The 115,343-nt window shown below is 57.7% G+C and carries 103 protein-coding genes and 1 pseudogene (1 of these 104 running past the window's edge); 26 read left to right on the forward strand and 78 right to left on the reverse strand.

Features of this window, described 5'->3' with window-relative positions; translation table 11 throughout:
* Positions 1-277 precede the first annotated feature (277 nt).
* Genes KIK84_RS09715 through KIK84_RS09730 form a run of 4 tightly spaced genes read left to right on the forward strand, consistent with a single transcriptional unit; the run spans position 278 to position 3,170 of the window.
* Complete coding sequence (locus KIK84_RS09715; RefSeq protein ID WP_214122899.1) at positions 278-559, forward strand: DnaJ domain-containing protein; 282 nt, start codon at positions 278-280, stop codon at positions 557-559.
* Between the two features lie 8 nt (positions 560-567).
* Positions 568-1,131, forward strand: coding sequence for a hypothetical protein (locus tag KIK84_RS09720; protein ID WP_214122900.1), 564 nt, complete (start codon positions 568-570; stop codon positions 1,129-1,131).
* Between the two features lie 12 nt (positions 1,132-1,143).
* Complete coding sequence (locus KIK84_RS09725) at positions 1,144-1,914, forward strand: hypothetical protein (protein WP_214122901.1); 771 nt, start codon at positions 1,144-1,146, stop codon at positions 1,912-1,914.
* 26 nt (positions 1,915-1,940) lie between these two features.
* The gene (locus KIK84_RS09730) at positions 1,941-3,170 is read left to right on the forward strand and encodes a hypothetical protein (protein WP_214122902.1); all 1,230 of its coding nucleotides are present in this window, start codon (positions 1,941-1,943) and stop codon (positions 3,168-3,170) included.
* 7 nt (positions 3,171-3,177) lie between these two features.
* On the opposite strand, the gene KIK84_RS09735 is transcribed toward KIK84_RS09730, so the two are convergent.
* The 11 genes from KIK84_RS09735 to KIK84_RS09785 form a co-directional block, all read right to left on the reverse strand.
* The gene (locus tag KIK84_RS09735) at positions 3,178-3,537 is read right to left on the reverse strand and encodes an L-rhamnose mutarotase (protein ID WP_214122903.1); all 360 of its coding nucleotides are present in this window, start codon (positions 3,535-3,537) and stop codon (positions 3,178-3,180) included.
* Positions 3,534-5,099, reverse strand: coding sequence for a methyl-accepting chemotaxis protein (locus KIK84_RS09740; RefSeq protein ID WP_214122904.1), 1,566 nt, complete (start codon positions 5,097-5,099; stop codon positions 3,534-3,536). Before KIK84_RS09740 ends, KIK84_RS09735 begins: the two co-directional genes overlap by 4 nt.
* 48 nt (positions 5,100-5,147) lie before the next feature.
* Complete coding sequence (locus KIK84_RS09745; protein WP_214122905.1) at positions 5,148-5,927, reverse strand: L-fucose dehydrogenase; 780 nt, start codon at positions 5,925-5,927, stop codon at positions 5,148-5,150.
* Positions 5,928-5,960: 33 nt separating this feature from the next.
* Positions 5,961-6,860 (reverse strand): L-fucono-1,5-lactonase, encoded by a 900-nt coding sequence (locus tag KIK84_RS09750; RefSeq protein WP_214122906.1) that lies wholly within the window; start codon positions 6,858-6,860, stop codon positions 5,961-5,963.
* A 30-nt stretch (positions 6,861-6,890) separates the two neighbouring features.
* Positions 6,891-8,165: an L-fuconate dehydratase gene (locus KIK84_RS09755; RefSeq protein WP_214122907.1), complete on the reverse strand. Its 1,275-nt coding sequence runs from the start codon at positions 8,163-8,165 to the stop codon at positions 6,891-6,893.
* A gap of 18 nt (positions 8,166-8,183) precedes the next feature.
* The gene (locus KIK84_RS09760; RefSeq protein WP_214122908.1) at positions 8,184-9,038 is read right to left on the reverse strand and encodes a fumarylacetoacetate hydrolase family protein; all 855 of its coding nucleotides are present in this window, start codon (positions 9,036-9,038) and stop codon (positions 8,184-8,186) included.
* Between the two features lie 68 nt (positions 9,039-9,106).
* Positions 9,107-10,048, reverse strand: coding sequence for an ABC transporter substrate-binding protein (locus KIK84_RS09765; protein ID WP_214122909.1), 942 nt, complete (start codon positions 10,046-10,048; stop codon positions 9,107-9,109).
* 83 nt (positions 10,049-10,131) lie between these two features.
* The gene (locus KIK84_RS09770; protein ID WP_214122910.1) at positions 10,132-11,136 is read right to left on the reverse strand and encodes an ABC transporter permease; all 1,005 of its coding nucleotides are present in this window, start codon (positions 11,134-11,136) and stop codon (positions 10,132-10,134) included.
* A gap of 18 nt (positions 11,137-11,154) precedes the next feature.
* Positions 11,155-12,657 (reverse strand): sugar ABC transporter ATP-binding protein, encoded by a 1,503-nt coding sequence (locus tag KIK84_RS09775; protein WP_214122911.1) that lies wholly within the window; start codon positions 12,655-12,657, stop codon positions 11,155-11,157.
* 12 nt (positions 12,658-12,669) lie between these two features.
* The gene (locus KIK84_RS09780) at positions 12,670-13,428 is read right to left on the reverse strand and encodes an SDR family oxidoreductase (protein ID WP_214122912.1); all 759 of its coding nucleotides are present in this window, start codon (positions 13,426-13,428) and stop codon (positions 12,670-12,672) included.
* 132 nt (positions 13,429-13,560) lie between these two features.
* A complete protein-coding gene (locus tag KIK84_RS09785; protein WP_214122913.1) occupies positions 13,561-14,349 on the reverse strand; it encodes an acetyltransferase domain-containing protein in 789 nt (262 codons plus the stop codon).
* Between the two features lie 44 nt (positions 14,350-14,393).
* On the opposite strand from KIK84_RS09785, the gene KIK84_RS09790 reads away from it, so the two are divergent.
* Both KIK84_RS09790 and KIK84_RS09795 read left to right on the forward strand, forming a co-directional pair.
* Positions 14,394-16,418 carry a peptidase U32 family protein gene (locus KIK84_RS09790; RefSeq protein WP_214122914.1) on the forward strand — a complete coding sequence of 675 codons (2,025 nt, stop codon included), beginning with the start codon at positions 14,394-14,396 and terminating at the stop codon, positions 16,416-16,418.
* A 207-nt stretch (positions 16,419-16,625) separates the two neighbouring features.
* Entirely contained in the window at positions 16,626-18,218 is a 1,593-nt protein-coding gene (locus tag KIK84_RS09795) for a methyl-accepting chemotaxis protein (protein ID WP_214122915.1), read from the forward strand.
* A gap of 4 nt (positions 18,219-18,222) precedes the next feature.
* On the opposite strand, the gene KIK84_RS09800 is transcribed toward KIK84_RS09795, so the two are convergent.
* From KIK84_RS09800 to guaB, 8 genes are all read right to left on the reverse strand, one after another.
* Positions 18,223-18,591 carry a response regulator gene (locus KIK84_RS09800; protein WP_214122916.1) on the reverse strand — a complete coding sequence of 123 codons (369 nt, stop codon included), beginning with the start codon at positions 18,589-18,591 and terminating at the stop codon, positions 18,223-18,225.
* 29 nt (positions 18,592-18,620) lie between these two features.
* Positions 18,621-19,616, reverse strand: a complete 996-nt coding sequence (locus KIK84_RS09805) for a chemotaxis protein CheX (RefSeq protein WP_214122917.1) — start codon at positions 19,614-19,616, stop codon at positions 18,621-18,623.
* Between the two features lie 113 nt (positions 19,617-19,729).
* Complete coding sequence (locus tag KIK84_RS09810) at positions 19,730-20,368, reverse strand: NAD(P)H-dependent oxidoreductase (RefSeq protein ID WP_214122918.1); 639 nt, start codon at positions 20,366-20,368, stop codon at positions 19,730-19,732.
* 77 nt (positions 20,369-20,445) lie between these two features.
* Entirely contained in the window at positions 20,446-21,378 is a 933-nt protein-coding gene (locus KIK84_RS09815) for an adenylate/guanylate cyclase domain-containing protein (protein ID WP_214122919.1), read from the reverse strand.
* A complete protein-coding gene (locus KIK84_RS09820) occupies positions 21,378-22,304 on the reverse strand; it encodes an LD-carboxypeptidase (protein ID WP_214122920.1) in 927 nt (308 codons plus the stop codon). The genes KIK84_RS09815 and KIK84_RS09820 overlap by 1 nt, the downstream gene beginning before the upstream one ends.
* A 10-nt stretch (positions 22,305-22,314) precedes the next feature.
* Positions 22,315-23,466 (reverse strand): tRNA adenosine(34) deaminase TadA, encoded by a 1,152-nt coding sequence (tadA, locus tag KIK84_RS09825; RefSeq protein WP_214122921.1) that lies wholly within the window; start codon positions 23,464-23,466, stop codon positions 22,315-22,317.
* Positions 23,423-25,039: a glutamine-hydrolyzing GMP synthase gene (gene guaA / locus KIK84_RS09830; RefSeq protein WP_214122922.1), complete on the reverse strand. Its 1,617-nt coding sequence runs from the start codon at positions 25,037-25,039 to the stop codon at positions 23,423-23,425. The genes tadA and guaA overlap by 44 nt, the downstream gene beginning before the upstream one ends.
* 62 nt (positions 25,040-25,101) lie before the next feature.
* Positions 25,102-26,571 (reverse strand): IMP dehydrogenase, encoded by a 1,470-nt coding sequence (gene guaB, locus KIK84_RS09835; protein ID WP_214122923.1) that lies wholly within the window; start codon positions 26,569-26,571, stop codon positions 25,102-25,104.
* A gap of 72 nt (positions 26,572-26,643) precedes the next feature.
* On the opposite strand from guaB, the gene KIK84_RS09840 reads away from it, so the two are divergent.
* On the forward strand, positions 26,644-27,156 hold the full coding sequence (locus tag KIK84_RS09840) for a DUF4124 domain-containing protein (protein ID WP_214122924.1): 513 nt from the start codon (positions 26,644-26,646) through the stop codon (positions 27,154-27,156).
* A 1-nt stretch (position 27,157) separates the two neighbouring features.
* On the opposite strand, the gene KIK84_RS09845 is transcribed toward KIK84_RS09840, so the two are convergent.
* Positions 27,158-27,490, reverse strand: a complete 333-nt coding sequence (locus tag KIK84_RS09845; protein ID WP_214122925.1) for an RnfH family protein — start codon at positions 27,488-27,490, stop codon at positions 27,158-27,160.
* A complete protein-coding gene (locus KIK84_RS09850) occupies positions 27,480-27,917 on the reverse strand; it encodes a type II toxin-antitoxin system RatA family toxin (protein WP_214122926.1) in 438 nt (145 codons plus the stop codon). The genes KIK84_RS09845 and KIK84_RS09850 overlap by 11 nt, the downstream gene beginning before the upstream one ends.
* A 59-nt stretch (positions 27,918-27,976) precedes the next feature.
* Here KIK84_RS09850 and smpB point away from each other — a divergent pair, with 59 nt between their 5' ends.
* A complete protein-coding gene (gene smpB / locus KIK84_RS09855; protein WP_214122927.1) occupies positions 27,977-28,456 on the forward strand; it encodes an SsrA-binding protein SmpB in 480 nt (159 codons plus the stop codon).
* A gap of 67 nt (positions 28,457-28,523) precedes the next feature.
* Here the strand turns inward: smpB and icd are convergent, their stop codons facing one another.
* Entirely contained in the window at positions 28,524-29,777 is a 1,254-nt protein-coding gene (gene icd, locus KIK84_RS09860; protein ID WP_214123276.1) for an NADP-dependent isocitrate dehydrogenase, read from the reverse strand.
* A gap of 118 nt (positions 29,778-29,895) precedes the next feature.
* Between icd and KIK84_RS09865 the strand changes: the two genes are divergently transcribed.
* Positions 29,896-30,336, forward strand: a complete 441-nt coding sequence (locus tag KIK84_RS09865; protein ID WP_214122928.1) for a DUF192 domain-containing protein — start codon at positions 29,896-29,898, stop codon at positions 30,334-30,336.
* 27 nt (positions 30,337-30,363) lie between these two features.
* Here KIK84_RS09865 and ispG read toward each other — a convergent pair whose 3' ends face one another.
* The 8 genes from ispG to KIK84_RS09905 all read right to left on the reverse strand — a co-directional run bounded on the left by ispG (position 30,364) and on the right by KIK84_RS09905 (position 37,937).
* Positions 30,364-31,623, reverse strand: coding sequence for a flavodoxin-dependent (E)-4-hydroxy-3-methylbut-2-enyl-diphosphate synthase (gene ispG / locus KIK84_RS09870; protein WP_214122929.1), 1,260 nt, complete (start codon positions 31,621-31,623; stop codon positions 30,364-30,366).
* Positions 31,623-32,576: a helix-turn-helix domain-containing protein gene (locus tag KIK84_RS09875; protein ID WP_214122930.1), complete on the reverse strand. Its 954-nt coding sequence runs from the start codon at positions 32,574-32,576 to the stop codon at positions 31,623-31,625. Before KIK84_RS09875 ends, ispG begins: the two co-directional genes overlap by 1 nt.
* Positions 32,566-33,366 carry a type IV pilus biogenesis/stability protein PilW gene (gene pilW, locus KIK84_RS09880; protein ID WP_214122931.1) on the reverse strand — a complete coding sequence of 267 codons (801 nt, stop codon included), beginning with the start codon at positions 33,364-33,366 and terminating at the stop codon, positions 32,566-32,568. The genes KIK84_RS09875 and pilW overlap by 11 nt, the downstream gene beginning before the upstream one ends.
* A 25-nt stretch (positions 33,367-33,391) precedes the next feature.
* The gene (gene rlmN / locus KIK84_RS09885) at positions 33,392-34,495 is read right to left on the reverse strand and encodes a dual-specificity RNA methyltransferase RlmN (protein ID WP_214122932.1); all 1,104 of its coding nucleotides are present in this window, start codon (positions 34,493-34,495) and stop codon (positions 33,392-33,394) included.
* 10 nt (positions 34,496-34,505) lie between these two features.
* A complete protein-coding gene (gene ndk / locus KIK84_RS09890; protein WP_214122933.1) occupies positions 34,506-34,931 on the reverse strand; it encodes a nucleoside-diphosphate kinase in 426 nt (141 codons plus the stop codon).
* An 80-nt stretch (positions 34,932-35,011) separates the two neighbouring features.
* The gene (locus tag KIK84_RS09895) at positions 35,012-36,157 is read right to left on the reverse strand and encodes a pseudouridine synthase (protein WP_502757551.1); all 1,146 of its coding nucleotides are present in this window, start codon (positions 36,155-36,157) and stop codon (positions 35,012-35,014) included.
* Positions 36,150-36,842 (reverse strand): SMC-Scp complex subunit ScpB, encoded by a 693-nt coding sequence (scpB, locus tag KIK84_RS09900; protein ID WP_214122934.1) that lies wholly within the window; start codon positions 36,840-36,842, stop codon positions 36,150-36,152. Before scpB ends, KIK84_RS09895 begins: the two co-directional genes overlap by 8 nt.
* A gap of 87 nt (positions 36,843-36,929) precedes the next feature.
* Positions 36,930-37,937, reverse strand: a complete 1,008-nt coding sequence (locus KIK84_RS09905; protein ID WP_250207907.1) for an RluA family pseudouridine synthase — start codon at positions 37,935-37,937, stop codon at positions 36,930-36,932.
* A gap of 46 nt (positions 37,938-37,983) precedes the next feature.
* On the opposite strand from KIK84_RS09905, the gene KIK84_RS09910 reads away from it, so the two are divergent.
* Both KIK84_RS09910 and KIK84_RS09915 read left to right on the forward strand, forming a co-directional pair.
* Positions 37,984-38,790, forward strand: coding sequence for an outer membrane protein assembly factor BamD (locus KIK84_RS09910; RefSeq protein WP_214122935.1), 807 nt, complete (start codon positions 37,984-37,986; stop codon positions 38,788-38,790).
* Positions 38,791-38,799: 9 nt separating this feature from the next.
* On the forward strand, positions 38,800-39,564 hold the full coding sequence (locus tag KIK84_RS09915) for a PP2C family protein-serine/threonine phosphatase (protein ID WP_214122936.1): 765 nt from the start codon (positions 38,800-38,802) through the stop codon (positions 39,562-39,564).
* 27 nt (positions 39,565-39,591) lie between these two features.
* Here the strand turns inward: KIK84_RS09915 and KIK84_RS09920 are convergent, their stop codons facing one another.
* From KIK84_RS09920 to KIK84_RS09985, 14 genes and pseudogenes are all read right to left on the reverse strand, one after another.
* On the reverse strand, positions 39,592-40,140 hold the full coding sequence (locus tag KIK84_RS09920; RefSeq protein WP_214122937.1) for a hypothetical protein: 549 nt from the start codon (positions 40,138-40,140) through the stop codon (positions 39,592-39,594).
* Positions 40,137-41,237: a cell division protein ZapE gene (zapE, locus tag KIK84_RS09925; protein WP_214122938.1), complete on the reverse strand. Its 1,101-nt coding sequence runs from the start codon at positions 41,235-41,237 to the stop codon at positions 40,137-40,139. The genes KIK84_RS09920 and zapE overlap by 4 nt, the downstream gene beginning before the upstream one ends.
* 82 nt (positions 41,238-41,319) lie before the next feature.
* Entirely contained in the window at positions 41,320-42,747 is a 1,428-nt protein-coding gene (gene lpdA, locus KIK84_RS09930) for a dihydrolipoyl dehydrogenase (protein ID WP_214122939.1), read from the reverse strand.
* Between the two features lie 10 nt (positions 42,748-42,757).
* On the reverse strand, positions 42,758-43,123 hold the full coding sequence (locus KIK84_RS09935) for a 5-carboxymethyl-2-hydroxymuconate Delta-isomerase (RefSeq protein WP_214122940.1): 366 nt from the start codon (positions 43,121-43,123) through the stop codon (positions 42,758-42,760).
* Between the two features lie 13 nt (positions 43,124-43,136).
* Entirely contained in the window at positions 43,137-44,393 is a 1,257-nt protein-coding gene (gene odhB, locus KIK84_RS09940) for a 2-oxoglutarate dehydrogenase complex dihydrolipoyllysine-residue succinyltransferase (RefSeq protein ID WP_214122941.1), read from the reverse strand.
* Positions 44,394-44,437: 44 nt separating this feature from the next.
* Positions 44,438-47,332 carry a 2-oxoglutarate dehydrogenase E1 component gene (locus KIK84_RS09945; RefSeq protein ID WP_214122942.1) on the reverse strand — a complete coding sequence of 965 codons (2,895 nt, stop codon included), beginning with the start codon at positions 47,330-47,332 and terminating at the stop codon, positions 44,438-44,440.
* Positions 47,333-47,508: 176 nt separating this feature from the next.
* Positions 47,509-49,455, reverse strand: a pseudogene (locus KIK84_RS09950) (propionate--CoA ligase); the annotation flags it as partial.
* A 33-nt stretch (positions 49,456-49,488) separates the two neighbouring features.
* Complete coding sequence (locus KIK84_RS09955; protein WP_214122944.1) at positions 49,489-49,965, reverse strand: VOC family protein; 477 nt, start codon at positions 49,963-49,965, stop codon at positions 49,489-49,491.
* Positions 49,962-51,794 (reverse strand): TPR end-of-group domain-containing protein, encoded by a 1,833-nt coding sequence (locus KIK84_RS09960; RefSeq protein ID WP_214122945.1) that lies wholly within the window; start codon positions 51,792-51,794, stop codon positions 49,962-49,964. The genes KIK84_RS09955 and KIK84_RS09960 overlap by 4 nt, the downstream gene beginning before the upstream one ends.
* A gap of 40 nt (positions 51,795-51,834) precedes the next feature.
* A complete protein-coding gene (gene accC / locus KIK84_RS09965; protein ID WP_214122946.1) occupies positions 51,835-53,886 on the reverse strand; it encodes an acetyl-CoA carboxylase biotin carboxylase subunit in 2,052 nt (683 codons plus the stop codon).
* Positions 53,887-53,907: 21 nt separating this feature from the next.
* Positions 53,908-55,440: an acyl-CoA carboxylase subunit beta gene (locus KIK84_RS09970; RefSeq protein ID WP_214122947.1), complete on the reverse strand. Its 1,533-nt coding sequence runs from the start codon at positions 55,438-55,440 to the stop codon at positions 53,908-53,910.
* A gap of 59 nt (positions 55,441-55,499) precedes the next feature.
* The gene (meaB, locus tag KIK84_RS09975) at positions 55,500-56,573 is read right to left on the reverse strand and encodes a methylmalonyl Co-A mutase-associated GTPase MeaB (RefSeq protein ID WP_214122948.1); all 1,074 of its coding nucleotides are present in this window, start codon (positions 56,571-56,573) and stop codon (positions 55,500-55,502) included.
* Positions 56,570-58,759: a methylmalonyl-CoA mutase gene (gene scpA, locus KIK84_RS09980; RefSeq protein ID WP_250207908.1), complete on the reverse strand. Its 2,190-nt coding sequence runs from the start codon at positions 58,757-58,759 to the stop codon at positions 56,570-56,572. The genes meaB and scpA overlap by 4 nt, the downstream gene beginning before the upstream one ends.
* 101 nt (positions 58,760-58,860) lie before the next feature.
* On the reverse strand, positions 58,861-59,520 hold the full coding sequence (locus KIK84_RS09985) for a TetR/AcrR family transcriptional regulator (protein ID WP_214122949.1): 660 nt from the start codon (positions 59,518-59,520) through the stop codon (positions 58,861-58,863).
* 209 nt (positions 59,521-59,729) lie between these two features.
* Between KIK84_RS09985 and KIK84_RS09990 the strand changes: the two genes are divergently transcribed.
* Together KIK84_RS09990 and KIK84_RS09995 are read left to right on the forward strand one after the other, a co-directional pair.
* Positions 59,730-60,392: a GntR family transcriptional regulator gene (locus tag KIK84_RS09990; protein WP_214122950.1), complete on the forward strand. Its 663-nt coding sequence runs from the start codon at positions 59,730-59,732 to the stop codon at positions 60,390-60,392.
* 115 nt (positions 60,393-60,507) lie between these two features.
* On the forward strand, positions 60,508-61,431 hold the full coding sequence (locus KIK84_RS09995) for a tetratricopeptide repeat protein (RefSeq protein WP_214122951.1): 924 nt from the start codon (positions 60,508-60,510) through the stop codon (positions 61,429-61,431).
* A 17-nt stretch (positions 61,432-61,448) separates the two neighbouring features.
* On the opposite strand, the gene dusA is transcribed toward KIK84_RS09995, so the two are convergent.
* The 3 genes from dusA to hemN all read right to left on the reverse strand — a co-directional run bounded on the left by dusA (position 61,449) and on the right by hemN (position 64,649).
* The gene (gene dusA, locus KIK84_RS10000) at positions 61,449-62,438 is read right to left on the reverse strand and encodes a tRNA dihydrouridine(20/20a) synthase DusA (protein ID WP_214122952.1); all 990 of its coding nucleotides are present in this window, start codon (positions 62,436-62,438) and stop codon (positions 61,449-61,451) included.
* A 90-nt stretch (positions 62,439-62,528) separates the two neighbouring features.
* On the reverse strand, positions 62,529-63,239 hold the full coding sequence (locus KIK84_RS10005) for a sulfite exporter TauE/SafE family protein (protein WP_214122953.1): 711 nt from the start codon (positions 63,237-63,239) through the stop codon (positions 62,529-62,531).
* A 9-nt stretch (positions 63,240-63,248) separates the two neighbouring features.
* Positions 63,249-64,649, reverse strand: a complete 1,401-nt coding sequence (hemN, locus tag KIK84_RS10010) for an oxygen-independent coproporphyrinogen III oxidase (protein ID WP_214122954.1) — start codon at positions 64,647-64,649, stop codon at positions 63,249-63,251.
* Between the two features lie 167 nt (positions 64,650-64,816).
* On the opposite strand from hemN, the gene fnr reads away from it, so the two are divergent.
* Complete coding sequence (gene fnr / locus KIK84_RS10015) at positions 64,817-65,557, forward strand: fumarate/nitrate reduction transcriptional regulator Fnr (RefSeq protein WP_214123280.1); 741 nt, start codon at positions 64,817-64,819, stop codon at positions 65,555-65,557.
* A 78-nt stretch (positions 65,558-65,635) separates the two neighbouring features.
* Here fnr and KIK84_RS10020 read toward each other — a convergent pair whose 3' ends face one another.
* The 11 genes from KIK84_RS10020 to KIK84_RS10070 all read right to left on the reverse strand — a co-directional run bounded on the left by KIK84_RS10020 (position 65,636) and on the right by KIK84_RS10070 (position 74,735).
* Positions 65,636-65,938: a FixH family protein gene (locus KIK84_RS10020; RefSeq protein ID WP_214122955.1), complete on the reverse strand. Its 303-nt coding sequence runs from the start codon at positions 65,936-65,938 to the stop codon at positions 65,636-65,638.
* 14 nt (positions 65,939-65,952) lie between these two features.
* Positions 65,953-66,855, reverse strand: coding sequence for a cytochrome-c oxidase, cbb3-type subunit III (gene ccoP, locus KIK84_RS10025; protein WP_214122956.1), 903 nt, complete (start codon positions 66,853-66,855; stop codon positions 65,953-65,955).
* A 17-nt stretch (positions 66,856-66,872) separates the two neighbouring features.
* A complete protein-coding gene (locus tag KIK84_RS10030; protein ID WP_214122957.1) occupies positions 66,873-67,010 on the reverse strand; it encodes a cbb3-type cytochrome oxidase subunit 3 in 138 nt (45 codons plus the stop codon).
* A gap of 23 nt (positions 67,011-67,033) precedes the next feature.
* Positions 67,034-67,660 (reverse strand): cytochrome-c oxidase, cbb3-type subunit II, encoded by a 627-nt coding sequence (gene ccoO, locus KIK84_RS10035; RefSeq protein WP_214122958.1) that lies wholly within the window; start codon positions 67,658-67,660, stop codon positions 67,034-67,036.
* A gap of 10 nt (positions 67,661-67,670) precedes the next feature.
* Complete coding sequence (ccoN, locus tag KIK84_RS10040) at positions 67,671-69,107, reverse strand: cytochrome-c oxidase, cbb3-type subunit I (protein ID WP_214122959.1); 1,437 nt, start codon at positions 69,105-69,107, stop codon at positions 67,671-67,673.
* 111 nt (positions 69,108-69,218) lie between these two features.
* The gene (gene ccoS, locus KIK84_RS10045) at positions 69,219-69,356 is read right to left on the reverse strand and encodes a cbb3-type cytochrome oxidase assembly protein CcoS (RefSeq protein ID WP_214122960.1); all 138 of its coding nucleotides are present in this window, start codon (positions 69,354-69,356) and stop codon (positions 69,219-69,221) included.
* A gap of 17 nt (positions 69,357-69,373) precedes the next feature.
* Positions 69,374-71,710: a heavy metal translocating P-type ATPase gene (locus tag KIK84_RS10050; RefSeq protein ID WP_214122961.1), complete on the reverse strand. Its 2,337-nt coding sequence runs from the start codon at positions 71,708-71,710 to the stop codon at positions 69,374-69,376.
* A gap of 45 nt (positions 71,711-71,755) precedes the next feature.
* Positions 71,756-72,820, reverse strand: coding sequence for an HD domain-containing phosphohydrolase (locus tag KIK84_RS10055; RefSeq protein ID WP_214122962.1), 1,065 nt, complete (start codon positions 72,818-72,820; stop codon positions 71,756-71,758).
* A 36-nt stretch (positions 72,821-72,856) separates the two neighbouring features.
* Positions 72,857-73,684: an enoyl-CoA hydratase/isomerase family protein gene (locus tag KIK84_RS10060; protein WP_214122963.1), complete on the reverse strand. Its 828-nt coding sequence runs from the start codon at positions 73,682-73,684 to the stop codon at positions 72,857-72,859.
* Positions 73,662-74,459, reverse strand: a complete 798-nt coding sequence (gene lgt / locus KIK84_RS10065; protein ID WP_214122964.1) for a prolipoprotein diacylglyceryl transferase — start codon at positions 74,457-74,459, stop codon at positions 73,662-73,664. The genes KIK84_RS10060 and lgt overlap by 23 nt, the downstream gene beginning before the upstream one ends.
* Positions 74,460-74,483: 24 nt before the next feature.
* The gene (locus tag KIK84_RS10070; protein ID WP_214122965.1) at positions 74,484-74,735 is read right to left on the reverse strand and encodes a TIGR04438 family Trp-rich protein; all 252 of its coding nucleotides are present in this window, start codon (positions 74,733-74,735) and stop codon (positions 74,484-74,486) included.
* A gap of 99 nt (positions 74,736-74,834) precedes the next feature.
* On the opposite strand from KIK84_RS10070, the gene KIK84_RS10075 reads away from it, so the two are divergent.
* Entirely contained in the window at positions 74,835-75,146 is a 312-nt protein-coding gene (locus KIK84_RS10075; RefSeq protein WP_214122966.1) for a c-type cytochrome, read from the forward strand.
* 95 nt (positions 75,147-75,241) lie between these two features.
* On the opposite strand, the gene acs is transcribed toward KIK84_RS10075, so the two are convergent.
* Entirely contained in the window at positions 75,242-77,236 is a 1,995-nt protein-coding gene (gene acs / locus KIK84_RS10080; protein WP_214122967.1) for an acetate--CoA ligase, read from the reverse strand.
* A 131-nt stretch (positions 77,237-77,367) separates the two neighbouring features.
* Here acs and KIK84_RS10085 point away from each other — a divergent pair, with 131 nt between their 5' ends.
* Together KIK84_RS10085 and murI are read left to right on the forward strand one after the other, a co-directional pair.
* Positions 77,368-78,918: a fumarate hydratase gene (locus KIK84_RS10085; RefSeq protein WP_214122968.1), complete on the forward strand. Its 1,551-nt coding sequence runs from the start codon at positions 77,368-77,370 to the stop codon at positions 78,916-78,918.
* Positions 78,918-79,784, forward strand: coding sequence for a glutamate racemase (gene murI, locus KIK84_RS10090; protein ID WP_214122969.1), 867 nt, complete (start codon positions 78,918-78,920; stop codon positions 79,782-79,784). Before KIK84_RS10085 ends, murI begins: the two co-directional genes overlap by 1 nt.
* Positions 79,785-79,793: 9 nt before the next feature.
* Here murI and KIK84_RS10095 read toward each other — a convergent pair whose 3' ends face one another.
* From KIK84_RS10095 to KIK84_RS10120, 6 genes are read right to left on the reverse strand one after another with little or no spacing between them, the layout of a single operon-like run.
* Positions 79,794-80,777: an isoaspartyl peptidase/L-asparaginase family protein gene (locus KIK84_RS10095; RefSeq protein ID WP_214122970.1), complete on the reverse strand. Its 984-nt coding sequence runs from the start codon at positions 80,775-80,777 to the stop codon at positions 79,794-79,796.
* A gap of 16 nt (positions 80,778-80,793) precedes the next feature.
* On the reverse strand, positions 80,794-81,534 hold the full coding sequence (locus KIK84_RS10100) for an amino acid ABC transporter ATP-binding protein (protein WP_284150484.1): 741 nt from the start codon (positions 81,532-81,534) through the stop codon (positions 80,794-80,796).
* A 3-nt stretch (positions 81,535-81,537) separates the two neighbouring features.
* Positions 81,538-82,593, reverse strand: a complete 1,056-nt coding sequence (locus KIK84_RS10105; RefSeq protein ID WP_250207909.1) for an amino acid ABC transporter permease — start codon at positions 82,591-82,593, stop codon at positions 81,538-81,540.
* A 10-nt stretch (positions 82,594-82,603) separates the two neighbouring features.
* Positions 82,604-83,752 (reverse strand): amino acid ABC transporter permease, encoded by a 1,149-nt coding sequence (locus KIK84_RS10110; protein WP_214122972.1) that lies wholly within the window; start codon positions 83,750-83,752, stop codon positions 82,604-82,606.
* 21 nt (positions 83,753-83,773) lie between these two features.
* Positions 83,774-84,811: an amino acid ABC transporter substrate-binding protein gene (locus tag KIK84_RS10115; RefSeq protein ID WP_214122973.1), complete on the reverse strand. Its 1,038-nt coding sequence runs from the start codon at positions 84,809-84,811 to the stop codon at positions 83,774-83,776.
* Between the two features lie 15 nt (positions 84,812-84,826).
* Positions 84,827-85,711: a MurR/RpiR family transcriptional regulator gene (locus tag KIK84_RS10120; protein ID WP_214122974.1), complete on the reverse strand. Its 885-nt coding sequence runs from the start codon at positions 85,709-85,711 to the stop codon at positions 84,827-84,829.
* 154 nt (positions 85,712-85,865) lie between these two features.
* Between KIK84_RS10120 and metG the strand changes: the two genes are divergently transcribed.
* From metG to KIK84_RS10145, 5 genes are read left to right on the forward strand one after another with little or no spacing between them, the layout of a single operon-like run.
* Complete coding sequence (gene metG / locus KIK84_RS10125; RefSeq protein WP_214122975.1) at positions 85,866-88,016, forward strand: methionine--tRNA ligase; 2,151 nt, start codon at positions 85,866-85,868, stop codon at positions 88,014-88,016.
* Between the two features lie 44 nt (positions 88,017-88,060).
* On the forward strand, positions 88,061-88,819 hold the full coding sequence (locus KIK84_RS10130) for a YoaK family protein (protein WP_214122976.1): 759 nt from the start codon (positions 88,061-88,063) through the stop codon (positions 88,817-88,819).
* A 50-nt stretch (positions 88,820-88,869) separates the two neighbouring features.
* Positions 88,870-90,495: an L-aspartate oxidase gene (gene nadB, locus KIK84_RS10135; RefSeq protein WP_214122977.1), complete on the forward strand. Its 1,626-nt coding sequence runs from the start codon at positions 88,870-88,872 to the stop codon at positions 90,493-90,495.
* Between the two features lie 33 nt (positions 90,496-90,528).
* Positions 90,529-91,161, forward strand: a complete 633-nt coding sequence (locus tag KIK84_RS10140) for a DsbA family protein (protein WP_214122978.1) — start codon at positions 90,529-90,531, stop codon at positions 91,159-91,161.
* 37 nt (positions 91,162-91,198) lie between these two features.
* Complete coding sequence (locus tag KIK84_RS10145) at positions 91,199-94,087, forward strand: M16 family metallopeptidase (RefSeq protein WP_214122979.1); 2,889 nt, start codon at positions 91,199-91,201, stop codon at positions 94,085-94,087.
* Positions 94,088-94,121: 34 nt separating this feature from the next.
* Here the strand turns inward: KIK84_RS10145 and kefC are convergent, their stop codons facing one another.
* Together kefC and kefF are read right to left on the reverse strand one after the other, a co-directional pair.
* Positions 94,122-95,981, reverse strand: a complete 1,860-nt coding sequence (gene kefC, locus KIK84_RS10150; protein WP_214122980.1) for a glutathione-regulated potassium-efflux system protein KefC — start codon at positions 95,979-95,981, stop codon at positions 94,122-94,124.
* A 1-nt stretch (position 95,982) separates the two neighbouring features.
* A complete protein-coding gene (gene kefF / locus KIK84_RS10155; RefSeq protein ID WP_214122981.1) occupies positions 95,983-96,618 on the reverse strand; it encodes a glutathione-regulated potassium-efflux system oxidoreductase KefF in 636 nt (211 codons plus the stop codon).
* 137 nt (positions 96,619-96,755) lie between these two features.
* On the opposite strand from kefF, the gene KIK84_RS10160 reads away from it, so the two are divergent.
* Genes KIK84_RS10160 through betA form a run of 4 tightly spaced genes read left to right on the forward strand, consistent with a single transcriptional unit; the run spans position 96,756 to position 101,719 of the window.
* Positions 96,756-97,709 (forward strand): choline ABC transporter substrate-binding protein, encoded by a 954-nt coding sequence (locus KIK84_RS10160; protein ID WP_214122982.1) that lies wholly within the window; start codon positions 96,756-96,758, stop codon positions 97,707-97,709.
* An 18-nt stretch (positions 97,710-97,727) separates the two neighbouring features.
* On the forward strand, positions 97,728-98,564 hold the full coding sequence (purU, locus tag KIK84_RS10165) for a formyltetrahydrofolate deformylase (protein WP_214123282.1): 837 nt from the start codon (positions 97,728-97,730) through the stop codon (positions 98,562-98,564).
* 24 nt (positions 98,565-98,588) lie between these two features.
* Positions 98,589-100,052, forward strand: a complete 1,464-nt coding sequence (gene betB, locus KIK84_RS10170; RefSeq protein WP_214122983.1) for a betaine-aldehyde dehydrogenase — start codon at positions 98,589-98,591, stop codon at positions 100,050-100,052.
* Positions 100,053-100,060: 8 nt separating this feature from the next.
* Entirely contained in the window at positions 100,061-101,719 is a 1,659-nt protein-coding gene (gene betA, locus KIK84_RS10175; RefSeq protein WP_214122984.1) for a choline dehydrogenase, read from the forward strand.
* Positions 101,720-101,737: 18 nt separating this feature from the next.
* Here betA and KIK84_RS16920 read toward each other — a convergent pair whose 3' ends face one another.
* The 11 genes from KIK84_RS16920 to KIK84_RS10230 all read right to left on the reverse strand — a co-directional run.
* Complete coding sequence (locus KIK84_RS16920; protein WP_214122985.1) at positions 101,738-102,001, reverse strand: type II toxin-antitoxin system RelE family toxin; 264 nt, start codon at positions 101,999-102,001, stop codon at positions 101,738-101,740.
* A complete protein-coding gene (locus KIK84_RS10185) occupies positions 101,989-102,195 on the reverse strand; it encodes a YlcI/YnfO family protein (RefSeq protein WP_214122986.1) in 207 nt (68 codons plus the stop codon). Before KIK84_RS10185 ends, KIK84_RS16920 begins: the two co-directional genes overlap by 13 nt.
* 90 nt (positions 102,196-102,285) lie before the next feature.
* Positions 102,286-103,602 (reverse strand): restriction endonuclease subunit S, encoded by a 1,317-nt coding sequence (locus tag KIK84_RS10190; RefSeq protein ID WP_214122987.1) that lies wholly within the window; start codon positions 103,600-103,602, stop codon positions 102,286-102,288.
* Positions 103,603-103,783: 181 nt separating this feature from the next.
* Complete coding sequence (locus KIK84_RS10195) at positions 103,784-105,253, reverse strand: class I SAM-dependent DNA methyltransferase (protein WP_214122988.1); 1,470 nt, start codon at positions 105,251-105,253, stop codon at positions 103,784-103,786.
* Positions 105,254-105,600: 347 nt separating this feature from the next.
* Positions 105,601-108,942: a type I restriction-modification system endonuclease gene (gene hsdR, locus KIK84_RS10200; RefSeq protein WP_214122989.1), complete on the reverse strand. Its 3,342-nt coding sequence runs from the start codon at positions 108,940-108,942 to the stop codon at positions 105,601-105,603.
* Between the two features lie 109 nt (positions 108,943-109,051).
* On the reverse strand, positions 109,052-110,050 hold the full coding sequence (locus KIK84_RS10205) for a GlxA family transcriptional regulator (protein ID WP_250207910.1): 999 nt from the start codon (positions 110,048-110,050) through the stop codon (positions 109,052-109,054).
* A gap of 96 nt (positions 110,051-110,146) precedes the next feature.
* The gene (locus KIK84_RS10210) at positions 110,147-110,935 is read right to left on the reverse strand and encodes an ABC transporter permease (protein WP_250207930.1); all 789 of its coding nucleotides are present in this window, start codon (positions 110,933-110,935) and stop codon (positions 110,147-110,149) included.
* Positions 110,936-111,014: 79 nt separating this feature from the next.
* Complete coding sequence (locus tag KIK84_RS10215; protein ID WP_214122992.1) at positions 111,015-112,058, reverse strand: quaternary amine ABC transporter ATP-binding protein; 1,044 nt, start codon at positions 112,056-112,058, stop codon at positions 111,015-111,017.
* Positions 112,059-112,151: 93 nt separating this feature from the next.
* Positions 112,152-113,309 (reverse strand): FAD-binding oxidoreductase, encoded by a 1,158-nt coding sequence (locus tag KIK84_RS10220; RefSeq protein WP_250207911.1) that lies wholly within the window; start codon positions 113,307-113,309, stop codon positions 112,152-112,154.
* A gap of 32 nt (positions 113,310-113,341) precedes the next feature.
* A complete protein-coding gene (locus tag KIK84_RS10225; protein WP_214122994.1) occupies positions 113,342-114,592 on the reverse strand; it encodes an aromatic ring-hydroxylating oxygenase subunit alpha in 1,251 nt (416 codons plus the stop codon).
* A gap of 15 nt (positions 114,593-114,607) precedes the next feature.
* Positions 114,608-115,343, reverse strand: the 3' portion of a protein-coding gene (locus KIK84_RS10230; RefSeq protein WP_214122995.1) for a serine/threonine-protein kinase. It continues 74 nt past the right edge of the window; the window shows 736 of its 810 coding nt (coding positions 75-810); its start codon lies beyond the right edge, outside the window — the gene reads right to left on this strand; it ends in the stop codon at positions 114,608-114,610.

The following is a 115,343-nucleotide window of genomic DNA, read 5'->3' on the forward strand; positions in this document are numbered from 1 at the left end:
CAATAGGCAACGACACAGATCACGCAGTGATAGGCAAGGGGAAGAAGGAATCAGGTTTCGTGGTCAATCGCTGCGCGATTCACCACGATGGGATTCTGTTTGACAAAGGTGGGGAAGCCCTTGTAGTAATGTATGTCGCAAATTCTGCAAATTAATCTGGTCGCTGCGTATTAATCTGTTCATGAAACTCCCCCAAGAATGGCTTGAACGTTTGTTCGCAAGCATACCCGCACCCGCCACCCTTTAAAATCACGCCCCTTCCCCCATTTATCGCCGCATGAAAGACCACTACGCAGCCCTGGGGCTTAGCAGTGCTGCCACGTTGGCAGACATCAAAAAAGCCTACCGCCAACGGGCGGCCCTGTACCACCCTGACCGCAACCCCGCCCCCGAGGCGGCGGCGCTGTTTCGTGCGGTGCAGGACGCGTACGACGTGCTCAGCGACGACACCAAACGCAAGGCCTACGACGACAACCGCCGCCGTGGCCTGCTGGACGACCCGGCCACAGCGGCTGCCGAGATTTGGCAGGCCTACATGCAGCGCATTTTGAAAGACTAGAACCCGCCATGATTTCCCCTTTCTTCCACCACCTGTTCAAGGCCTACCAAGCCGAGCTGGACGACCTGGCCACCGACTCCGAGGGCAACAACATCCTGAACAAGCGCCTGGCCCAGCGCCGCAAGGAAACGCAGTTCCTGCTCAACATGCTGGAGCTGAGCCCCGAGATGGTGGCTGTGGTGTTTTACGACGCCTTTCGCTTTAGCAACCCGCGCGCACTGCAAGACCTGCTGGGCCGCGACAGCGAAGACCTGCCGGACTGGGACGATGTGCACGTAAACGTGGAACTGGCCGCTTGGGCCGAGCCGCTGGTGAACAGCGTGCTGGGGCAGGACAAGGGCGCGTGGTTCATGAGTGTGGCCGTGGCGCTGGAGTTCATGCGCACCAAGCTGCACCAGTACGACAAGGCAGGCAGCGGCCGTGCTGCTGCTGGCGACGACGAAGACCACGATGGCGAGGACAGCGACCATGGTGACGACGAGTACCTGGACGAAGACGAGCGCGAAGCCCGCGAGCAAGAAGCCGCTGGCAACGCATGGCTGACCGAACAAGGTTTTGACAGCAAAGACTAAGGAACCCCCTTCATGGCAAGCAACCAACTGGCTGTTATTGAAAAAACCCAAGCGCTGATTGCCGCAGGCGACATCGTGGGTGCGGAGTCGGTGCTGACCGAGCTGGCCGACACCGAAGGCGACAACGCCCTGATGGTGGTGCTAGAACAGCTGCCCGCCAAGGACGTGCTGGCCGTGATCCGCGAGTACGACAACTCCAAGTCCTCCATCATCAACATGATGGTGACGCCCGAGCAGTTTGCCCGCGCGGTGGTCATCGAGAAGCAGTACAAAGACCTGTCGCACACGCACCTGCGCGGCATGATGAACTCGGTCATCTTCCGCGACGACGCCGACCCGGTGGAGTTCATGACCGCCATTGGCGACCTGGAAGGCGGCAGCAGCGCGCTGGCCGACTACTTTGCCGAGAAGTGGAAGCGTGTGGAAGCCTTTGCCCGCACCGGCACGTTTGACACGGTGGAAGAAGACGGCGACGAGCTGGACGAAGACGAGCTGCGCGAGAGCGCCTACGCCCGCCCCAAGCTGGACGAGGACGAGGTGGCCGACCAAGACTGGATGCAGCTGGCCTACATACTGCGCTACGAACTGCCGGACTTGTTCATCGAGATGCTGCTGGTGCTGCGCGCCAAAGCCCGCGCCTACGAGATGGGCGAAGAGGAATACGTGGTCAGCGGCGAAGAGAGTACCGATGAGCCGGACGACGGCCGCATAGAAACCAAGGAAATCGACTTTGGCCGCATCACCCCCGCTGCGCGGGACGATGACGAAGAGTCAGCTATTTAAAACGCTAGCCAAGCCTGCACGCCCCTATGAGCACCATTGCGGTATTTGACGCCCGCCCTTTCTTTGACAAAGCCGTGGCCTACGGCGTGCAGCACGGGCTGCTGAACGCCGACAAGCTGCAGCAAATGCAGACCGAGGGTGCCAAGGGCATGGTGCAGATAGCGCGCTACTTTGGCACCGAGTACCTGCGCCCCGAGCTGGAGCAAGCTTGCCAGCGCATGGTGCAGTTCATCAGCCTGCACCTGCTGCACGCCACGCAGGGCGAGCTGCTCCAAGCCGCCGAGCTGCTGCGCGACAACAGCCTGCTGTCGCGCTCCAAAGCCGGGGTGGACTTGCTCAAAACCATGCTGGGTCTGCCGCAAAGCACGCACTTTGGGCTGCAGGAGAAAAGCGGCTTTCGCGACGAGCACATACCGCTCTTGGCCAAGTGGTCGCTCAAGCCCGGCAACGAGCTGTACCCCGAGTTCCAAGTGGAGTACGAACGCCGCCAGCAAGTGGCCGCGCTGGTACAGGCTGCGCAGTGGTTTGCCAGCCAGCTGGACATGGACGCGGACGAGCTGCTGGAGTGCGACCGCGATGCCGAGGCCATCATCCGCACCGGTTTGCTGGCGCTGGCCTGCAAATGCAAAAAGATGCCAGCCTGGGCCATGTGGGACAAGATAGTGAACGCTTTTCGTAGCAAGTACAGCAGCGAGCCCGGCAGCATGGTGGTGCCCTTGCCTGCTGACTTGCCCCCTGCCCTGCACGCCACGGTGGAGCAGGTGCGCGAGAGCGTATATACCGACGCAGCACGCCTGCTCAACCCCAAGGTGAGCGTGAGCAAGCTCTTTAGCGGCAGCCTGCAACTGGCCAGCCGCTACTACTGGCGCGGTGACCTGCAGGCCGATGTGCAGGAAGCGGAAAAAGCCCTGTCCAAAACCTGGGCCAAAGCCACGGGTGGGCATACGGACGAGGCGTCGCTGCTCACACTTTTCATCAACATGGCTGCGGGCTACAAAGCCGCCGCAGGCAAAACCATGCTGACCGAAAAAGCCGCCGCCACGCTGGTGCGCAAACTGCGCAAAACCGGGCTGGACGATGCGGTGGTGACCGAGTTCATCCGCACCTGCGCCCCCGACGAACACCGCGACGACTACCTGGCGCTGTGGCAGAGCTTTTTGGACGAAAGCCGCCGCACCCTGCTCAGCGACATGGACTACCAGCTCTACGACGCGCTGGCGGTGCTGCGCCGCGAGTGCAACGTGCAGGCGGATTGACCAGAACCTACTGCTCTGCCAAGTTGAATATGCGCTGCATGGGCACCCACTTCTGGCCAGCGGGTGTCCACGGCGTGGGGGCTTGGTAAGTCCACATCAGCGCCTCCCAGCGCACGATGTCGGGGTTGGTCTCTGCCGCCTGCGCCATGCGCTGTGCGTCGTAGCGGGCGGGGTCGACTTCCATCACCATAAAAAGGCGCGTGCCCAAGCGGTAAATCTCCATGCCTGTTACGCCCTGCTCGCGCAGGTGGTCGCGCACCGTGGGCCAAATGCGTTCGTGGGCTTTTTCGTACTCGGCAATCTTGGTGGGGTCGTCCACCAAGTCCAGCGCCAAGGCGTAGCGTTGGCTTAGCAGATGGTTTGTCATACGCCATGTCCTAGTTTGAATCTGGCTACCACCGTCACCAGTTCATCGGCTTGCATGCGCAAGCTATTAGCGGCTGCAGCCATTTGCTCTACCAGTGCCGCGTTCTGCTGGGTGGTTTCTTCCATCTTTTCTATCGAATGCCCTGCCACATCAATGCGTTCGGTTTGTTGGGCGCTGGCCGTGCTGATCTTCGCTACAAACGAGCTCAACTCGGCAATGGCTTGCACCACCTGCGTCATGGTGGCACCTGCAGTGTCCACCAATTGATTGCCGTCTTGCACGTTGTGCACGCTGTCATCGATCAAGGTTTTAATCTCTTTGGCCGCCTGTGCGCTACGGCTGGCCAAGCTACGCACCTCAGAGGCCACAACAGCAAAGCCACGACCATTTTCACCCGCACGCGCAGCCTCTACGGCAGCATTCAAAGCCAAGATGTTGGTCTGAAAAGCAATACCGTCGATCACCCCAATGATGTCGGCTATGCGCTTGCTCGACTCATCAATGGTCTTCATCTTGTCGATGACAGAGTTGACGATGGCCCCACCCTCTTGTGCCACATGCGATGCCTTGCTGGCCAACTGCGTCACATGCTGGGCTGTTTGCAGGTTTTCGCGGGTAGAGCGGGTAAGGCTTTGCATGAAAGTCGATGTCTGCTGCAGCGAAGTAGCCTGCTGCTCGGTGCGTTGACTCAAATCATTATTGCCTTGCGCGATTTCCGCGCTGGTATTGGCCACGGCCTCTGCACCCAAGCGTACCGACTGCACCACGGCGATCAACTTGTCCTGCATGCTTTTCATTTCGCCTAGCAGACTGCCCTCACTGGCTTTTCGCAAATCGATGCGCTTACTCAAATCGCCATCGCCTATGGTCTTGGTGATGTGAACGACCTCTCTGGGTTCACTACCCAACTGGTTAAACAGCAGCCGGTAACTGAAGCGCGCAATCAGCGCGCCCCCCACCACACTGACAAGTACCAATGCCATGGACACCTTGGTGATGAAATTGCCCAAGGATTGGGACTCATTAAAAAGGCCTTCGTTTTCCTTGGTAATCGCCAACACAACCCCCTGTATAGCAGCGCTCCAGGTGGTGAAGGGTTTTTCCAAAGCTTGGCGCAAACGCATGGCTTCAGAGTCTTTGGACTGCTCTATGGCGGCGTAATATTTGTCGAGCAAGTCGATAGAGGCATTGCCCGCCGTCAACACGGTATCAGTAGCACTGGCAATTGCACTCGATTGGGCGCTTGAAGCGCGCAACTGCTCCAACGCAGCCCGGTAGTTTTGCAACTGCTGGCTGTAGTTTTTTTTCTCGCGCACCTTCTCTTCATCGCTATTGGCCAGCAAAGCCTCTTTAGAGGACAGGGCGATGTTCCAGACCGCCACATTCATCTCGCGCGCCAAACGCTCTTTGGCGTTGTTGTCCACGATGATGCCTTCAAACTTTTGCTGTATTTGGCTAATAGCCACAGAGTTCACAATCCCCGTCAATGCAGACAACGCGATGAGTGAAACAAAACAAAGGAAAAGAACCTTAGAAAACGCAAGATTTTTCAGCTGGTTCATAACGGCTCCTTGAGTGTTGATACAACCACACCGTGCACCCAATGCACATCAGGTCAATGCCCTATCCAAATGCGTGTAGCCCCCATCCACAAACAACCACTGCCCGGTGGTGTGCGAAGCCAATTCCGACAGGGTGAACACCACCGTGTTGGCAATCTCTTGCGGCGTGGTCATGCGCTGACCCAGCGGTATGCGGGCGGTGATGGAAGCCAGCTTTTGCTCAGGATGGGGGAAGGTGTTGATCCAGCGCTCGTACAGCGGGGTCATGACCTCGGCGGGGATGACGGCGTTGACGCGCACGCCATCGGCTAAGAGCGAAGCGGCCCATTCGCGGGTAAGGGAGAGCTGCCCGCCTTTGGCCGCTGTGTAGCCGCTGGTGTTGCCCTGCCCTGTTAAGGCGGTTTTGGAGCCGATGTTCACAATCGCCCCCTTGGACTGGCGCAAATAAGGCACGCAGTAGTGCGCCATGGTGTAGTAGTGCACTAGGTTGCGCTGCAGCGAAGTGACAAATGCATCAGGCCCCGCATCGAGTCCCACGCCATCGTTCACACCCGCGTTGTTCACCAAGCCGTACAAATGCCCAAACCGTTCCACAGCATGCGCCACGGCCCGGGCGCAGGCGTTGCTGTCCCCCAAGTCGAGCTGAAAGAAGGCATAACCAGCCTTGGCTTGGTCAATCAGCGCAGCTTCAAACTCGGGCAGCAATGGATCTTTGCCCAACACCACGGGTATGGCCCCCTCGCGGGCCAGAGTCAGGCTGATGGCAGCGCCTATGCCGCTGCCTCCACCGGTCACTATGACGGCTTTGCCTTGCAAATGCAGATCCATAAAGCAGCAAGTCCTTTGGGCTGATTGTCGGTATTAAGGGGAAGGGGAAACTAGCTGGCTGGACGCAGGTAGGCTGAGCTGGTAGCAGCGCTGCGCATTGCCACTCCAAAAATCGGCCTGCTCGGCTAGGCTTAGGCGCGACAAGGCCCATGCATGCGCCATGTCGTGTACCTGTTCGTACGGAGCGGCCAGTTGGCACACGGGCCAATCGGAACCAAACATGATGCGCTGCGGGCCAAAGGCCTCTAGCACCACGTCCATGCACATCTGGATGTGGGCTTTGTCCTGAGCCTGCAGCGCCGGTTGCTGAGCCCACGCGGTTTCGGTCACCAAGCCAGAAATCTTGCACATGAGGTGGGGGAGCTGTGCCAGCTCGCGGATGCCTTGCGTCCATTCGGCCATGGTGCTCGTGCCCCACTGTTGCAAGCGCGGCTTGGCCGCGTGGTCTAGTACCAGCCAGTGCTGGTCATGCTGGCGGCAGAACGCTTGCACCAGCGGCAGGTGCTGCTGGTAAATGAGCACGTCGTACACCAAGCGGTTTTTCTGCAGCAGGGCCACGCCCTGTTGGTGGCCTTTGTTCGCCAGCCAGGCCGCTACATCGGGTTCGTCCTGCAAGATGTGGCGCAGGCCTTTGAAGGCGCTCTGCTGCTGCCAGCGCTCCACATCGGTTGCGAGCTGGGGCGATGCCAAATCAGCCCAGCCCACCACACCCACTATGTGCGGATGCTGCGCCGCAAGACTGAGCAGAAAGTCCGTTTCTGCCACGCTGATACGCGCTTGCACCGCCACCACCGCCTGCACCCCGGCAAGCTGCAAGAGGGGGGCAATGTCATGGGGCAAACAATCCCGCTTCAAGGCAGGCATGCTGTCCCCAATCCAGCCATAGTCTTGCGCGCTGTAGTGCCAGTAGTGCTGGTGGGTGTCTATCTTCATAGCAGCATGCGGCCAGTGGCGAAGCTGGGCTTAGCCTTTGTACTGGTACTGCACCAGCGAGGCGGCCTTCATCTCGATCGAGAAACCGGGCAACTGCGGCGGCATGTAAGCCGCGTTCTGGATGACGCAGGGGTCCAAAAAATGCTCGTGCAAATGGTCTACGTACTCGATTACGCGGCCTTCGCGGGTGCCCGAAATGCACAGGTAGTCGATCATGGACAGGTGCTGCACATACTCACACAGGCCCACGCCGCCTGCGTGCGGGCACACGGGCAACTGGTACTTGGCCGCCATGAGCATGACGGCCAAAATTTCGTTCACACCGCCCAAGCGGCACGAGTCGATTTGCACCACATCGATAGCGCCGCGCATGATGAGCTGCTTGAAGATGACGCGGTTCTGGCACATCTCGCCCGTAGCCACCTTCACCGGGGCTACACCTTCGCGTATTTGGCGATGGCCCTCGATATCGTCAGGGCTGGTGGGCTCCTCGATAAACCACGGCTTGGCAAAAGCCAACTCGCGCACCCACTCAATGGCTTGTGGCACTTCCCACACTTGGTTGGCGTCGATCATGAGGTGGCGGTTGGGCCCAAGCACCTCGCGGGCAATGCGCAGGCGGCGAATGTCGTCCGCCTTATCGCGCCCTACCTTGAGTTTGATGTGGTTAAAACCCGCATCCACCGCTTCTTGGGCCAAGCGGCGCAGCTTGTCGTCGTCGTAGCCTAGCCAGCCAGCCGAGGTGGTATAGCAGGGGTAGCCCTCGCGCTCCAGCGTGGCGATGCGCTCGGCCTTGCCCACGGCTTGCTGGCGGAAAAAGGCCAGCGCCTCCTCGGGCGTGATGCAGTCGGTGATGTAGCGAAAGTCGATCAGCTGGACCAACTCCTCGGGGCTCATGCGCGCCACCAGCTTCCAAACGGGCACGCCTTCGAGCTTGGCCCACAAGTCCCACACCGCGTTGACCACCGCGCCCGTGGCCAGGTGGATGGCGCCTTTGTCCGGGCCAATCCAGCGCAGCTGGCTGTCTGAGGTGATGTAGCGCCAAAACCGCCCCATGTCTTCGGCCACCCAGTCCATGTCCAGCCCCACCACCAAGTGGCGCATGGCTTTTATGGCTGCGCAGCAAATCTCGTTGCCACGGCCTATCGTGAAGGTCAGTCCATGGCCTTCGTGCGGGCTGTCGGTCTTGAGGATGACATACGCCGCCGAGTAGTCGGGATCGGGGTTCATGGCGTCCGATCCGTCCAGATGCTGCGAGGTGGGAAAGCGCACGTCCACGACGCGCATGTCGGTGATTTTGGTCATAGCGGGATGGGTCGTGGGTTAAGCCTGTTTGGTGCGTTGGGTCTGGCTACCCAAGCCTTCAATGCCCAAGTGCATGGTTTGGCCAGCACGCAGGTAGACCGGGGGTTTCTGGCCCATGCCCACGCCGGGTGGGGTGCCGGTGGAGATCACGTCGCCACTTTGCAAACTCATAAAGCGGCTCAGGTAGCTGATGAGGAAAGCCACTTGGTACACCATGGTGGCGGTGCTGCCGTCTTGGTAGCGCTTGCCATCCACTTCCAGCCACATCTTCAGGGCTTGGGGGTTGGGCACTTCGTCGGCCGTCACCAGCCAAGGGCCAATGGGGCCAAAGGTGTCGCAGCCCTTGCCCTTGTCCCAGGTGCCGCTGCGCTCCAGTTGGTATTCGCGCTCGGACACGTCGTTGACCACGCAATAACCGGCCACGTGCGAGAGCGCATCGGCCTCGCTGATGTAGCGGCCAGGCTTGCCAATGACCACGCCCAGCTCCACTTCCCAGTCGGTCTTTTGCGAGCCACGGGGGATTTCCACCGCATCGTCAGGCCCCACCACCGCGCTGGTCCATTTGTTGAACACCACGGGCTCTGGCGGCACTTGCATGCCGCTTTCTGCCGCGTGATCGGAATAGTTCAGGCCGATGCAGATGAACTTGCCAATCTGCCCCACACAAGGCCCCAAGCGCAGGTCTTGCTGCGCAGTGCCCTGCACCACCGGCAAGGAATGGATGTCTACGCCCCGCAAACGTTGGAGCGACTCGGGCAGCAGGGCTGCACCAGCCACATCGGCAATATGAGCCGACAAATCGCGCACCCGACCTTGGGCATCCAACACGCCGGGTTTTTCTTGACCAGGCAATCCGTAGCGCAGTAGTTTCACAGTTCTTCCTTTTCGTGGTTCAAACAATGGCAAGGGATGCCCATGCATCCACTTGCCGATTTAGCAGATCAGTCGTACAAAACGGCTGCGACCTTGGGGTCCTTGATATTGGTTTTGTCGTAGTAGTAAAAGCCGGTATCGATGATCTTGGGCAACTTCTCACCCTTGATGGCTTTGACCGCCGCTTCCACGGTCTTGTAGCCAATACCGACGGGGTTTTGGGTGATAGCGCCTGCGATGGTGCCATCCATGATCATGTCTTTCTGGGCCTTGCCGGAGTCAAAACCAATGATCACGATGGACTTCTTGGCCTCCTTGATACCCTTGCCAGCGCCGATGGCAGAACCTTCGTTGGTGCCGAAGATGCCTTTGAGTTTGGGGTGGGCTTGCAGCAAAGTCTTGGCAATTTCTGCCGACTTGAGGTGGTCGCCGTTGCCGTACTGGATGTCCACCACCTGGATCTTGGGGTACTTGGCCTTGATCTGGTTGACAAAGCCATCGCGGCGATCCACGCCCGTGCGGCTGGTTTGGTCGTGGCCAATCACCGCCACTTCGCCTTCGCCACCAATCTTCTCGGCCATCTTGTCAGCAGCCAGTGCGGCAGCGGCTTTGCTGTCGGTTTGTGCCGTGGTGACGATGATGTCGCTGTCCACGCCCGAGTCAAAACCGATTACCGGAATTTTGGCCGCTTGGGCCTTTTTCAGCAGCGGAATAGCCGCCTTGCTATCGAGCGCGGCAAAACCAATGGCCTGGGGCTTTTTGGCCAGTGCGGCAGAGAGCATGTCGATTTGCTTGTCCACTTGCTGCTCGGTCTCGGGGCCTTCAAAAGTGACCTTGACCTTCAAGTCCTTGGCGGCTTGGTCAGCGCCTTGTTTGACCGCTTGCCAGAACTGGTGCTGGAAGCCTTTGGAAATGAGGGGGATGTAAATCTCTTGCGCGCCTGCCATGCTGGTAAAACCAGCCAAAGCCAAGCCTGCTGTCAATGCCAATAACTGTCGTTTTGCGTTCATGGTTTGTCTCCTGTTAAATGGGTTTGTGAACTCAACTGACCGAAAAAACTGCAAAGAGGCGTAGTTGCTGATCAACCACCTCCTTAGGACTTGCTGCGGCGCAAAATATCGGTATAGACCGCCAAAATGATGATCAGGCCGGTCAACACCATTTGCCACTCCTGCGCTACCGACATGATGCGCAGACCATTGATGAGAACGCTCATGATGAAGGCGCCGATGATGGTTCCCAAAATCGTGCCCACACCACCGCTAAGCGATGTGCCGCCGATCACTACAGCAGCGATGGCATCGAGCTCGTAGCCCTGGCCCAAAGCGGGCTGGGCCGAGTTCAGGCGCGAGGCAATGAGCAGCCCCGCCACGCCGCAGATAGCGCCGCTGAAGGTGTAGACGATGACCTTCCAGCGGTTCACGTTCACGCCAGACAAACGCACCGCCTCTTCGTTGCTGCCCAAGGCGAAGGTATAGCGGCCCAGCGCGGTTTTGTTCAGGACGATGGCGCACAGCACCGCCACCAAAAACATGATGAGCACCCCGTTGGGAATGGGCAGCGAGGGAAAGATGTCGCCAATGACCGAGCCCAAGGAAATTTGGTCAAACCCCTCCACATCGTTGAAGTAGATAGGCCGTGTCTTGGTGATGATGAGGGAAGCCCCTTTGAGCAACATCATCATGCCCAGCGTGGCAATGAACGGCGGCACGCGCAAGCGGGTAATGGCCCAGCCGGAGAACGCCCCACACAAGGCCCCCACCAAGATAGTGAAGGCTATGCCGACGTACATGTTGAAGCCCCACTCCACCATGAACATGCCGCCCATGACGGCGCAAAACGTCATGAGCACTCCCACCGACAGGTCGATGCCGGAGGTGATGATGACAAAGGTACACGCTATGGCCAGCACCGCAATGACGGTGGTGGACTGCAAGATGGCGATGATGTTCTCTTGCGTCATGAACGCATCGGGCTTGAGCACCGTGAACACCACCAGCAGCGCCAGCAAGCTGGCAAAGGCCAGCAGTTTTTGCTTGGCTTGGCCGGCCAACAGGCGGCTCAATGCGCCAGAAGAAGCAGGTTTTTCTTGTGTCATGAAAGGTGTCACCTCGTTTTATGTCTGTACTTCGCGGCGGGTGGCCAAGGCCATCAGGTTTTCTTGGGTGGCTTGGTCACCACGCACTTCGCCAGTGATGCGGCCTTCGCACATCACCAAAATGCGGTGGCTTAGCAGCAGCACTTCGGGCAATTCGCTGGAAATCACCACAATGGCCCGGCCTTGGGCAGCCAAGTCGTTGAGCAGCTTGTAAATCTCGGTCTTGGCACCAATGTCTATGCCGCGTGTGGGCTCATCAAAAATCAGCACATCGCAGTCCTGCACCAGCCATTTAGCGATCACTACTTTTTGCTGGTTGCCCCCCGACAGCAGCTTGGAGAGCTGGTAAACCGAGGGGGTCTTGATGCGCAGCTTCTCCACCATCTGCTGGGCAATGTCGGTAATGGCGGTTTGGTGGATAAACACCCCCGCGCGCAGCCAACGCGACAAGCTGGGCAGCGTGATGTTGCTCTGCACATCCATGCCGGTGGCCAGGCCAAAGTGCTTGCGGTCTTCGGACAAGTAGCCCACCCCGGCGCGCACCGCATCTTGTGGCTGGCGCAAGCGCAGGCGCTGGCCTTTCACGTACACATCGCCCGTGTCGATGGGGTCGGCCCCAAAAATGGCACGCGCCACCTCGGTGCGGCCAGCCCCCATGAGGCCGGCAAAGCCCACGATCTCGCCACGGCGAACCTGAAAGCTCACGTCGCGGATAGTGCGTCCGCGGGTGATGCCGCGCACGTCCAGCACCACTTCGTTGCCACGGGTGTCGGGTATGGCTTTGCTGCTGGTTTCCAGCTTGCGCCCCACCATCATGGCAATCACCTGCTCCATGGGGGTGTGGGCGGGTACGGTGTCGATGTAGGTGCCATCGCGCATGACCGTGATGCGGTCAGCGATGCGCTGTATCTCGTCCATCTTGTGCGAGATATAGACCACGCCCACGCCTTCGGCCTTGAGCTGGCGGATGATGCGAAACAGCTCCTCAATTTCAGCGTTGTTCAGCGCGGCAGTGGGCTCGTCCATGATGAGCACACGGGAGTGAAAACTCAGCGCCTTGGCAATTTCCACCATTTGCTGCTTGGCCACCGTCAGTTCGCCCACCAAAGTGGTGGGGGCCAACTGCAAACGCAACTGGGCCAGTATCTGGCTGGCTTGCTCGTTCAGGCGTGCTTCATCCAAGAACAAGCCCCCAAAGCGGCTTGGCTCACGGCCAATGAAGATGTTTTGCGCCACCGTCAGGTGCTGCATCAGGTGCAACTCTTGGTGGATGATGCCAATACCCAGCTGCTGCGCGTGCGAGGGATTTTGGATATCCACCTCTTTGCCATCGACCAGTACTTGCCCATCGTCTTTGCGGTACACCCCGGCCAGCACTTTCATCAGGGTGGATTTGCCCGCCCCGTTCTCGCCCATCAGGGCATGCACTTCGCCAGACTGCAGGTCAAACTGCACTTTGTCCAGCGCCTTCACCCCGGGGAAGACTTTGACGAGGTTTTTGACCGAGATGAGCGTAGCCACAGCGTGTTCTCGTTAAATGGTCACACCACCATCGACCAGCAATGCTTGGCCGGTGACAAAGCGCGACTCGTCACTGGCCAAATACACCACCATGGGGGCAATGTCCTCCACGGTGGCCAAGCGACCCATGGGCTGGCGGGCAATAAAGTCTTTTTCTGCCTGAACCGGGTCTGCCGCACTGGCAATGCGCCCGCGCAGCGAGGGGGTGTCCACCGTACCGGGACACAGGGCATTGGCGCGCAGGCCTTGCTTCACGTAATCGGCTGCCAGCGATTTGGTCAGCCCAATGACCGCAGCTTTGCTTGCACCGTAGGCGCAGCGGTTGGCAAAACCTTTGATGCTCGATGCCATGGACGCCATGTTGATGATGGACACACTGCCTTGCGTGCGCTCGGCCTTGGCCAGCATGCTAGGCAGGAAGGCCTGCGTCATGCGGTACATGCTTTTCACATTCAGGTCAAAGCTCAAGTCCCAATCTGCTTCAGAACATTCCAACAACGTCCCATTAGCCACCATGCCTGCGCAGTTGAACAGCGCATCGACATCCCCCACCGTGTGGGCCAAGGCTTGCACCGCGTCGGTGTCGCGCACGTCCAGCACATGGGTTTGGATGCGCGCACTGTCTTGCTGCAATGTCTGCAGCAGCACTTGGTTGATATCTGTCGCAATGACTTGCGCGCCCTGTGCAGCACATGCCAGCGCACTGGCGCGGCCTATGCCTTGAGCAGCGGCGGTAATCAGTATGGTTTTGCCAGCGAGTCGTTGCGTCATGATTTATTTACAAATGAACAATTAATTCAAATATGGAAATCAATCATAAGCACCGACCATGCAAGAGCATAGATAGGACTTACCCTATGGCAAAGAAAATGGCCGCAGAGCTTACTGGCATTGCTCAAGAAGCTATAAAAAAGATAGCAAAGCCAAGCCACCCAGCATTACGGGTTGGTGCAGCAGGTAGTAGCTCAGGCTATGGCGACCCAGCCATACCAAGCCTTTGGCGGGCACGCTGCCCGGCTGCCACTGGGTGAGGCGTGCGACCACGCCAGAGCCCCCTTGCGCGGGCAGTTGCAGCCACCAGCGCATGGCGGCCATGCCCAGCAGCAGTACACCCAGCCAAGGCAGCAAAGGCACGTAGTCCTCGGTAATGGGTTTGTGGCTGATGATGCCCAGCCAGTTGAGCCAGCGTGCATCGAGCAGCGGGTAGCAAGCCGCCAGCACGGTGTGGGCGTGCTCCGTTTGGCTCCACGCAAACAGCAGCAGCAAGGCCAAGCCCAGCGCCGCATAGACAGGCACACGCTGCAGCCGCCACAGACGCACCAGCAAGAGCATGACTGCCATGCCATGCAGCACGCCAAAGTAGATAAAGCTGTGCGGAAACATGAGGATGCTGCCCACCGTCACCAGCACCGCTGCGGTCACGATCTGCCCCCAGCGGCGCCAAAATGCCCCCCAGCCTTGGCCACTGTGCATAGCCAGCACTTGACCCGCGCCAGCACAGAGCAAGAACAGGCTCAAGATGCATACGCGTTGCCACAGCCACAGCGGGTCTTGGTAAAAGTTTTGCTGCGTGTAGCCAGTGTTGGCCAAATCGAAAGAGAAGTGAAACACCGTCATCCACACCATGGCCAGACCGCGCAGGGCGTCTAGCCACGCAGTACGCGGGCTTATGGGAAGGCTGCTTGCATGCATGGTTACCAAGTGTAAAGGGGGTGCAGGCTGGGATAATCGGTGGCATGGCCCTCCCACTCCACCACCTCGAACTGCTCTCCCCCGCCCGCGATGCGGACATTGGCATCCAAGCCATCAACCACGGGGCCGATGCGGTCTACATCGGCGGCCCCGGCTTTGGGGCGCGCACCAGTGCCAGCAACAGCGTGGCCGACATCGCCCGCTTGGTGCAGCACGCGCACCGCTACCACGCGCGCATTTTTGCCACCATGAACACCATCTTGCGCGATGACGAGTTGGAGCAAGCCCGCCAGCAAGCGTGGCAACTGTACGAGGCCGGGGTGGATGGGCTGATCATCCAAGACATGGGTTTGCTGGAAATAGACATGCCGCCCATTGAGCTGCACGCCAGCACGCAGTGCGACATCCGCACGCCCGAGAAAGCCCGCTTTTTGCAAGACGTGGGCTTGAGCCAAATCGTGCTGGCACGCGAACTGACGGTGCCACAAATCGCCGCCATTCGGGCCGCCACCGACCCCGAGCGCAGCACACTGGAATTTTTCATCCACGGTGCACTGTGCGTGGCCTACAGCGGGCAGTGCTACATCAGCGCGGCGCACACAGGCCGCAGCGCCAACCGCGGCGAGTGCAACCAAGCCTGCCGCCTGCCCTACCAAGTGGTGGACAGTGCGGGCCGCTTTGTGGCGCACGACAAGCATGTGCTGTCCATGAAGGACAACAACCAAAGCGAGAACCTGGGCGCGCTGGTGGATGCGGGCATACGCAGCTTCAAGATCGAAGGCCGCTACAAGGATATGGGCTATGTGAAAAACATCACCGCCCACTACCGCCAGCTGCTCGATCGCCTGATGGAAGACCGTGCCGCAGGCATAGCCCCCGGCCACGAACACAGCGCGCTGCGCGCCAGCAGCAGTGGCAAGACCACCTTCTTCTTCCAGCCCGACCCCAACCAAAACTTCAACCGCGAGTTCACCGACTATTTTGTGAACGGTCGCCAGGAGACCATTGGCGCTTTTGACAGCCCCAAAAACCCTGGCCGCCCCATAGGTTGGGTGACCCGCGTGCTGGCCGACAGCGTGGAGCTGGAGCTCGACGAACCCACCGCCAGCCTGGCCAACGGCGACGGCCTGTGCTACTACGACTTGCAGCAAGAGCTGACCGGGATGGCGATTAACACCGCGCAAGCCATCAACGCGGCCAAAGGCCTGTGGCGCGTGGTGCCCAAAGACCCGATCAGCGGCCTCAAAGACCTGCGCAAAGGCACGCGCATCAACCGCAACCGTGACAGCCAGTGGCTGCGCGCGCTGGAAAAAACCAGCAGCGAGCGCCGCATTGGCGTGTGGCTGCACTTGAGTCCCAGCGCCGATGGCTTGGCCCTGACCATGACCGACGAGGATGGCTTTAGCACCACGGTGAGCGAAGCCATGGACTTGCAAACCGCCAAAGACCCTGCTCTGGCCACCGAACAAACGCGGGAGCACTTGAGCAAACTAGGTGCTACCATTTTTATAGCAGACCAAGCAGATGTGACGGGGGTTGCAGGCCTGTTTATACCAGCCTCCAAACTCAACAGCCTGCGCCGCGCCGCCACCGAGGCGCTAGAAGCCGAGCGCCTGAACGGTCTGCAGCGCCTGCCCCGCGCCCAAGCGATAGAACCACCTGTGCCCTACCCCGAAGACAGCCTGAGCTACTTGGCCAACGTGTTCAACCAAGCGGCGCACCGCTTCTACGAGCGCCATGGCGTGCAGGTGATTGCCCCGGCCTACGAGGCGATTGAAGAGATGGGCGAAGTGAGCCTGATGATCACCAAACACTGTGTGCGCTTTTCGCTCAGCCTGTGCCCCAAGCAGGCCAAGGGCGTGGTGGGCGTGCAAGGCCAGGTGAAGGCCGAGCCGCTGCAGCTCATCAACGGCAAAGAAAAACTGACCCTGCGCTTTGACTGCAAACCCTGCGAGATGCATGTGGTGGGCAAGATGAAGCCTGCCATCGCCCGCCAAAGCCGCGCTGAATTGCTGGCCGCCGCCCAAGCGGTGCCTGTGACCTTCCATAAATCTGTCAGAAGAAGCTGACACGCCCCAAACATGCAGCTGCACTGCACAAAGTTCTTTATGGCCCACATCTTGCTGTAAAAACCATTGACTCAGTGGTACAAAATTTTTCTCATCTAAGTTACCAAGAAAAACCCACAACACACATCTTTTCACCAAAATTTGGCAATCAACTGCATATAAATTTTATTAAAAGATGAAAAATCAATATCAAATAAGGGACCACAAATGCGCAAACTAACACTCAGAAAACAGTTTTTTTTGGTTTTCTTTACCATTATTTTTATTGGATTGATTAGTGCCTTCTCTTCCCTTCGCGCCTTATCACAAATAAAAAGTGATATGGATGAAATTGTGACCAAGAATGAAAAAATAACTGAAATCGCCAACAAAATATCGAGCGAATTGCGAATCGGCATCGAAACCACGTTAACAACCATGGTAGTGAGTGATCCTACCCAAGCGAAAGCTGCTGCAGATAGAGGTTTAGCAGCGAGAGATAGATTTTTCTCCTTAGTGGATCAACTAATAAAACTAACAAAAGATAATCCAAAAGCATCTGAATTGGTGGGGAAATTTCTTCAAACCGCGCAAACACGTGGCGATCCAGATTTCAAAAAATTTATTCAGCTATGGCAAGAAGGAAAAAAGGAAGAAGCTGGGACATGGCTTGCCGAGCGAACAACCGTATCACTGACCGCTGTACAAGATACGATACAGCAAGTGCTTGCATACTATGAAAAGCACACACAGGAGATGGTGGCAGCATCAAAAGAGCAACATAGTAAAGCTCAAGCCATCGCGATTACTTGCTTTGCTGTGTCAACCCTATTCAGCTTCGCAATGGCATTTTTTATCAATAACCGGCTCTACCAATCTTTGGGAGCCGAACCAAGCGAATTAGACACTTACGCGCAACGTGTGGCATTGGGCGATTTAACTCCCAATGAATTAAAGAGCAATATTGCCAGCAGATCCGTTTATGCATCTCTTATAAAGATGCAAAAAAACATTGCAAACATTGTTGTTAATATTCAAAAAAGCAGTGAAAACGTTGCCAATAGCTCATCAGAAATTGCCTTAGGCAACAGTGACCTTAGTGCCAGAACTGAAACTCAAGCGGGTAATTTGCAGCACACCGCTACCTCTATGGAGAAAATTGCATCGGCCATTCGCACTAATGCGGATGGAGCAAAAAATGCAACGCATCTTGCGCAAGCCACAGCACAAGCCGCTCACCAAGGTGGAGAGTTAGTTGAGAACGTGGTAATTACCATGCAAGAGATTTCCAAATCTTCGCAGAGCATCTCTGAAATTATTGGCGTGATTGATGGAATTGCCTTCCAGACCAATATCTTGGCACTCAATGCCGCCGTGGAAGCAGCACGCGCAGGGGAAGATGGTCGTGGTTTTGCAGTGGTTGCGGGTGAAGTTCGCTCCTTGGCACAGCGGTCAGCAGAAGCGGCTAAACAGATTAAAACATTAATCAACGCTAGCGTTCAGAGCGTCAACTCCGGTGTTGAGCGCGCCAACAATGCTGGCTTGGCCATGCACAACATCGTGAAGCAGGTTCAGCAAGTCAATGACCTGATCATGGAGATGTCCAGTGCGATTTCGCAGCAAACAGACGAAGTTGAGCAAGTGGGCAATGCCATCAAATACCTTGACCAAGTCACCCAGCAAAATGCGGCGTTAGTCGAAGAAAGTGCTGCAGCTGCAGAGAGCTTGAAGCAACAAGCTGTTCACTTGGCAGAAGCTGTCAGCATTTTCAAACTCCCTAGTGCATCTAGCTCTACGGCATTGGCTCTTAACGGGCACTAGAAAACTACAAGCCGCAGAACTTGCGAAATGGCCCCAGCACGGCTTCCCCACGAAAGGGTTTCACAATCCAACCGGTGACGCCAATGCTGCGGCCCCGGTCACGCATAACGGGGTTGTCCTCGGTGGTCAACATGACGATATGCACGGACTTGTTGCCCTGTTCGTTGCGGATTTTTTCCGCCATGGTCAGGCCATCCATATTGGGCATGTTGACGTCGGTGAGTACCAGTTTGATGCTGGGGTCTTTGCTCAGTTGCTCTAGGCCGTGGCGGCCATCGGTGGCCTGCACCACGTCAAAGCCGTTTTGACTCAGGAAGTTGCTCACGATCTCACGCATCGTGCTCGAATCGTCTATCACTAGAACGTGCGCCATAGGGTGTAATGCTCCAGCAGTTACTCAACTCAGAAAAGGTCTAGCTCACCCGTTGCCACGGTGCTGGCCGATGATGCGGCAGAGTAAACCGAAAATGCCTCGGGAGACCACAGCAAATTGAAAATAAAACGCTGCACGATGACCAAGGGCACCAGCTCAGGGCGAGCCGGATCGGTCAACTGGTAGCGAATGCACAACTGCGGGTCGGGTGAGCCAAACGAGATGTATTTGTGCGCGTGGTTGATGACGATGGGCACTTGCGTTTGCTGGTTGGCAAAGGCCTCGGGCGGTATGTAGCGGTTCTTGAAGGCACCCCATATCAGGTTGGTGGTCTCACCCAGCATGTTGTTGAGTTCGCGAAAGTTCAGATCGCCGCCCATGCCCTCAAAGCTAAAGCCCTGCACCATGCCTTGGCGCAGCGCGCTTTCTTCGGTTTGCAACATCATGAAGCCACGGCACCACGTACTTTCGATGGGGATGATGGTCGATACCTCGCCGTGGATGATGCGGTCATGCACCACGTACGGCGCTTCAGCGTCTACATGGGCATTGGGAAACATGGAGCGCATGGCTTGGCAAGTCAAATCGATAATGCCCTGCACCAACTCGGCGGGGTAACGCAGGCTAAAAATGGCCCGATCCACACTGGCGCGCAGTTGCTCTAGCTCACCCACTTTCCATGCAAAGCGGATGGCTTGTGCTTGGGCTACGGATAAAGGTTTGTCGGCCGTGCGGCGCAAAAAAATTGGCAGTTCAGGCCGTTGCCGATGAATGGCTAGCGCCAGCACCAAACCGTCATCAGCACCACATGGCAAATCCTCTGCCAACAAGACTCCAGCCAAATCCTTGTGCTCTTCCAACGCTCTGAGCGCATCGTGGCTGGTGCGCAGCAAAGGCAACAGCCCCACTTCATGGCAAAAACTACTCAGTTGCCGACACTGCGTGGGATCGTGCTCCAGCAGCAAAACCTTGGCCTCTAGCTGCGTGGTCTCCGTCATGGGATCCGGGGTTATTGGCTCGGTCATAAATCTCCCAAATGGTGTGTATAAGCCTATCGTAACGCCCGCTACCCCAAATGAAAATGCCCCTAGCGCACAGCGCCAGAGGCATTGCATTTGAGGGTTACTGTGCCCTTGATTTATTTGACTTCACTCACCAGCTCAGTCAGTGGCCTGCGCACTTTTTTCAGGTTGACAAGCCAGTCTCCTTCAGCAGCGCGGTAGCCCAATGGGACGATCAATACGCTGCGCAGACCACGTTCGCGCAAGCCCAATATTTTGTCCAGCGCATCGGGGTCAAAGCCTTCCATGGGAGTGGCGTCTACTTGCTCTTCAGCCGCCGCTACCAGAACCGTACCTAAGGCAATATAGGCTTGGCGGGCAGCATGCTCAAAATTGACCTGTGCATCGCGCACGGTGTAGGTTTTGAGCAGCATTTGGCGATAGTTTTCCCAGCCTTCGCTGGTAAAGCCACGTTCTTGATTGACCAAATCAAACGCCTTGTTGATGCGTTCGGCAGTGTAGTTGTCCCATGCTGCAAACACCAGCAGGTGTGAACCTTCGACGATTTGGGCTTGGTTCCAAGCGATGGGGACGATTTGCTCACGCACTGCTTTGTTACTGACCACGATGACTTCGTAGGGCTGCAGGCCGCTGGAGCTGGCCGTCAGGCGAGCCGCTTCCAAAATGCGCTCCAACTTGTCTGCGGGCACGCTTTTGGTGGAATCCATCTTTTTGGCGGCATAGCGCCATTGCAGTTTCGACAACAAATCCGACATGGTTACCTTTGTATGGTTAGGCCAACCCTCCACAGGGCTGCACCGAAGGGCTCGACTGTAACGGAGGACGGATACCCTCAGCGCCACTGGGGCATGCGCACTTCGAATACAAGGCGGGGGGCATCAGCGTCAGAAAAGCTGGCACCCAGGCAAATTTCGCCCTTGCCATGCAGCACGCATTCGTTGCGTCGCAGCAAGATGTCTGGTCCAGATGCACTGGTAAAGCGCACCCAGCTGCCATAGCTGCTGGCGTCAATAAACACCACGCTGCCATTGCGCCACTCCAACCGAGCGTGGGTGCGAGAAACACGCGGGTCGCTCACGACAAAATCCATGGTTTTTATGCGGCCGATGTGCGCTGGCAAATCAAACGCGCGAAACACCCGCTTGTCTTCACCGCAAGCCAACTGCAACTCACAGCCCAGCACATCAATGTGCCCCATTTGCGAGTCCACAGGCAAGGAAGCCTGCATGGTCACAAAATCGGTGGATTCTTCGTCTCGCCATTCAATCTGGTGTACAGCACATGGCTCTACACGGCCTCGTATGGAGATGGGGCCCAACATGCGAAAGCTCACACCAGGCAACTCTTTGAGCCCGGCAACCACACTGGCACTAGCCCAAATTTGATTGGGCCCCGCCAGGTCGCACAGACGAGAGGCCACATTCACAGCATCGCCAAAACAATCGCTGTCGACAATTTCCACCGAGCCACTGGCTATGCCTATGCGTATGGGCAAGTGATTGGCAGAAGGCTGCTGGGTAATGGTTTTGACATGCTGGCGCTGCAAGTCCACCACTGCAGTAAGCGCGGCTTGGCGTTGGCGAAACATCAGCATGACGCCATCACCCAAGGTTTTGATGAGCAAGCCCCCGTGTTGCTCGGATACGCGCACGATCCAAGCGGTGAGCTGCGTCACGGCCTCTGTGGCGCGGGCGTTGCCCAGCTTTTCAAATACCGCAGTACTGCCGTGCAAATCGGTGAATACGATGGTGGCGTCCAGTGCCATCAGTGCCCCCACAACATCATGGCGTCGCGTTCCTCCACAACCAATTCGACCATCTTGCCCACTGGCAGCATGACCTTGGTGGGCACATGACCATAGGGCAGGCCTTGCAATACGGGACAAGATACTTGCTCACGCAGCCATTGCACCACAGTGGCCAGTTTGAAGCCTTTGTCATGTGACGTGAGTTTGTACTCGGTAAATTGCCCCAGCAATATGGCGCGCTGGCGCTGCAAGACACCGGCATGCAGCAGTTGGGTCAACATGCGTTCTATGCGGTAGGGATGCTCGCCCACATCTTCCAAAAACAAAATGCCGCCATCCATTTGCTGCACAGGCAGGTAGTGTGAGCCCAGCAAGCTGCTCAGTACACACAAATTTCCTCCCCATAGAGGAGCGTCATGGATAGCTAGTGGCCCTAGTTGTTGCAGCCACGCCTTGTCACTAGCAGGCATGCGCCAACCGGTGCCTTCGCCATAGCCCTGGGCGAGATCATCAAAACAGTCCAGCATGATGTCATCGGGCTCTTGGGCACCAAAGCCTTCGCACAAGGCCGGGCCTGCCCATGTGGTGGTTCCTGTGCGGGCAAGCACCGCCATTTGGAAAGCAGTGAAATCACTGATGCCCACCCACTGCATGCCTTTTTGGGCGGATTGGGCAATGGCCTCATAAGGCAACTGCGGCAGCAAGCGTGTCAGTCCATAACCACCGCGGGTTATCAAGGCTACATCGGCACCGCTGCTGCATGCGCGCTCGATGGCTTGCAGACGCTGCGCATCATCACCAGCAAAGCGAGTATGCCGTGCCAAGGCGGCTTGGTCTACTTCCACCTCATATCCACGCTGCTGCAAACACCGTATGCCGCGGCGAAAAGCCGCTTTGTCGCGCACAGCACCAGACGGAGAATAAATATAGATTCGCTTGCTCACCAGATCATTATCAACCCGAAATCCAAGCCTTCAGCGTCTGGGCTAGCAGCAAAGGCTGCGCAGGCAGGGTCTTGAAACCATCGCTTACAAAGTGGCTGTCCTCGGTAACCTGCTGCTGCAATCGTGCAGCGGCTTGGACAATGGCTTGGTACCCCTTGTCTACAAATGGCAACGCTTGCTGCGCAGCAGTGGGAATGGCCAATCCCTGGGGCAGTACAAAAAACGGGCCTGACTCAGATAGCCTAGCCACCAACCCTGCCGCTGCGGGGTGACATACCAGCGCGATCGACTGCAACGATGGGGAGGCCAAACGCCATTTGTGCAGCAGGGCTTGGATGGTGTGGACATGCAGATCCACTGTGTGGACACGCGCTTTCTTGGGTTTATCACTCAAACCACAACCGGGCAAATCCAGCGTCAAAGCGCGCATACCTTGCTGCGCCAATGCCTGCATCACAGAAGCAAAACCAACACTCCAGCTTGCGAATTCGTGCACGAAGAACACCGCGCATGGACTATCAAGCGGCCCAGTGTCTACTGCGTGGATGCGCAAACCAGGCATAACCGGACACACATCACTGTGGAACTGCTCGCCCCAGCCTGCGGGCAAGTCTTTATCAACCAGCGGGGTGCGCAAACAGTCTTCTCGCAAGGGAGTAGCGATTGCCTTTTGGACGGTGCGCCGCTGGCGGAAAAAATCCTGCAACAGCGCTTGGCATTCAGCGGCCAGCACACCACTGCTGTGGGGTAGCACATGGGTATTACAGGCATCATCTAGCAGATGGTGCACAGACTCTACAGCGCCTGTTTTGGGCTCGGCTGTGGCATAGACCAAACGCCCTACGCGTGCATTCAACAAAGCACCTGCGCACATGGCACACGGTTCTAGCGTGACATACAGCGTGGTGTTTTCTAACCGGTAATTGCCCATTGTTTGGGCAGCTTGGCGCAGCACCAGCACTTCTGCATGGGCCGTGGGGTCGTGCAGACCAATCACGGCATTACCGGCCTGCGCCAGCACATGGCCAGCCTCATCCACCAGCACAGCGCCTACAGGAACTTCTCCCCGCTGTTGCGCCAACTGGGCTTGGCGCAAGGCCAAGCCCATGTAGTGGGCATCATTCCCACTCGATGGTGGCTGGTGGTTTGCTGGAGACGTCATAGGTCACGCGGTTGATGCCACGCACCTCGTTGATGATGCGCCCACTGACCTTCTTGAGCAGCGCATACGGCAGCTCGGCCCAGTCTGCAGTCATGAAGTCGCTGGTTTGCACAGCGCGCAAGGCCACCACATAGTCGTAGGTGCGGCCATCGCCCATCACGCCCACACTCTTGACGGGCAAGAACACGGTAAACGCTTGGCTGGTCAAGTCATACCAACTCTTGCCTGTTTCCGCATCGATGTGGTTACGCAGTTCTTCGATAAAGATAGCATCCGCACGGCGCAGCAGGTCAGCGTACTCACGCTTGACTTCGCCCAAGATGCGCACGCCCAAGCCGGGGCCAGGGAATGGATGGCGGTACACCATCTCGCGCGGCAAACCGAGTGCAACGCCCAGTTCACGCACTTCGTCCTTGAACAGTTCGCGCAGTGGTTCCAAGAGTTTGAGACCCAGTTGCTCAGGCAAACCACCCACGTTGTGGTGGCTCTTGATGGTGACAGCTTTCTTGCTCTTGGCACCACCGGACTCAATCACGTCAGGATAAATAGTGCCTTGGGCTAGGAAGGTTGCACCTTTATGCCCTTGACCGCTGGCTTTGAGCTTAGCGGCATCTTCCTTGAAGACATCCACAAACAAACGGCCAATGATCTTGCGCTTTTGCTCAGGATCAGTCACTCCAGCCAATTCGCCCAAGAACAAGTCGCTGGCATCCACACGCACGACCTTAGCGTGCAGCTTGCCTTCGAACATGTCCATGACCATATCGCCTTCGTTCAGGCGCAACAGGCCGTGATCCACAAACACACAAGTCAGCTTGTCACCAATCGCGCGGTGTATCAGCGCTGCGGCCACCGAGGAATCCACGCCACCAGACAAGCCAAGGATGACCTCTTCGTCGCCTACTTGGGCGCGTATACGCTCAACCGCCTCAGCGATGTAGTCGCCCATGATCCAGTCTTGGCGAGCTTGGCACACGCCCAGCACAAAACGCTCCAGCAAAGCCTTACCTTGCACGGTATGGGTCACTTCGGGGTGGAACTGCACTGCGTAGAACTGACGCGCTTCATCGGCCATACCGGCGATGGGGCAGCTGGGGGTAGAGGCCATGAGCTTGAATCCCGGAGGCAGCACAGTCACTTTGTCACCGTGGCTCATCCAGACCTTGAGCATGCCGTGGCCTTCAGAAGTCACAAAGTCTTGGATGCCATCGAGCAGCTTGGTGTGGCCGTGGGCACGCACTTCTGCATAGCCGAATTCGCGGGTATGCCCCCCCTCCACACGGCCACCAAGCTGCTGGGCCATGGTTTGCATGCCGTAGCAAATACCCAGTACAGGCACGCCCAGTTCAAACACGGCTTGGGGCGCTTTGTCGGTGGTTTCTTCGTACACGCTGGCGTGGCTACCCGACAGGATGACGCCCTTGAGTGTGCCATCTGCTGCGTATTGACGAACCCATTCGTCGCTCACATCGCAAGGGTGCACTTCGCAAAACACATGCGCTTCGCGCACGCGGCGGGCGATCAGTTGGGTGACTTGGGAACCGAAATCGAGGATCAGAATTTTCTGGTGCATAGCAGTAAGGTCTGGCCAAAATGAAAGCAGGCCCGCTGGGGCCTGCTGTGTGGGTGCGCGGCTTAGTCGGCGCGGTAGTTGGGGGCTTCTTTGGTGATTTGCACGTCATGGACGTGGCTTTCACGAATACCCGCCGCTGTGATTTCCACGAACTCCGCCTTGTCTTGCATTTCTGCAATGGTGGCACAGCCACAGTAGCCCATGCTGGCGCGAATGCCACCAGCCATTTGGAACACGATGGCGACCATAGAGCCCTTGTAGGGCACACGACCTTCAATGCCTTCTGGAACCAGCTTGTCAGCATTGGGGTTGCCAGTGGAAGACTCTTGGAAATAGCGGTCTGCACTGCCTTGCTGCATCGCACCGATAGAACCCATGCCACGGTAGCTCTTGTAGCTGCGACCTTGGTAAAGAATGACCTCTCCAGGTGCCTCTTCAGTTCCAGCGAACATACCGCCCATCATCACGGTGCCCGCACCCGCTGCAATGGCTTTGGCAATATCCCCGCTGTAACGGATGCCACCGTCAGCAATCAGTGGCACACCTGTACCACGCAAAGCAGTGGCGACATTGTCGATGGCCATGATTTGCGGCACGCCCACGCCAGCCACGATGCGGGTGGTGCAGATAGAACCTGGGCCGATACCGACTTTGACGGCATCGGCACCCGCCTCTACCAAAGCCAAAGCGGCTGCGCCGGTGGCAATATTGCCGCCCACCACATCAATGTGGGGATAATTTTGCTTGACCCAGCGCACGCGATCGATAACGCCTTTGCTGTGGCCGTGGGCTGTGTCTACCACAATGGCATCTACACCGGCTTGCACCAAGGCCTCTACGCGGGCTTCAGTCCCCTCGCCCACCCCCACTGCTGCGCCTACGCGCAAACGACCAGCACTATCACGTGCTGCATTGGGGAAATTGAGCTGCTTGGTAATATCTTTGACGGTGATAAGACCACGCAGTTCAAACGCATCATTAACAACCAGCAAACGCTCTAGCTTGTGCTTGTTGAGCAAGGCTTTTGCCTCTTCGGGCGTTGTGCCCTCGGGCACAGTGACCAAGCGCTCCTTGGGTGTCATGATGGTGCGCACTGGTTGGTCATAGCGTGTTTCAAAGCGCAAATCACGCCCCGTCACAATGCCTACAACCTTGCCTGCTTCCAGCACTGGGAAGCCTGACACTCCTAAACGCTCAGACAAGGTGAGCACTTCACGCACGGTAGTGTTTGGTGTAATAACAACGGGGTCGCGCAACAAACCCGATTCGTAGCGCTTTACTTTGGCTACTTGCGCTGCTTGTTCGGCAGCGGTCAGATTCTTGTGGATGATACCCATACCGCCTTCTTGGGCGATAGCAATCGCCAAACGGGCCTCTGTCACTGTGTCCATGGCAGCGGACACGAGGGGCAGATTCAGGGAAATGTTGCGGGAAAACCGCGTTGCGAGGCTGGTGTCTTTCGGCAGTACTTGCGAGTAAGCAGGAACCAGCAGCACGTCGTCGAATGTAAGTGCTTTGCCAAGTAGGCGCATAGTCAAGCTCCAAAAAGCGAATTGTACTCGCCCCAATTTGGCAGTTGGCCTCCGCGACACTACACTTGCAGCATGAAAGCACGTACAGCTCTTGTTTTTGCAATGTTTGCGACCGCCTTTTCACTGGCAAATGCCCAGTGGGTTTGGCTGGATTCACAAGGACGAAAGGTCTTTAGTGATAGACCCCCTGGCAATGAGATACCCGCTAAAAACATCCTCAAACAGCCTGCTGCCAATAGCGCTGGACAACTGGTTTTCAAGCCGCTGAACGACACCACCACCGCCCCAAGTGGTGCAACTGCAACAGCCAATACCAATACCGCGCCTGCCAGCGACCCCGCACTGGAAGCGAAGAAAAAGCAAGCAGAAGCCCAAGAAGCCGCCAAGGTCAAAGCAGAGCAAGAGCGCCAAGCACAAGCCAAAGCAGATAACTGTGCACGCGCCAAACAAGCCAAAGCGACCTACGACTCGGGACGCCGTATCGCACAAACCGATGCCAAAGGTGAAGTGAGCATATTGACCGACGAGCAGCGCGCTGTCGAGGTGGCTCGCATTCAGGGCATCATCGCCCAGACTTGCAATTAAGTTACTTTGGCGTCGGTTTTTTCGAAAACAATCCTGCGCGCCGTTTTCCTTGCGCTTGAAAGCGCTCTCTGCGTGCCACCTTTGGATCTACCCGCAAACTGCGGGTAATTTCTATCCGGTCTCCATCACACAAAACATAGTTCGGTGGCCGTTTTTGTCCCCACACGGAGCATGCGCTATCACCCCAAGCATCGCCTAGCAGGGATTGCAATGGGGCTGCGTGCATTTGCAAGAAATCTCGCAAAGTAGTTCCTGCACGGCAACGCCGCACCAGTTCCTCATAGTACCGAGGCCTCACTCCCACGACGAGAGAAACATTCACATCACTCACCATAGACCTGCTCTGCGCGCTTTACAAAAGCATCCACCATTGTGGCAGCGACCTTGTCGAAAACGGGCGTCAAAATCGCTGAGAGTGCACTTTTATCGTAGCCATACTGCAAGCGGAACTCCACCTTGCAAGCTGCACCATTGCCTACCGAGGTAAAACGCCAATGCCCTTCAAGGCTAGAGAATGGACCTTTGACCAGCGACATATGCACAGCAGCATTCGCCTCATGAACATTGCGGGTTGTAAAGGACTGCTTGAAGGCTGCGATAGACATGCCTACCTCGGCCACCATACCGTCTGGCATTTGCTCCAGAATGCGGGTGTAAGCACACCAAGGCAAAAACTCGGGGTACAGTTCAACCTTGGTCACCAGATCAAACATCTGGGCAGGGCTGTACCAAATCAGCACCGATTTCTCAACAGTTTTCATACATCAGTATCGAACAGTTCGCCGCCTTCACTTTGTACAGTGGAGGCCGCCGCTACCTTATGGCAACCAAAAAAGACTCTAAAAACACACGCATAGCCGATAACAAAAAGGCGGCTTACAACTACTTTTTTGAAGAACGTTTTGAAGCTGGCATCGTACTAGAAGGCTGGGAAGTCAAATCTTTGCGTGAAGGCAAAGTGCAACTGACCGATGGCTATGTGCACATCCGAAATGGCGAGTTGTTCATTATTGGCCTGCAAATCAACCCTCTCCATACCGCCTCCACCCATGTATCGCCTGACAAGGTGCGCACCAAAAAACTCTTGATGCACAAAGAGGAAATCCGGCGTTTGATTGGAAAAACAGAGCAAAAAGGTTACACCCTAGTACCACTGAACCTGTACTGGAAAAGTGGGCGAGTGAAATGCGAAATAGCCTTGGCCAAAGGCAAGGCTGATCACGATAAGCGTGACACGATCCGTGATCGCGAGAACAAGCGCGAAGTGGAGCGCGCCATGAAAACACGCCGCTCCCCATAAAAAAACCCGCACCCCAAAAGGAGCGGGCTTGTTTGGCAGCAAGCAGCACAAATGCCGTGCGAACCGCTCACATATTGTCAATCATCACTTGACCGAAGCCGGAGCAACTCACTTGGGTTGCCCCTTCCATCAAACGTGCAAAGTCATAAGTCACCTTTTTGCTGCTAATAGCTTTCTTCATAGAAGAAATGATCAAGTCAGCAGCTTCCGTCCACCCCATGTGGCGCAGCATCATTTCAGCGGACAGAATTTCGGAACCCGGGTTCACATAATCTTTGCCAGCATACTTGGGAGCCGTGCCATGCGTAGCTTCGAACATGGCCACGGTATCAGACAAGTTGGCTCCAGGAGCAATACCAATACCACCGACTTGTGCAGCCAAGGCATCAGAAATGTAGTCACCGTTCAGGTTCAGCGTTGCAATCACCGAGTACTCTGCAGGACGCAACAAAATTTGCTGTAAGAACGCATCGGCAATACTGTCCTTGACGATGATTTCTTTTCCTGTCCTGGGATTTTTGAACTTGCACCATGGGCCACCGTCAATCAGTTCCGCACCAAACTCACGCTGCGCCAATGCATAAGCCCAATCACGGAAACCACCTTCAGTGAACTTCATGATGTTCCCTTTGTGAACGATGGTCACACTGGACTTGTCATTGTCTATTGCGTATTGAATCGCTTTGCGCACCAAACGATCGGTCCCCTCTTGGGATACTGGCTTGACACCAATACCGGAAGTTTCGGGGAAACGAATCTTCTTAACGCCAAATTCTTCTTGCAAAATTTTGATGAGTTTCTTGGCCTTATCGCTTTGGGCTTCAAACTCAATGCCTGCATAGATGTCTTCAGAGTTTTCACGGAAGATCACCATGTCAGTCTTGTGGGGTTCTTTCAGGGGACTAGGAACACCATCAAAGTACTGAACAGGGCGCAAACAAACATACAGATCCAGCTCTTGGCGCAAAGCCACGTTCAGAGAACGAATGCCGCCACCAACTGGTGTTGTCAATGGCCCCTTGATAGACACCACATAGTCGCGCACAGCATGCAGAGTTTCTTCTGGCAACCACACATCAGGGCCGTAAACCTTAGTGGATTTTTCGCCTGCATAGACTTCCATCCAGCAAATCTTGCGCTTGCCTGCATACGCTTTGGCTACTGCGGCATCCACCACTTTGAGCATGACTGGAGTTATGTCAAAACCTGTACCGTCGCCCTCAATGTAAGGAATGATGGGCTGATCCGGCACATTGAGTGACATGTCTGCATTGACGGTAATTTTTTGACCTGCGCTCGGAACCTTGATATGTTGGTACATGGAAGCGAAACTCCTGCTGTTATGAATCTGTTGAATTACCAGAGGTAGTATGAAATACCCGAAACAAGATACGATTCTAGCCCCCAACCCTTGGTACACAGTCAGTACAACCCTCCCTATGAAAACGTTTCTATCCGTCCTCTTCACACTCTTTTGGAGCACTTTATCCTCTGCCCAAAATCAACCCCAGATGAATTTGCAGCGCACGGCGTTAACCATTGGCATTCATCGCTTAGAAGTTCAAATAGCAGCAACACCAGAACAGCGCATGATTGGTTTGATGTTCAGAGAAAGCATGCCCGATAACGAAGGCATGCTATTTGTATTTGCAGAACCGTCTAAGCAATGCTTTTGGATGAAAAACACGGCATTACCACTTTCTGCTGCTTTCATACAAGACGATGGAACCATCGTGAATGTGGAAGACATGAAACCACAAACAACAGACTCCCACTGCTCCTTGCGACCTGTGCGGTTTGTACTGGAAATGAACCAAGGCTGGTTCACCAAAAAAGGAATAGGCCGTGGCAGCAAGCTGCAAGGCCCGGTATTCCACTAGCCGGTGCTGAGACCGAAAACTACACGGTTATTGAATTCCTTTACCAAAGCGCTGCACCACATAGTTTTCGACCAATTGCTGGAATTCTTCGGTCAAGCGCTCACCGCGCAAAGTGCTGTGCTTCTCACCATCAATAAACACTGGAGCAGCCGGACTTTCTCCAGTGCCCGGCAAACTTATACCAATATCAGCATGCTTACTTTCACCGGGGCCGTTTACGATGCATCCCATGACAGCGACCTTCAAGGTTTCAACCCCGGGATAGCTCAAACGCCATTCAGGCATTTTTTGTGTCAAATAGTCAGAAATTTGCTGCGTTAATTCTTGGAAAGTTGTGCTGGTTGTACGGCCACATCCCGGGCATGCAGTCACGCTAGGCATAAATCGGCGCAAACCAAGCGCTTGCAAAATCTCTAGGGCAACAACAACCTCTTGGGTTCGAGACTCACCAGGAGCGGGCGTTAGCGAAACACGAATCGTGTCGCCAATACCCTCTTGCAATAACACAGACAACGCCGCAGCCGATGCAACGGCACCCTTGGTACCCATACCCGCTTCCGTGAGTCCCAAATGCAATGGATAGTTGGAAATTCGAGCCAATTCACGGTAGACAGCTATCAAATCCTGAGCATCACTCACTTTGCATGAAAGCAAAATTTGCTCAGGCTTCATTCCCAAATCTTGCGCACGCTGGGCAGAAGTCAAGGCCGACTCAATCAAAGCCTCATACATAACCTGTTTGGGATGCCAAGGCTGAAGACGTTGGCTATTGATATCCATGAAACTAGCCAGCAACTCTTGATCCAAACTACCCCAATTTACCCCAATACGAACTGGCTTGCTCCAACGATTAGCCACCTCAATCATCTGCGCGAATTGTTTATCGTGCTTATCACCTTTACCTACATTGCCAGGGTTGATGCGGTATTTCGACAAAGCTTCAGCACATGCAGGATATTCAGTCAACAAACGATGACCGTTGTAGTGAAAATCACCTACCAGTGGGGTAGGGATACCCATTTTGTCCAATTGCTCACGAATATGAGGAACTGCCTCAGCAGCCTCAGGCGTATTAACCGTAATACGCACAAACTCGGAACCAGCATTTGTCAACTCTTTAACCTGAATCGCGGTGCCAATTACGTCCACGGTATCGGTATTGGTCATTGACTGGACGCGTACAGGTGCATTACCTCCAACTGTAACGACGTGACTGCCCCACACAATACGTGCTTGCAAAGAACGTCGTGACGAGGCTTGACCGACAGGGATTGGTTGCTTATCCATTAAAACTTCACTTCGAAACGGGCTACATTTTCTCTAGCAATAGGTGCCAAATCGTATGGTTTTCCATGCACCCAGACTTCAGTAACTGCAGCCTTACCGACCACAATTGACAAGGGAAACTGCCCACTTGCCCCCACCATCTCACTAGGGGCCAACAACTTTCGTAGCAATACCTTACCACTGGCATCTGTGACTTCTACCCAAGACTCCTCTGTCGCACGAAACGCCACTGCATTTTGAGTTGACGGCGTAGTACTGGGGTTGGCACCATCCATAGAAACTGGCTTGATCAGTTCCTTAGACTCAGGCGAACTTGCCAGTGCAGCAGGTGTTTGCGACTCTGCCGCAACACTGGCTGAAAGTGCAACAGCGGGCTCATTCACAACCTCTTTGCCAAGGGAGGACTCACTTGGTGCAGGAGTCTGTACTGCTTCTGCGACGGGGGCTGGCGCTGATTGGCTATGACTCATTAGCCCATCCACAAGGGGAGCATAGCGAACAACTACCTCTTCAATATAGGGTGCCCCATAAAGGAGTGATGCCAGTACCAAGATACCGAACACTAGCACAACCGTTTTGTGCGAAAGAAAATCCTTCCAGCCGGTGAACTGAGGATCTGTGTCTCGATGAAAAGGAGCATTAATCGCCCCTTCGGTGCTTGACAACTTTGGCGTAGCCACTTGAGGCAACTTAGCCAAAATTGCCTCTGCAGGCACATGCAAATGTCGACAAACACTAGAGGCAATCGCACGCACGAAAACAGGATCCATTGTGGACTCCAGCTCCCCACTTTCCAAAGCTTCTAACTTTCTTACCGGCACCTTCATGGCAACGGCGAGTGCAGCGACATGCATCCCGGTTGCTTCACGGGCTTGCTTCAGCATCTGGCCGGCTGTTAGCAAATCTTGACTTGGTGTCAATGGAACCATTTCGACATCGCTCTCACTGCTCATACTGTCCCCGCTGCAGATATTCGTACTCAGTGGATTGTGGAAAGCGATTTTTCAACCGCTCACCAAGCACATTGGCCAAAGTCACATTGCCAAGCTTGCGCTCAACCTTGACTCCTAGCCACAATGATTCAGGCATGGCGAAATCTGACTCATTAATGCGCTTTAAATAAAACTGTGCAGCTGAGAAGTTTTGTCGTTGGTACAACACAGACGCCAACTGATATGAGATAACTGGACTGACAGAATCCAATTCAAATGCTTTTTGCAAAGTTTTTTGAGCCTCTTCCAAGCCACCATTCTTAGCTTGGCACACCCCCAAGGTCAACAATGTTTTGGGCTTCTCAAAATAGGTCGTCTCTGAGAGCAATTGTTTGAATTGCTGGAACGATTCGTCGTAACGCCCCTGTTGGCAATAAAGCCAGCCCAAGTTGTGCTGTACAGCAAATAATTTGGGGCTTAACTGCAATGCTTTGCGAAAATTATCTTCAGCGACCTTAAAATTATTAAGGCGCATATAGATTAAGCCCTTGACATTCAAGGGCTCGGCGAATGTCACATCGGTTTGAATAGCTTGATTAATCTCCTCCAAAGCTATTTCTGTTTGTCCTTTAGAAAAATAGCCTAGAGCAAGCTCCATCCGCACACGAGAGCGCTTGCGCACAGAACCCTCTTGATCAGAAGCTCCATCCGCTGCAGAGCTGGAATTTGTGCTGCTAGCACAACCAGTCAACCCCATTACCACCACTAGCACGAACGCCAATACGCTTTTCCAGCGACAACAAAATTGCATGCTACTCCTTCGAAAGGAATGGGAGTTATTCGGTTATGGGTGTGCTGGTAGCACGTTGCTTATCAATGCGCCTCAAAACATGTGTCCTGTCCTGCACTTCACCAGCAAGCTGACCACATGCAGCATCGATATCATCCCCACGGGTTTTTCTGACCGTGGTAACGATTCCAGCATCTAGCAGCACTTTAGCAAACTCTTGCACCGTTTTTGCTTTAGATCGCAAGAGTCCGGAAGCAGGAAAAGGATTAAATGGAATGAGATTGAGCTTGCAAGGTGTCGTTTTTAAAAGTCGAACCAACTCTTGTGCATGTTCATGCGTGTCATTCACGCCGTCAAGCATGCAATATTCGAAAGTAATGAAATCGCGCGGAGCACTGGGCAGGTAGGCACTGCACGCGGCAAGCAATTCGTGCAGTGGGTATTTGCGATTCAAAGGAACCAGACTATCGCGCAAAGAATCGTTGGGCGCATGCAACGACACAGCGAGTGCCACCGGACACTCTTGCGCCAGCCGCTCCATCATCGGCACCACACCCGACGTGGAAACCGTGACACGGCGGCGCGACAAACCATAAGCATGGTCATCCAACATGGTTCGCAAAGCAGGTACTAGCGCAGAAAAATTCTGCAAGGGTTCCCCCATGCCCATCATTACCACATTGCTGATAATGCGCTCATCTCGACCCAACTCACGTCGTAGCAGATGCTCCGCAAACCAAAGCTGTGCTGTGATTTCTGCAGTAGTGAGATTGCGACTAAAACCTTGATGTCCCGTAGAGCAAAATCGGCATCCTACTGCGCACCCCGCTTGCGAGGAAACGCACAAGGTCGCCCTATCATCTTCCGGGATGTAAACAGACTCAACCGCATTGCCGTCGCCGACGTCGAACAACCACTTGATAGTGCCATCGCTCGAACGTTGCTCAGAAATAACCGTCAGCCCTTTTATGGATGCGTGACTTTGTAATTTCTGGCGAAAAGTCTTCGCCAAATCCGTCATCGCGTCAAAAGACGATTCACCGCGCTGGTGAATCCAGCGGAATAGCTGGACAGCTCGGAAGCGTTTTTCGCCCAAGCTTTCGCAAAAAGTGGCCAACCCATTGAGGTCGAAATCAAGCAGGTTGACCACTTTGAACTCCTTAGCGGGAGTAAACGTTCAAACCAGCAAAGAAAAATGCCACTTCAACAGCAGCAGTTTCCGAACTGTCAGAACCGTGCACTGCATTGGCATCAATACTGTCAGCAAAGTCGGCACGTATAGTTCCTGGCGCGGCCTTTTTGGGGTCAGTAGCACCCATCAGGTCACGGTTTTTCAAAATAGCGCCCTCACCTTCCAAAACTTGGATCATGACGGGGCCAGAAACCATGAAATCGACCAAATCCTTGAAGAAAGGACGCTCTTTGTGCACTGCGTAGAAAGCTTCTGCTTCAGCGCGAGACAAATGAGCCATGCGTGCTGCAATCACCTTCAAACCGGCTGCCTCAAAACGTGCATAGATTTGACCGATGACGTTTTTAGCTACTGCATCGGGTTTGATGATTGACAGGGTGCGTTCGATTGCCATGTTATTTTCCTAACTATGTAAAAAATACCCAAACGGGAGAAAAGCTCTCTATTTTATCCTGCGCTTTGTGACGAGACTTATCAGCCAAAGCGCTTATTTCCCTTTTTGCCAGCGGAAAAACCCGCTTGACGGCGTTGTTTGCTAACTGCATCCGCTCCGATGTAGCCCAAAGACGTACGCATAGGATCAGGCTGGCCAGCTCCATCGGTGCTTTTACCTGCACGACCTTGTCGGTTGCTAGCAGGGCGCTTCCCTTGCGTTGGATAACGACCGCGTGGGCCCTCTTTTTTGCTTTGGGGAGGTGGTACTTGGGTTAATTTCGTACCAGACGCTTGCACAAGCGCACGGATTTCAGACTCACCCAACTCGATCCACATTCCACGGCGCAATCCTTTGGGCAACAACATGGCACCATAACGAATGCGAATGAGGCGACTGACAGCATGGCCTACAGACTCCATCATCCGACGCACTTCACGGTTGCGACCTTCACCAATCGTCACTCGGTACCAGCAGTTAGCCCCCTCACCACCGCCATCCTCAATTGAGGAGAAGCGTGCGGGACCATCGTCCAATTGCACTCCCTCCAGCAATGCTGTTTTTTCCTCTTTTGACAGCGACCCCAGTACTCGCACCGCATACTCACGCTCCAAACCAAAACGGGGATGCATCAAGTTATTAGCCAACTCTCCTGAATTGGTAAACAAAAGCAGACCTTCGGTATTCAGATCCAAACGCCCCACCGATTGCCACTTACCATGGGCCAACTTGGGTAAACGCCGAAACACCGTAGGGCGGTTTTGTGGATCATCATGGGTCACCACTTCACCTGCAGGCTTGTGGTATGCAATCACGCGCGGGGGTGGTGGCGCAATACGAAAACGAATGGGCCTGCCATTGATTTTCACGCTATCACCATACTGAATGCGCTGTCCCACATGGGCTGGCTCGTTGTTCACCGTTATCCGGCCTTCCAAGATCAGCTGCTCCATTTCCATGCGAGAGCCGATACCCGCTTGGGCCAGCACCTTGTGCAGCTTGGGTGTATCGGCCTGTGGCAACAATACACGCTTGGCCAACACTGGCACAGTCTCTTCTGTAGGCTCGACATCAAAATCACCTGACAGCACGTCTTCGAATCGCACTACCGGTGTGACATCAGCGCTTGCTGGCGCAGACAAAGCATCCGCATTGCTTTCATCTGGCATATCTTGTTGTTCATTCATCATCTTGTTTGTCCATTTCTTGCAATGGTTCTTGCAAACCATCGCCTGTGACAGGCAACTCCATCTGTTGCTCTGTAAAACTGTCTTGTACTGGCGCTGCCGTTGCTTGCAGCACATCGGCCGATGTATCCCCAGCCAAATCTGGCAAAACAGCACCCAACGCATCTTGGGCGTCAGGTTGCGTCAATAAGGGCAATTGATCCAAGGCAGCCAAACCTAGGTCATCCAGAAATTGCTTGGTTGTCGCAAACAGCGTGGGCCGCCCGGGAGCATCTTTGTGGCCAATCGCTTCAATCCACCCTCTGTCTTCTAGCTGCTTTATCAGCAGGCTGCTCACGGTGACTCCGCGGATATCTTCAATATCGCCACGTGTTACTGGCTGGCGGTACGCAATTACAGCCAGTGTCTCAAGCGTGGCACGTGAATACTTGGGTGGCTTTTCTGGATTCAAACGATCCAAAAAGACACGCATCTCTGGACGACTCTGAAAACGCCAGCCAGATGCCACACACACTAGCTCAACCCCGCGTGGGGCCCAATCAGCCTGCAGCGACTCCAACATAGCCTTGATCGTGTCTGCCCCCAAAGCATCAGAAAACAACTCTCGCATGCTGCGCACCGACAAAGGCTGTGCTGCACAAATCAGAGCAGTTTCCAAGACTCTTTTGGCCTCGGATGTATTCATACGTGATTCAGGAAATTCAAGCTACCACCGATGCATCGCTCTGCGCGAGGACTGCTGGTGTGTGAAGCCATATCAGATAACCCGGGCTTATGCCTCTTGAGTTGAGTTGTCATTGTACTGGAGACCCCACTCTTGTGCCAACCCTTGCATATCGGCTGGCAGTGGAATCTGCCATTGCAACGGGGTTTGCATGACTGGATGCAAAAAAGCCAATCGAAAAGCATGCAATGCTTGCCGAGCAATTACAGGCTTTGTTGCAAGTGACGATGTCCTTGCATACAGCACATCGCCAGCAATCGGGCATCCAAGTGATGCCAAATGAACGCGTATCTGGTGTGTACGGCCAGTGTGCAAGACACAGCGCAGCAAGCTGCCTCGGTCATTGGCATCACAAAGATAAAAATCGGTTTTGGCGACTTTGCCCGATTCACGCGCCAAGTCCACCACGGCCATTCGCAGTCGGTTTCTCGCATCCCGACCGATGGCTGCATCTACCGTTTTAGGACTCGCATGCGCCCAGACACAATCGGTCAATGCCAAGTACTGACGACTAACATCACGGGCAGCAATCGCACGCACCAAGGCATCCATTGCCACCCGCGTTTTGGCCACCACCATCAGGCCACTGGTATCCTTATCCAAGCGATGGACAATACCTGCACGCGGCAAATTCACGCTTTCTGGCACATGGTGCAGCAAGGCGTTGAGCAAAGTGCCACTCCAATTGCCTGGTGCAGGATGCACTACCAAACCCGGTGGTTTATTCACCACCAGCAAATAATCATCCTCAAACACAACATCCAAAGGAATGGCTTGCGCTACAAATGCCTGACTAGCTGGTGTTGGGCGCAGGGTGATTTGGATTTGCTGACCTGCAATTGCTTTGCTAGATGGCTTGGTGCACGGCACACCTTGCACCAGCACATCCCCTTGGGCAATGAACTGCTGCAAATAGCTGCGTGAAAAACCCTCAATGAGCAGCGACAGGGCTTTGTCCAAGCGCAGACCATGCAAATCTGCAGTCACACTGAGCGATCGCACTTCGGTCTGCAATGAATCCTCCACCAAGTCCTCCTCTGTGTCAGGAGTTGCCAAGGTGGTCGATATAATTTCAAGGCTCTGATTCAAAGGATTTTCCAGGATGCAAAGAAGCAAATTATCGTTGCTGACCCACGGGTTCACAGCCGTCCTTATCACACTGCTGGCTGCCTGTAGCTCTGCTCCTGTTGATAAAACAGCCAAAATGACTCCAGAAGAGTTGTATGCAGATGCCAAAGACGAAAGCAACAACGGCCAATACGAAAAAGCCATAGGCCTGCTCGACAAATTGGAAGTGCGTGCCGCAGGCACGCCATTGGCACAACAAGCCCAACTGGACAAAGCCTATCTGTACTACAAAACAGCCGAGCCTGCTACTGCGCTGGCTACGCTTGAGCGCTATATCAAGCTCTACCCCGCCAGTCCCGCCATGGACTATGCGCTATACCTCAAAGGGGTGATCAATTTCAACGACGATTTGGGCATGTTCTCCTCCATTACTAGGCAAGACTTGTCTGAACGTGATCAAAAAGCCTCGAAAGACTCCTACCAAGCATTTCAAGAGTTGGTAAACCGCTTTCCCAACTCGCGTTACGCAGAAGATGCACGCCAGCGCATGAACTACATCGTCATTTCGCTGGCCCGTTACGAAATTCATGTGGCGCGCTACTACTACAAGCGTGGCGCTTACTTGGCGGCGGCAAACCGTGCACAGCAAGCCATCAACGACTACCGTGGTGTCCCAGTGACTGAAGAGGCTCTCTATATCCTCTATAAATCCTACGATGCACTCGGAATGGCCGAGCTTCGTGACGATGCCAAACGGGTGTTGGAAGAAAACTACCCCAACTCCACCTTCTTAGCCAATGGGCTTCAAGAACCCAAAGGGCCATGGTGGAAACTGTGGTAGCGTAGAAGGATGTCTACAGGGTTTCGTATCTCCGCATCTACCGGCATTCACAAGGGTGACCGGGAGTACCAACAAGATCAAGTTGCACTGCTCAAACATGCTCGAGTCAATGGCTGCCTCATGGCAGTCGTTGCAGACGGCATGGGCGGGCGCAGTGGTGGTAGAAAAGCTTCCGACCAAGTAATGCTGACTGCCAAACAATTGTTCGACAGCTACGCCCCTGAAACAGACGACCCACAAGGCCTTCTCAAGCAAATTGTCAACGAAGCCCACATGGTGATTCGGCTTACCGCCATATCAGCAGAAGAAGAACCACACAGCACCATTGCCACCATACTCATTCACCCCGAAGGAGACTGCTACTGGGCCCACGCCGGGGACTCTCGCATCTACCATTTCCGTGGCAAAAAACTGGTCAAACGCACACTGGATCACTCTTACGTGCAAACGTTGGTCAACAAAGGCGAACTGACCGAAGAACAGGCGATGGTGCATCCGCAATCGAATATTTTGCTGAGCTGCTTAGGCACTGAAAGTGAGCCTCCAGTGGAAACACACACCATCAGCCAACTCAAACCCGGCGATGCGCTGATGGTGTGCAGCGATGGTGTATGGCACTACTTCAACAATGCCGAACTGGGCACGGTGATTGCCGAACTCACCCCCCGAGAAGCCACCGAATTTTTGATTGCCAAAGCACGCACACGCGCCCAAGGTGGGGGCGACAACCTGTCAGTAGCGATTATCAAAGTCGAACATCTGACCAAGTCCTGACAACGGCCCTCTAGCCCCACAGCCTGTTCAAGGGGTGGGCAAGAGTTGCAAGTCACCACCTACATCGGCCAAGCGCTTGTCTCTGGCCACACGCCTCTGTTGCACTTCGGCCATCTTGCGCTCATATGCAGCGCGCGCTTGCTGCTCGATGCTGAGTTGGCGGTCAGGGTTCGCCGATACCAACAAACGCTTCACTTCTGCTTGCACCAGCGCGTTGCGCGCATTCGCGTTGGGAATATCTCCCAACTTGCTTTGGCTACGCTTTAGCAACTCCTGCTGGAATTCCTCTTCGCGCTGTTCCAATTCATTGCGCTTGTCTTGGGCACGCTGCATGCGCTGCTGCCTGTGCAAATCCAACAAACGATTGGCCAAAACACGGTCTTGTGCGTTGTAGCGCTCAGTGGCCAATGTTTGGCAGTGTGTCACCGCAAAACGCTGGGCACAAACGTCCATTTCGGCACGCCACTGCTGCTCTAGTTGAGTACGCTCCCGATGCAAAGCTGTCTCATCGTCCGCTTGGGCCGATGCGCATGCACATACCAACAAACCAGCTAGCAGCAATGGCCACGCTTTCATGTCAACTCCGTCAATACCTCGCGACGCTCTAACGCCAAGAACTCCTGCGACTGCATTTCGTTCAAGCGCGAGACCGTGCGCACAAACTCATGGGCCAATGGCCCCTCGGTGTACAACTCTTCGGGTGGAACAGCAGCCGACATCACCAACTTGACGCGGCGGTCGTACAGCACATCCACCAGCCAAGTAAAACGACGGGCTTCCGATGCCATCTTGACCGGCATGTACGGCACATCGCTCACAAAGACGGTGTGGAAGCGATTGGCCAACTCCAAGTAGTCGTTTTGCGAACGCGGGCCACCGCACAGCGTTTTGAAATCGAACCACACCACCCCACCTGCACGGCGCAATGCACGCAATTCGCGTGCCTCAATGTGCAGCAAGGGGTCTTCATCTTGGTGGTCTGCTACCTTGGCAAAGGCCTCACGCATGGCCGCATCCGACTGCGCACCCAAGGGGGTGTGGTAGAGCTTCACGTGCTCCAACGACCGCAGACGGTAATCCGTGCCGTTGTCCACATTGATGACTTCCAGCTTGGCGTTGAGCAAATCAATCGCTGGCAAGATGCGGTCACGGTGTAAACCGTTGGGATACAGGTCATCGGGGCGGAAGTTCGACGTCGTGACCAGCCCTACGCCGTTGGCAAACAGCGCATCGAGCAGTCGGTGCAAGATCATCGCGTCGGTAATATCAGCCACGTGAAACTCGTCAAAACAGATTAATCGATAGCGCTTGGCAATGCGCCGCCCCAGTTCGTCCAGTGGATTGACCGTGCCTTGTAAGAGCGCCAATTCGCGGTGCACCTCACGCATGAACTCATGGAAGTGCAAGCGCGTTTTGCGCTGAATCGGCACCGCACTGTAAAAACAGTCCATGAGAAAGCTTTTGCCACGCCCCACTCCACCGTACATGTAGATTCCCTTAGGGATATCGGGTCGGTTGAGCCATTTCTTAAGGGTATTGGATCGCTGGTTTTTGTATTCGCGCCATTCACTGACACAGCGGTCTAGCGCCTGCACGGCACGCAGCTGGGCTGCATCAGCCTGAAAACCGCGGGCGGCCAACTCCGCTTGGTAAACCTGTTCAACGCTTTGCATGGTATTGACGTGCTATAAAAACAATAGCTGCCACAGCCCTATCCACGGGCTGTAGCAGCTATTTTCACCCCTAGAGAACTACTTAGAAGTTCAGGGTACGCTTGTCCACAGCCAGCGCAGCTTCTTTGGTGGCTTCACTCAAAGAAGGGTGGGCGTGGCAAATGCGTGCGATGTCTTCGGCCGACGCCTTGAACTCCATCGCCACCACGGCTTCAGAGATCAACTCCGAAGCCATGGGGCCGATGATGTGCACGCCCAAGATTTCATCGGTCTTGGCATCGGCCAAGAACTTGACGAAACCAGAGGTGTCGCCCAAAGCGCGGGCGCGACCATTGGCCAAGAAGGGGAATTGCCCCGCCTTGTACGCCACGCCTTCGGCTTTGAGCTGCTGCTCAGTCTTGCCAACCCAAGCGATTTCCGGGCTGGTGTAGATCACCCAAGGAATAGTGGCGAAGTTGACGTGACCGTGTTGGCCAGCAATGCGCTCGGCCACGGCAACGCCCTCTTCTTCCGCCTTGTGTGCCAGCATGGGGCCGCGCACCACGTCACCCACCGCCCACACGCCGGGCAAGTTGGTGCGGCACTCGTCGTCCACCACAATCGCGCCACGCTCGTCAAGCTTCAAGCCCACGGATTCAGGGTTCAGGCCCACTGTGTTGGGCACACGACCGATAGAGACGATCAGCTTGTCCACGTCCAGTGTTTGGGCTTCGCCCTTGGCACTGGTGTAAGCAATGCTCACGCCCTTCTTGCCGGACTTGATATCGCCAATCTTCACGCCCAGTTCGATCTTCAGACCTTGCTTGGTGAACAACTTGAGCGCTTCCTTGGCCACGCTCTCGTCCGCTGCACCGAGGAAAGTCGGCATAGCTTCCAAAATGGTGACTTCCGCTCCCAAACGGCGCCATACGCTGCCCATTTCCAAACCAATCACGCCGGAACCAATCACCCCCAGCTTCTTGGGCACAGCGCCAACGCGCAATGCACCGTCGTTGGACAAAATGGTTTCTTCGTCAAATGGTGCTGTAGGCAATTGGCGTGCAGAGGAACCCGTCGCCACGATCACTTGCTTGGCAGTGATGACTTCTTCGTCCTTGCCCGCGACCTTGATCTCGTAAGCGCCATCTTTGGCTGCCACGAAAGAACCACGGCCGTGGAAGAAGGTGACCTTGTTCTTCTTGAACAGGTACAAGATGCCATCGTTGTTTTGCTTGACCACGGTGTCCTTGCGGCCAATCATCTTGGCCACATCCATCTTCACTTCGCCGGTAGAAATACCGTGCTCAGCGAAGTGGTGGGTTGCGTGCTCAAAGTGCTCGCTCGACTGCAGCAGCGCCTTCGAGGGAATGCAGCCCACGTTGGTGCAAGTACCACCGGGAGCGGGGCCCCCTGCAGCGTTCTTCCACTCATCGATACAGGCCACGTTAAAGCCCAGTTGGGCCGCGCGAATCGCCGCGATGTAACCGCCAGGGCCGCCGCCGATGACGACCACGTCAAATTGCTTGCTCATAGAGTTTCTTTCAATCAATAAGAACGGCTTTGGCGTAGCCGTTCCGGTTCATTTCTCGCACTTCACAACTCACTTGCAACGGCAAGTTAAAGCCTTGAGGCAAACACGCCTGAATGGCAGCAACCACCCCATTTGCAAGTTGGTCACACTGCTCTTGCGTTCTTCCAGAGAGAAGTGCCAGCGAAGCATGTGCGAATCCTTCATTAGTACCAGATCGGCCTACTAAAAAATGTTCGCGCCACACCAGCCGACTCTTCACATCAGGACCTTCAAAAATCCCAGACCCAAGCACTGCCTGATGTGCTGATGCCAGCAAATCAACATGCCTGAAGCAATCTCGAAGATTCTCTGATACCTCTATCGTCAGGTGTGGCATTAACGCGCTTCAATCAAATATCAAACAGCAAACGGGCTGGATCTTCCAGCGCATCCTTCATGGCCACCAAGCCCAGCACGGCTTCGCGACCATCGATGATGCGGTGGTCGTAGCTCATGGCCAAGTAGTTGATGGGGCGAATGACGATCTGGCCGTTCTCCACCACAGCGCGGTCCTTGGTGGCGTGCACGCCCAAGATAGCCGATTGCGGTGGGTTGATGATGGGGGTAGACAGCATGGAGCCGAAAGTACCGCCGTTGGAGATGGAGAAGGTACCGCCAGTCATTTCTTCAATGCCCAGCTTGCCGTCCTTGGCCTTTTGACCGAATTCGGCAATCTTCTTCTCGATGTCGGCAAAGCTCATTTGGTCGGCGTTGCGCAGGATAGGCACCACCAAACCGCGTGGGGAACCCACCGCGATACCGATGTCGAAATAGCCGTGGTACACGATGTCGTTGCCATCCACAGACGCATTCAACACGGGGTACTTCTTCAGAGCGTGCACAGCAGCCTTGACGAAGAAGGACATGAAGCCCAACTTCACGCCGTGTTCTTTGGTGAAGCTGTCTTGGAACTTCTTGCGCAGATCCATCACAGGGGCCATGTTCACTTCGTTGAACGTGGTCAAGATGGCGTTGGTCGCTTGCGATTGCAGCAGACGCTCAGCCACACGTGCGCGCAGACGGCTCATGGGCACGCGCTGCTCTGGGCGGTCGCCCAAGTGCAAGCTGCTTGATGCAGCCACTTGGGGCAGCGCTGTAGTAGGTACGCCAGTGGGGATAGCCGCAGCAGGAGCTGGCTTAGGAGCAGCGACAGCCGCCAACACATCACCCTTGGTCACGCGGCCATCTTTGCCAGTACCAGCCACAGAGCCAGCAGCCAAACCGTTGTCTGCCATCAACTTGGCAGCAGCGGGCATGGCCACGCCAGCCTTGCTGTTGTCAGCGGGAGCAGTAGCTGCAGGCGCAGCCGCTGCGGGTGCTGCAGCAGGAGCAGCGGCGGCAGGAGCGGCCACCGCACCGGCCGTAGCGGCGGTGTCGATGCGGGCGATCAACTGGTCAGACACCACGGTGCCGCCATCGCCCACCACCAACTCCACCAGCACACCAGCACTGGGAGCGGGCACTTCGAGCACCACCTTGTCGGTTTCGATGTCGATCAGGATCTCGTCAGCAGCCACTGCTTCGCCGACTTTTTTCTTCCACTGCAGCAAAGTGGCTTCCGCCACGGATTCAGACAGCTGTGGAACCTTTACTTCTACGATTGCCATATCAATTCTTTCCGTAATTCAATAAAACTTGCTTAGCTGCGTGCTTACTTGGTCAGCACAAAGCCTTTGAGCTTGGCGAAAGCGGCTTCCACCAGCGCCTTTTGCTGCTCCACGTGCAGGTGGGAGTAACCCACAGCAGGCGAAGCGGACGCAGCGCGACCGGCGTAACCGAGCTTCTGGCCTTCGGCCATGTTTTCGTGGATTTGGTGCTGGATGAAGAACCAAGCGCCTTGGTTCTGGGGTTCGTCTTGGCACCACACGATGTCGCTCAGGTTGGGGTACTTCTTCAACTCGGCAGCAAACGCCTTGTGTGGGAAGGGGTAGAGCTGTTCCACGCGGATGATGGCCACATCGTCAGTACCCTTCTCTGCACGCTTCTTGACCAAGTCGTAATAGACCTTGCCAGAGCAGCAGATCACGCGCTTAACCTTCTCGGCCTTGAGCTCAGCGGTATCACCGATCACGGTCTGGAAGCCACCCTTGGTGAACTCAGACAGTGGCGATGTAGCGTCCTTGTTGCGCAGCAAGCTCTTGGGTGTGAAGATAACCAGTGGCTTGCGCAGGTTGCGCACCATCTGGCGACGCAGCACGTGGAAGATCTGGCTGGCAGTTGTGGGCTGCACGATTTGCATGTTGGCATCGGCGGCCAACTGCATGAAGCGCTCCAGACGGGCCGAGCTGTGCTCTGGGCCTTGGCCTTCGTAGCCGTGTGGCAGCATCATGGTCAAGCCATTGACACGGCCCCACTTCACTTCACCAGAGGCGATGAACTGGTCGATCACCACTTGAGCGCCGTTGGCAAAGTCGCCGAACTGGGCTTCCCAGATCACCAAGGTGTTGGGATCGTTGGAGGCGTAGCCATATTCGAACGCCAGCACCGCTTCTTCGGACAGGATGGAGTCAATCACCACAAACGGTGCTTGGTTGTCCGACACGTTTTGCAGCGGCACGTAGGTGCCTGTGTCCCACTTTTCACGGTTTTGGTCGTGAATCACAGCATGGCGGTGGGTAAAGGTACCGCGACCGCAGTCTTCACCCGACAAACGCACCGGGTAACCGCTGGCCACCAAGGAGGCGAAAGCCATGTGCTCGCCCATGCCCCAGTCCACATTCACCTCACCACGGCCCATGGCAGCGCGGTCTTCGTAGACCTTCTTCACCAGCATGTGGGGGGTTACGGTAGCAGGCAGCGTGGTGATGCGCTCAGCCAAACGCTTCCACTCGGTCAGCGGAATAGCGGTGTCGGCAGCGTCCGTCCACTTCTTGCCCAAGAAGGGAGACCAGTCCACAGCGTACTTGCTCTTGAAGTTGGTCAGCACAGGGTCCACGGTGTGGCGGCCTTCGTCCATGGCAGCACGGTAAGCTTTGGACAAGTCCTCGCCCAAGGTAGCGCCCAAGCCTTGGGCCGACAGCTTGTCGGCGTACAGCTTGCGGGTGCCAGGGTGGGCTGTGATCTTCTTGTACATCAGCGGCTGGGTCAGGCTGGGGGTGTCTTGCTCGTTGTGGCCCAGTTTGCGGAAGCACACAATGTCCACCACCACGTCTTGGCGGAATTCCATGCGGTATTCCAAGGCCAAGCGGGTAGCCAACACCACGGCTTCTGGATCATCGCCGTTTACGTGCAATACAGGCGCTTCCACCATCTTCACGATGTCAGTGCAGTACACGCTGGAGCGCATATCGCGTGGGTCAGAGGTGGTGAAACCGATCTGGTTGTTGATGATGAAGTGCACGGTGCCGCCCGTGGTGTAACCACGGGTTTGGGCCAATGCCAGGGTTTCTTGGTTCACGCCTTGACCGCCAAAGGCCGCGTCACCGTGCACCAGCACGGGCAGCACTTGGTTGCCCAGGGTATCGCCACGGCGATCCATACGGGCGCGGGAAGAGCCTTCCACCACCGGGTTGACGATTTCCAAGTGGGAGGGGTTAAAGGCCAAGCTCAGGTGGACGGGGCCACCAGCGGTGGTCACGTCCGAGCTGAAACCTTGGTGGTACTTCACGTCACCAGCAGGCAGCTCTTCAGGGGCTGTGTGGTCGAACTCGGCAAACAAATCCTTGGGCATCTTGCCCAGGGTGTTCACCAGCACGTTCAGACGGCCACGGTGGGCCATGCCGATCACGACTTCTTGCACGCCCTTCTCGCCGCCCAGTTGGATCAGCTCGTCCATCGCAGCAATAAAGCTCTCGCCACCTTCCAGCGAGAAGCGCTTTTGGCCCACGTACTTGGTGTGCAGGTAGCGCTCCAAACCTTCTGCAGCGGTCAGGCGCTCCAGAATGTGCTTTTTCTTCTCGGCGTTGAACTGGGGCTTGCTGCGAATGCTTTCCAGCTTTTGTTGCCACCAGCGCTTTTCCACCTGGTCAGAGGTGTGCATGTATTCCACACCGATGGTGCCGCAATACGTCTCGCGCAAAGCGTTGAGCAGCTCACGCAGGCTCAGAGACTCACGACCAAAGAAGGTGTTGGAAATGTTGAATACGGTTTCCTGATCAGCGTCCTTGAAGCCGTAGAAGCTGGGCTCCAGCTCAGGAATATTGGGGCGCTCGGTGCGCTTGAGGGGATCGATGTCGGCCCAGCGGTTGCCGACGTTGCGGTAAGCAGCGATGAGTTGTTGCACAGCGGTGCGCTTGCGACCCATTTCAGAGTCAGCACCTGTGGCCATAACCACTTGGCTGATGCCTTGTTTGGCGCGCTCAGCGAAAGCGTTGATGACAGGCATGTGCGGCACGTCTTTGGCATCGGTACCGTCCGATGCGGGCACATGTTGAAGTGCATCAAAGTATTCGCGCCAATTGTCTGGCACGCTACCGGGGTTGGCTAGATAGTTTTCGTACATCTCTTCGACGTACGGAGCATTACCACCGAACAGGTAGGTATTGCCCTGGTAGGCTTGGTATACGGACGCTGCCGCACCTGCGCCTTTGGACGCTGTTTCACTCATATTTCGCTACCTCCGCCCCCCTGCAGGGAGCATTTAGCTGGTTAAAAAAAACCTTCCGCGACACGGCTGAACCGATTGGCGGATGCGACAGTGGCTGTGGAAGGGCCGTTGTTCACGAACCGTCGATTGTGCCACTGTTGCACCCTAAAACCAAACCTTTAGCAATATCGGCGCTTTTAAGGTTTCTGTAAATCCCGTATCGCCTGCAGGGCGCTGGGGTCATCCATGGTGGACAAATCGCCCGGATCGCGCCCCTCGCACACCGCTTGGATGGCGCGGCGCAGCAGCTTGCCACTGCGGGTTTTCGGTAGCACCTGAACAAACTGCACCCGCGCTGGCCGCCCTACCGCGCCTATGGTGCTGTCCACGGTTTTCATCACCTCGGCCTCCAACTGCGTGTGCCCTGCCGGGGTGGCCAGCACGCTGCCGTCTTTGGGCACGGCAAAGGCCACTGCCACTTGGCCCTTGAGCTGGTCGGCCACGCCCACCACCGCCACTTCCGAGATATTGGGGTGGCCCGAAATCGCCTCCTCAATCTCACGCGTACCCAGTCGATGGCCCGCCACGTTAATCACATCGTCCGTGCGGCCTAGGATGAAAAAGTAGCCATCCTCGTCGCGTATGCCCCAGTCGAAGGTGCTGTACACCAGCTTGCCGGGGATGCTGCTCCAGTAGGTTTTGACAAAACGCGCATCGTCGCGCCAAACGGTTTGCATGCAGCCCGGTGGCAGCGGCCCCTCTATGGCCACCACGCCTTTTTGGTTAGCGCCCGTCAGCTCCTCGCCCGTGGATTCGTCCAGCAGCTTGACGTGGTAACCATACACCGCCTTGCCCGGCGAGCCCAACTTGCTCGGTGCCTGCTCCACCCCATTGCAAATGGTCAGAATGGGCCAGCCCGTCTCGGTCTGCCAGTAGTTGTCGATGATGGGCTTGCCCAGCGCCTGCGCAATCCACTGCGCGGTGGGCTCATCCAGCGGCTCCCCCGCTAAGAACAAAGCCCGCAGCGACGACAGCTTGTACTTGGTCAGCAACGCCGGATCGTGCTTTTTCAGCACCCGTATGGCCGTGGGCGCACTGAACATGACGGTGACTTGGTACTTCTCCACCAAGCTCCACCAAATGCCCGCATCCGGGCAAATCGGCAAGCCCTCGTACAGGATGGTCGCCATGCCGCTAATAAGCGGTGCGTAAATGATGTAACTGTGTCCTACCACCCAGCCAATGTCGGACGTGGAGAAATACGTCTCCCCCGGTTTGCCGCAATAAATGTGGCGCATGCTGGCCGCCAGCGCCACCGCGTAGCCGCCCGTATCGCGCTGCACGCCCTTGGGTCTGCCCGTAGTGCCGCTGGTGTACAGGGTGTAGCTGGGGTGGGTGCTGTCCACCCACACGCAGGGCACTTGCGCATCCCTATAGCGCTGGCGCAGCGTGGCGTAGTCCTCGTCGCGCCCCGGCACACTGGCGTACGGTGCCAAGCCCCGGTTCACCATCACCACCTTGGCAGGTTGGTGGCTTGAGAGGGCAATAGCCTCGTCCAGCAGCGGCTTGTAAGGCACCACCTTGCCCCCACGCGAGCCGGCATCGCTGCTGACGATGACCGTGGGCTGCGCATCCTCAATGCGCGAGGCCAGCGCCGCCGACGCAAAGCCGCCAAACACCACCGAGTGGATGGCCCCAATGCGCACGCAGGCCAGCATGGCAAAGCAGGCCTCAGCCACCATGGGCATGTAGATCAGCACCCTATCGCCCTTTTGCACGCCAAAGCTTTGCAAAATGGCCGCCATGCGCTGCACCTCCGCGTGCAGTTCGGCATAGGTGTACACACGCTCGGTATTCGTTTCGGTCGATATGGCAATCAGCGCCCGCTGCCCGGCCCGCTCTGGCAAATGCCGATCCACCGCGTTGTGGCACAGGTTGGTCGTGCCGCCCACAAACCAGCGCGCAAACGGCGGGTTGCTGTAGTCACACACCTGCTCTACCGGCGTGTGCCAGTCAATCAGCTCGGCCTGCTCGGCCCAAAAGGCGTCGCGCTCATCGATAGAGCGGCGGTAAAACTCCGCGTAAGACGCGGTAGATACATCGGTCATGGCAGTCTCCTCGTTTTTTTGTAGGTGGAAATCACTCTGCCGCCCGCTGCTGAACCTAGCCTGACAAAACTAGGTCAACACAGCCATTACCTCCGGCGGAGCTTGCACTAGCTCAATGAGTACGCCTTCTCCCGCCACCGGGAACTCGGCATTGCTCTTGGGGTGGATAAAACAAATGTCATGCCCCGACGCGCCACGGCGTATGCCACCGGGTGCAAAGCGCACCCCCTGCGCCGTGAGCCACTGCACGGCCAGCGGCAGGTCGTCCACCCACAGGCCTATGTGGTTGAGCGGCGTAGCGTGCACGGCGGGCTTTTTGTCCGGGTCCATGGGCTGCATCAGGTCCACCTCCACCTCGTGCGCGCCATGGCCCAGCGCCAATATGTCCTCGTCCACGTTCTCGCTGGCACTCTTGAACGTGCCCTTGGGCGTGAGCCCCAGCTTGTCCACCCACAGCGTGCGCAACTGCTGCTTGTCCAGCCCGCCAATGGCGACTTGCTGGATGCCCAGGACTTTGAAGGGGCGGTCAGGGTTAGGGGTAGTCATTCGGTGTCCTTGTGCTGTTGAACCCAAGCTTGGTATTCGGGGGTGGAGCGGATGAGGGCGAAATCATCATCTGTGCGCCAGTGGCTGGGCAACTCATTAGCAACTCGGCATATTTCTAGTTGCTCTACTGCTTTGATTACATTGCCTTGCAAGCTGTACACGCAGGCTAAGTTGTAAGAGCACTTCATGCGGCCTCCTTCATCCATAGATGCATGCTTACTTAGAAGCGCTTCAGCTTGACCTAGCAGTTGCTTGCGGTCTACTTCCGCATCAGCAGACAAAGCATGAAACTCATGAATAAGTGCACTGCCCCAATTGCTAGCGGCTTCGTGATTGTCTTTTTTGATGTCCAACGCCAGCGCGTATTTCTCACCCGCTGTTTTCCACAAAGCACGCGCTGCGTCCAAGTCTTTCTCGTTGATGGCTTGGGCTTCGTCATCCAACGCACTGCCCCAATTGCTAGCGGCTTCGTGATTGTCTTTTTTGATGTCCAACGCCAGCGCGTATTTCTCACCCGCCGCCTTCCACAAAGCACGCGCTGCGTCTAAGTCTTTCTCGCGGATGGCTTGGGCTTCGTAAGCCAACGCAAGACCCCAGTTGTAGGCTGCTTCGTGCATGTCTGGCTTGATGGCTAGCGCCAGCTCGTATTTCTCACCCGCCGCCTTCCACAAAGCACGTGCTGTGTCCAAGTCTTTCTCGCGGATGGCTTGGGCTTCGTTAGCCAACGCAAGACCCCAGTTGTTGGCTGCTTCGTGCTTGTCTTTCTTGATGTTTAACGCCAGCTCGTATTTCTCACCCGCCGCCTTCCACAAAGCACGTGCTGTGTCCAAGTCTTTCTCGCGGATGGCTTGGGCTTCGTTCTTCAGCGCATTGCCCCAGTTGTAGGCCGCAGCATGCCCATTTTTGCCGAGAAGCAACCTCTGACTGTAGTGTTTCCCAAGTGCATCAAACCAATGTTGCCGCCCAGGTAAAGCATCCCGTTTGTACAACTCTTGCGCCCAATAACCACTGTTGAATTGGGCCCCGCTATCTTCTGGATTAATGATTGTCAGCGCAGACCACAACCCATAAATCTCCCGTGCCTTTTCGTCACTGGGGTTGTCCATTTGTGCGGCTGCGATGGCGCGTGCACGGAGTTTGTCTACTTCCGTTGCTTCGGCCTGCCCTGCTAACTGTTGTGCGGCCTCAGCAGCAACTGCGTTGTCAGCTACTAGCGCCTGATCTTGGGCACTGTCCGCTGGCAACGCATCCGCGGTTTTTATGGGGACTGACTCGAAGCTCTGAACCATTTCTCTTAAGCGATTGAGGTCCTCAGCAGTCTTTTTCGAATCTTCAGCATGCTGAGTTGCGTCAGCTGCTGCTTTGGCACCATCTGCCGCATGTGCTTTCAAACTATCAAGCAATCCATTCGCTTCTGAATTCATGCGAGCGAACTCAGCTTGTGCCTCACCAAGTCTGCGCCGCTCGGATCGTTGCCAATACAAGGGAAGCAATACACCACCCACCGCGATCACCAAGCCGAGTATGGTTAAACCAATGCCTATGGCACTTAGCCACCAATCAATACTCTTGCGCTGCGTTTCCAGCAAAGCAGACTCTTGTGCCTTGAGCCTGTCCAGCAAAGCAGACTCTTGTGCCTTGAGCCTGTCCAGCAGCTCTTTGTTGTCTGCCTTCAGCTCGTCGGCTGCTTTTTTCTGCGCATCCAGCTGCTCTTGTATCTGCTGCACCGTCGGGGCTTGAAGCTCTTTGGCTGCAGGCGCTGCTGTACTGGCTGCCCACAGGCATGCCCAGCACAGCGCGATGAGGCTTATTCGTCGGACTAACTTCATTCTTCTCTCTCTCCCTGCCCTCTAGCCTTAGGCCACAGGCCTAGCTTTCAAACTCCACAATCGGCTGATCCACCGCCAGCGACTCGCCTTTGCTGGCCATCACCTTGGCCACCACGCCGTCAGCAGCGGCGAAGAGGACGTTTTCCATCTTCATGGCTTCGATGACGGCCACACGCTCGCCCGCTTGGACTTTTTGGCCAGGCTGCACGGCTACATCCACCAGCAGGCCGGGCATGGGCGAGAGGACGAACTTGCTCATGTCCGGCGGGGCCTTAAACGGCATGAGGCGGTGCAGCTCCGCTTGGCGGGGCGAGAGCACCAGCGCGTCCAGACGCGCGCCGTCGTGCTGGATGCGCAGGCCCAGTGGGTTGCCGGGTACGCCGCGCTCCATCTGTGCGGTAAAGGGCTTGCCGTTCACCGTGCCCACCAGGGCTATGTCGTTCAGACGCGATTTGCTACGAATGACATAGCACGCTGTGCCCACCAGCAGCCGCGCAGAGCCCGATTCGTCTTCAAACTCTTGCACGTCCACAGGGGTGTAGCTGTGCAGGCCGTGGGCGTCCAGCCCCACCACCACGCAGTCGTTGTGCTCGGGCGCGCCGTAGCCGGGCAACTGGCCGGTGATGGCGGCTGCGCGCTGGCGGCTCTTGCGCCGCACAAAGGCGGCCAGCGCCACGAGGAAATGCGGGTCTGCCGCTTGCACCGACTGGCTGTGAAAACCACCCGCGTAGTGCTCGGCAATAAAACCTGTGTTGAACTGCCCGCTCACAAAGTGGGGGTGCGACAGCAGCGCGGCTTGGAATGGGATGTTGCTGCTGATACCGCGAATGACAAAGCCGTTGAGCGCGGCGCGCATTTTGGCGATGGCGTCGTTGCGGTCTTTGCCGTGCACGATGAGCTTGGCGATCATCGAGTCGTAGTACATGGGGATCTCGCCGCCCTCGGCCACGCCCGTGTCCACGCGCACGCCGTAGAGCGCATCGGTATTGGCCTGCCACATGGTTTGCGCAGGCGGCGTAAAGCGCACCAGCCGCCCGGTGCTGGGCAGGAAGTTGCGGAACGGGTCTTCGGCGTTGATGCGGCACTCCATGGCCCAGCCCTCGCGCTTCACATCCTCTTGCGCCAGCGGCAGCTTCTCGCCAGCGGCCACGCGGATCATCAGCTCCACCAAGTCCAGCCCGGTGATGCACTCGGTCACCGGGTGCTCCACCTGCAGGCGGGTGTTCATCTCCAGGAAGTAAAAGTCTTGGTCTTTGCCGACCACAAACTCCACCGTGCCCGCGCTTTGGTACTGCACCGCTTTGGCCAGCGCCACAGCTTGCTCACCCATGGCGCGGCGGGTTTCGTCGCTGATGAAGGGGCTAGGAGCTTCCTCGATCACCTTCTGGTGGCGACGCTGGATGGAGCACTCGCGCTCGTTGAGGTAAATCACGTTGCCATGGCTGTCGCCCAGCACTTGGATTTCGATGTGGCGCGGCTCCTGCACGTACTTTTCCATGAACACACGGTCGTCGCCAAAGCTGTTGCGCGCCTCGTTGCGGCAGCTGGTAAAGCCCTCGAAGCACTCTTTGTCGCTGTAGGCCACGCGCAAGCCTTTGCCACCGCCGCCCGCGCTGGCTTTGATCATGACTGGGTAGCCAATGCGCTGCGCAATGCCCACCGCCTCGTCAGCCGACAAGATAGGCTCGTTGTGGCCGGGAATGGTGCTCACCTTGGCCTCATTGGCCAGCTTCTTGGACGCGATCTTGTCGCCCATGGCGGCAATGCTGTGGTGCTTGGGCCCGATGAAGGTGATGCCCGCCTCCTCCACCCGCTTGGCAAAGTCCTCGTTCTCGCTCAAAAAACCGTAGCCGGGGTGCACCGCCTGCGCGCCGGTCTGCTTGCACGCGGCAATGATGGCGTCCGCCAACAAATAGCTCTCGCGGCTGGGCGGCGGCCCGAGGCGCACCGCCTCGTCCGCCAGCTGCACATGGCGCGCATCCTTGTCCGCGTCTGAGTACACCGCAACGGTGGCAATGCCCATTTTCTTGGCCGTAGCAATCACGCGGCAGGCAATTTCACCGCGGTTGGCAATCAGGATTTTGGTGAACATGGTGTGTGTCTCCTCGGGTGCTTAGAGTGGAATATTCCCGTGCTTGCGCCACGGGTTGTCCAGCTTTTTGTCTTTGAGCATGATCAGGCTGCGGCAGATGCGTTTGCGGGTTTCGCTGGGCAGGATCACGTCGTCGATGTAGCCGCGCTCGGCCGCCACGAAGGGGTTGGCAAAGCGGGCTTTGTATTCGGCCTCGCGCTCAGCCAGTTTGGTGGGGTCTTTTTTGTCCTCGCGGAAGATGATTTCCACCGCGCCCTTGGCCCCCATGACCGCGATCTCGGCGTTGGGCCAGGCCAGGTTCACGTCGCCGCGCAGGTGTTTACTGGCCATCACGTCGTACGCGCCGCCGTAGGCTTTGCGGGTGATGACGGTGATCTTGGGCACGGTGGCCTCAGCGTAGGCGTAGAGCAGCTTGGCACCGTGTTTGATGATGCCGCCGTACTCTTGGGCTGTGCCGGGCATGAAGCCGGGCACGTCCACAAAGGTGACCACGGGGATGTTGAACGCATCGCAAAAGCGCACAAAGCGCGCGGCCTTGATGCTGCTCTTGATGTCCAAGCACCCGGCCAAGACGAGGGGCTGGTTGGCGACGATGCCCACGGTCTGCCCGTCCATGCGGGCAAAGCCGATGACGATGTTTTGCGCGTACTCGGGCTGGATTTCGAAAAAGTCCCCATCGTCCACGGTCTTGAGGATGAGCTCTTTCATGTCGTAGGGCTTGTTGGGGTTGTCGGGTACGAGCGTGTCTAGGCTGGGTTCGCGGCGGTCTATGGGGTCGCCACTCTTGCGCACCGGGGCTTTTTCGCGGTTGGACAGTGGCAGATAGTTGAACAAGCGGCGCATCATCAAGAGGGCTTGCACGTCGTTGTCGAACGCGAGGTCGGCCACGCCGCTCTTGGTGGTGTGGGTGATGGCGCCGCCCAGCTCTTCGGCGGTCACTTCCTCGTGGGTGACGGTTTTCACCACCTCGGGGCCGGTCACAAACATGTAGCTGCTGTCTTTGACCATGAAGATAAAGTCCGTCATGGCCGGGCTGTACACCGCGCCGCCCGCGCTGGGCCCCATGATCATGCTGATTTGCGGCACCACGCCGCTGGCCAGCACGTTCTTTTGGAACACATCGGCGTAGCCACCCAAAGACGCCACGCCCTCTTGGATGCGGGCACCGCCCGAGTCGTTCAGACCAATCACCGGCGCACCCACCTTCATGGCCTGGTCCATGACCTTGCAAATCTTCTCGGCGTGCGCCTCCGACAGGGCACCGCCAAAGACGGTGAAGTCTTGGCTGAAGACGAAAACCAAGCGGCCGTTGATCATGCCGTAGCCCGTCACCACGCCGTCGCCGGGGATTTTGTTATCGGCCATGCCAAAGTCGGTGCAGCGGTGCTCGACGAACATGTCCCACTCTTCAAACGTGCCTTCGTCCAGCAGCACTTCGAGCCGCTCGCGCGCGGTGAGCTTGCCCTTGGCGTGCTGGGCGTCGATGCGCTTTTGCCCACCGCCCAAGCGCGCTTGTTCGCGCTTGGCTTGGAGTTGTTGCAGGTTGTCTTGCATGGTGTGCCTCTCTCGGGTCTGTGTGTGAAATATTCGTTTGCTACAGTTTTTATAGCTACTTAAGCTTTATCCATAAGCTGTGCGAGCACTTTTCGTGCTGCCACGCTGGGAGCCAGTTGGCCAGCCTGCACCTGCTGCTGCACCGCTGGCAGCAGCGCACGCACGCTGGGGTGGGATGTAAACCAGTGCTTCAGGCCTGCGTCTATGCGCTCCCACATCCACGTGTGGGCTTGGGCTTGGCGGCGCTGCGCCCAGGCCGTACTGGCTGCGCTACTGTCAGGGTTGTGGTGTGCGGCTGTTTGCTGTTGGTGCTGCACAAAGTCCTGCACGGCCTGCCACAGCAGCTCCAGCCCTTGGGCATGCAGTGCGCTCACGGGCAGCACGCGGGGCTGCCAGGGCTGCGCTACATGGCCATAGGCTTGCGCTTCCTGCGCATGGTCGGCAGACCCGTGGTGCTGCAGCCCCAGCAGCCGCAGCGACGAGGTGATTTGCGCCTGCGCCCGCGTGGTGGCAGTGGTATCGATGTCGGCTTTGTTGATGACGACCAAGTGGGCCAGTTCCATCACGCCTTTTTTGATGGCTTGCAGCTCGTCGCCCGCGTTGGGCAACTGCAGCAGGATGAACATGTCCGTCATGCCCGCTACGGCCACTTCGCTCTGGCCGACGCCCACGGTCTCGACGATGACGGTGTCGTATCCAGCGGCCTCGCACACCAGCATGGCTTCGCGCGTTTTCTCGGCCACGCCGCCCAAATTGCCACCGCTCGGGCTGGGGCGGATAAAGGCCCGCTCGTGCACCGAGAGCCGCTCCATGCGTGTCTTGTCGCCCAATATGGAGCCGCCCGACACGCTGGACGATGGATCGACCGCCAGCACCGCCACGCGGTGCCCGCGCTCGATGAGGAATAGCCCCAGCGATTCGATCAGCGTGCTCTTGCCCACCCCCGGCACCCCGCTGATGCCCAGCCGCAAGCTGCGCCCGGTGTGCGGCAGCAAGTCGTTGAGCAACGCATCGGCCTGCTCGCGGTGGTCGGCACGCGTGCTCTCCAGCAGCGTGATGGCCTTGGCCATGGCGCGGCGTTGGGCCGGGCCAGCGCCTTGCAGCAATGCGGGAAGCAAGGGGTGTGCCGTCACAGGGGAGCCAGCGCCTTCTTAATCTGCTCCAACACATCCTTGGCGCTCGCCGGAATCGGCGTACCGGGGCCGTAGATGCCCTTCACACCCGCTTCATACAGAAAGTCGTAGTCCTGCCGGGGAATGACGCCGCCCACAAAGACGATGATGTCGTCCGCGCCCTGCTTTTTCAGCTCGGCAATGATGGCGGGCACCAGTGTTTTGTGGCCTGCGGCCAGGGTGGAGATGCCTACGGCGTGCACGTCGTTCTCGATGGCTTGGCGGGCGCATTCCTCGGGCGTTTGGAATAGCGGCCCCATGTCCACGTCGAACCCTAAGTCGGCATAAGCGGTGGCCACCACCTTGGCACCCCGGTCGTGGCCGTCTTGGCCGAGCTTGGCGATCATCACGCGTGGGCGGCGGCCTTGCTCGGTGGCGAACTGGGCTATCTCGGCCTTGAGCTTGTCCCAGCCCTCGGCACTGTCGTAAGCGGCTGCATACACTCCGGTCACCTTTTGCGTATCGGCGCGGTGGCGCCCGTAAACCTTTTCCAGCGCATCGCTCACTTCGCCCACGGTGGCGCGCAAACGAATGGCTTGGATGCTCAAATCCAGCAGATTGCCCGTACCGGATTCTGCTGCAGAAATGATAGCAGCCAGAGCTTGCTGGACGTGCTCTGCAGACCGATTGGCCCTGATAGACTGCAAGCGCGCTATTTGCTGCTCGCGCACCTTGTGGTTGTCCACTTCCAAGATGTCGATGGGGTCTTCTTTGGCCAGCTTGTATTTGTTGACGCCCACGATGACGTCTTTGCCACTGTCAATGCGGGCTTGCTTCTCGGCCGCACTGGCTTCTATCTTCAGTTTGGCCCAGCCGCTGTCCACCGCTTTGGTCATGCCACCCATGGCCTCCACCTCTTCGATGATGGCCCAGGCCTTGTCGGCCATGTCTTGGGTGAGTTTTTCCATCATGTAGCTGCCCGCCCACGGGTCGACCACGTTGGTGATGTGCGTTTCCTCTTGGATGATGAGCTGTGTGTTGCGGGCGATGCGGGCGCTGAATTCGGTGGGCAGGGCAATCGCTTCGTCAAAGCTGTTGGTGTGCAGGCTTTGTGTGCCCCCAAACACGGCGGCCATCGCCTCGATGGTGGTGCGCACCACGTTGTTGTACGGGTCCTGCTCGGTCAAGCTCCAGCCGCTGGTCTGGCAGTGCGTGCGCAGCATCAGGCTCTTGGGGTTTTGGGCGTTGAAGCCTTTCATGATGCGGCACCACAGCAGGCGTGCGGCGCGCATCTTGGCAATCTCCAGATAGAAGTTCATGCCGATGGCCCAGAAGAAGCTGAGCCGCCCGGCGAAATCGTCCACGTCCAAGCCCTTGGCGAGAGCCGTCTTCACATACTCCTTGCCATCGGCCAAGGTGAAAGCCAATTCCAGCGCCTGGTTGGCTCCGGCCTCCTGCATGTGGTAGCCCGAGATCGAGATCGAGTTGAACTTGGGCATGTTCTGGCTCGTGTACTCGATGATGTCGCCGATGATGCGCATACTCGGCTCGGGCGGGTAGATGTAGGTGTTGCGCACCATGAACTCTTTGAGGATGTCGTTCTGGATGGTGCCGCTCAACTGGGCTTGCGAAACGCCCTGCTCTTCAGCCGCCACCACGTAGCCGGCCAGCACGGGAAGCACTGCACCGTTCATGGTCATGGACACACTCACCTTGTCCAGCGGAATGCCGTCGAAGAGGATCTTCATGTCCTCGACCGAATCGATGGCCACCCCCGCTTTGCCGACATCGCCAAACACGCGGGGATGATCACTGTCATAGCCGCGGTGCGTGGCCAGATCAAAGGCGACGGACACGCCCTGACCGCCAGCAGCCAAGGCCTTGCGATAGAAGGCATTGGACTCTTCGGCCGTGGAAAAGCCCGCGTACTGACGGATGGTCCAGGGTCGCACGGCGTACATCGTGGCTTGTGGGCCGCGCAGAAAGGGGGCAAAACCCGGCAGCGTGTTGGTGTAGGGCAAGTCGACCGTGTCTTGGGCGGTGTACAGCGGCTTGACAGTGATGCCCTCGGGCGTTTGCCAATTGAGCGCGTCTACATTGCCACCCGGGGCCGACTTGGCTGCCGCTTTGGCCCACTGCTCTAGGGATGGTTCTTCAAACTCCACAGAAGCCTGTGCGGGTTGGGCGGGGGGGATAGTGGGCGGCATGCCGAGTCTCCAAATTGATGCTCTTGGAATTCATAATTATAAATTAAGCATCATTTTGCACGCAATAACGCCATGCTCTATGCCTTGGCTCAAGCTATGGGTTAATTTGAGAGCGCGTTGAGACTTTGCAGGCCGACCGCGTTGGCGCGGATCTCTGGCTCGGCTAACGCAAACACCATGCGCGCGACCGCAGCTGCCGCCTGCTCGGTGGACAACTGTGGTTCGTCAAACAGCATTTCCATCATGGAATAGCCAATTTGCATTGCCGTACGCGCCAAAAACTGCGCAGTCTGCAGCGTGGTTTGCGGATACGCCTGGACAAAAAGAGCGGCTATCACTGCAGCAATTTGCTGATGCGATTGCATCACAACACTTTGCAACTCGGGCATGCTACGCATTGCCCGCATGATGGGCACCCCAGCAGAAAAACGCAGGGTCACCTGCATGGTCTTATGAAACAACCCTTCAAAGCTTTTGAGCAAGTCCTGAGGGTTTTGGCTAAGGTTAGACACACTGGACCACTCCACCAGTACGTCACGCTGGGCTTGGGTAAGACGCTCCCCCAGTGCCTCAAGCAGTGCATATTTGTTGGCGAAATAGCGGTACAAAGCGGGAGGGGTCAAACCAGCTTGTTCACACACCAAATTGGTAGTCAAACGCTCTGGCCCCACCTGCACCAGCACCTCCGCTGTCGCAGACAGTATGCGCTCATACGTTTGGCGAGCACGCGCCTGCTGTGGCACGGCTTTTGGTGATGCCATGACTACAACTCCAGCAACTTCCGGTGTTTCATTTTCCAGCGACATAGTTTTGAGTGTGAAATGCCCAGTGACCGGAACATTGTCCAAGAAAAAAACATTTTTGGACATCAGAATCTACCGCAAGCCCACCGCAAGAGTCTTTTGTGATTTTGTATTATTGATTTTCAATTCTTTTATACTCCTAGCTGCCATCACCAAGCTCCGCCACCATGTGCCCCTCCTCTTTAGCATTGGCTCCACGCGCCCTTTATGAAGAAGTGGCCGAGTTGCTGCGCCAGCGCATATTCCAGCGTGAGTTAGAGCCAGGCGCTTGGATTGACGAATTGAAAATTGCCCAAGAATTGGGAATAAGCCGTACCCCACTGCGTGAAGCCATCAAGGTCTTGGCGACCGAGGGCTTGGTAACCATCAAGGTACGTCGGGGGGCTTATGTCACAGAGGTGTCGCACCAAGATCTGAGCGATGTGTACCACTTGTTGGGTCTGCTAGAAAGCGATGCAGCAGCCACAGTGGCGCAACGAGCAACCGATGCACAACTGAGTGAACTGGCACAAATCCACGCCCAACTAGAGGTGGCAGCGGCCCAGGGCAATACCCAAATGGATGCCTTCTTTGCGATAAACGAACAATTCCATATGCGACTTTTGGAGATTGCTAACAACCGCTGGTCCAACCAAGTGGTAGCCGATCTGCGCAAAGTCATGAAGCTCAATCGCCACCACTCACTTTTTAAATCAGGTCGCATTCAAGAGTCATTGCAAGAACATCGCGGCATCATGCAAGCTTTGCAAAAGCGCACTCCAGATGAGGCACGCCAGCAAATGCAGAACCATTTCCACAATGGGTTACGCGCTGCCGACGAGTCGGTATAAGTAACAGAGCATAGATTTGCTGGTTTTTTTACAGCAAATGGGCTAAATTGCGGCCCTAGCACATTTTTGCTGGCTGTAATCGATGAAATTAAGCCCTTTTCTTGCCGCTCTTAGCATGCTGCTTGCAGCAGGCAGTGCATTGGCTGGCTTTCAAGATGGTGTTGCAGCCTACCGCCAAGGTAACTACACCAAAGCCATGCAAGAGTTCAAGGCTGCCGCCAAATTCAATGATGATGGGGCCGCCCAAAACTATTTGGGCCAAATGTACGAACGAGGACAAGGCGTCCCCAAAGACTACAGTCAAGCGCTCAATTGGTACATCAAAGGGGCATACAACGGCAATGTACTGGCCCAAATCAACACCAGCTATTTCTACCTGAACGGCTTGGGCATCGAGCGAAACGACTACAACGCCGTATATTGGCTCCAAAAAGCTGCTGATAGCGGTGATGCATATGCCCAATACAACTTGGGCTTGCTGTACGACACAGGCCAAGGTGTTATGACCAACCCAGAAAAAGCCTTCCAGTGGTTTCGCAAAGCCGCATGGCAGGGCCAAAGCCAAGCGCAATACAGCCTGTGCAATATGTATTACAACGGGCAAGGCGTGGTACGCGACACCCGTGAAGCTGCAACATGGTGCAAACAGTCTGCAGAACAAGGCTACGCCCCTGCGCAGGCCTTACTGGGCATGCTTTATGAACGCGGACAAGGCGTCCCTATAGATTACAAAGAAGCTGTGCGCCTGTACCGCTTGGCGGCAGATCAAGGCGAGTCATTGGCGCAACGCAATTTGGGTACTATGTATGCATCGAGCCGGGGCGTTCCTTCAGCCCAAATCGTTGCCTATGCTTTACTTAATTTAGCGGCAGCAAGCGATACCCCTCAAGAAATGACAGCCAGTGCCCATCGCAACCAAATTGGTTCTGGCATGTCCAAAGATGAGATTGAATTGGCACTTAATTTGTCGCACGAAATGGCCAAAGAAGGTCGCCTACTGCAAGCGCTGGATCGCTTCATCCAGCAAGGTACTTTGTAATACCCCACTTTGTCTGCTCAGGCAGACTCCAATCGCTGGGCGATACGTGACACTCGTCCTGCAGGCTCTTGCTTGAGCTTGTGATCCGACCACACTTGGCGCCACGCCCTCGCGCCGGGCAAACCATGGCGCAGACCCAGCATATGCCTAGCGATACCGTACCAACCGGCGCCGTAGCGCTCCTTCATGCGCTCCATGTAAAGCACCATTTCCGCTTCCACCGCCTCCCGGCTCAAAGTGGTTGAGGTCGAGTCACCGTAGAACAAAGCATCCCACTGGGTCAACCACCAAGGGTTGTGGTAGGCCTCGCGTCCCACCATGACGCCATCCACATGCTGCAAAGCCTGCTGCACTTGATCGTTGTTGGTAAAGCCGCCATTGATGACGAAGGTCAAGTGCGGGAAATCTTGCTTGAGCTGGTACACCACGTCGTAACGCAGCGGCGGTATTTCGCGGTTTTCCTTGGGGCTTAAGCCATCAAGCCACGCATTACGTGCATGAACGATGAAGACATTGCACCCTGCTGCTGCTATCTGCCCAACAAAATCCCGCACAAAACCATAGCTCACCTCCCTGTCCACACCAATACGATGCTTAAGGGTGACAGGGATTGACACCGCATCACGCATGGCTTTGATGCAATCGGCTACCAATGACGGTTCAAGCATGAGGCAAGCACCAAATGCACCACGCTGCACACGGGGACTGGGACAACCGCAGTTGAGGTTGATTTCGTCATACCCCCACTGCTGCCCCAAGCGCGCTGCAGCAGCCAAATCAGTCGGATCGCTGCCCCCCAGCTGCAAGGCCACAGGGTGTTCCTGCTCGCTAAAGTCCAAATGGCGTGCGACATCGCCATGCAGTAGAGCACCAGTAGTCACCATTTCGGTGTACAGCAGGGTGTGGCGACTGAGCAGGCGGTGGAAATAGCGGCATGACCGATCGGTCCAGTCCAACATGGGCGCTACCGACATGCGCCACCGCTGGCTAGTGGGGATAGAAGACATAAAAAGGAGAAAAACTGCAGCGCAAGACGCGCATTATCGTCGGGGCTGGATTTTGGCACTGCGCTTTGAGCACCGCGCGCAGCGTGCTGATTAGGCGCTAGGAACCAAGCACCATGGGGCTTGAGCGTGTACCAATCCCATCCACAATGCCCAAGCCGACAAACAGGCCAAGCCTGCACCCGCCAAACGAATTCCCCAAACGCCGGAGCGATTGCCTGCAGCAGCGAAGCCTCCCCAACGGCGTACGCTTTGCCAAAACCACGGCCAAAGCCCCATGGCCAGCGATGTGCCCACAGCAAATGCCCCCATAGCGCCAGCCCCAGCCCACACAGAATTGGCCAGAGCGGCCACTAACAAGGCCGAATAAAGCAAACCGCAAGGCATAAAGGCCCACAACGCCCCCAAAAGGAGGGGCGCCCCCTGCCCCGCCCGCCCCAAATGGCGACGCAAGCGTTGCCACACTGAATGGGCTATAGCATCGAGCCAGCGTGGCTGACGCCCCTGCACCAGCAACACCAGTCCTAAAACAATGGCGGCCACATGAAGCATGGACCAGACAGGACGCAAAGCCGCCATGTGTACGGTAAGCCATCCCAAACCTTGCATGGAAGCAGCCGCAAAGCCGCCCATCGCGCTGTAACCCACTACACGCCCCAACTGGAACAAAAAATTGCCCATGGCGGGTTTGGATGCTGCATGCAGGGTACTAGCCCCTAAGCAGGCTGCCCCGCACATGGCCACACAGTGGGGGCCACCGAGCAGGCCCATACCGAGTGCGGTCAATACCAAGGTCGCTTGCATGCCTTGGTTTTAAATGATTTTGGAAAAACGTGCTCGGGTTCGGTCAGTCTGTAGGTATTTGTCAAACACCATGGCTACAGCACGCACGAAATACCACCCTTGGGCGGTGACTTGGATACCTGTGTCATCAATCTCCACCATGCCCTGGCCTTGCAAGGCACGCAGGGCTTCTAACTCTGGGGCAAAGTAGGTTGGAAAATCCACCAAAAATGCCAAGTTGATGGACTCGTACGTGACACTGCCTTGGCACATGATGGCCATGATGACGGCGCGGCGCACCAAATCGTCCCAATTGGCCGCCAAGCCCCGCACCACGGGGAAAGTACCTTGGTCTAAGCGATCGTAGTAATCTTCCAGCGTCTTGGCGTTTTGGCTGTACACAGCCCCCACCCGGCCAATGGCCGATACGCCCAGCGCCACCAAATCGCAATCGGGTTGGGTGCTGTAGCCTTGGAAATTGCGGTGCAAACGGCCCTGGCGTTTGGCTACTGCCAAGGCATCTTCAGGCAAAGCGAAATGGTCCATACCCACGTAGACATAACCAGCGTCTTGGAAGGCTTTGAGGGAACGAGCCAGCATGCTCAGCTTGGCCGAAGCACCGGGCAAGTCAGCCTGCAATATGCGGCGCTGGGGCTTAAAGCGTTCTGGCAAGTGCGCGTAGGCGTACAAAGCAATGCGGTCTGGGCGCAGCGCATTCACTTGAGCCAAGGTGCGATCAAACGACTCCGGTGTCTGCATGGGCAAACCGTAAATCAAGTCCACGTTGATGGACTCAAACCCGCATGCACGGGCCTCGTGCACCAAGTCAAACACCTGCTGCGCAGGCTGCACACGGTGCACGGCTTTTTGCACAGCCGGATCGAAATCTTGCACGCCAAAACTCAGGCGGTTAAATCCCAGTTCCGCCAAGGTAGCCAAGCGACTGCCATCAATCGTGCGAGGATCGACCTCAATCGAGTACTCCCCCCCGGGAGTAAAGTTGAAGCTGCGCCGCAGCATGTGCATCAAATCACGCAGTTGCTCATCATTCAAGAACGTGGGTGAGCCGCCGCCCAAGTGCAGTTGGCTGACTGTTTGCCCACGTCCTATGATGTCGGTATGCAACTCGACCTCGCGGGCCAAATAGCGCAAATAGGTGTCGGCCTTGTCGTGGTGTTTGGTAATGATTTTGTTGCATGCGCAGTAATAGCACAGCGACTCACAAAACGGCACATGCACGTACAAGGACAAGGGCAAACTCATAGCCGCCGCACCAGCGCGGCGCTGCAACAAGGCTTGGGAGTAATCCTTGGACGTGAATGCCTCAACGAATCGATCCGCCGTCGGATACGAGGTGTAGCGAGGCCCTGAGACGTCGTAACGACTCAGTATGTCCTCTGTTATCAATACTTTGGCATCCGATGCAATCATGAATACTCCACTCTGTCAGACTAATGTGGCATAAATGGGGTACGCACTCATTGATCTGCATCAAGTCGCAACCAGTGCGCAGCCCGCACAATTGACTTATATCAGGGGGACTTATGACAGAAACAGTTGCTAGTACGCTGCACAACTGCAGCTCAGGTCACACCACTATGGACTACACCACTGCTCTCAAACCTCACACCATGCGCGTTGCCTGCTCCAACTGCAACCTGCGCGAACTGTGCATGCCCATGGGGCTAAACCCTGACGAGCTGGACAAAATCGACGATTTGGTGGCCAGCCGCCGCAAGGTCAAACGCGGAACCCCGCTGTTTCGCAATGGCGAACGCTTTACCAACCTCTACGCTATCCGCACGGGCTTTTTTAAGACTTGCGTTGCATCAGAAGATGGGCGCGATCAGGTCACGGGTTTTCAAATGGCTGGTGAGATCGTGGGTTTGGATGGCATCGTGCACGACCACCACACCTGCGATGCTATTGCACTGGAAGACGCCGAAGTGTGCGTGATGCCGTTTGACCGCATCGAAGACCTGTCGCGTGAAGTCAATGCACTACAACGCCACGTACACAAGATCATGAGCCGTGAAATCGTGCGCGAAAACGGCGTCATGTTGCTGCTGGGCAGCATGCGGGCCGAAGAACGCTTGGCGGCTTTTTTGCTCAACTTAGTACAACGCTTGCATGCGCGTGGTTTTTCCCAGTCTGAGCTGATTTTGCGCATGACCCGCGAAGAAATTGGCAGCTACTTGGGACTCAAGCTCGAAACCGTGAGCCGCACGTTCTCCAAATTTGTGGACGATGGCATTGTGGAAGTCAAACAGCGCCACGTGCGCATCCTCAATACCGATGCCCTCAAAGAGATCGTCAACCCACAAGTCTGCAGCAGCTAAACCCTACTGCTCTGCTGCTGGGGTAGAAAAAAAGGAGGCTTTGGCCTCCTTTTTCAATGGTCGGTGCACAAGCGCTGCTCACTGGTCAGCAGGTTTCAAAGCGTCGCTAGTGTGCTGCTGGCTTTCAGCCACGGTGGCCGCATGGTTGCGGGCATTCATGGCAGGCATGAGGCTGGCTTGCTCAGGGCTAGCGGGCTTAGAGAGCTTCAAACCTTGCTGGTAGTAGCTCTCGTCCACGATAGGATCCATGCCTTTGGCTGCTACAAAAAATGTAGCAACCGCAGCAATAACCACAATGGCTGGGCCCGATATCACCAACCAAACGTGGCCAAAAGTCCACCAAGGGCGATTGTCTTGGTTAGAAAGGTTGGTGCTACTCATACCGATACTCCTGCTTACTTGTTATTGGATAAGCCCCAGACATAGGAAGCCAGCACCTTGATTTGCTCAGGTGTGAACTTGCCCCCCTGTGCGGGCATCTGGTTGGTCTTGCCATTGTTGATGCGGTCAATGATGGCATTTTCTCCATAGCCATGCAGCCAGATGTTGTCGGTCAAGTTGGGAGCGCCCAAGGCCTGGTTGCCCTTGCCATCGGCACCGTGACAGGCCGCACAGGCGGCAAACTTGGCTTTACCCAAATTGGCACGCACCGAATCATGGGGGCTGCCAGACAAGCTCAGCACGTAGTTGGCCACATTTTTCACATCGTCCGCACTACCCACCGCAGCCGCCATAGGAGGCATCATGCCAATACGGCCATTGGTAATGGACTCTGTGATGTTTTCGGGTGCACCGCCATAGAGCCAATCGCCATCGGTCAAGTTGGGGAATCCTTTGGAACCGCGCGCATCAGAGCCATGGCACTGGGCACAGTTGTTCATGAACAAACGCTCACCAATCGCGTGGGCTTGCTTGTCCTTGGCCACATCTTCCACCGGTAGAGCCGCGAACTTGGCGTACAGCGGTGCTGTTTCTTGCTTGCCTTTTTCCACTTCAGCTTGGTACTGGCCAGCAGAAGACCACCCCAACTTGCCACCAAAAGTACCCAAACCGGGGTACAGGATGAAATAAGCCACAGCAAAGATGAGGGTGATCAGGAACAACCCCACCCACCAACGGGGCAAGGGGTTGTTCATTTCACGCAAGTCCTCGTCCCAGACGTGGCCAGTGGTGTTGTCCGCAGATGTGTGGGCTTTGGCCTTGCCGCTGAACCAGAGCAGCAAAAAGCATGCTGCCACCGAGAACACGGTAATCCCCATCACATAGAAAGACCAGAAGCTGTTAATAAAGTCACTCATATCGAATCCTTGTCAGGTCAGTCTTGCTCAAAGGGCAAGTGGGCTGCTTGCTCAAAGTCTTTGGCACGTTGCTTAGACAAAGCCCACCAGACGATGCCCACAAATACCACCAGGCTTACCAAAGTGGTGAGAGAGCGCAGGGTGTTGATATCCATTTCAATCCTCCTTGCCAATCGTGTTACTTCAGGGCCAAACCAAGAGACTGTAGGTAGGCGATTACGGCTTCTTGCTCGGTCTTGCCTTTGGTCTCTTCGACGGCTTTGCTGATTTCTTCATCGGTGTAAGGCACACCCACTTTGCGCAGTGCAGCCATGTGGGCAGGCACATCTTCTGCTGCCACTTGGTTCTTGGCCAACCATGGGTAGGCAGGCATGTTGGACTCAGGCACCACATCGCGGGGATTGTTCAGGTGGATGGCATGCCATTGGTCGCTGTACTTGCCGCCCACGCGAGCCAAGTCTGGGCCCGTGCGCTTGCTACCCCATTGGAAGGGGTGGTCATACACCGACTCACCCGCCACCGAGTAGTGGCCGTAACGCAGGGTCTCAGCACGGAAAGGACGGATCATCTGCGAGTGGCAGTTGTAGCAACCTTCACGGATGTACACATCGCGCCCGGCCAGCTGCAATGCGGTGTAAGGCTTCACACCCTCAATCGGTTGGGTAGTGGACTTTTGGAAAAACAGTGGAACGATTTCCACCATGCCCCCAAAGAGCAGCACTACCAAGATGAGCACGATCATCAAGAAGTTGCTGGTTTCTACCTTCTCGTGGCTGATGCCAGTGTTTTTAGTGTTTTGAGACATAGCGACTCCTTTAGGCGTGGGCTTGAACTGCAGGAATGGTCACAGTAGAAGCGCGACCCGATGTGGCAGTCATGATGGTGTTCCACAGCATCATGATCATGCCGCCCAGATACAGCAGACCGCCGACCAAACGCAGCACATAGAAGGGATAGGTGGCCTTCACACTCTCTACAAAGGTATAAGTCAAGGTTCCATCGGAATTCACAGCACGCCACATCAGGCCTTGCATCACACCAGCAATCCACATCGCGGCGATATAGATCACGATGCCAATGGTGGCTGTCCAAAAGTGCACCTCAACGGCCTTCATGCTGTACATCTGCTTCTGACCAAACAAACGGGGAATCAGGTGGTACATAGAACCCATGGTCACCAGCCCCACCCAGCCCAAGGCACCCGAGTGCACGTGGCCCACGGTCCAGTCTGTGTAGTGGCTCAAGGCGTTCACGGTCTTGATGGACATCATGGGGCCTTCGAAGGTGGACATGCCATAGAAGGACAAGGACACGATCAGGAAGCGCAAGATGGGGTCATCGCGCAGTTTGTGCCATGCGCCAGACAAGGTCATGATGCCGTTGATCATGCCGCCCCAGCTGGGTGCCAACAGAATGAGGGAGAACACCATGCCCACGGACTGCGCCCAGTCAGGCAAAGCGGTGTAGTGCAAATGGTGTGGACCAGCCCACATGTAGGTGAAAATCAGCGCCCAAAAGTGCACGATGGACAGGCGATAGCTGTACACCGGACGACCTGCTTGCTTGGGGATGAAGTAGTACATCATGCCCAAGAAGGCGGCCGTAAGGAAAAAGCCCACGGCATTGTGGCCGTACCACCATTGCACCATGGCGTCTTGCACACCGGCATAAGCGGAGTACGACTTCATCCAACCAGCAGGTACTTCTGCACTGTTGACCAAGTGCAGAATGGCCACAGCGATGATGAATGCACCAAAGAACCAGTTGGCTACATAGATGTGTTTGACCTTGCGTGTACCCACGGTTCCGAAAAACACGACTGCATAAGCCACCCAGACCAAAGTGATGAGGATGTCAATTGGCCATTCCAACTCGGCGTACTCTTTGCCTGTGGTGTAACCCAAAGGCAAACTCAGCGCCGCCAAAACGATAACGATCTGCCACCCCCAGAATGTGAAGGCAGCCAGCTTGTCACTGAACAAACGCACCTGACAGGTACGTTGCACCACGTAGTACACGGTAGCAAAGAGCGCCGAGCCACCGAACGCGAAAATCACCGCATTCGTATGCAGCGGACGCAAGCGTCCGTATGTGAGCCATGGGATGCCAAAGTTCAACTCGGGCCAAGCCAGTTGGGCTGCGATGATCACGCCAACCAGCATGCCCACTACACCCCAAACCACCGTCATGATGGCGAACTGGCGCACAACGGTATCGTTGTACTCCGTCGCCCTTTGATTGGAAAAAGCCATATTTACCTCTTCTTTAGATTTGCCAGTGGAAGTGTCTTATTCCCTAGCACCAGTGCGGTTGATAAAAATCAAGCCAGCCAGAGAAACCAAAGCCTTGCTAAGGGCTTTGCATCAAGAGTCGCGAAGAATGCGCTCCCCCTCAGCGTCCAAGTCCTCAAACTGGCCTTTGTCTATGGCCCACCACAGACCCAGCAGAACAAAAAAAACCAATACCACCGACAGTGGTATGAGCAAATACAAAATTTCCATATCCCACTTCTCCTGATTCACGCTGGCAAGGCACCCAAGCCACGCCCCAAGCGGGCTGCGTTGGCCACCACCACAATCGAGCTCAAGGCCATCCCTAAGCCAGCCAACCATGCAGGCAAGTAGCCCAAGGCAGCCAACGGGATGCACGACGCGTTGTAGGCCAAGGCCCAGTACAGGTTTTGCCGTACCACGCGCTGGGTCTTGCGTGCTAGCAAATAGACCTGTTGCACCGCCTGCAAGTGGCCACTGAGCACGATGAAATCCGACCGCGCTTGCGCCAGTGGCACAGCCCGTCCAATGGCAAAGGCCACGTGCGCGCCCGCCAGCACAGGGCCATCGTTCAAACCATCGCCCACCATGGCCACAGTGCGCCTCTGCTGCTGCAAGGCTTGCAAATACGCCAACTTGTCTTGGGGTGCCATGCCTGCGTGCCAATCGTTGATACCCAAGCGTTCTGCCACGCTGCGCACTGCCGTGACTTGGTCACCCGATAGCAAGTGCACTGCCATGCCCGCCTGCTGCAAGGCTTGCACCACGGCAGCGGCTTGCGGATGCAACTGCTCATCCAGCGCTATGGAGGCGATCCATCCCCTTGCATCGGCTACATGGACTTGGCCTGCAGGCACTGGGTCATGGAGTCCACAAAAAGCGGCAGAACCCAAGCGCACCGGAGCATGCAAGACATGGGCATCCACTTGGAGATGCTCTTGGACATGCGCCTCCCCTTCCCAGACCACGCCTTGCCCTGGCACTTCGCGCAATGCGCCTGCACTGGGCAGAACAACGTGTGCAAGCCGATCTGGATTGGCTCCCGCCATGGCTGCGGCAGCTACCACCATGGCTTTGGAATACGGGTGCAGCGAATGCTGGGCCAAAGCCGCTGCCAATTGCAGGGCTTGGCCTTGCGTCCAGTCGCTGCGCTGCTGCATGCTGGCCACACGCTGGCCCGCTTGCGTGAGCGTACCGGTTTTGTCAAACACCACCGTGTCCACGCGGTTCATGCTATCGAGTGCTTGCAAGTCACGCACCAGCACATCGTGCTTGGCCAAGCTGCCTGCTGCAGCCACCAAAGCAGCGGGCGTAGCCAAAGACAACGCACATGGACAAGTCACCACCAGCACCGAGACCGCCACCATGATGGCGTGCTCTGGGTTGCTGGGCCACCACCATGCACACACAACCACCGCCGCCAGCAGCACTGCCAGCAGAAACGGTTTAGCCAGCTTGTCCACCACCTGCACGCTGCGTGGTTTGGTGCTAGCCGCTTGCTCCATCAACCCAACGATTTGTCCAAACCGGGTGTGCTGCCCCACCCCTGTGGCGCGCACCCATACCCTGCCTTGCAGGTTGTAGCTACCGGCCACCACGGCATCGCCCACTTGGCGCTGCAGGGGCGTGGACTCTCCGGTGAGCAAAGCCTCATCGACCTGCGTCTGCCCTTGGCTGATAACGCCATCGGCCGCAAACGCTTCACCGGGCAATACTTGGAAACAGTCGCCCACATGCAAACGGCGCACGGCCACGGTTTCTGTTGTTCCATCGGCCTTTTGGCGCACAACGCCTTGGGGCAGTCGGTTAAACAGCGCATTCAAAATGCCGGCCGTGCGGTTTTGTATGCGCTGCTCCAGCCAACGCCCTGCCAACAAGAAAAACACAAACATGGTGAGCGAGTCGAAATACACCTCGCGCCCCCATAGACCACTGGGGTTGAAAGTTCCCATCGTGCTGACCACAAAGGTCACCAGCATGCCTATGGCCACAGGCAAATCCATGCTGATTTGACGCCGCCACAGATCGCGCCAAGCAGAGCGCAGAAATGGCACGCACGAGAACAACATAACAGGCAGTGACAGCACCCACGATGCCCAACGCAGCAACTGCTCCATCTCTAGGGACAAATCGCCAGGCCGTGCGGTGTAGGCTGGCCATGCGTACATCATGACTTGCATCATGCACAAGCCTGCAACGCCCAAGCGCCACAAGGTCGTACGCGCTTGCTGCTTGCGCTGCTCAGCATCCCACGCATCGCCTGCGGGTATGGCGGAATAACCCGCTTGGACAATCGCGGCAAACCACTGCGATGGCTTGGTTGCCTGCGCCGACCACACCACCTTGGCACGGTGTGTAGCCGCACTCACCTGCACCGACTGCACGCCGGGAACACGGGCTACGGCCTCTTCAATGGTGAGCGAGCAGGCTGCGCAATGCATGCCCTGCAGCATGATGTGCGACTCCCACACACCGGCTTGTGCAGCTTGCTCACGGCCAAAGCTATCCCACTCTTGGGGTTCGTCCAACAGACTCCAAGCAGGCGGATTTTCTGGAATAGGGGCTGCAGCAGTGGCCAGATTCATGGGAGCCAGTGTGCACGAGCCCCCCTGTTTTCAGCTTGACGCAAGTCAACTGGCAGCCACGAGTGCTTGGCTGTCTTTGTAGCGCTCATGCACGACCAAAATCTCCTCCCAAGCATCCATGAAGGCTTTGATGCACATGGGGTCAAAATGTGCCCCTGCGTTTTCGTGCAACCAATCCACCGCCTCCTCCAAGGACCAAGCCCGCTTATAGGGGCGCGGAGAGGTGAGCGCATCGAACACATCGGCCACCGCGACAATGCGGCAAAAGAGCGGAATTTCATCTCCCTGCAACCCTTGCGGGTAGCCTGTGCCATTGAATTTTTCATGGTGCCCCAAGGCAATGATCGCTCCTGCTTGCAACACCTTGTTGTGGCTACCTTTGAGCAATTCATAGCCAAAGAATGCGTGCTTTTTCATCTGCTCAAACTCATCGAAGCTGAGCTTTCCGGGCTTGAGCAAGATGTGATCGGGAATCCCCACTTTTCCCAAGTCATGCATGGGGGCGGCTTCTAGCAGCAAGGTTTGTTCTTCCTCTGACAACCCCATGTACTTGCCTATAAGCCGGGAGTAATTGGCCATACGGATGATATGCCCACCGGTTTCAGGGTCACGGTACTCCGCCGCTTTGCACAAGCGCACTACCGTGTCACGTTCTCGTTCCAAAATCTCAGCCGTGGCTTTACTCACCTCTGCGGCCAGCAAGGCTGCGCGATCGGCCAATTGGTAGCGCGCTTCACTGAGCTGGAGCAAGTTGCGCACCCGTGCAATGAACTCCACTTTGTCCACGGGTTTGATCAAAAAATCATTGGCCCCTGCATCCAAAGCACGGTAGCGAATGTTTTTCTGATCACTGGCCGTGATCATGACAACTGGCACATCCATAAAACGTGGATGGGCACGCACCAAGCGCAAAAACTCAATTCCGTCGAGCTCGGGCATCATGTAATCGATGATGATGAGATCGACTTGCTGCTGTTGTTTGATCCAGTCACAAGCCACAGTCGACTGGGTGAATGTGTGGGCTACCGCATCGCCCAATTTGCCCACCATGGCCGCAAAAACCATCAAATTGATGTCCGAATCATCAACGATCAGCACATGCTGTTGCATAAAGGTTCCTCTATAAGCCAAGGCCCAAAGCCTATGTCATAGAGTGCCATCAAAACCCGCTTTGCGTTTGTGAACAAAAGCATCAATCCCTTCACGATGTTCGTCGCTGGCGGCATAGGCATAGGATGCAGCGCTGCCAGCAGCAGAAACGGCCCACACATCGTCATCCAGTGCCAACAGGGCCAATTTGCTCTGCGCCAATGCGTTAGGGGCCGCTTGCAGGAGCTTGCACAACAAGGCATCCAAACGCCCCACTAACTGCTCAGGCTCCACACAGTCCAGCAAAAAGCCCTGCTGCAGCAAACGCTCTGCTGGCAACACCTGCGCTGCCAGCAGCACCGCACGGGCTACTGATGTCCCTAATTGGCTGGCAACCAAGGCCATTTCTTTGGGTGCCATGGGAAAACCCAGCTTATTGATAGGCGCACCAAACTGGCTGCGGTCTGTGGCCAAGCGCAGATCGCTGGCGCAGGCTATCTCCAAGCCTCCGCCCATGCAGTAGCCATCGATACAGGCCACCACCGGCACGGGGCATTGGCGTATGGCTTGCAGCGCAGGCCATACCTCGTCTTCGTGAAAAGCGCGCAAACGCGCTGCATCAAAACGGAACTGCGGGTACTCAAAAATATCCCCACCCGCACTGAAATGTTGTCCTGCGCCGCGCAACACAATGGCCCGCACACCGACCTGCTGCGACACCGTCTGCACCTGCTCGCGCAAGGCCAACCACATGGCCCGTGACATGGCATTGCGTCGGGCTGGGGCATGCAACTCTATGAGCCAGACGGCACCATCGCCCCACTGGGGCGAGCACCAAGGGCGACTCTGGACGGTGCCCAGTTCAGGCACGCGCTCTGCGGTCATGCCACAACCATAGGACAGCACCGCCCACGATCATGGGTACACACAGCCATTGCCCCATGCTCATGCCCAAAGACAGCAAACCCAAGAAGGCATCGGGCTCGCGGAAAAATTCGGCTACAAAACGCATCACTCCATACCCCAGTAAAAACGCTGCAGCCACTTTGCCTGGGTCTTTGGCACGCGGTGCGTACCACCACAACACCACAAACAACAGCAAACCTTCCAGCAAGAATTGGTAAATCTGCGATGGGTGTCTTGGCACATTGCCAGCAGCTGGAAACACCATGGCCCACGGCAGTGATGCATCGGCCACCCGCCCCCACAACTCACCGTTGATGAAGTTACCCACACGGCCACTGGCCAGCCCAGTGGGCACGCAAGGGGCAACAAAGTCGGCCAATACCCAAAATGGAATGCCTCGGCGGTAGGCAAACAACACCATGGCTGCAATCACACCCAGCATGCCACCGTGAAAGCTCATGCCCCCTTGCCAAATAGCAAATACCTCCAGTGGATTGCTCAAGTAATACGCCGGTTTGTAAAACAGGCAGTAACCCAAGCGCCCCCCCAAAATGACCCCTGCCACGCCATAGAACAAGATGTCCTCCACCACCGCCTTATTCCAGCTCAAAGAAGCATAGGGTTCGTGGCGCAGCCGTAAGCGCCCCAATGCAATGAACAAAGCAAAAGCCACCAAATACGTAATGCCATACCAATGCACAGCCAAAGGCCCTAGACGGATAGCTACAGGGTCAAACCCGGGATACACCAACATGCTGTTCCTTCTCTCAATTACTATTTACTTGCGGCGCTTTTTTCCATCACCATAAATACCCAAAGCCTTGCGATCTCGCTCCAAGCGCTTTTCCTTGCGTTGCACTTCCCTCTCCATGGCCTTGCGCTTGGTGTAGCCAAAGTTATCGGCCCACAACCACCACACTACAGCTGCGCCAAATGGCAACAACACCTGCCACCACGCCCATGCAGCTACAGGCTCAATCCCCATGTATTTCAAAACCAGCAGTGCGACACCCAATACCAACAGATACATCGTTTGTTCTCCATCAAGTTTGCGTTTTGTCATGCCATGAACGGGCATCAACGCTCTAGAATGATCTCGTCTGACTGTAAACCACCCTGAGAGGTTCCCATGAAAAAGTCCCTTGCTGGCTTCACTTTTGTCTGTGCATCCTTGCTCGCATCCAGCCCCGCATGGGCCGATCAAGCTTTGGCCCAATCCAAAAACTGCATGGCCTGCCATGCCGTAGACAAAAAAGTAGTAGGCCCTGCATACAAAGATGTAGCAGCCAAATACAAAGGCGACAAAACGGCTGCCGCCAAGCTGGTCACCAAAGTCATGAAAGGTGGCAGCGGCGTATGGGGCCCCGTGCCCATGCCAGCCAACACGCAAGTCAATGAGGCCGAAGCCAAAAAGCTCGTGACCTGGATTTTGGGCCTCTGACCATTCACGCCCCCAAGCAAAAAACCGCTGCCTTTGCAGCGGTTTTTTTATGGGTGAACCGTGCTAAAAATAGCATGGTCGCGCGTATCGTGTACTCAATACGTCTGCCCCAACTGTCCCAAGATGGCGGGGTTTTCCAGCGTGCTGGTGTCTTGGGTGATGGTCTCGCCCTTGGCCAAAGCGCGCAGCAAGCGGCGCATGATCTTGCCCGAGCGGGTCTTGGGCAGGTTCTCCCCAAAGCGGATGTCCTTGGGTTTGGCAATCGGGCCAATTTCCTTGGCCACCCAGTCACGCAGCTCCTTGGCAATGGCCTTGGCCTCGTCACCAGCAGGCAGTGGGCGCTTGAGCACCACGAAAGCGCAAATAGCCTCGCCTGTCAGGTCGTCTGGACGGCCCACTACTGCGGCCTCGGCCACCAAATCGGTCTTGGCCACCAAGGCAGATTCGATCTCCATCGTGCCCATGCGGTGGCCCGACACGTTGAGCACATCATCAATGCGCCCGGTGATGCGGAAGTAGCCCCGATCTTCGCTGCGCACCGCGCCGTCACCAGCCAAGTAGTAGCCCTTGAGCTCTTCGGGGAAGTAGCTCTTCTTGAAACGCTCAGGGTCACCCCAAATGGTGCGGATCATGGAAGGCCATGGGCGCTTAATGACCAAGATGCCACCTGCGCCATTGGGCATTTCATTGCCCGATTCGTCCACGATGGCGGCCATGATGCCGGGCAGCGGCAGCGTGCAGCTACCGGGCACCAGCGGGGTAGCGCCGGGCAGCGGCGTCATCATGTGGCCGCCCGTTTCGGTTTGCCAGAAGGTATCCACGATGGGGCAGCGCTCCCCACCCACATGGCGGTAGTACCACATCCAGGCTTCGGGGTTGATGGGTTCCCCCACCGAACCGAGAATGCGCAGCGAGGACAAATCGCTCTGGTTGGGGTGTACCGCTGCATCGGTCTCCGAGGCCTTGATGAGGGAGCGTATAGCCGTTGGCGCGGTGTAAAAAATGGTGACCTTGTGTCGCTCAATCATTTGCCAGAAGCGGCCCGCGTTGGGGTAAGTTGGTACCCCTTCAAAAATGATCTGCGTGGCCCCCGCTGCCAGTGGGCCATAGGCCACGTAGCTGTGCCCCGTGATCCAACCAATGTCGGCCGTGCACCAGAACACATCGTGGGGTTTGAGGTCAAACGTCCAGTCCATGGTGAGCTTGGCCCACAGCACATAGCCGCCCGTGGAGTGCTGCACGCCCTTGGGTTTGCCGGTAGAGCCCGATGTGTAGAGGATAAACAGCGGGTGCTCTGCCCCCACCGCCACGGGTGGGCACACCGTGCTGTGGCCTGCCAGCGCTTGGGCAAAGGTCTTGTCGCGCCCTGCCACCATATTGCAGGCCGTGGCGGTGCGCTCGAACACGTACACCGTCTTGACCGACTCACAACCGCCCATGCCAATGCCTTCATCCACAATGGCCTTGAGCGGCAGTTCCTTGCCGCCGCGCATTTGGTAGTTGCTGGTAATCACTGCCACAGCACCCGCGTCTTGGATACGCTCTTGCAGCGCCTTGGCCGAGAAGCCGCCAAACACGACACTGTGCGTCGCGCCGATGCGGGCGCAGGCCTGCATGGCAATCACGCCTTCCAGCGTCATGGGCATGTAAATCAGCACGCGGTCACCCTTTTGGATGCCGTCGGCCTTGAGCGCGTTGGCAAACTGGCTCACGCGCTCCAGCAACTCTTTGTAGGTGGTTTTGGTGACTTTGCCGTCATCGGCCTCAAAAATCACCGCCACCTTGTTTTCGGTGGGCGTGCCCATGTGCTTGTCCAAGCAGTTGGCGCTGGCATTGAGCTCGCCGTCCTCAAACCACTTGTAAAACGGTGCTTGGCTCTCGTTGAGCACAGTGCTAAAGGGCTTGTTCCACACCACGTTTTCACGGGCGAGGCGGCCCCAAAATCCGGTGAAGTCTTGCTCCGCCTCAGCGCACAAAGCCTTGTAAGCGGACATGCCTGAAATGCGGGCGCTCTTGACGAGTTCAGCATTGGGTTCGAATACGCGGTTCTCAACCAGCACCGACTGAATGGCGGAAGATGGGGTCGTCATGAAGTGTCTCCGATGTGTTTATAGGAATACCGTAGGCTTGATGCTGCTAGTCAGGTCTTACATATGACTGACTGTAAGCCCCGTCTATTTGGCTACACTTGCCTCGTTTTCCCTAATACGAGACTATCTCCATGACCACCATTCGCCAAGAAGACCTCATCGAGTCCGTAGCCGGCGCGCTGCAGTACATCAGCTACTACCACCCCACTGACTACATCGCCCATTTGGCCCGTGCCTATGAGCGTGAACAGTCACCAGCGGCCAAGGATGCCATGGCGCAAATCCTGACCAACAGCAAGATGAGCGCGCTGGGCCACCGCCCCATTTGCCAGGACACGGGCATCGTCAACGTGTTCCTGAAGGTGGGCATGAATGTGCGTTGGGAAGGCTTTACTGGCAGCTTGGAAGACGCCATCAACGAAGGTGTTCGCCGTGGCTACAACCACCCAGACAACACCCTGCGCGCCAGCGTCGTGAACGATCCGCAATTTGCCCGCAAAAACACCAAAGACAACACTCCCGCCGTTATCTTCACGCAAATCGTGGCTGGCGACACCGTGGACATCACCGTCGCAGCCAAGGGTGGCGGCTCGGAAAACAAGAGCAAGATGATCATGATGAACCCCAGCGACAACTTGGTGGACTGGGTTCTGAAGACTGTGCCCACCATGGGTGCAGGCTGGTGCCCACCGGGCATGCTGGGCATCGGCATTGGTGGTACCGCTGAGAAAGCTGTGCTGCTGGCCAAAGAAAGCCTGATGGACGACCTCAATATGTACGAACTGCAGGCCAAGTCCGCCCGTGGTGAAAAGCTCGACCAAGTGGAAGAACTGCGCCTGGAGCTGTACGAGAAGGTCAACGCATTGGGCATTGGCGCCCAAGGTTTGGGCGGCTTGACCACCGTGCTGGATATCAAGATCAAGATGTACCCGACCCACGCAGCCAGCAAGCCCGTGGCCATGATCCCCAACTGCGCCGCCACCCGCCACGCCCACTTTGTGCTGGACGGCTCTGGCCCCGTGTACCTGGACGCACCTAGCTTGGACCTGTGGCCCAAGGTGGACTGGACCCCCAACACCGAAACCAGCAAGCGCGTGGATCTGAACAAGCTGACCAAGGAAGAAGTGGCCAGCTGGAAGCCCGGCCAAACCCTGCTGCTCAACGGCAAGATGCTGACGGGCCGCGACGCCGCGCACAAACGCATCCAAGACATGCTGAGCAAGGGCGAAAAACTGCCCGTGGACTTCACCAACCGCGTCATCTACTACGTCGGCCCCGTGGATCCTGTGAAGGACGAAGCCGTGGGCCCCGCTGGCCCCACCACCGCCACCCGCATGGACAAGTTCACCGACATGATGCTGGCCCAAACCGGCCTGATCGCCATGGTGGGCAAGGCCGAGCGTGGCCCCACCGCCATCGAAGCCATCAAGAACCACAAGAGCGCTTACCTCATGGCCGTGGGCGGTGCGGCTTACCTCGTGTCCAAAGCCATCAAGGCCGCCAAGGTGGTGGGCTTTGAAGACTTGGGCATGGAAGCCATTTACGAGTTCGACGTGGTGGACATGCCCGTCACCGTGGCCGTGGATGCAGGCGGCACCAGCGCCCACATCACCGGGCCTGAGCAGTGGCAAAAACGCATTGCCAGCGGCGAGTTCAAGAACATCGCCATCAGCAGCAACTGATGCCACAGGCCACGCAGGTGACAGCGCCTATAGGTGTGTTCGACAGCGGGGTGGGCGGCCTCAGTGTGCTGCGCGCCCTGCTGGCCGAGCTACCGCACGAGCGCTTCATCTACGTGGCCGACAGTGGCTTTGCGCCCTACGGAACCCAAAGCGAAGCCTATGTGGTCGAGCGCAGCCTGCACATTGCCCACTGGTTGGCCGAGCAACACCGCACCAAAGCGCTGGTCGTGGCCTGCAACACGGCCACTGCAGCCGCCATACAGCAGCTGCGCCAAGGCTTTGCCCACATGCCCTTGGTCGGCATGGAGCCGCCCATCAAACCCGCAGCAGCGCTGAGCCGCACGGGCGTGGTGGGGGTGCTGGCCACCCGCGTCACCCTGGCCAGCCACAAGTTCCAGCACCTGCTGGAGCGCATGCCTGGCACCGTGCGCTACCGCCTGCAGCCCTGCGACGGTTTGGTGGAAGCTATCGAACGCCAAGATGCTACAAAAATAAGAGCACTCTGCGCCCACTACACGGCTGCGCTGGGCCAATTTGGCCATGACAACGGCGCCATAGACACACTGGTACTGGGTTGCACCCACTACCCCTTTGTGGCCGATGTGCTGCGCGACTGCGTGGGCCCCGAAGTGCGCCTCATCGACGCCGGCCAACCCGTGGCCCGGCACACCCACCACTTGCTGGCCACACACCAGCCCCTGCTGCTCAGCACAGCGCCCATGACCAGTGGCACTGTGCCCCTAGGACAGCGCGTGGACTTCTACACCAGCGGTCAACCCGCAGAACTCGACCAAGCGGTGCAGCGCTGGTTGGGCTTGGACGCCAAAGCCCAAGCTTTAACGCCCACCGCCGCACACACCGATTAAGGACGCCGATTAAGGCGATCCCGCCGTTTGCACATCGGCAAAAATGGCCGATTGGATGGATTGCCCTTCACGCACCCATGCGCGGTACATGCCTTTGGAGTTGTAGGGCATGCTCACGTTGCCATCGCGATCAATTGCCACCAGCCCACCCACCCCTCCGAGCGGGGCCACGGTTTCGGACAAGGCTTGCGCTGCAGCAGCATCCAAAGGGCTGCCCGCATAGACCATGCGGGCGTGGATGTCGTGGGCCAAGCAGGCACGCAAAAACTGCTCACCCGTGCCGGTGGCAGAGACAGCGCAACTGGCGTTATTGGCATACACACCAGCGCCCACCACCGGGGTGTCACCAATGCGACCGGGCATTTTGTTGGTCATGCCACCTGTAGAGGTAGCAGCGGCCAAATTGCCACTCTGATCCAGAGCCACAGCGCCAACGGTGCCAAAACGCGAATCACTCTTTGACACCGTTAAGGCATCATGGTCGAGCACAGCCCGATTGCCTGCATGGGCTTGCACCGTGCGCAATTGTTCGCGTCGTGCTTCGGTTGAAAAATACGACTGCTCCACCTGCTCCAGCGCATGCTGGGCCGCCAGCGCCGCTTCCCCATGGACGCCTACCAGTACACACCGCTCATCCTTCATGACTGCCAATGCACCCAGTACAGGATTGCGCAAAGTGCGCATGCCCGCTACTGCACCAGCTTTGAGGGTTTGACCATCCATGATGCTGGCATCGAGTTCATGCTCGGCATTGGCGTTGAAAACGGCTCCATGTCCTGCGTTGAACAGCGGACAGTCCTCCAGTGACTGCACGCTGGCTGTCACCGCCTGCAATGCCGAACCGCCCGCTTGCAGCACCTGCTCCCCTGCAAGCACCGCAGCTTGTAGCGCAGCGTGGTAAGCGGCCTCCACCTCCGGATTGCCGGGTTTGATCGTACCGGCTCCACCATGCACAGCCAGCGCGTACGAAGTTACTTGTTTGTCTTTTTTCATTGTTGGCGTGCGGGGTTTAATGGGTGTTGATCTTGCCGAGGAAGGCCTTGGTGCGATCGCTTTGCGGTTGGTCAAAAAACAGCTCCGGGGGCTGCACTTCAATGATGCGTCCTGCCTCCATGAAGACCACCCGGTCAGCGACTTTGCGCGCAAAGCCCATCTCGTGCGTCACCACAATCATGGTCATACCCTCTTGGGCCAAGGTGAGCATCACATCGAGCACCTCTCCCACCATTTCAGGATCAAGGGCTGATGTCGGCTCATCAAACAGCATCAACTGCGGTTGCATGGCCAAAGCGCGCGCAATCGCCACGCGCTGCTGCTGACCACCCGACAACTGGCCGGGAAATTTATGGGCTTGTTCCGCAATGCGAACACGCTCAAGCAAGGCCATAGCGCGCTCACGCGCAGCAACAGGCGTTGCAGACTTCACCAGCATGGGGGCCAACATCACGTTGTCCAACACGGTGAGGTGTGGAAACAAATTGAACTGCTGGAACACCATGCCAATGCCTTCGCGCGCTGCAACCGCTTCACGAGAGTCATCCAAGGTCACACCGTTGAAGCTGATCGTCCCACCATCGTGGCGTTCAATGCGATTGACACAACGAATCAATGTGGACTTGCCAGAACCGGAAGGGCCGCAAATCACAATTTTTTCACCCCGATGCACGTCCAACGAGCAATCGTGCAAAGCATGAAAACTACCAAACCATTTGTGCATCCCATCGATGCGCAGCAAAGGAGAATTACTCATAAATCATTTCAGCGCGTAGCGCCGTTCCAAAAATCGCCCATAAATTGCCAAGCCCAAACCCATGGTCAAGTAAATAGCCCCGACAAAGAGGTACATCTCCACGAAGTAAGGACGCCACTGGGCATCGCTCAGAGCCAGCTTCAAGGCACCCGTGATGTCATAGAGATTGACGATCATGACCAGCGAGGTGTCTTTCAGCGCGCCGATGAACACATTCACAGTAGGCGCAATACCCACGCGCAGTGCCTGTGGCAACACAACGCGCGACAAGGTTTGCCACTTGCTCAGACTCAAGGCATGCGCAGCCTCGGTTTGACCTTTGGCCACCGACTGCAAGCCACCACGAAACACCTCGGCCAAATACGCTGCCACAAACATGCACAGGCAAATGGCTATCCGAATCATGGCGTCAAAGCGCCAGCTTGGCGGCAACACGATAGGCAACACAAATACGCCAAAAAACAGCAAGGTCACCAAAGGAACGCCACGCACCAACTCGATATAGCCCGTGGCCAACCAGCGCAAAACTGGCAATTGGCTGCGGCGTGACAAGGCCAAGACCATGGCCAACGGCGCACCCAGCAGGCAAGCAAATACGGTAAGGAATACCGTCAAAGGCAAACCACCCCACAGATCGGTAGGTACAGGCGTCAAATCGGCAAAGCCCCCAGCCATCAAGAGGACAAAAGCCACCAACGCTGCAGCAAGCAACGCAATGCCTACACGGCCAAAAAACCTTGGCAGAGCCGCCAACAGCACGCCAGAGAGCAACAACAGGGTTGCCACCAAGGGACGCCACTGTTCACCCGCAGGGTAGCGACCAAACAAAACCAAGCGGTGCTTTTCCAGCACCACGGCCCAGCACGCCCCCGCTCCTGCGCGGCAAGCCAGAGGGTCTTGCCCCCCCATGCTGTGCAACACCCCCCATGACAAGGTGTGCCACACCAGATAGGCCAAGGCCATCAACAAGCTTATAGACACCAGACTGGATGCGGGGCTTGCAAACCATTCTTGGCGTATGCGCCCTCCAATACTTGGGCGTGCAGGTGGATTCAACATAGCCGACATCTCAACGCTCCCTCAACTGAACACGCTTATTGACCCATCCCATCACCAAAGCAGTACAGAGATTGAGCGTTAAGTAAACCAACGCAATGATGGCCACGCACTCAATGGCCTGACCATTTTGGTTCATCGACGTGGTCGTGATGGACACAATGTCGGGATACCCCACTGCCACGGCCAATGAAGACCCCTTCAAGGTATTCATGATCAAGCTCGTGTAGGGGGGCACGATCACGCGCAGGCTTTGCGGCAAGATAACCCGCACCAGCATCTGGGCACGCGACATACTCAGGGCATGGCACGCCTCCCACTGTCCTTTGTGCACCGCTTGGATACCGCCGCGCACAATCTCCGCGCAATAAGCCCCCGAGTACAAGGTGAGCGCCGCCACCACCGACAACCATTCAGGACTCAGTGCTGCTCCACCAGCCACGCCAAAAGCACCTTGACTTGGTAACTCCCAGCCAGCAGGTTGCAGCACCCACAGCCCTACCAAAGCCGCGCATACCACCAGTTGCCACAGCGCACGCCAAGCCATGCGCTGCATGGAGCTAAAGCGCCACACTGCAGCAGGTATCAGCAGCGTAGCGACCAGCAACACCAGCACGACGTACCAAGGCGCATCGGGTATGGCCACTGCCAAGCCACCTTTGCTGATGAATGCAGCGCTACCCAAGGCAATCGGATCGGCACTGTCGGGCAATGTTTCAGTGATCACGAAATACCACATCAACACCTGCACCAACAAAGGCACGTTGCGCACCACGTCTACATAGCATCGCGCCACGCTGCGCACCAGCGCATTGCGACTGATAAGTCCAACGCCTACCGTAAACCCGAGCAAACTGGCCAACACAATGGCGGGTATAGCTGCACGCATGGTGTTCACCATGCCGACGGCAAAAGCACGCAAAGTGCTATCGCCAATCTCGTAAGCCACTATGCTCTCAGAGATAGAAAAGCCCGCCGTGTCTTGGAGAAAGCCAAAGCCAGAGCCAATGTGGCGAGCCGCCAAATTGCTCCATGCATTGAAGACAAACCAGCCCAAGAGGCCAACGACCACCACCAACACCACCAGCTGCAACGACACAGTGTGCCAATGGCGCTGGGGAGTGGGAGGGCGTGACTGCGCCGCGTCAGAAACCTTGGTCATAACACATCTACCCCAATTGGCTTAGCGCAGGGGAGGAGACATCATCAAACCACCCTTGGTCCACAAATTCATGCGGCCACGTGGCAGTTTGAACTTGGAGCCCTGCCCCAAGTTGCGTTCGAAACTCTCACCATAGTTACCAACCGTTTTGACGATGCGGTAGCTCCATTCCTTGTCCAAGCCCAAGAACTTGCCCATGTCATCACCTGATCCCACAAAGCGCTTGATCGCAGGTTCTGCACTGCTGGCTTTGAGGTTGTCGATATTGGCAGAGGAGATACCCAATTCTTCGGCTTCAACCATGGCGTAGAGTGTCCAGCGTGCAATCGCAAACCACTCGTCATCCCCACGGCGCACAGCAGGGCCAAGGGGTTCTTTGGAGATGATTTCGGGCAAGATGACATAGTTGTCGGGATCCTTCAAAACTTGGGCTTTGAGCACCGCCAAAGCACCGTAGTCATTGGTGTAGGCTTGGCAACGCCCACTGCCCAAGGCTTGCTGCGAAGCCTCCTCTTGGTCAAACACCACGGCCTTGTAAGCCATCTTGTTTGCTTTGAAATAATCGGCCAAATTCTTTTCAGTCGTGCTGCCAGATTCCACGCAAATGGTGGCACCAGCCAACTGTTTCACACTGTTCAAGCCGGGCTTTTTGCGCACCAAAAATGCCTGCCCGTCATAGAAGTTAATCCCCACCCAAGCCAAGCCCAAGGCAGCGTCACGGTTGAATGTCCATGTTGTATTGCGCGCCAAGACATCAATCTCACCGCTTTGCAAAGCCGTGATGCGCGTTTGCCCGCTGGTTGGTACGAACTTCACTTTATTGGCATCACCCAGCACCCCCGCTGCCAGCGCACGGCAGTAGTCCACATCCAAACCACTCCAGTTGCCCGCACTGTCGGTCAATGCAAAACCTGGGCGACCGGTATGCACACCACAGGTCACCACCCCTTTGCTTTTGATGCCATCCAGTATCTTGCCTGCATGGGCAGTTGGGATTGCTGCCAACGAAAACACCGCCGCCAGCGATGTGGTGCACAAAAGTGATCGAGAGAAGTTCATAGGACAAGACCCTTTCTATTTAATGGGGGAAGAGGAATCGGAAGCTTTGAAAGTCAGGTACTCATGCACCATGTCTGCGAAGTTCGCGGCAATCTGGGCTACGTGTGGATTGGCCCGCATCACCTCTGTGACCAAGACTTCGCTGAGTAACTGCATACAGACCCAGCTAGAGGGAAGCACCGGGTGTTCAGAAGGTGCCACCAGCACACTGTCAGCGAAAGCTGCCAAGGGCGCTGCAGGTGAATCCACCATGGCAATCACATGCGCACCATGCTCGCGCGCAAAGCGCGCCAAGCCCAAGGTACTGCGCGAATAGCGGGGCAATGACAAGGCCACCAGCACATCGGTCTTTCCCACTCCTTGCAGCAATGCGGCACTGCGCTCGGTGCCACCACTCAAACCAAGTGAAATCACCGCGTCCAAATAGGGGGCCAAAGCGTCCGACAACCAGTGCGCCATGTGCGCTGTCAGCCCCAAGCCCAAGACGTAGACGCGACGCGCTTGCATGAGCGTGCTCACTGCCTGCTCAATATCCTTGGTTGCGGTATCACGCACCATGCGATCCAGATTGGTTTGGGCAATGCGCACATGGTTGGCTGGCGGCTTGAGATCGTTGTGTGACAAACCGGCACGCAACTTTTGAACCGGATCCACTGCCGCGCGCAGTTCACGCGCCAGTGCGGCCTTCAATTCAATGAAACCGCTATAGCCAGCTTGGCGTGCCAAGCGATTCACACTGGCCGTTGAACTGCCCGAAGCTTTGGCTATCTCTTCAATCCCCAGCATGGCCCCTTGCACGGCATTGCGCAAAAGCCAGTCAGCCACAGCAGCCAATGCTGGGGGGAGCGTGGGCGCAACCTCCCGAAGTCGATTCAATGGTGAGTCATTAGCCATGGTCATACACCCCGCACTATGAAAGTTTATTTACAAAAAGTCAATCACTGCATAAAAATATTTTCACACCATAAAAACCCTTTCCAAGCAGCAGCGGCGCCCCAGCATCCACCCGACTAAAATCCCCAGCTTTGCCCCTCCACAAGAAGCGTTTCCTGCAATGACTACACGCCAGCGCCAGCTTTTCGTCACCACCGCCCTGCCCTATGCCAATGGTCACTTCCACATCGGCCACATCATGGAATACATCCAGGCCGATATTTGGGTGCGTTACCAGCGCATGCAGGGCCATGCGGTGAACTTCGTTGGCGCTGACGACACGCACGGCGCGCCCATCATGATCGCGGCTGAAAAGGCCGGTAAAACGCCGGAGCAATTCGTGGCCGACATCGCCGCCGGACGCCCGCAGTACCTGAACGGCTTTCACATCAGCCACGACAACTGGCACAGCACCCACTCCAGCGAAAACACCGAGCTGGCCAAGCAGATTTACCGCGACCTCCAGGCCACGGGCCTGATCGAAACCCGCACCATCGAACAGTTCTTCGACCCCGAGAAGGCCATGTTCCTGCCCGACCGCTACATCAAAGGCGAGTGCCCCAAGTGCCACGCCCAAGACCAGTACGGCGACAACTGCGAGGTGTGCGGCTCGGTGTACGCGCCCACCGACCTCATCAACCCCTTCTCGGCCCTGTCTGGTGCCAAGCCGGTGCTGAAAAACTCTGAGCACTTTTTCTTCAAACTGTCCGACCCACGCTGCGTGGAGTTTTTGCAGAACTGGACCCAAGACGGCAAGCTGCAGCCCGAGGTGGCCAACAAGGTGAAGGAATGGTTCACCGTGCGCACCAACCCCGACGGCAGCCAAAGCGAAGGCCTGGGCGACTGGGACATTAGCCGCGACGCGCCCTACTTCGGCATCGAAATTCCCGATGCGCCGGGCAAATACTTTTACGTGTGGCTGGACGCGCCCGTAGGCTATTTGGCCTCGCTGAAAAACCTGCTGGACAAGCGCGGCCAAAGCTATGCCGACTACATGGCCAACCCCGAGGTGGAGCAGTACCACTTCATCGGCAAAGACATCGTCACCTTCCACACCCTGTTCTGGCCCGCCATGCTGCACTTCAGCGGCCGCAAAACGCCCAACAGCGTGTTCGTGCACGGCTTTCTGACCGTGAACAACGGCGAAAAAATGAGCAAAAGCCGTGGCACGGGCCTAGACCCACTCAAGTACCTCAAGCTGGGCATGAACCCCGAGTGGCTGCGCTACTACCTGGCCGCCAAACTCTCCAGCCGCAACGAAGACATCGACTTCAACGCCGACGACTTCATGGCGCGCGTCAACAGCGATTTGATTGGCAAGTACGTCAATGTAGCCAGCCGCGCAGCAGGCTTTTTGACCAAGCGCTTTGACGGCCAAGTGGCCCAGCAACTCAGTGCCGACGGCCAAGCCTTGGTGGACAAGCTGCACGCCGCCCGCGACACACTGGCCGCGCTGTACGAAGAGCGCGACTACGGCAAAGCCATGAAAGAAATCATGCTGCTGACCGACGCCGTGAACAGCTACACCGACGTGGTCAAGCCCTGGGACTTGGCCAAGCACGCCGACAAAGTGGCCGAGCTGCACGACGCCTGCTCGGTGCTGGTGAACTGCTTTGCCATCCTGACCCGCTACCTGGCCCCCGTGCTGCCGCAGTTGGCCGCGCAAGTGGGCCCCTTTGTGGGCCAAGACATGACCCGCTGGGACGCAGCCGCCCCCGTGCAGCGCATCCAGCCCTACCAGCACCTGATGCAGCGCGTCACGCCCGAGCAGCTCGATGCTTTGTTCGAAGTAGCAGCCGCCGCAGAAAAAGAACCAAAACAGGCTGCAAAGCCCGCCAGTACTGCTGGAGGCGCTAGCAAAACTGTAGCACCCACTGCCGACCCCAACGCTCCCGGTGGCGAGGCCTTAGCACCCACCATTGGCATTGAGGACTTTGCCAAGATCGACCTGCGCATCGCAAAGATACTGGCCTGCGAAGCGGTGGAAGGCTCCACCAAGCTGTTGCGCCTCACGCTGGACATGGGCGAGAAAAACGCAGAAGGCCAAGCCACCACGCGCAACGTGTTCAGCGGCATTGCCAGCATGTACCAGCCTGAGCAACTGGTGGGCAAGCTCACCGTGCTGGTGGCCAACCTGGCTCCGCGCAAGATGAAGTTTGGCATCAGCGAAGGCATGGTGCTGGCCGCCAGCCATGCCGACGAGAAAACCCACCCCGGCATTTACGTGCTGGAGCCCTTCCCCGGTGCCCAGCCCGGCATGCGCATCCACTAAGCCACCCAGCCCCGCAACGAACCAAAACGCAGTCCACCGGCCCCATGTTCAGCCACTACCGCCAATGGACTGCCCCCGAGCGCAGTCGCAAGACCAACTACCAGTTGGGCGTGGCGCTGTGCTTTGTGGCCGGGGCGACCAACGCCGGGGGCTTTTTGGCCGTGGGCCAGTACACCTCGCACATGTCGGGCATGGTCTCTGGCGTGGCCGATGCGTTGGTACTGTCGCACTGGGCGTTGGTGGCCAGTGGCGCAGCGGCCGTGCTGGCCTTTGTGATGGGTGCCATGACAACGGCGTGGATGGTCAACTGGGCCTTGCGCCGCCAGCTGCGCAGCGCCTACGGGCGGCCCTTGCTGATCGAGGCGTTTTTGCTGCTCATGTTTGGCCTCTTTGGTGCCGCAATCGATGCCTTTGGTGTGGGTTTTGTGCCCCCCACGGTGCTGCTGCTGTGCTACATCATGGGGTTGCAAAACGCGCTCATCACCAAAATATCGCGGGCCGAAATCCGCACCACCCACGTCACCGGCCTCATCACCGACCTGGGCATAGAACTGGGCAAGCTCACCTACATCAACCGCCTGACCCGCGAAAACTTGGTGCAGGCCGATTTCAAAAAAATGCGCATCCTCATGGCACTGATCAGTGCCTTTTTTGTCGGCGGCATGCTGGGCGCTTGGGGCTTTCAGCGTTTTGGCTACATCGCCACGTTGCCCTTGTCAGCCCTGTTGGTGCTGCTGGTGTGGTGGCCTGTGATGGACGATGCCCGCCAGTGGCTGCACAAACTCACCCATCCGCACCACTGAAGGCCCACCACCCGACCGTCTTCTTACAGCTTTTGCACGTTTTTGTTGGCATGACTACTTCCTCCCCCTCTCCTTCTGTGGCTGGCGCTGTGCGCAGCGATTACGACGTGCTCATCGTCGGCAGCGGCTTGGCGGGCCTGAGCTGCGCGCTCATGCTGGCCGACCAGTTTGACGTGGCCATCCTCACCAAACGCGGCGTGGCCGAAGGCTCCAGTGGCTGGGCGCAAGGCGGTATTGCCGCTGTTTGGGACAAGAACGACAGCTTTGCCGCCCACGTGGACGACACGCTGGTGGCAGGCGCTGGCCTCTGCGACCGCACTGCCACCGAATTTGTGGTGCAGCACGCGCCCGAATCCATCGCCTGGCTGCAAAGCCTGGGCGTGCCTTTTTCGAAAGAAGACGGTCATCTGCACCTCACCCGCGAAGGCGGCCACAGTGCGCGGCGCATCGTCCACGTGACCGATGCCACGGGCGCTGCAGTGCAAAAAACCCTCATCGAGCGCGTGCGCCAGCACCCGCGCATCCACGTGCTGGAAGGCCACACGCTGGTGGACCTCATCACCAGCCGCAAGCTGGGCCTGCCCGGCCCGCAGCGCTGCGTGGGCCTGTACGCCCACCACGACGAGAGCGACAGCGTGCACAGCTTTCGCGCCCAGCACACCATTTTGGCCACGGGCGGCGCGGGCAAGGTGTACCTGTACACCACCAACCCCGACACCGCCACGGGCGACGGCATTGCCGCTGCGTGGCGCGCAGGCTGCCGGGTGCAGAACATGGAGTTCATCCAGTTCCACCCCACCTGCCTGTACCACCCGCATGCCAAGAGCTTTCTCATCAGCGAAGCCGTGCGCGGCGAAGGCGGCAAGCTGCTGCTGCCACCCTCGGCAGGGGGCAAGCGCTTCATGCTCGACCACGACGAGCGCGCTGAACTGGCCCCGCGCGACATCGTGGCCCGCGCCATCGACTTCGAGATGAAAAAAGGCGGCTACGACTGCGTGTATCTGGACATATCGCACCAGCCGCTGGCGTTTTTGCAAGAGCACTTCCCCAATATCTACGCCCGCTGCTTGGAGCTGGGCATAGACATATCCAAAGAGCCCATTCCCGTGGTGCCCGCCGCGCACTACACCTGCGGCGGCGTGTGGACTGACCTGGACGCCCGCACCGACCTAGCAGGCCTGTACGCCGTGGGTGAGACCGCCTGCACAGGCTTGCACGGGGCCAACCGTTTGGCATCCAATTCGCTCGTAGAGTGCATGGTGTTTGCTAAGGCCGCTACCAAAACCATAGCAAAAAACCACCAATGCAACGCCAGCTTGCCCACCCTGCCTGCGTGGGACGACAGCCGCGTGACCGATGCCGACGAGTCGGTCGTCATCTCGCACAACTGGGACGAGCTGCGCCGCTTCATGTGGGACTACGTGGGCATCGTGCGCACCAACAAACGGCTGGAGCGTGCTGCCCACCGCATTGCGCTCTTGCAAGCCGAGATTGCCGAGTTCTACGCCCACTTCCACGTCAGCCGCGACTTGCTGGAGCTGCGCAACCTGGTGCAAGTGGCCGACCTGATCGTCAAAAGTGCCCAAGCCCGCCATGAGAGCCGGGGACTGCACTACAGCCGCGACTACCCCAAACTATTGCCCCAAGCTTTGCCCACCACATTGGTGCCACGCTGACCGAATAATGGCCGCACCCTCTACCCCAGCGCTATGAGCAACAAAACCCTCCACTACCTCCTCGACCCCCTGTGCGGCTGGTGCTACGCCGCAGGCCCACTGGCCAAAGCCTTGCACGAGCAAGGCATACCGGTGCAGCTACACGCTGGCGGCTTGTTCGACCGCCAAACCATGCCAGAGCACATGCGCGCCTACGTGCGCCAAGCCGATGCCCGCATCTCCGCCATGACCGGCCAGCCCTTGGGCCAAGCCTATCTGCAAGGCCTGCTCAACCGCGCCGACACCGTGCTGGACTCGCTGCCCCCCATTGCCGCCCTGCTGGCCGCCCAAGAGCTCGACCCCGCACGGGGCCTGCCCATGCTGCACGCGCTGCAAACAGCGCGCTGGGTCGATGGGCTAGAGATCGTCGATAGCGCCGTGCTGCAACAACTGGCCGTGCAACTGGGCCTAGACGGAGCCACTTTCGAGGCCGCGCTGCAGCGCCAGTTGCAAGGCGATGCGCAAGACCACATCGACGCCACCCGCCGCTTTATGGGGGCCGTGGGCGTGCAAGGCTTTCCGGGCTTTGTGCTGCGCAGCGAGCAAGGCGCGCAAGTGCTCAACCACTCTCGTTTCTATGGCCACGCCAACGAATGGGTCCAGCACATCCAAACCACGCTGGCCTAAGCGCCCCCACCCTCCTACCACTGCTACTGCACATTCCATGCGCTCTTTTGTTTTGACGCTCGCTGCGGCCCTGTGCCTTGGCCACAGCTTTGTCCCCCCAGTTATAGCCGCTCAGCCCTCTGCACAAGTGGTTCACGCCACCCCAGCGTGGCCGCACCAAGTGGTGCAGCGCCAGCCCGACCCCCGGGTGCTTTTTGGCGTGCTGCCCAACGGCATGCGCTATGCCCTGCTGCACAACGAAACGCCCAAAGATGGCGTCTCCATGCGTTTGCGCATTGGCTCGGGCTCTTTGCAAGAAAAGGACGACGAGCAAGGCCTAGCCCACGTGCTGGAGCACATGGCGTTTCGCGGCAGCCGCAACCTGGCCGATGGCGATGTGGTGCGCATGCTGGAGCGCCAAGGCCTGCGCTTTGGGGCCGACACCAATGCCTACACGGCGTTTGACCAAACGGTTTACACCTTCGACTTTCCGCGTGCCAACGCCGAGTCGCTGCAAACTGGTTTTACGCTGCTGCGCGAAATTGGTGAGCACCTCACCTTGTCACAAGACTTGCTTGATGTAGAGCGCAAAGTGGTGCTGGCCGAAGAGCGCGTGCGCGACACCCCAGCACGTCGCACGAGCCAAGCCAGCACCGCCCACGCCTTGGCAGGCACGCGTATACCGCAGCGCTGGCCCATTGGGCTGACCAGCGTGATTGCCAACGCCACCAGCGAGCAACTGCGCCGCTTTTACAAAGACAACTACCGCCCCGACAACGCCACCCTCATCGTGGTGGGCGCTATCGATGTACAGGCCGTAGCCCAACAAATCGAGCAAACCTTTGCCAGTTGGCAAGCCCACGGCTACCAAGCCCCCGAGCCGCGTGGCCAAGTCCTGCCACGCACCGACAAGATCGCGGCGGTACAGGTCTACAGCGAAGCCGGTGTACCTGAAAACCTGAGCCTGCAGTGGCAACGCCCGTGGACTGCCAAACAGCCCACAGAAGCGACCGAACGTGACGATGTAGTCACCCAACTGGCGCTGGATGTGCTCAACAACCGCCTGCAAGAGCGCGCCTTGCAAGCGGGCAGCCCGTATTTGTCCGCCGGGGCCTACTACCAAGGCGATGTGCTGCAAGTAGCCCAATTCAGCGCGCTGTCCATCAGCGCCGCACCTGCCCGCTGGGCCGAGGCTTTGCAGACCGTGGTACAGGTGCAAAAACAACTGTTGTTTGAAGGCGTTCGCCCGGACGAACTGCAGCGCGTACGCACCAACTTACTCACCACGCTGCAAAAGCTGGTAGGCCAACACGCCACTCGCGCCTCCGCGTCGCTGGCCAATGAACTGCTGCAAACCGCGCACAACGGCACGGTATTTACCAGCGCCGCGCAAGACTTGGCACTGGCCAAGGATTTGCTGGCCCAGCTCACGCCCCAGCAGCTCACAGAACGCTTGCGCAGCCTGTTTAACGGTGCGCCGCTGGCATTCCAATCCACAGAACAAAGCACAGCCAGCCGTGCCGCGCTGGCAGATGCCGTGAGCCAAGCATGGGCGCAAAGCGTGCAAAACACCAGCAACGCCGCCCAAGCCGTGGTCTGGCCCTTTGGCAACTGGAGCCACCTGGGCGCGCCCGGCAAAGTAGCCACTCAAAAAACCGATGCCGAGCTGGGTGCCACCTTCATCACCTTTGACAACGGCACGCGCTTGGTGCTCAAGCCCACCAAGCAGGAAATAGGCAATGTGCAAGTGCGCGTCAGCTTTGGCCAAGGCCGCGCTGGCATGCAGCCCGACCAGGCCGCCGCCCTGTGGGCGCTACCCTTCTTCAGCATGGGTGGCACCCAGCGCATGGGCCTGGCCGACTTGCAGCGCTGGACCCAAACCCAAGGCAAGTCCTTGCGCATAGGCGGTTTGACAGCCGCCTACCGGTCTTTCTCGCTGCTGGGTAATGCGCAGAAAGCCCAGCTGCGCGAGCAACTGGAGCTGATGACCGCCTACCTGCGCGAACCTGGCTGGCGACCAGAACTGTTCGACAAAATGGACCAAGCTGGCCCCATTGCCGCGGCCCAAATTCCCACACAGGCCAACATCGTGTTCATGCGTGAAGTAGAGCGCGTGGCTTTGGGCAATGACCCGCGCCTGCTCAGCAACTCCACCGAGGCCCAACTGCGCACCCCCCCCACGGTGGACGCTCTGCGCCCGCTTCTGGCCAGCGCCCAGCACGAAGCGCTGGATGTGGTGCTGGTGGGTGACTTTGATCCAGAACAAGCCACGGCTCTGGTGGCACAAACCTTGGCAGCTGGCCAGTGGCAAGCGCCCACCCCAGCCACGCCACTGAAGGCCCAAGCCCTCCCCACCAGTGCCACACCGTATGCGGTGCAACACCAAGGCCGTGCCGACCAAGGCTACACCGGCCTGCTGTGGCCGCTGCAAGCCCCCGGCCCCGTGGGCGATGCCAATACCCAGCAGTGGCAAGCCACCGCCGACCTGACTGCCGCCATGCTGCGCGCCCGCCTGATCGACACCGTGCGCGAGAGCATGGGCCTGAGCTACAGCCCGCAAACCTACATCGAAAACGAGCCGGACTACGGCTACTTTGTCAGCTTCATCGAGACGCAACCCCAGCACTTTGCCGCCTTTGCTCAAACTGTGCAGCAAGTGCTGCAGCGCATGGCGCAGGGCGACATCAGCGCCGATGCGCTAGACCGTGCCCGCCGCCCCATGCTGGAGCGCATGGACAAAGCGCAAGAGAACAACGGCTACTGGGTCAGCACCCTGATGCGCGTGCTGCGCCAAAGTAGCTACCGCTCCACCGCCCTGCATGAAAAAGAGCGCCTGCAAGCCGTGACCGTGGCCGATGTGCAAGCCTTCATCCAAGCCCAACTGCAGCCTGGGCAAGTGCGGGTGGTGCAGGCGGTGCGGGAGGATGGGAATGGCGGTGGGAAGTGAGCAGAGGGAAGCTCTCGTCAGAGTGACTAGGCCTTTAGAACGCCCCATCCTCCCCACCCTGCCCACTCCAGTCGGTGCGTTTGTGCTTGTCGCGCTCCGCGCGTTCTTGCGCCATTTGCTCCTCTAGCTGTTGGCGCGCTTGTTTGGCAGCGGCGATCAGTTTGCTGCGGTCTTTGAAGTGGGGGCGCATGGCGTCCAGCAACTCTAGGTTGTGCTGGCGAAAGCGCATGGTGCTTTGGCGGGCTGCATGGGCGCTTTGGCCCAGCACCTGCAGCACGCTGCGGGCACTGCGCAGGCTGGACTCGAACAACTCGCGCTCGAGCAGCGTGACATTGCGTTCGCGCAACTGGTTCCAGTGGGTCACATTGCGGGCGCGGGCCACGATGGTCAGGGCCGGAAAATGCTTCTGCACCAAATCGACAATGGCCAAGGACTGCTCCACATCGTCCACCGCCACCACCAGCACCTTGGCCGTTTGCGCCCCGGCTATGCGCAACAAGTCCAAGCGGCTGGCATCACCAAAAAACACCCGGTAGCCAAAGCTGCGGGTCGCTGCCACCATGTCGGCATCGTGCTCCAGCACGGTGGCACCAATCCCCTCGGCCAGCAGCACGCGCCCCACGATTTGCCCATAGCGCCCAAAGCCAGCAATGATGACGGGCGCGCTTTGCGGCTCGGCAATTTCATCGATGGCAGGCCCGTTCTTGGCGCTGCGTGCGGCAAAGCGCGGCAGCAGCCAGCGATCCACCACCACCAGCACCAAGGGGCTGAGCAGCATGGACACCGCCACTGCCCCAATGAGCAACGAGGCCGTAGCCGCCGACAACACATGGGCCCCCGCCGCTGTCTGGAACACCACAAAGGCGAATTCCCCGCCCTGCGCCAGCAGCAAGGTGAACACCGGGCGCTCTGGGCCGGGCAACTGCACATAGCGGGCTAGGCTGTAAATGACCACCGCCTTGACCAGCAAAAAGCCCACTACCACCAGTGCCATGGTGCCGGGCGAGGCCAGCAGCACCCCAAAGTCGATGCGCATGCCCACGGCGATGAAGAACAGCCCTAGCAACAAACCCTTGAAGGGTTCGATATCGGTTTCCAGCTCGTGGCGGTATTCGCTCTCGGCCAGCAGCACCCCGGCCAAAAAAGCGCCCAGCGCCATGCTCAAGCCCACCAACAGCATGAGGGCCGAAATGCCCACCACCACCAAGAGCGCTGCGGCGGTGAATATCTCGGGCGTGCGCGAGCGCGCAATCCAGCGCAGCAGCGGGCGCACCAGCAGGCGACCGCCCAGCACAATGCCGAGAACGACTGCTATGATTTTTATAGCTGCCCAAGCATATCCCACGGGCTCTAGAGCCTGTTTTCCCTCTTCAGCCACGCCCAGCAGGGGCAGCAAGGCCAAGATAGGAATGGCCGCCACGTCTTGGAACAGCAAAATAGAAAACGCTGCTTTGCCGCTCTGGGTGGGCATGAGGTTGCGCTCACCCATGACCTGCAGGGCAATGGCGGTGCTGGACAGCGCCAAGCCCAACGCCCCCACCACGCTCAGACGCCACCCCACACCACAGGCCATGGCCACGAGCATGAGCAGCACCGCGCAACCCAAGACCTGCAGCGCGCCCCAACCAAAGATGGAGCGGCGCAAACTCCACAGCCGCCGTGGCTCCAGTTCCAGCCCCACCAAAAAGAGCATCAGCACCACCCCGAATTCGGCGAAATGCAAAATGTCCTCCACGTTGCTAACCCAGCCTGCGCCCCACGGGCCGATGGCAATGCCAGCGGCCAAATAGCCAATGATGGCCCCCAGGCCCAGCGCTTTGGACAAGGGCACGGCAATCACCGCCGCACTCAGGTAGATGAGGCTGTTGATCAACCAAACAGGTGCGTGCTCCATGTCAGTGCCCTCCTTGCGTTGAATCTGCAGGTCTGTCGGCATCGGGCACATCGCAGGCGGCACAGCTTGCGCTATCGGCCAGCTCCGGCCACTGGGGGTAAGTGCGCAACCGCTCGGCAAAGGTGGCCGCATGCCGCTCTATCTCGGCAGGGGTTGCGCTGTGTGCGCCGTGCAGCACCATGGGTGGCAAAAAGCGCATGCCGCACAGGGCGGCGGTTTGCTCATAGGGGGTCAAAAAGGCGTCGAAGAAATAGCGGTTGTAACCCTCTGGGTGGTAAGACGCCTCTGACCCACCGGTGCTGAGCACCAACCACAAGTCCTTGCCCTGCATCGCCTTGGCCCCATGGCCATAGGCCCAGCCGTAGCTGAACACTTCATCGAGCCAGAGTTTGAGCAAAGCGGGCATGGAATACCACTGCACCGGATACACCAGCACTAGCAGGCGGGCGGCACTGAGCCGGGCTTGCTCGGCGGGCACGTCGATGGCGTAGTCCGGGTAGCGCTCGTACAAATCGCACAGCGCCACGCCGGGGGTGGTGGCTGCGGCGTGCCGCAGTTGGTGGTTGACATGCGAGCCGCGCCAATTGGGATGGGCGACCACGGCATACACAGGGGAGGAAGGGGTTTCGCTGCTCATGGCAGCACCATAGCGCAAGTCCAGCACAAACCCATGGCATGCCGCGCTGAAGCCAGAACAAGTCGGTTCCAGAACATCCGCCGCAGGTGGATGTGGAAAAGTTAAGACTTCATTACTTTTAGCCTTGAGGTCGTGTCATGTCTCTTTTCCATCGCGGTACCGTGGGCGCAGTTGTCGCCCTTCTGAGCACACTCCTTCCCCTGCACAGCCAAGCTGCCGAGAGCGCAGCCTGCCAAAAGGTCAAGTTCGCTGACGTCGGCTGGACTGACATTGCCGCCACCACCGGCTTGGCCTCGGTGGTGCTGGAAGAGTTGGGCTACAAGCCATCGGTCACCATGGCCTCGGTGCCCATTGCCTTTGCAGGCCTCAAGAACAAGCAGCTAGACGTTTTCTTGGGCTACTGGAACCCCAGCATGACCCCCATGATCGAGCCCTTTGTGAAGGCTGGCCAAATCAAGGTGCTGGACAAGCCCAACTTGGTGGGTGCCAAGTACACGCTGGCCGTGCCCGAGTACCTGTACACCAAAGGCCTCAAGAGCTTTGCCGACATTGCCAAGTTCTCCAAAGAGTTGGACGGCAAGATTTTCGGCATTGAACCCGGCAACGATGGCAACGCCTTGGTGCAGGGCATGATCGACAAGAACCAGTTCAACCTCAAAGGCTTCAAGGTAGTGGAGTCTTCGGAAGCGGGCATGCTGGCCGAAGTGCAACGCGCGGTGAAAAACCAAAAACCCATCGTCTTTTTGGGCTGGGAACCCCACCCCATGAACGTGCAGGTGAAGATGCGCTACCTTGAAGGCGGTGACGATGTGTTTGGCCCCAACTACGGTGAAGCCAAGGTCTATACCGCCATGCCGCCCGACTACGAAACCCGCTGCCCCAACGTCGGCCAGCTAATCCGCAACCTGACCTTTTCCACCCAAATGGAGAACGAGGTCATGCTGCCCATCATGAGCAAAACCAAGCCCAACGCGGCTGCCCGCGCTTGGCTGAAGAAAAACCCCGCCGTGCTCAACGACTGGCTCAAGGGCGTGACCACCGTGAAGGGTGAAGATGGTTTGGCTGCGGTCAAGAAAGGCTTGGGACTCTAAGTGACACAGCTACACCCCATGTGGCTGAACTTGGCCTGCGACAGCCAGCGCGGCCAAGTGGCTGAAGTCTCCCGCATCTTGGAGCAACACGGTGCCTACGTGCAGGACTTCAGCCTGTTCGACGACGCCGCGACCCAGCGCTGCTTTTTGCGGGCCATCTTCAGTTGCGCCAGCAGCCCCAGCGTGCTGTTGGCCGAGCTGCAACGCCAAAGCGCCACCTTCCCCAACGCGCAATGGGGCTGTGGCCTTATGAGCCAATCCATGCGCGTCATCATCATGGTGTCCAAGCACGACCACTGCCTGCGCGAACTGATCGCCGCATGGCGCAGGGCCGAGCTGACCATGGACATCGTGGCCGTGGTGTCCAACCATCCCGACTGCCGCGCACTGGTGGAGGCCGAAGGCATTGCCTACCACCACTGGCCCGTGACGCCCGACACCAAGGCCGAGCAAGAAGCCCGCTTGCTGCAACTGGTGCACGACACCCATGCCGACCTGGTGGTGCTGGCCCGCTACATGCAGGTGCTCAGCGACAGCCTGTGCCAGCGCTTGCTGGGCAAGGTCATCAACATCCACCACTCGTTCCTGCCGGGTTTCAAGGGCGCACGCCCCTACCACCAAGCGTACGAACGCGGGGTCAAGCTCATTGGCGCTACGGCCCACTTTGCCACCGCCGATTTGGACGAGGGCCCCATCATCGAACAAGCGCTGGAGCGCGTAGACCACGCCGACAGCCCCGAACAGTTGCGCAACGCAGGCCGCTTGGTGGAATGCCTGGTGCTGTCGCGGGCGGTGCGATTCATGCTTGAGCACCGGGTTTTTATCAATGGCTTGCGCACCGTGGTGCTGCGTTAATGGCCCACACCGTCTGCCCCTTTTATGACAACAACCACCCACCTGATCCCCAGCTTCATCGACGGCCAGCCCGTGCACGGCACTGGCCCCGTGTTTGACAACATCAACCCCGCCACGGGCGAGCGCATAGGCCAAGTGCATGCCTGCAGCGATGCTGATGTGGAGCGCGCCATCGCCTCGGCCGCCAAAGGCCAAGCCATTTGGGCCCAGTACACCGCAGCCGAGCGAGGCCGCGTGCTGTCCCGCGCGGTGCAACTGCTGCGCGAGCGCAATGCCGAACTGGCAGCTTGGGAAGTGCAAGACACGGGCAAACCCCTGCAAGAAGCCGTGGCGGTGGACGTGCTCAGCGGCGCGGACTGCTTGGAATACTTCGCTGGCGCTGCCGCCACCCTGACAGGCCAGCAATACCCCCTGAAAAACGCCATGGCCTATACCCGGCTGGAGCCGCTGGGTGTGTGCGTGGGCATCGGGGCGTGGAACTACCCCATCCAAATCGCCTGCTGGAAAAGCGCCCCCGCACTGGCCGCTGGCAACGCCATGGTGTTCAAGCCATCGGAACTGACCCCCATGACCGCCGTGAAGCTGGCCGAGATTTATCTAGAGGCCGGCCTGCCCGCAGGCGTGTTCAACGTGGTGCAGGGCCTAGGCCCCACGGGCGCTGCGCTGGCCAGCCACCCTAGCGTGGCCAAGGTGTCGCTCACCGGCTCCGTGCCCACGGGCAAAAAGGTGATGGCCACAGCGGCTGGCACGCTCAAGCGCGTGACCATGGAGCTGGGCGGCAAGTCGCCCCTCATCATTTTTGATGACGCGGACTTGGAGCAAGCCGTATCGGCCTCCATGAATGCCAACTTCTACACCCAGGGCGAGATTTGCACCAACGGCACCCGCGTGTTTGTACAGCGCGGCTGCTTGGAGCGCTTTACCCAGCGCCTGCTGGAGCGCACCGCCCTGCTGCGCGTGGGCAACCCCATGGACATGCAAACCGAGGTGGGTGCACTCATAAGCGCCGCCCACCGCGACAAGGTGATGGACTACATCGCCCAAGGCCAAGCCGCTGGGGCCACGCTGCTGGCAGGCGGCCACACGGTGGACGTGCCCGGCTGCCCCGGCTACTTTGTAGCGCCCACCGTGTTTGGCCACTGCACCGACGCCATGCGCATCGTGCAAGAGGAAATCTTTGGCCCGGTCATGAGCATCCTGCCCTTTGACACCGAGGCCGAGGTGATTGAGCGCGCCAACGACACCCGCTTTGGCCTGGCCAGCGGCGTGTTCACGCAAGACATCAAGCGCGGTCACCGCATGGCAGCGCAGTTGCAAGCGGGCATTTGCTGGATCAACAACTACAACATCACCCCCATCGAAATGCCCTTTGGCGGCATTGGCGAGTCGGGCATTGGCAGCGAGAACAGCATGCTGGCCTTGCAGCACTACACCCAGGTCAAAACCGTCTATGTCGAGCTAGGAGACGTGGCTTGCTCTTACCGCTGATTGTGAACATGCTGAAAAACGAATTCGACTACATCATCGTGGGCGCAGGCTCTGCTGGCTGCGTGCTGGCCAACCGCCTGACCGAAGACCCCAGCGTGTCGGTGCTGGTGCTGGAAGCGGGCCCCATGGACCACAGCATCATCATCCACATGCCATCGGCCTTTGCCTATCCGCTGGCCAACGACAAGTACAACTGGTACTACCACTCCGAGCCAGACCCCTTCATGAACAACCGCCGCATGTACTGCCCGCGTGGCCGCGTGCTGGGCGGGTCCTCGTCCATCAACGGCATGGTCTACATCCGTGGCAACGCCATGGACTACGAAGGCTGGTCTGGCTACCGGGGCTTGGAAGACTGGTCTTACGCCCACTGCCTGCCCTACTTCCGCAAGGCCGAAACCCGCGCCAAAGGCGGCGACGACTACCGGGGCGACAGCGGGCCGCTGCACGTGTCCACCGGCACGTGCCAAAACCCGCTCTACCAAGCCTTTATGCAGGCGGGCCAGCAAGCGGGCTACCCCTATACCGCTGACATGAACGGCTACCAGCAAGAAGGCCTAGGCCCCATGGACATGACCGTGCACAAAGGCCGCCGCTGGAGCACCGCCATGGCCTACCTGCGCCCAGCCATGAAGCGTGGCAACCTGCACCTGCGCACCCGCGCCTTCGTCAGCCGCGTGGTGTTTGACAAAGACCGCGCCACGGGCGTGGAAGTGATCAACGGCACGCAAACCGAACACCTCCGCGCCCGCCGCGAAGTCATTCTGTGCGGCGGTGCCATCAACTCGCCGCAACTGCTGCAGCTATCGGGCATTGGCAACCCCGACGAACTGCGCGCACTGGGCATACCGGTGCAGGCCGCCCTGCCCGGCGTGGGCGAAAACCTGCAAGACCATCTGGAAACCTACGTGCAGTACGCCTGCAAGCAGCCCATTACCCTGTACTCGGCCATGAACCCGTTGGCCAAGCTCAAGATTGGCGTGGAGTGGCTGCTCAAAGGCACGGGCTTAGGCGCTACCAACCACTTTGAGGCCGGTGGCTTCATCCGCAGCGAAGCGGGCGTCAAACACCCCGACCTGCAGTACCACTTCCTGCCCATGGCCGTGAGCTACGACGGTAGCTCGCCCGCCAGCTTTCATGGCTTTCAGGCGCACGTGGGGCCCATGCGGCCTACCAGCCGGGGCTTTGTCAAAGCCCAGTCCAAAGACCCGCGCCAAGCGCCGCGCATCTTGTTCAACTACATGCAGACCGAGCAAGACCGCAAGGAAATGCGTGCCGCCATTCGCCTCACGCGGGAGATATTTGAGCAAGCCGCGTTCGCCCCCTTCCGCGGCGAAGCCATATCGCCGCCTAAGCACATCCAGACCGATGCGGAGATAGACGCCCACATCCGCGAGCATGCCGAGAGCGCGCTGCACCCCTCGTGCACCTGCCGCATGGGCACCGACCCCATGGCCGTGACCGACGGCCAAGGCCGCGTGCACGGCGTGCAAGCCCTGCGTGTGGTGGATGCGTCCATCATGCCCGACGTGGTCAGCGGCAACCTGAACGCCCCCGTCATCATGATGGCCGAGAAACTGGCCGACGCCATACGCGGCCAAACCCCACTGCCACCGTCCCAAGCGCCCTACTGGGTACACCCGCAGTGGGAGACGCAGCAGCGATGAGATTTATCCAATCGTGGGTTATGCGTCATACAAGGTGGAGCGGTGCCCAAGCATCACCACCGTTATGATTAATTTGTTTTGCTCAATGCGGCATATCAGCCGATAGTCACCTACTCTGTAGCGCCAATAACCCGCAAAGTTTGCGGTGAGTGGCTTGCCCCTTGCGCTGGGGTCTGGGAGTTTTGAAACCCCTTCTAGGTATTTTTTTATGCGACGCTGGACTGGTTTATCCAGCTTGCGAAAGACCTCAGAAGCCGAGTCTTCAAAGATCAGAGTCCACATTCTTTGTACAGATCCTGTGCAGCAATCTGTGGCTTACCTTGGTTGGCTTTAAGGGCTTTTTTCAAAGCGCGTTCGGCCTGTTGCACCTCCACCACGTCTGCCAAGTATTCGGTCAAAGTTTTGCGTTTGCGCTTGCCCTCTTTTTCAAGGGCACGCGCCAATTCTTCAGGCAATTCGATGGTGACGGTTGACATGGTGTTACTCCGAATCGGTATCAGGCCATTGTAGCGATTGGCGCTTTTTGCGCCTATGCCAAGACACCTAGGACCGGTTCGATTCCGGTCTCAGGCACCTGCTACTTTTGCCCGCGTTTTCTTCTTGGGCGCATCAGCGCTTTGGGCCAAGCGCTTAAGCAACTCTGCCGCAGGCTCGTCATTCGGGTCTTGCGGCACCAACTCCCCCCGAAACGCCTTGGCCAACAGCGCTGGCGTGAGCCGCGTAGCCGCTGTCTGCGCCTGCGCTAAACGGGCTTCGAGCCGGTCGGCAAAAGCGAACAGCGTTTCTACGCGGCGGACGATTTCGATTTGTTCTTCTATCGGTGGAAGATAAATCATCAAGTTCAGAAGAATCTTTTGATTAAGGTTCACCATCGTTGAGCCGACAGACTCCCCTTCTAAAGCGGACACGGTCGAGGGACTCGACAAAAAAAGTTGTAAGTAGAAGGGATTCAGGTTCTCGGTGGGGGTGAGCTTCATCGAGCCGGTGCCACAAAGCCAGCCACTTTCTTTTTCAGTCACAACCGCGCATCGCCCCATTTCGCCACGGCGACCAATCACAACATCATTGACGGCTAGTTGATATTCGGAGAGCCGTGTCCATGTCTCATGGTTAACCGTCATGTTTTGGCTTGGGGAAATACGACCAGCAATGATGTGCATCGGATTGATCAATGGGGTGCCCCCCATGACGTAGTCGGCCTTGTGTAGGCTGCTTCCAAAAGGTCCGGTTTTTAGTGACGACAAGACACTGCCAAGAGGTACGAGTGGCTTCTCGATAACGTCAAAGCTCATTGCCCCCGAGGTAGCGGCGGCGAGGACGGATTGGCGGAAGCGTTTGAGCAGGGGGGCGACGCGGGCCAGGCGGGTGTTGACGGCGTCTACGCGGGTGAGGACGGTGTCGAGTTTGTCGGCGATGCGTTTTTGCTCGGCTTCTGGTGCTAGCGGCACCTCTAAGGTACGGATTTCTTCGAGGCGTATGCCCTTAACCGTTGTGCCAGTCCCCATTGATTGGATGGCTTGGGACTTTGAGCGCCAGAAGTATTCAACGAATGTTTTGTTCACTCCACTGTGCAAGAACAGAGCTTTTAAGTCTTGGTTGATCGCTACGTCCATAGTCGGGCGTGCGATCTTGCCGAGCGACATGCGGGTCGCGACGATGAGTGTGTCTGCCGGGACTTTAGTTGTTGCACTGCTCTGGAGCGCGTCCTCTGAAATGTGATCTACCGTGCTGCTAACGAAACGGGCTTTCAAATCTTTGACGGTCATAAATGGGATATGACCATTGAAATTAGCGGCGCTTGTTTTGCTGGGCGTTCCACCACCAACTATCTGTGCGGTCAAGTTACCAAGTTGCGCGAGTGTCCAGGTTTGTGGGATGTTCATTTGTTGACCCAATCGCATGTGATTTGTCCCACAGCCCGTGGGACAAATTGAAGTGGATTCCGACGGTCTTTGAAAGTTGTCTCACAAGCTGTGAGACAAATCGCCAATTGCGGTGACGGTGTCACGACAATTGGCGCATCACTGATGCGCCAATGTTTTCCTCTGGTACCTGCTTGCTCGGTCATTGCCCCGCCTCCTGTGTTTCCCCCAACTCCACCAAGATCGCTTCCAGCTCCGCCACTGCGGCGTTGAGTTCGTCCACCGCTTCGCGTGCCAGCACGGCGGGTTCGGGCAGGTCGGCCGCGTCCTCTGCGTTGTCGTCTTTCAGCCAGGCTATGTCCAGGCTGTCGCCGCGCTCAGACGCGATCCACTGGCGGCTAAAGCGGCGAAAGCGGCCTTGTTCGCCTTGGTCTTGGCGCTCGGCCCGCCCATTGGGGTCGGTGCCGTAGGCGGCCATAAAGTCGGCAAAGTGTGCGTCGGTCAGCGGGGTGCGCTTGCCAAACTTGGGGGCGTTGGCGCGCATGTCGTACACCCAGACTTCTTGCGTGCTGCCGGTCGCGGCTTGGCTCACCTTCTCAAAAAACAGTACGTTGGTCTTGACGCCCTGCGCGTAAAAGATGCCAGTGGGCAGGCGCAGGATGGTGTGCAGGCGGCATTTGTCCATGAGGTCGCGGCGCACGTCGGCACCTACGCCGGCTTCAAAGAGCACGTTGTCGGGCAGCACCACGGCGGCGCGGCCTCCGTCGCGCAGGTGGCGCACGATGTGCTGCAAGAAGGCCAGTTGCTTGTTGCTGGTGACGTAGGTCAGGTCGTCCCGCGTGGGGCCGCCGCCGCCTTTGGCGGTGCCAAAGGGCGGGTTGCTGAGCATGAGGTGGGCATCTTTGGGCAGCGCAGCTCCGGCTTGGCCCAGTGTGTTGCCTAGGTGGACTACGCCTTCGTCGTCGCCCTCCATGCCGTGCAGCAGACAGTTCATCAGGGCCAGACGGCGGGTGCTGCTGACCAGCTCCATGCCCAAGAAGGCTTGGTTGCGCTGGAAGCTGCGTTGCTTTTCAGTCAGGCTGTACAGGTCGTCGGTGTGGTCTTTGATGTAGCGGTCTGCCGCAATCAAAAAGCCTGCTGTGCCAGCAGCGGGGTCTTGCACGGTCTCGCCGGGCTGGGGCTGCATGAGGCGCACGATGGCATCAATGAGTGGCCGGGGCGTGAAGTATTGGCCGGCGCCGCTTTTGGTCTCGCTGGCGTTTTTCTCCAGCAGGCCTTCGTACAGGTCTCCCAGCCCGTCTTGGCGGGCGCTGAACCAGTCTATGCCGTCTAGGCTTTTGACCAGCTGCTCTAAGTGGCGCGGCTCTTTGAGGCTGGTTTGTGCATCGGCGTAGATGGCAGATATAAGCCTGTCGGGGCTTTTGCTCAGGTCTAGCAGGGTTTGGCGGTAGTGGTTGAGCAGGTTCAGGCCGCTGCGGCTGGTGAGCTGGGGCCAGCGGGCGTAGTCGGGCAGCTTGTGGGTTTGCAGGATGCCGCTCTGGGCGTTCTCGTGCTCCATTTTGATGAAGAGCAGCAGCACCAGCTCGGTGACGTAGTCGCTGTAGTTGATGCCGTCGTCACGCAGCACGTCGCACAAATTCCAGAGCTTCTGGACGATGTCTTGGGTGGTCATGGTTGTTTAGAGCGCGTAGTCTGTGTAGAAAGAGAAACCCCTCACATGACACACCGCGCTTGCGCCGGGGACAGAGGTGGGGGGCATATTGCTGTCAAGTTTGCCACAGCCTGCATTTGGGCCAATTTGCGAGCGACTATCTGGGAATAGTGAAGCTCACCAAGTTGAAATTCGTCTGAAAAACTCATAAAAATCAAATACTTACAACAAGCAGGCAATCCGATTAAGTTGAAATCAAGTCGGCTGAAATCTGCGATTTCTTTCCGTCCAATATGGATTTTTGTTCCGTCCAAAACAGCATTGAACGTGCGTCCAAAAGTGCATTGATGCAGCGTCCAATCTTGTAGTCACGCCACCTGAGGCCACAGATATGCCGTGATTTCGCCCAACACCGGGTCGAGTTGGCCGCCCAACAGTTTGTCGAGCTGTTTGGCCCCGCCGTCTTGGGCAAAGGCCTGATTGACGAATGCGTGGTCTATGACCAGTTCGTGGGTGAGCTGCTTGGCTAGGCGGTCCAGCCACTTGCGCTGCACGGGGGTGAATGGGTGGGCGGCGTAGAGCTTTTGCAGGGCGAGTTTGACGCGCTCGTCAAACGGCAGCAGGGCTTCGCCCAGCGCGGCTTGGCGGATGTAGCCCATGATGCCTGCCGCAATGTCTTGGTTGCTTTGGCTGCGCCAAGCAGCTTGCAGGCGGGCTTCGCTAAAGCCTTTGCCGTCCAGCAGCATGCGCACTTCTTTGAGCTGTTCGCGGGTCAGGTCTTTGGGACGGTTGACCACCACGGCCAGTGCTGCGCTTTGGTTGACCTGTTCGCGCACAAACTGGCCAAAGCTGTCCAAGTAGTCCTGCGGTTTGTTGTAGCCGCCCCAGCTTTGTTCGCGGGCGACAAACTGGTCTTGGTGGGCAGACAGTACAGGACGGTAGCCTGTGCCCATGAGTTCGCGCAGTTCGCCCAGCTGATTGAGTAGCTGGGTGTTGTGGCGCAGAAAGTCGGCTGCCGCATGGGGGCCGTGGTCGCGGCCCAACTGGTGCAGGTGGCGATGTAGCTCGGCGGGCGGCACGCCCCACTGCTGCTCCAGCGTTTGCAGCCGCTCTTTCAGCACGGGGCGTTTTTCGGCTTTGTGCTGGGCGCTGCGCAGCACGCGCATGAGCTTTTGGTTCAGTTCGTCCAGCACGTCGTGCGCGTGGCTGCGCTCTGGCGCGCTGCCGGGGGCGGTGTAGGCGGCAGGGTTGTTCAGCTCGTCCAGCAGTTGCTCCATGTCTACCTGCGGGTTTTTCACCAGCGGCTTCATGGTGTTCACGTCTTGCAGGGCGGCGTAGAGGTCTACGGGGTCGTAGATTTTGAAGACGGTTTTACCGATCTCGTCGCAACGGCGGGTGGCGCGGCCAATCATCTGCTCGTACAAAATGCGCGACTTGACCCGGCGCATGAACACCAAGTGGCAAATGGCGGGCACGTCGATACCGGTGGTGAGCAAATCGACAGTGACGGCGATGCTGGGGAAACGCTCGTTCTTGTAGCGGCGTATGAGCTGCTCTACCTTGTCAGACGCGCCCGTTATTTTTTGCACAGCGGCTTGGTTGTATTGCTCGCCATAGATGCCCTCAAAGGCCTTTCCCAGCAGGCGAACCACCATGTCGGCATGCGCATCGGTGGCGCAAAAGATCATGGTTTTCTCTTCGCCCAGCGGGTCGAGCTCTTGGGCCAGTTGCTCGCAGATGATGCGGTTGAAGTCTTCGTTGATGACGCGACGGTTGAAGCTCTCCACCTCAAAGTGCAGCTCGTCTTCCAACTCGGCGGCCTCTATCTCGCCAGTGCTGAGATTGAGGCTTTCCACTGTGTCGCCCTTGGCGAAGTGGATGCCGTTTTTGCTCAGCAAAGTTTCGTAGCGGATGGGCGGCTCGTAGTCGATAAGCCAGTCGTCGGCCACGGCTTCGCGGTAGGAGTAGGTATAGACGGGCTTGCCAAAAATCTCACTGGTGTGCTGCGCTGGCGTGGCCGTGAGGCCGATTTTGATGGCGTCAAAGTAGTCCAGCACTCGGCGGTAGCTGCTGAGGTACTGGGCCGGGTCGCGCAGGGCCAGTTCGCCTTCGGTCATGTCTTGATCCAGCGTGTAGCCACGGTGGGCTTCGTCCACGATGATGCAGTCGTACGCGTCCAGCGGGGGCGGGTTGTCGCTGCCGAATATTCGGCGGGCCATTGCTTGCACGGTGGCCACTTGCACGCGGGTTTCGGCCTGTGCAGCCATGTCGCCCAGCTCGGCGATGTTGTACATCTTGAAAAGCGGTTGGTCTTGCTCCAGCGGGGCTTCTTTGAAGCTGTCCATGGCTTGGTCACCCAGCGCGGTGCGATCCACCAAAAACAAGATGCGGCGAAAACGCTCGGCCTTGAGGAAGCGGTAGATCAGGCCAATGATGGTGCGGGTTTTGCCCGTGCCAGTAGCCATGGCCAGCAGGCAGTTGCTTTGGCCGTTGGCCAATGCCGCCTCCACCGCCGAGATGGCTTTGACCTGATAGTCCCGCAGGCGCAGGTAGGCAAAGCTCTCTTGGGCCAAGCGGGCTTGGGCGTCTGTGCGGGAGCGGGTCAGCCTGTCTAGCAACCCCTCGGGGGAGTGGAAGCTGGCCAAAGCATGGCTGAGGTTGGCGTTTTGGCGCACATCGCGGTGCCAGGTGCCACTGGCATCAATGCTTTGCTTGATGAGCGGGCGACCGTTGCACGAGTACACAAACGGCAGCTGGAATGTGCCGCCTTCGCCATCGGGCCAGGGGGCAGCGCGGCCCTCTATGGCCCAAGCGGGCTGGTGCTCGGCTTCTAGCAGCATTCCACGGGCATAGCGTTCGGCTTGGGGGATTTTTCCGGCTACGTTGGTATTGAGCCGCTTGGCTTCTACCGCTGCGATGGGCGTGAGGCCAGCAAAGAGGATGTAGTCGGCACTTTGCTTGCCTTGGGTAGGCCATTCGGCAATGGCTTGGTTTTTCCCCTTGGCCGGGCGTGCTCCTGCTGCGTGCGTGAGTGTTTCTGAATTGGCTTCCCAGCCTGCGTCCATGAGTAGCTGGTCGATGATCAGGCGCGTCGCGGCTTCGTCCATGTGCACTTGCTGGGCCGCCTGGGTGGCTTTGGCAGCCAAGCGTTTGGTGGCCTCGGCGTCTGCAGTGACAGTGGCGTTGGCTATGCGCTGGTCAAACTCGGCTTTGAGTTTTTCGTGGTCGGCAACAAGCGCTTGCGCCGCTTTGAGTTTGGACTCTAGGGCGTGCAGCTTTTCGCTGGGATCGTCTGGCAGGACAAAGGGGCCGGGCTTGAAGTCAGGTTGCTGTCCAAAGGTGCGGTGGAACCAGAGCGCCACTTCGCGGGCGATTTTGAGCGACTCCAAACCCTCGCGGTAGCCAATGCTGTGGGCTACTTGGTGGGCAGCTTCATTGCCCCGCTGGCGCAAGCAATGAAACATTTGCCGCACCTGTGGGTCTAGGCCTAAGCGCGAATCAACCGCACGCAGCAGCTCGGCTTGGGTGGGTTGTACAAGCCGTATACCCAAACGCGAGGCCATTTCTTGGGTGAGTGACTCAGCCAAGATGCGCAGCTTGAGTACGCAGCTGGCGGGGTCTAAAGGGAATAGTTTTTCGGCGGTAGCACCAAGTTCTGCCAGCAGTGGTGAGTGTTGTGCGAGAAAACCGAAGTTGCTTGGTGCTGCCATTTCCGTCCCTGAAAACTTGCTAGGCCTGATTAGCCATTGATGATGGCTAATCAAGCGGGGATGAGTCTACATCGTGGGCAGCTATGCACCCCTCCCCGGCACACTCAAATCAAGCCGCAATACGCCGTTCAGCCTGCTGCAATGTGCGGGCGCTGACAGTGCCGGGCACGGCGATGTCTGGGCGGTTCTTGCTCTGGCGGCGCTCTTCGCTGGGGGCGTGGCCAAAGAGCTGGCGGTAGGCTTTGCAAAAGTGCGAAGCCGACTGGAAGCCACAGGCCACGGTGATTTCCATGATGGGCAGTGCGCTGTGCGTGAGCAGTTCGCGGGCACGCTGCAGGCGCAGTTGCATGTAGTACTGGGCCGGGCTCATTTGGCAGTAGCGGTGGAACAAGCGCTCCAGTTGGCGCACCGACAGCGGAATGGCGTTGGCAATTTCCAGCACGCTGAGCGGCTCTTCAATATTGGCCGCCATGAACTGCAGTGCCTCGGCCAGGTGCTCGTAGCCGGGGCCAATGCATTCGGGTTGCGGGGCTTTTTGGCAGTCGTCCTCGGCGCGCTGGCGCTCCAAGATGAACTGCTCCGAAATCTGCGTGGCCAATTGGCGGCCATGCTGGTCGCGGATAAGGCGCAGCACCATGTCCAGCGGAGCGGTGCCGCCTGAACTGGTGAAGCGGTCGTGGTCTATCACATACACGGCTTGGGTAAAGCGGATGCGGGGAAACTCCTCACGCATGGCGGCCAGGTTCTCCCAGTGCACCGAGCAGCGGTAGTTGTCCAGCAAGCCCGCACTGGCCAGCGCATACGAGCCCGTGCACAGCGCGCCCAGCGCAATGTCACGCCCAGCCAAGTGGCGCAGCACTTGGTGCACTTTGTCGGTGGTGGCGCGGCGCACGTCCACGCCAGCGCAGACCATCACCATGCTGCAGTCATCCAAGGTACGCAGATCGCCCGTGGTGTGCATTTGCAAGCCGTTACTGGCCACCACACCTTGCTCGGTAATGGGCACCACCTCCCAGCGGTACAGCTCACGGCGGCTGATGTAGTTGGCCATGCGAAACGCTTCCAAGGCGTTGGCAAACGCAATCATGGAATAGTCGTTCAGCAACAAGAATCCGACTTTGGTGGGACTCTCTTGGGAGCAAATGCTTGCGCAATCAGACAACATAGATGACCGTACCTGCCTTGTGAACCATAGCGTGCAGCGCTATGAGCTGGATTCCGACTGCGTTCGGGTGCCAAAGCTTTCGGTGATGCGATCCAAAATAATCGCCAACAGCACCACCGCCAAACCACTCTCGAAACCGAGGCCTACGTCAAGCCGCTGGATACTGGACAGCACGTCATTGCCCAAACCACCCGCCCCCACCATGGAGGCGATGATGACCATGGACAGCGCCATCATGATGGTCTGGTTGACCCCGGTCATGATGGTGGACAAAGCAATGGGGAGCTGCACCTTGAACAACAACTGACTACCCGTGCAACCAAACGCGTGACCGGCTTCGATCTGCTCCACATTCACTTGGCGTATGCCCAGCGACGTGAGGCGCACCACCGGTGGCATGGCAAACACCACCGTGGCCATGATGCCGGGCACGCGGCCCAAGCCAAACACCATGGCCGCCGGAATGAGGTACACAAACGCGGGCATGGTTTGCATAAAGTCCAAGAACGGACGCAACACACGGTTGAACCAGTTGCTGCGCGCGCAGGCAATGCCCAGCGGCACCCCCACCACCAGACTGATGAAGGTGGCCGTGATGGTGAGTGCAAAGGTCACCACCGTTTGCGACCAAAACCCGGTGATAACGATGGTCAGCAAAGACGCCAGCACAAAGAGCGCAAAGCGCCAGCCCAAGCGCCAAAAGCCTATGCCCACAGCCAAGGCAATGTGGGCCCAAGCGGGAACCGCCATCAGCCCGTTTTCTACGCCCTCGGCAAAGGTTTCGACGATGGTGTTGGCCCCGTCAAAAAAGCCCTGCCCATGGGACATGAGCAAGTCCACAAACGCGTTGACCCAATCGCCCAGCGGCAAATAGTCATGCGGGTTGGCCAAAAACTGCTGTATCCACTCAGACATGACGCGCTCCTTGCACCATCTTGCTCAACACACTTTTGGCGGTGATACAGCCCATGACTTGGTTGGCATCGTCCAGCACCCCAATGGGGCGGCCGCTGCCTACCATGATCTGGCCCAAAGTTTCGGTGAGCGAACTGTGGCTGGAGATTTTGAGCACCTGCTCCCAGCTCGATGGATCGACCTCATCTTGATCCAGCAAGTCGCCCGCCGTGAGGTAGCGCGAGGTGTCCACACCGTGGAAAAAGCGGCGCACGTAGTCGTTGACCGGGTTGGCCACGATGTCGCGTGGTGTGCCCACCTGCACCAAGTTGCCGCCTTCCATGATGGCGATACTGGTGCCAATGCGCAGAGCCTCTTCCAAGTCGTGCGAGACAAACAAAATGGTGCGGCGCTGCACGCGCTGTAGCTCCAGCATCAGGTCTTGCATTTCGGTGCGCTTGAGTGGATCGAGTGCGGAGAAGGCTTCGTCCATCAACAGAATGTCGGGATCCACCGCCAAGGCACGGGCCAAGCCCACGCGCTGCTGCATGCCGCCCGAGAGTTGGTGCGGGTACTTGCGGGCGTAGTCTTTGAGGCCCACTTGCTCCAGCGCGTGCATGGCTTTGCGCTCGCGGTGGGCTTTTTGCATACCCGCTACTTCCAGGCCAAAGGCGGCGTTTTCCAGCACGGTTTTGTGCGGCATGAGCGCAAAGGACTGGAACACCATGGCCACTTTTTGGCGGCGCCACTTCACCAGGCTGCTTTGCGAGAGCTTGGTCAGGTCATCACCGTCGATGAGGATTTCACCCGCGTCGGGTTCTACCAAGCGGTTGATCAGACGAATCAGCGTGGACTTGCCCGAACCCGACAGGCCCATGAGCACGAAAATTTCACCGCTGCGCACGTCAAAACCCACGTTGTTGACGCCCACCACTTGGCCTGTTTTTTCAAATATCTTGTTCTTGTCCCAGCCCTCAGACAGCAACTTGAGTGCCTCCTCAGATCGCCCCCCGAAAATCTTGTACAAATTTCGGACCTGAATCTTCAAATCTCGCATGTGAATTCCTTTTCACAAATGGATTGAGATAGCTCAACAGTTAGCAACTGCCATGCCACCAAAATAATCACCATACTGGGGCTAGCTGTTTGCCTAGCGCTCAAGCACCACATCCGACAAAGGCACGCTGCAACACGGCAATATCCAGCCTTGGTCAATCTCGCGCTGGCGAATTCCTCCCTTGTGCTGCATGCTCACCTCTCCCGATACTTTTTTGGTTTTGCACGTGCCGCACAGCCCAGTGCTGCACGACGCTGGCAAACGCAAACCAGCTGCCACAGCAGCGCCCAAAATGCTCTGATCTGGGGCGCACGCAAAGGCGTCACCAAGCTTGCTCAGGCTGATCGTGAAACCACCGGAAACCGCAGAGCCTTCACTGGTGGACACTGTGTTTTGCGTGGTGGTTTGCACGGGATTTACAGCCTGTGCCAAGGTTTCAAAACTAAAGCTTTCTTGCTGGTACTGTTTCTCTGGTAAACCCGCATCGAGCAAGCTGGCGCGCACCGCTTGCATAAAGCCTGCTGGGCCACAGGTGAACACTTGGCGCTGCAGCAAATCGGGTACTTGCTGCTCGAGCAAACTGCGGCTCAGACGCCCCACATAGCCAGACCATTCGGTGTGGGCACCACGGCTCTCGCACACCAGCAGCAGGCGCAAGCGGGGGTGCTGGTGCGCCAGCAGGGTCAGTTCTTTGTGGAATATCAGGTCGGCGGGGGTGCGTGCTGCGTGCACGAACACGATGTCGGCATCCACCGCCATGTCCACCATGGTGCGCAGCATGCTCATGACGGGGGTGATGCCGCTACCGCCCGAAATGAGCAAGTAGCGCTGGCCTGCACAGGTTTGCATGCCTGCTGGCAAGCTGGTGGCGCTGTCGGCCATGCATGAAAAATCACCCGCAGGGCCAGTCACACCAATCTGCATGCCGGGCTGGAGGTAGTCGTGTAGCCAGTTGGACACCGGGCCACCGGCCACGCGCTTGACGGTGATGGACACACGCTGCGGACGGCTGGGACTGGACGAGAGCGTGTAGCTGCGCTGCACCACGCTGCCGCCCTGCCCCGCTGGCACGTCCAGCGTGATGAACTGCCCCGGGCGGTACACAAAGGTGCGCGCTTGCAAGGCGTTGAACACAAAGGTCTTTACATCGTGCGTTTCTTGCACCACCTGAATGCATTGCAAGGCGGTGTCGTCGTCGCAGGGCCAGATAGGGGGATAGGCGTTGGCGGTGTTCTCGGTAGGCTCTGCCATAGTGTTCATTCCTTGCGCTGTACCGTGCTGGCTTAGGCTTTGGTCTGCTCGCGCAGGCGGTCCACGTACCAGACGGCGAATTTCTCCACCAAGTCTTCGGTGTAGGGCGAATACGGGCCGGGCTCGTAAGCACCGCTGGCCACGCCCACTTGGGTTTCTTCCACCAAGCGGCGGTCTTGGTCGTTGGTGGCATTCCACACCTTGGTGAGGTTGGCCACGTCGTAGTCCACGCCCTCCACGGCGTCTTTGTGCACGCACCAAGTAGTACGCACCAAAGTGGCGTCTGCTGCCAGCGGCAGCACCGAGAAGCTGACCACGTGGTCGCTCATGAAGTGGTGCCACGAGTTGGGCTGTGTCCAGAAGGACAAACCACCCAGCGCCGGGTCTTTCAAATCACCGAGCAAGCGCTTGCTGGCCACTTCGGCGTTCATGGTTTGGGACTGCCCAGACCGGTCCAGCGGCAGGCGGATGGTGCGGAAACCCGAAACGCGGGTGTCCAGCTCTTCAATCACCTGCGAGGGCAAGCCCATGGACTCCCAGCGGGCGTGGCTGGTCTGCACAATCTCATTGAACTTGGCCATGCCTGCGGCATTGGCTGGGCTGGGCTGGTAGCCAAAGCCGTATTCGTACAGCGACAGGGTCAACTCAGGGTGGTTGCCTACGCAGTGGTAGCACTCGCGGTTGTTTTCCATCACCAACTTCCAGTTGCCCTTTTCGATGATTTCCACCTGCGCAGCCACCTTGCATTCGGCCAGCTTGTGCGGGGCCAAATAGGGCTGCATGCGCGCGGCGACTTCGTCAAAGTCAGTCGGGGCGTTCTCGGCCAAGCAAATGAAGATGAGGCCGCCCACGCTGCGCACGTGCACTTTCTTGAGGCCATGCTTGCTTTTGTCAAAACCATCGCCCATGTGCTCTGCGTAGAGCAGTTGGCCTTGGGTGTTGTACGTCCACTGGTGGTAGGGGCACACGACGTTGCCCACCGAGCCTTTGTGCTGCGCGCACAGGCGCGAACCGCGGTGGCGGCACACGTTGTGAAAGGCCTGCACGCTGCCATCGTCATCGCGCACGATGAGGATAGAAGTCTTGCCCACCTCCACGGTGACATAGTCACCGGGCTCAGCAATTTGCGGCTCGACGGCGACAAAAATCCAGTGCTTGCCAAAGATGTGTTGCATATCGGCTTGGTACACCAAGTCGCTCAGGTAAAAGGCCGCATCCAGGCTGTAGCCGGGACGGCGTTGTTGCAGCAGTTCTGCCAAGAGGTCGGTGTGAATGTTTGACATGGCTGAATCCCTTTCTTAACTAAAACTCCACAGGGAGTGGGTGTCCAAATAGTCGTAAACCGCCTGTGCTTTGTCCTGCACAGTGCCCGCTTCCAAAACCAAGGCTTTGCTCTGGCTGCCACCGCCCGGTGACCCAATAGCGCCCAGCATGCGTTCGTGACCAGACTTTTTCTGGCGCGCCTGCAGCGGCTGTACACGCAGCACCGTGGGTACGGTTTGCACCGCCACAGAGGGTGTAGGTGTGGCCGTGCTCACAGCGCTGATCACTTGTTCGTGCAGCACGCCGCGCTGGGCGTCCCGTGGGGCATAGCGCTTGGCCACCAAAGCCGATGCATGCACCGACAGCACCGCGCTGGCCGAGAGTTGCCACTGGCGGCGCGCCCCTTTGGGCAACACCTGCTGTAGCTGCCAGCCTGTGTGCACACTGCGCAGTGCCCCAATGTCGCGCAGGCACAGCCACTGCAGCTGCTGGGCCAGCAGATAGGGCAGTACAGGGGCGGTGGCATCGGCGGCATCGGATGCAGGCGACTGGCCCAGCAGCAGCACAGTGGCTGCGCCTTGGTCTTGCTGGCGCAACCATGCAGCCACGGCAGCGGGCGTGCTATCGCCGTTATCGCCCAGCAAGGTATGCAGCACGGGCGCGCCTTGGGCCATGTAGTCGGCCGCCACGCTGGGTTGCAAAGCGCCCAAGCTAAACAAACGCACCTGCTCTGCAGGCACGGTTTGCAGGGCCAAGGCCACGGCCTGGGCG

The sequence above is a fragment of the Curvibacter sp. CHRR-16 genome (assembly GCF_018474005.1).
Lineage (GTDB): Bacteria > Pseudomonadota > Gammaproteobacteria > Burkholderiales > Burkholderiaceae_C > Allorhodoferax.

Coding starts and splice junctions, on each gene's coding strand:
- fnr (WP_214123280.1), top strand. CDS start 64,817: ATGGACTACACCACTGCTCTCAAACCTCACACCATGCGCGTTGCCTGC.
- KIK84_RS09745 (WP_214122905.1), bottom strand. CDS start 5,927: ATGGATCTGCATTTGCAAGGCAAAGCCGTCATAGTGACCGGTGGAGGC.
- KIK84_RS16920 (WP_214122985.1), bottom strand. CDS start 102,001: ATGTGGACTCTGATCTTTGAAGACTCGGCTTCTGAGGTCTTTCGCAAG.
- purU (WP_214123282.1), top strand. CDS start 97,728: ATGTGGCTGAACTTGGCCTGCGACAGCCAGCGCGGCCAAGTGGCTGAA.
- KIK84_RS10030 (WP_214122957.1), bottom strand. CDS start 67,010: ATGGATATCAACACCCTGCGCTCTCTCACCACTTTGGTAAGCCTGGTG.
- KIK84_RS10225 (WP_214122994.1), bottom strand. CDS start 114,592: ATGTCAAACATTCACACCGACCTCTTGGCAGAACTGCTGCAACAACGC.
- KIK84_RS09785 (WP_214122913.1), bottom strand. CDS start 14,349: ATGCATGCAAGCAGCCTTCCCATAAGCCCGCGTACTGCGTGGCTAGAC.
- KIK84_RS09840 (WP_214122924.1), top strand. CDS start 26,644: ATGAAAGCACGTACAGCTCTTGTTTTTGCAATGTTTGCGACCGCCTTT.
- KIK84_RS09750 (WP_214122906.1), bottom strand. CDS start 6,860: ATGAAGATAGACACCCACCAGCACTACTGGCACTACAGCGCGCAAGAC.
- KIK84_RS09805 (WP_214122917.1), bottom strand. CDS start 19,616: ATGACCGAGCCAATAACCCCGGATCCCATGACGGAGACCACGCAGCTA.
- KIK84_RS10140 (WP_214122978.1), top strand. CDS start 90,529: ATGAGCAACAAAACCCTCCACTACCTCCTCGACCCCCTGTGCGGCTGG.
- ispG (WP_214122929.1), bottom strand. CDS start 31,623: ATGGATAAGCAACCAATCCCTGTCGGTCAAGCCTCGTCACGACGTTCT.
- scpA (WP_250207908.1), bottom strand. CDS start 58,759: ATGCCGCCCACTATCCCCCCCGCCCAACCCGCACAGGCTTCTGTGGAG.
- murI (WP_214122969.1), top strand. CDS start 78,918: ATGCCACAGGCCACGCAGGTGACAGCGCCTATAGGTGTGTTCGACAGC.
- KIK84_RS09845 (WP_214122925.1), bottom strand. CDS start 27,490: ATGGTGAGTGATGTGAATGTTTCTCTCGTCGTGGGAGTGAGGCCTCGG.
- KIK84_RS09715 (WP_214122899.1), top strand. CDS start 278: ATGAAAGACCACTACGCAGCCCTGGGGCTTAGCAGTGCTGCCACGTTG.
- KIK84_RS09875 (WP_214122930.1), bottom strand. CDS start 32,576: ATGAGCAGTGAGAGCGATGTCGAAATGGTTCCATTGACACCAAGTCAA.
- KIK84_RS09990 (WP_214122950.1), top strand. CDS start 59,730: ATGTGCCCCTCCTCTTTAGCATTGGCTCCACGCGCCCTTTATGAAGAA.
- KIK84_RS10020 (WP_214122955.1), bottom strand. CDS start 65,938: ATGAGTAGCACCAACCTTTCTAACCAAGACAATCGCCCTTGGTGGACT.
- tadA (WP_214122921.1), bottom strand. CDS start 23,466: ATGACGTCTCCAGCAAACCACCAGCCACCATCGAGTGGGAATGATGCC.
- KIK84_RS10215 (WP_214122992.1), bottom strand. CDS start 112,058: ATGCGAGATTTGAAGATTCAGGTCCGAAATTTGTACAAGATTTTCGGG.
- KIK84_RS09730 (WP_214122902.1), top strand. CDS start 1,941: ATGAGCACCATTGCGGTATTTGACGCCCGCCCTTTCTTTGACAAAGCC.
- KIK84_RS10050 (WP_214122961.1), bottom strand. CDS start 71,710: ATGAATCTGGCCACTGCTGCAGCCCCTATTCCAGAAAATCCGCCTGCT.
- KIK84_RS09735 (WP_214122903.1), bottom strand. CDS start 3,537: ATGACAAACCATCTGCTAAGCCAACGCTACGCCTTGGCGCTGGACTTG.
- zapE (WP_214122938.1), bottom strand. CDS start 41,237: ATGCAAAGCGTTGAACAGGTTTACCAAGCGGAGTTGGCCGCCCGCGGT.
- KIK84_RS10100 (WP_284150484.1), bottom strand. CDS start 81,534: ATGAGTAATTCTCCTTTGCTGCGCATCGATGGGATGCACAAATGGTTT.
- KIK84_RS10120 (WP_214122974.1), bottom strand. CDS start 85,711: ATGACCATGGCTAATGACTCACCATTGAATCGACTTCGGGAGGTTGCG.
- KIK84_RS09810 (WP_214122918.1), bottom strand. CDS start 20,368: ATGTCGGATTTGTTGTCGAAACTGCAATGGCGCTATGCCGCCAAAAAG.
- KIK84_RS09955 (WP_214122944.1), bottom strand. CDS start 49,965: ATGACTACCCCTAACCCTGACCGCCCCTTCAAAGTCCTGGGCATCCAG.
- KIK84_RS09795 (WP_214122915.1), top strand. CDS start 16,626: ATGCGCAAACTAACACTCAGAAAACAGTTTTTTTTGGTTTTCTTTACC.
- KIK84_RS09985 (WP_214122949.1), bottom strand. CDS start 59,520: ATGGCATCACCAAAAGCCGTGCCACAGCAGGCGCGTGCTCGCCAAACG.
- KIK84_RS10210 (WP_250207930.1), bottom strand. CDS start 110,935: ATGTCCCATGGGCAGGGCTTTTTTGACGGGGCCAACACCATCGTCGAA.
- KIK84_RS09720 (WP_214122900.1), top strand. CDS start 568: ATGATTTCCCCTTTCTTCCACCACCTGTTCAAGGCCTACCAAGCCGAG.
- KIK84_RS09945 (WP_214122942.1), bottom strand. CDS start 47,332: ATGAGTGAAACAGCGTCCAAAGGCGCAGGTGCGGCAGCGTCCGTATAC.
- KIK84_RS10005 (WP_214122953.1), bottom strand. CDS start 63,239: ATGCAAGCGACCTTGGTATTGACCGCACTCGGTATGGGCCTGCTCGGT.
- KIK84_RS10160 (WP_214122982.1), top strand. CDS start 96,756: ATGTCTCTTTTCCATCGCGGTACCGTGGGCGCAGTTGTCGCCCTTCTG.
- lpdA (WP_214122939.1), bottom strand. CDS start 42,747: ATGAGCAAGCAATTTGACGTGGTCGTCATCGGCGGCGGCCCTGGCGGT.
- KIK84_RS09790 (WP_214122914.1), top strand. CDS start 14,394: ATGGCCCTCCCACTCCACCACCTCGAACTGCTCTCCCCCGCCCGCGAT.
- ccoO (WP_214122958.1), bottom strand. CDS start 67,660: ATGTCTCAAAACACTAAAAACACTGGCATCAGCCACGAGAAGGTAGAA.
- KIK84_RS09970 (WP_214122947.1), bottom strand. CDS start 55,440: ATGCAAGACAACCTGCAACAACTCCAAGCCAAGCGCGAACAAGCGCGC.
- KIK84_RS09740 (WP_214122904.1), bottom strand. CDS start 5,099: ATGAACCAGCTGAAAAATCTTGCGTTTTCTAAGGTTCTTTTCCTTTGT.
- KIK84_RS10105 (WP_250207909.1), bottom strand. CDS start 82,593: ATGTTGAATCCACCTGCACGCCCAAGTATTGGAGGGCGCATACGCCAA.
- lgt (WP_214122964.1), bottom strand. CDS start 74,459: ATGTTGGTGTATCCCGGGTTTGACCCTGTAGCTATCCGTCTAGGGCCT.
- KIK84_RS09960 (WP_214122945.1), bottom strand. CDS start 51,794: ATGAAGTTAGTCCGACGAATAAGCCTCATCGCGCTGTGCTGGGCATGC.
- ccoN (WP_214122959.1), bottom strand. CDS start 69,107: ATGGCTTTTTCCAATCAAAGGGCGACGGAGTACAACGATACCGTTGTG.
- KIK84_RS10220 (WP_250207911.1), bottom strand. CDS start 113,309: ATGGCAGAGCCTACCGAGAACACCGCCAACGCCTATCCCCCTATCTGG.
- guaA (WP_214122922.1), bottom strand. CDS start 25,039: ATGCACCAGAAAATTCTGATCCTCGATTTCGGTTCCCAAGTCACCCAA.
- KIK84_RS09920 (WP_214122937.1), bottom strand. CDS start 40,140: ATGAAAGCGTGGCCATTGCTGCTAGCTGGTTTGTTGGTATGTGCATGC.
- metG (WP_214122975.1), top strand. CDS start 85,866: ATGACTACACGCCAGCGCCAGCTTTTCGTCACCACCGCCCTGCCCTAT.
- dusA (WP_214122952.1), bottom strand. CDS start 62,438: ATGTCTTCTATCCCCACTAGCCAGCGGTGGCGCATGTCGGTAGCGCCC.
- acs (WP_214122967.1), bottom strand. CDS start 77,236: ATGACGACCCCATCTTCCGCCATTCAGTCGGTGCTGGTTGAGAACCGC.
- KIK84_RS09935 (WP_214122940.1), bottom strand. CDS start 43,123: ATGCCACACCTGACGATAGAGGTATCAGAGAATCTTCGAGATTGCTTC.
- KIK84_RS10195 (WP_214122988.1), bottom strand. CDS start 105,253: ATGACCACCCAAGACATCGTCCAGAAGCTCTGGAATTTGTGCGACGTG.
- KIK84_RS09910 (WP_214122935.1), top strand. CDS start 37,984: ATGCAAAGAAGCAAATTATCGTTGCTGACCCACGGGTTCACAGCCGTC.
- KIK84_RS10190 (WP_214122987.1), bottom strand. CDS start 103,602: ATGAACATCCCACAAACCTGGACACTCGCGCAACTTGGTAACTTGACC.
- ndk (WP_214122933.1), bottom strand. CDS start 34,931: ATGGCAATCGAACGCACCCTGTCAATCATCAAACCCGATGCAGTAGCT.
- kefF (WP_214122981.1), bottom strand. CDS start 96,618: ATGAGCAGCGAAACCCCTTCCTCCCCTGTGTATGCCGTGGTCGCCCAT.
- KIK84_RS10060 (WP_214122963.1), bottom strand. CDS start 73,684: ATGACCGCAGAGCGCGTGCCTGAACTGGGCACCGTCCAGAGTCGCCCT.
- KIK84_RS09765 (WP_214122909.1), bottom strand. CDS start 10,048: ATGAACGCAAAACGACAGTTATTGGCATTGACAGCAGGCTTGGCTTTG.
- hemN (WP_214122954.1), bottom strand. CDS start 64,649: ATGATTGCATCGGATGCCAAAGTATTGATAACAGAGGACATACTGAGT.
- KIK84_RS10085 (WP_214122968.1), top strand. CDS start 77,368: ATGACCACCATTCGCCAAGAAGACCTCATCGAGTCCGTAGCCGGCGCG.
- KIK84_RS09780 (WP_214122912.1), bottom strand. CDS start 13,428: ATGACGCAACGACTCGCTGGCAAAACCATACTGATTACCGCCGCTGCT.
- KIK84_RS09915 (WP_214122936.1), top strand. CDS start 38,800: ATGTCTACAGGGTTTCGTATCTCCGCATCTACCGGCATTCACAAGGGT.
- KIK84_RS09815 (WP_214122919.1), bottom strand. CDS start 21,378: ATGGCACTGGACGCCACCATCGTATTCACCGATTTGCACGGCAGTACT.
- KIK84_RS09865 (WP_214122928.1), top strand. CDS start 29,896: ATGAAAACGTTTCTATCCGTCCTCTTCACACTCTTTTGGAGCACTTTA.
- KIK84_RS10115 (WP_214122973.1), bottom strand. CDS start 84,811: ATGAACTTCTCTCGATCACTTTTGTGCACCACATCGCTGGCGGCGGTG.
- KIK84_RS10070 (WP_214122965.1), bottom strand. CDS start 74,735: ATGTATCTGTTGGTATTGGGTGTCGCACTGCTGGTTTTGAAATACATG.
- pilW (WP_214122931.1), bottom strand. CDS start 33,366: ATGCAATTTTGTTGTCGCTGGAAAAGCGTATTGGCGTTCGTGCTAGTG.
- KIK84_RS09895 (WP_502757551.1), bottom strand. CDS start 36,157: ATGAATGAACAACAAGATATGCCAGATGAAAGCAATGCGGATGCTTTG.
- KIK84_RS09770 (WP_214122910.1), bottom strand. CDS start 11,136: ATGACACAAGAAAAACCTGCTTCTTCTGGCGCATTGAGCCGCCTGTTG.
- smpB (WP_214122927.1), top strand. CDS start 27,977: ATGGCAACCAAAAAAGACTCTAAAAACACACGCATAGCCGATAACAAA.
- icd (WP_214123276.1), bottom strand. CDS start 29,777: ATGTACCAACATATCAAGGTTCCGAGCGCAGGTCAAAAAATTACCGTC.
- ccoS (WP_214122960.1), bottom strand. CDS start 69,356: ATGGAAATTTTGTATTTGCTCATACCACTGTCGGTGGTATTGGTTTTT.
- kefC (WP_214122980.1), bottom strand. CDS start 95,981: ATGGAGCACGCACCTGTTTGGTTGATCAACAGCCTCATCTACCTGAGT.
- KIK84_RS09995 (WP_214122951.1), top strand. CDS start 60,508: ATGCTGCTTGCAGCAGGCAGTGCATTGGCTGGCTTTCAAGATGGTGTT.
- ccoP (WP_214122956.1), bottom strand. CDS start 66,855: ATGAGTGACTTTATTAACAGCTTCTGGTCTTTCTATGTGATGGGGATT.
- betA (WP_214122984.1), top strand. CDS start 100,061: ATGCTGAAAAACGAATTCGACTACATCATCGTGGGCGCAGGCTCTGCT.
- hsdR (WP_214122989.1), bottom strand. CDS start 108,942: ATGGCAGCACCAAGCAACTTCGGTTTTCTCGCACAACACTCACCACTG.
- odhB (WP_214122941.1), bottom strand. CDS start 44,393: ATGGCAATCGTAGAAGTAAAGGTTCCACAGCTGTCTGAATCCGTGGCG.
- KIK84_RS10075 (WP_214122966.1), top strand. CDS start 74,835: ATGAAAAAGTCCCTTGCTGGCTTCACTTTTGTCTGTGCATCCTTGCTC.
- guaB (WP_214122923.1), bottom strand. CDS start 26,571: ATGCGCCTACTTGGCAAAGCACTTACATTCGACGACGTGCTGCTGGTT.
- KIK84_RS10095 (WP_214122970.1), bottom strand. CDS start 80,777: ATGAAAAAAGACAAACAAGTAACTTCGTACGCGCTGGCTGTGCATGGT.
- KIK84_RS09850 (WP_214122926.1), bottom strand. CDS start 27,917: ATGAAAACTGTTGAGAAATCGGTGCTGATTTGGTACAGCCCTGCCCAG.
- nadB (WP_214122977.1), top strand. CDS start 88,870: ATGACTACTTCCTCCCCCTCTCCTTCTGTGGCTGGCGCTGTGCGCAGC.
- KIK84_RS09755 (WP_214122907.1), bottom strand. CDS start 8,165: ATGACCAAAATCACCGACATGCGCGTCGTGGACGTGCGCTTTCCCACC.
- KIK84_RS10185 (WP_214122986.1), bottom strand. CDS start 102,195: ATGTCAACCGTCACCATCGAATTGCCTGAAGAATTGGCGCGTGCCCTT.
- KIK84_RS10055 (WP_214122962.1), bottom strand. CDS start 72,820: ATGCAACAGCATGTGCTGATCGTTGATGATTCGGACATCAATTTGATG.
- scpB (WP_214122934.1), bottom strand. CDS start 36,842: ATGAATACATCCGAGGCCAAAAGAGTCTTGGAAACTGCTCTGATTTGT.
- betB (WP_214122983.1), top strand. CDS start 98,589: ATGACAACAACCACCCACCTGATCCCCAGCTTCATCGACGGCCAGCCC.
- KIK84_RS10145 (WP_214122979.1), top strand. CDS start 91,199: ATGCGCTCTTTTGTTTTGACGCTCGCTGCGGCCCTGTGCCTTGGCCAC.
- KIK84_RS09800 (WP_214122916.1), bottom strand. CDS start 18,591: ATGGCGCACGTTCTAGTGATAGACGATTCGAGCACGATGCGTGAGATC.
- KIK84_RS09725 (WP_214122901.1), top strand. CDS start 1,144: ATGGCAAGCAACCAACTGGCTGTTATTGAAAAAACCCAAGCGCTGATT.
- KIK84_RS10130 (WP_214122976.1), top strand. CDS start 88,061: ATGTTCAGCCACTACCGCCAATGGACTGCCCCCGAGCGCAGTCGCAAG.
- accC (WP_214122946.1), bottom strand. CDS start 53,886: ATGTTCACCAAAATCCTGATTGCCAACCGCGGTGAAATTGCCTGCCGC.
- KIK84_RS10110 (WP_214122972.1), bottom strand. CDS start 83,752: ATGACCAAGGTTTCTGACGCGGCGCAGTCACGCCCTCCCACTCCCCAG.